General features: G+C 70.6%; 92 protein-coding genes and 6 pseudogenes (1 of these 98 running past the window's edge). 50 read left to right on the forward strand and 48 right to left on the reverse strand.

Annotated elements, in window-relative coordinates:
• Nucleotides 1–32: 32 nt before the first annotated feature.
• The 3 genes and pseudogenes from ACGFYN_RS00005 to ACGFYN_RS00015 form a co-directional block, all read left to right on the forward strand.
• Nucleotides 33–260 (forward strand): annotated as a pseudogene (locus ACGFYN_RS00005) (IS110 family transposase); the annotation flags it as partial.
• 58 nt (nt 261–318) lie between these two features.
• Complete coding sequence (locus tag ACGFYN_RS00010; RefSeq protein WP_393863401.1) at nt 319–906, forward strand: transposase; 588 nt, start codon at nt 319–321, stop codon at nt 904–906.
• 508 nt (nt 907–1,414) lie between these two features.
• Entirely contained in the window at nt 1,415–1,618 is a 204-nt protein-coding gene (locus ACGFYN_RS00015) for a cold-shock protein (RefSeq protein ID WP_393863402.1), read from the forward strand.
• Between the two features lie 124 nt (nt 1,619–1,742).
• Here ACGFYN_RS00015 and ACGFYN_RS00020 read toward each other — a convergent pair whose 3' ends face one another.
• Nucleotides 1,743–2,063: a transcriptional regulator gene (locus ACGFYN_RS00020; RefSeq protein WP_393863403.1), complete on the reverse strand. Its 321-nt coding sequence runs from the start codon at nt 2,061–2,063 to the stop codon at nt 1,743–1,745.
• A gap of 47 nt (nt 2,064–2,110) precedes the next feature.
• On the opposite strand from ACGFYN_RS00020, the gene ACGFYN_RS00025 reads away from it, so the two are divergent.
• Entirely contained in the window at nt 2,111–2,479 is a 369-nt protein-coding gene (locus ACGFYN_RS00025) for a hypothetical protein (protein ID WP_393863404.1), read from the forward strand.
• Nucleotides 2,480–2,486: 7 nt separating this feature from the next.
• Entirely contained in the window at nt 2,487–2,636 is a 150-nt protein-coding gene (locus ACGFYN_RS00030; protein ID WP_393863405.1) for a hypothetical protein, read from the forward strand.
• A 1,354-nt stretch (nt 2,637–3,990) separates the two neighbouring features.
• On the opposite strand, the gene ACGFYN_RS00035 is transcribed toward ACGFYN_RS00030, so the two are convergent.
• From ACGFYN_RS00035 to ACGFYN_RS00060, 6 genes and pseudogenes are all read right to left on the reverse strand, one after another.
• Nucleotides 3,991–5,265 (reverse strand): phenylacetate--CoA ligase family protein, encoded by a 1,275-nt coding sequence (locus tag ACGFYN_RS00035; protein WP_393863406.1) that lies wholly within the window; start codon nt 5,263–5,265, stop codon nt 3,991–3,993.
• A 210-nt stretch (nt 5,266–5,475) separates the two neighbouring features.
• Nucleotides 5,476–7,995: an acyl-CoA reductase gene (locus tag ACGFYN_RS00040; protein ID WP_393863407.1), complete on the reverse strand. Its 2,520-nt coding sequence runs from the start codon at nt 7,993–7,995 to the stop codon at nt 5,476–5,478.
• Complete coding sequence (locus ACGFYN_RS00045) at nt 7,992–9,164, reverse strand: acyl-protein synthase (protein ID WP_393863408.1); 1,173 nt, start codon at nt 9,162–9,164, stop codon at nt 7,992–7,994. Before ACGFYN_RS00045 ends, ACGFYN_RS00040 begins: the two co-directional genes overlap by 4 nt.
• Nucleotides 9,165–9,178: 14 nt before the next feature.
• Nucleotides 9,179–10,321: a GNAT family N-acetyltransferase gene (locus ACGFYN_RS00050; RefSeq protein ID WP_393863409.1), complete on the reverse strand. Its 1,143-nt coding sequence runs from the start codon at nt 10,319–10,321 to the stop codon at nt 9,179–9,181.
• Nucleotides 10,322–10,844: 523 nt separating this feature from the next.
• Nucleotides 10,845–11,874, reverse strand: a pseudogene (locus tag ACGFYN_RS00055) (IS1380 family transposase); the annotation flags it as partial.
• Between the two features lie 2 nt (nt 11,875–11,876).
• A pseudogene (locus ACGFYN_RS00060) lies at nt 11,877–12,491 on the reverse strand (IS110 family transposase); the annotation flags it as partial.
• A gap of 260 nt (nt 12,492–12,751) precedes the next feature.
• On the opposite strand from ACGFYN_RS00060, the gene ACGFYN_RS00065 reads away from it, so the two are divergent.
• Nucleotides 12,752–13,990, forward strand: coding sequence for an IS256 family transposase (locus ACGFYN_RS00065; RefSeq protein WP_393863410.1), 1,239 nt, complete (start codon nt 12,752–12,754; stop codon nt 13,988–13,990).
• 13 nt (nt 13,991–14,003) lie between these two features.
• Here the strand turns inward: ACGFYN_RS00065 and ACGFYN_RS00070 are convergent.
• Nucleotides 14,004–14,789, reverse strand: a pseudogene (locus ACGFYN_RS00070) (transposase family protein).
• Nucleotides 14,790–15,222: 433 nt separating this feature from the next.
• Nucleotides 15,223–17,907 carry an ATP-binding protein gene (locus tag ACGFYN_RS00075; RefSeq protein ID WP_393863411.1) on the reverse strand — a complete coding sequence of 895 codons (2,685 nt, stop codon included), beginning with the start codon at nt 17,905–17,907 and terminating at the stop codon, nt 15,223–15,225.
• A 181-nt stretch (nt 17,908–18,088) separates the two neighbouring features.
• On the opposite strand from ACGFYN_RS00075, the pseudogene ACGFYN_RS00080 reads away from it, so the two are divergent.
• The 3 genes and pseudogenes from ACGFYN_RS00080 to ACGFYN_RS00090 all read left to right on the forward strand — a co-directional run bounded on the left by ACGFYN_RS00080 (nt 18,089) and on the right by ACGFYN_RS00090 (nt 21,731).
• Nucleotides 18,089–19,404 (forward strand): annotated as a pseudogene (locus tag ACGFYN_RS00080) (MFS transporter).
• Nucleotides 19,405–19,408: 4 nt separating this feature from the next.
• On the forward strand, nt 19,409–20,563 hold the full coding sequence (locus ACGFYN_RS00085) for an anhydro-N-acetylmuramic acid kinase (RefSeq protein WP_393863412.1): 1,155 nt from the start codon (nt 19,409–19,411) through the stop codon (nt 20,561–20,563).
• A gap of 121 nt (nt 20,564–20,684) precedes the next feature.
• A complete protein-coding gene (locus ACGFYN_RS00090) occupies nt 20,685–21,731 on the forward strand; it encodes a DUF2510 domain-containing protein (RefSeq protein ID WP_393863413.1) in 1,047 nt (348 codons plus the stop codon).
• Between the two features lie 153 nt (nt 21,732–21,884).
• Here the strand turns inward: ACGFYN_RS00090 and ACGFYN_RS00095 are convergent, their stop codons facing one another.
• Nucleotides 21,885–22,499 carry a TetR/AcrR family transcriptional regulator gene (locus ACGFYN_RS00095; protein WP_393863414.1) on the reverse strand — a complete coding sequence of 205 codons (615 nt, stop codon included), beginning with the start codon at nt 22,497–22,499 and terminating at the stop codon, nt 21,885–21,887.
• Nucleotides 22,500–22,744: 245 nt separating this feature from the next.
• Here ACGFYN_RS00095 and ACGFYN_RS00100 point away from each other — a divergent pair, with 245 nt between their 5' ends.
• Together ACGFYN_RS00100 and ACGFYN_RS00105 are read left to right on the forward strand one after the other, a co-directional pair.
• On the forward strand, nt 22,745–23,563 hold the full coding sequence (locus tag ACGFYN_RS00100; protein WP_393863415.1) for a phosphatase PAP2 family protein: 819 nt from the start codon (nt 22,745–22,747) through the stop codon (nt 23,561–23,563).
• The gene (locus ACGFYN_RS00105) at nt 23,560–24,504 is read left to right on the forward strand and encodes a hypothetical protein (protein WP_393863416.1); all 945 of its coding nucleotides are present in this window, start codon (nt 23,560–23,562) and stop codon (nt 24,502–24,504) included. Before ACGFYN_RS00100 ends, ACGFYN_RS00105 begins: the two co-directional genes overlap by 4 nt.
• Before the next feature lie 27 nt (nt 24,505–24,531).
• On the opposite strand, the gene ACGFYN_RS00110 is transcribed toward ACGFYN_RS00105, so the two are convergent.
• Both ACGFYN_RS00110 and ACGFYN_RS00115 read right to left on the reverse strand, forming a co-directional pair.
• Nucleotides 24,532–25,389, reverse strand: coding sequence for a phospholipid scramblase-related protein (locus tag ACGFYN_RS00110; RefSeq protein ID WP_393863417.1), 858 nt, complete (start codon nt 25,387–25,389; stop codon nt 24,532–24,534).
• Nucleotides 25,390–25,466: 77 nt separating this feature from the next.
• Nucleotides 25,467–27,521, reverse strand: a complete 2,055-nt coding sequence (locus ACGFYN_RS00115) for a phosphocholine-specific phospholipase C (RefSeq protein ID WP_393863418.1) — start codon at nt 27,519–27,521, stop codon at nt 25,467–25,469.
• 439 nt (nt 27,522–27,960) lie between these two features.
• Here ACGFYN_RS00115 and ACGFYN_RS00120 point away from each other — a divergent pair, with 439 nt between their 5' ends.
• From ACGFYN_RS00120 to ACGFYN_RS00130, 3 genes are read left to right on the forward strand one after another with little or no spacing between them, the layout of a single operon-like run.
• Nucleotides 27,961–29,034, forward strand: a complete 1,074-nt coding sequence (locus tag ACGFYN_RS00120; RefSeq protein ID WP_393863419.1) for a Rieske 2Fe-2S domain-containing protein — start codon at nt 27,961–27,963, stop codon at nt 29,032–29,034.
• Nucleotides 29,031–29,213: a hypothetical protein gene (locus ACGFYN_RS00125; protein WP_393863420.1), complete on the forward strand. Its 183-nt coding sequence runs from the start codon at nt 29,031–29,033 to the stop codon at nt 29,211–29,213. Before ACGFYN_RS00120 ends, ACGFYN_RS00125 begins: the two co-directional genes overlap by 4 nt.
• A complete protein-coding gene (locus tag ACGFYN_RS00130) occupies nt 29,210–30,145 on the forward strand; it encodes a PDR/VanB family oxidoreductase (RefSeq protein ID WP_393863421.1) in 936 nt (311 codons plus the stop codon). The genes ACGFYN_RS00125 and ACGFYN_RS00130 overlap by 4 nt, the downstream gene beginning before the upstream one ends.
• Here ACGFYN_RS00130 and ACGFYN_RS00135 read toward each other — a convergent pair.
• Nucleotides 30,060–30,911 carry an IclR family transcriptional regulator C-terminal domain-containing protein gene (locus ACGFYN_RS00135; RefSeq protein ID WP_393863422.1) on the reverse strand — a complete coding sequence of 284 codons (852 nt, stop codon included), beginning with the start codon at nt 30,909–30,911 and terminating at the stop codon, nt 30,060–30,062. The two genes, ACGFYN_RS00130 and ACGFYN_RS00135, sit on opposite strands and share 86 nt — an antisense overlap.
• 159 nt (nt 30,912–31,070) lie before the next feature.
• Here ACGFYN_RS00135 and ACGFYN_RS00140 point away from each other — a divergent pair, with 159 nt between their 5' ends.
• Genes ACGFYN_RS00140 through ACGFYN_RS00155 form a run of 4 tightly spaced genes read left to right on the forward strand, consistent with a single transcriptional unit; the run spans nt 31,071 to nt 34,433 of the window.
• Nucleotides 31,071–32,042 (forward strand): ABC transporter substrate-binding protein, encoded by a 972-nt coding sequence (locus ACGFYN_RS00140; RefSeq protein WP_393863423.1) that lies wholly within the window; start codon nt 31,071–31,073, stop codon nt 32,040–32,042.
• Nucleotides 32,039–32,812, forward strand: coding sequence for an ABC transporter permease (locus ACGFYN_RS00145; protein ID WP_393863424.1), 774 nt, complete (start codon nt 32,039–32,041; stop codon nt 32,810–32,812). Before ACGFYN_RS00140 ends, ACGFYN_RS00145 begins: the two co-directional genes overlap by 4 nt.
• Nucleotides 32,812–33,591: an ABC transporter permease gene (locus ACGFYN_RS00150; protein ID WP_393864128.1), complete on the forward strand. Its 780-nt coding sequence runs from the start codon at nt 32,812–32,814 to the stop codon at nt 33,589–33,591. The genes ACGFYN_RS00145 and ACGFYN_RS00150 overlap by 1 nt, the downstream gene beginning before the upstream one ends.
• Before the next feature lie 20 nt (nt 33,592–33,611).
• Nucleotides 33,612–34,433 (forward strand): ABC transporter ATP-binding protein, encoded by an 822-nt coding sequence (locus ACGFYN_RS00155; RefSeq protein ID WP_393863425.1) that lies wholly within the window; start codon nt 33,612–33,614, stop codon nt 34,431–34,433.
• Here the strand turns inward: ACGFYN_RS00155 and ACGFYN_RS00160 are convergent.
• From ACGFYN_RS00160 to ACGFYN_RS00235, 16 genes are all read right to left on the reverse strand, one after another.
• A complete protein-coding gene (locus tag ACGFYN_RS00160; protein ID WP_393863426.1) occupies nt 34,402–36,543 on the reverse strand; it encodes a discoidin domain-containing protein in 2,142 nt (713 codons plus the stop codon). The two genes, ACGFYN_RS00155 and ACGFYN_RS00160, sit on opposite strands and share 32 nt — an antisense overlap.
• Before the next feature lie 88 nt (nt 36,544–36,631).
• On the reverse strand, nt 36,632–38,257 hold the full coding sequence (locus ACGFYN_RS00165) for a glycoside hydrolase family 13 protein (RefSeq protein ID WP_393863427.1): 1,626 nt from the start codon (nt 38,255–38,257) through the stop codon (nt 36,632–36,634).
• A gap of 30 nt (nt 38,258–38,287) precedes the next feature.
• Nucleotides 38,288–39,166, reverse strand: coding sequence for a carbohydrate ABC transporter permease (locus ACGFYN_RS00170; RefSeq protein ID WP_393863428.1), 879 nt, complete (start codon nt 39,164–39,166; stop codon nt 38,288–38,290).
• The gene (locus ACGFYN_RS00175) at nt 39,163–40,119 is read right to left on the reverse strand and encodes a carbohydrate ABC transporter permease (protein WP_393863429.1); all 957 of its coding nucleotides are present in this window, start codon (nt 40,117–40,119) and stop codon (nt 39,163–39,165) included. Before ACGFYN_RS00175 ends, ACGFYN_RS00170 begins: the two co-directional genes overlap by 4 nt.
• A gap of 2 nt (nt 40,120–40,121) precedes the next feature.
• Nucleotides 40,122–41,471, reverse strand: coding sequence for an ABC transporter substrate-binding protein (locus tag ACGFYN_RS00180; protein WP_393863430.1), 1,350 nt, complete (start codon nt 41,469–41,471; stop codon nt 40,122–40,124).
• A 110-nt stretch (nt 41,472–41,581) separates the two neighbouring features.
• A complete protein-coding gene (locus tag ACGFYN_RS00185) occupies nt 41,582–42,577 on the reverse strand; it encodes a LacI family DNA-binding transcriptional regulator (RefSeq protein ID WP_393863431.1) in 996 nt (331 codons plus the stop codon).
• Nucleotides 42,578–42,623: 46 nt separating this feature from the next.
• On the reverse strand, nt 42,624–43,295 hold the full coding sequence (locus ACGFYN_RS00190) for a GntR family transcriptional regulator (protein ID WP_393863432.1): 672 nt from the start codon (nt 43,293–43,295) through the stop codon (nt 42,624–42,626).
• 235 nt (nt 43,296–43,530) lie between these two features.
• Complete coding sequence (locus tag ACGFYN_RS00195; protein ID WP_393863433.1) at nt 43,531–44,532, reverse strand: proline racemase family protein; 1,002 nt, start codon at nt 44,530–44,532, stop codon at nt 43,531–43,533.
• Nucleotides 44,533–44,537: 5 nt separating this feature from the next.
• Nucleotides 44,538–45,428 (reverse strand): dihydrodipicolinate synthase family protein, encoded by an 891-nt coding sequence (locus ACGFYN_RS00200; RefSeq protein ID WP_393863434.1) that lies wholly within the window; start codon nt 45,426–45,428, stop codon nt 44,538–44,540.
• Complete coding sequence (locus ACGFYN_RS00205) at nt 45,425–46,861, reverse strand: NAD(P)/FAD-dependent oxidoreductase (RefSeq protein ID WP_393863435.1); 1,437 nt, start codon at nt 46,859–46,861, stop codon at nt 45,425–45,427. Before ACGFYN_RS00205 ends, ACGFYN_RS00200 begins: the two co-directional genes overlap by 4 nt.
• Complete coding sequence (locus ACGFYN_RS00210) at nt 46,854–47,156, reverse strand: (2Fe-2S)-binding protein (protein WP_393863436.1); 303 nt, start codon at nt 47,154–47,156, stop codon at nt 46,854–46,856. Before ACGFYN_RS00210 ends, ACGFYN_RS00205 begins: the two co-directional genes overlap by 8 nt.
• Nucleotides 47,153–48,304 (reverse strand): NAD(P)/FAD-dependent oxidoreductase, encoded by a 1,152-nt coding sequence (locus tag ACGFYN_RS00215; protein ID WP_393863437.1) that lies wholly within the window; start codon nt 48,302–48,304, stop codon nt 47,153–47,155. The genes ACGFYN_RS00210 and ACGFYN_RS00215 overlap by 4 nt, the downstream gene beginning before the upstream one ends.
• 102 nt (nt 48,305–48,406) lie before the next feature.
• A complete protein-coding gene (locus ACGFYN_RS00220) occupies nt 48,407–49,222 on the reverse strand; it encodes an ABC transporter permease (protein WP_393863438.1) in 816 nt (271 codons plus the stop codon).
• A 40-nt stretch (nt 49,223–49,262) separates the two neighbouring features.
• Nucleotides 49,263–50,153: an ABC transporter permease gene (locus ACGFYN_RS00225; protein WP_393863439.1), complete on the reverse strand. Its 891-nt coding sequence runs from the start codon at nt 50,151–50,153 to the stop codon at nt 49,263–49,265.
• Nucleotides 50,154–50,157: 4 nt separating this feature from the next.
• Complete coding sequence (locus tag ACGFYN_RS00230) at nt 50,158–51,360, reverse strand: ABC transporter substrate-binding protein (RefSeq protein ID WP_393863440.1); 1,203 nt, start codon at nt 51,358–51,360, stop codon at nt 50,158–50,160.
• A 47-nt stretch (nt 51,361–51,407) separates the two neighbouring features.
• On the reverse strand, nt 51,408–52,445 hold the full coding sequence (locus ACGFYN_RS00235; RefSeq protein ID WP_393863441.1) for an ABC transporter ATP-binding protein: 1,038 nt from the start codon (nt 52,443–52,445) through the stop codon (nt 51,408–51,410).
• Nucleotides 52,446–52,573: 128 nt separating this feature from the next.
• Here ACGFYN_RS00235 and ACGFYN_RS00240 point away from each other — a divergent pair, with 128 nt between their 5' ends.
• Nucleotides 52,574–53,299, forward strand: coding sequence for a FadR/GntR family transcriptional regulator (locus ACGFYN_RS00240; RefSeq protein WP_393864129.1), 726 nt, complete (start codon nt 52,574–52,576; stop codon nt 53,297–53,299).
• 33 nt (nt 53,300–53,332) lie between these two features.
• Entirely contained in the window at nt 53,333–54,094 is a 762-nt protein-coding gene (locus tag ACGFYN_RS00245) for a cache domain-containing protein (RefSeq protein ID WP_393863442.1), read from the forward strand.
• A 13-nt stretch (nt 54,095–54,107) separates the two neighbouring features.
• On the opposite strand, the gene ACGFYN_RS00250 is transcribed toward ACGFYN_RS00245, so the two are convergent.
• A complete protein-coding gene (locus ACGFYN_RS00250) occupies nt 54,108–54,770 on the reverse strand; it encodes a hypothetical protein (protein WP_393863443.1) in 663 nt (220 codons plus the stop codon).
• Nucleotides 54,771–54,993: 223 nt separating this feature from the next.
• Between ACGFYN_RS00250 and ACGFYN_RS00255 the strand changes: the two genes are divergently transcribed.
• Nucleotides 54,994–55,647, forward strand: a complete 654-nt coding sequence (locus ACGFYN_RS00255; protein WP_393863444.1) for a helix-turn-helix domain-containing protein — start codon at nt 54,994–54,996, stop codon at nt 55,645–55,647.
• A gap of 32 nt (nt 55,648–55,679) precedes the next feature.
• Nucleotides 55,680–56,206, forward strand: a pseudogene (locus ACGFYN_RS00260) (toxin-antitoxin system, toxin component).
• A gap of 15 nt (nt 56,207–56,221) precedes the next feature.
• On the opposite strand, the gene ACGFYN_RS00265 reads toward ACGFYN_RS00260, so the two are convergent.
• Entirely contained in the window at nt 56,222–57,265 is a 1,044-nt protein-coding gene (locus ACGFYN_RS00265; protein WP_393863445.1) for an alpha/beta fold hydrolase, read from the reverse strand.
• A 253-nt stretch (nt 57,266–57,518) separates the two neighbouring features.
• On the opposite strand from ACGFYN_RS00265, the gene ACGFYN_RS00270 reads away from it, so the two are divergent.
• Nucleotides 57,519–57,746: a hypothetical protein gene (locus ACGFYN_RS00270; protein WP_393863446.1), complete on the forward strand. Its 228-nt coding sequence runs from the start codon at nt 57,519–57,521 to the stop codon at nt 57,744–57,746.
• Nucleotides 57,747–57,764: 18 nt separating this feature from the next.
• On the opposite strand, the gene ACGFYN_RS00275 is transcribed toward ACGFYN_RS00270, so the two are convergent.
• The gene (locus tag ACGFYN_RS00275; RefSeq protein WP_393863447.1) at nt 57,765–58,448 is read right to left on the reverse strand and encodes a 4'-phosphopantetheinyl transferase; all 684 of its coding nucleotides are present in this window, start codon (nt 58,446–58,448) and stop codon (nt 57,765–57,767) included.
• Nucleotides 58,445–59,305, reverse strand: a complete 861-nt coding sequence (locus ACGFYN_RS00280; protein WP_393863448.1) for a metallophosphoesterase family protein — start codon at nt 59,303–59,305, stop codon at nt 58,445–58,447. The genes ACGFYN_RS00275 and ACGFYN_RS00280 overlap by 4 nt, the downstream gene beginning before the upstream one ends.
• A gap of 267 nt (nt 59,306–59,572) precedes the next feature.
• Here ACGFYN_RS00280 and ACGFYN_RS00285 point away from each other — a divergent pair, with 267 nt between their 5' ends.
• Entirely contained in the window at nt 59,573–60,718 is a 1,146-nt protein-coding gene (locus tag ACGFYN_RS00285; RefSeq protein WP_393863449.1) for an ATP-grasp domain-containing protein, read from the forward strand.
• Nucleotides 60,719–60,844: 126 nt separating this feature from the next.
• On the forward strand, nt 60,845–62,530 hold the full coding sequence (locus ACGFYN_RS00290; RefSeq protein ID WP_393863450.1) for a carbohydrate binding domain-containing protein: 1,686 nt from the start codon (nt 60,845–60,847) through the stop codon (nt 62,528–62,530).
• A 36-nt stretch (nt 62,531–62,566) separates the two neighbouring features.
• Here ACGFYN_RS00290 and ACGFYN_RS00295 read toward each other — a convergent pair whose 3' ends face one another.
• The 5 genes from ACGFYN_RS00295 to ACGFYN_RS00315 form a co-directional block, all read right to left on the reverse strand.
• Nucleotides 62,567–63,397, reverse strand: coding sequence for a sulfotransferase family protein (locus ACGFYN_RS00295; RefSeq protein ID WP_393863451.1), 831 nt, complete (start codon nt 63,395–63,397; stop codon nt 62,567–62,569).
• A 204-nt stretch (nt 63,398–63,601) separates the two neighbouring features.
• On the reverse strand, nt 63,602–64,852 hold the full coding sequence (locus ACGFYN_RS00300) for an alpha-L-fucosidase (protein ID WP_393863452.1): 1,251 nt from the start codon (nt 64,850–64,852) through the stop codon (nt 63,602–63,604).
• A 4-nt stretch (nt 64,853–64,856) separates the two neighbouring features.
• Nucleotides 64,857–67,898: an alpha-mannosidase gene (locus ACGFYN_RS00305; protein ID WP_393863453.1), complete on the reverse strand. Its 3,042-nt coding sequence runs from the start codon at nt 67,896–67,898 to the stop codon at nt 64,857–64,859.
• A 65-nt stretch (nt 67,899–67,963) separates the two neighbouring features.
• On the reverse strand, nt 67,964–69,301 hold the full coding sequence (locus ACGFYN_RS00310; RefSeq protein WP_393863454.1) for a 6-phospho-beta-glucosidase: 1,338 nt from the start codon (nt 69,299–69,301) through the stop codon (nt 67,964–67,966).
• Nucleotides 69,298–70,062 carry a DeoR/GlpR family DNA-binding transcription regulator gene (locus ACGFYN_RS00315; RefSeq protein ID WP_393864130.1) on the reverse strand — a complete coding sequence of 255 codons (765 nt, stop codon included), beginning with the start codon at nt 70,060–70,062 and terminating at the stop codon, nt 69,298–69,300. Before ACGFYN_RS00315 ends, ACGFYN_RS00310 begins: the two co-directional genes overlap by 4 nt.
• A gap of 126 nt (nt 70,063–70,188) precedes the next feature.
• Between ACGFYN_RS00315 and ACGFYN_RS00320 the strand changes: the two genes are divergently transcribed.
• Genes ACGFYN_RS00320 through ACGFYN_RS00360 form a run of 9 tightly spaced genes read left to right on the forward strand, consistent with a single transcriptional unit; the run spans nt 70,189 to nt 82,633 of the window.
• Nucleotides 70,189–71,208: a carbohydrate kinase family protein gene (locus ACGFYN_RS00320; RefSeq protein WP_393863455.1), complete on the forward strand. Its 1,020-nt coding sequence runs from the start codon at nt 70,189–70,191 to the stop codon at nt 71,206–71,208.
• A 53-nt stretch (nt 71,209–71,261) separates the two neighbouring features.
• Nucleotides 71,262–72,548, forward strand: a complete 1,287-nt coding sequence (locus ACGFYN_RS00325) for an ABC transporter substrate-binding protein (RefSeq protein ID WP_393863456.1) — start codon at nt 71,262–71,264, stop codon at nt 72,546–72,548.
• Nucleotides 72,548–73,504 carry a carbohydrate ABC transporter permease gene (locus ACGFYN_RS00330; protein ID WP_393863457.1) on the forward strand — a complete coding sequence of 319 codons (957 nt, stop codon included), beginning with the start codon at nt 72,548–72,550 and terminating at the stop codon, nt 73,502–73,504. The genes ACGFYN_RS00325 and ACGFYN_RS00330 overlap by 1 nt, the downstream gene beginning before the upstream one ends.
• Nucleotides 73,505–73,518: 14 nt before the next feature.
• Entirely contained in the window at nt 73,519–74,382 is an 864-nt protein-coding gene (locus ACGFYN_RS00335; protein WP_393863458.1) for a carbohydrate ABC transporter permease, read from the forward strand.
• The gene (locus tag ACGFYN_RS00340) at nt 74,379–77,303 is read left to right on the forward strand and encodes a glycoside hydrolase family 2 TIM barrel-domain containing protein (RefSeq protein WP_393863459.1); all 2,925 of its coding nucleotides are present in this window, start codon (nt 74,379–74,381) and stop codon (nt 77,301–77,303) included. Before ACGFYN_RS00335 ends, ACGFYN_RS00340 begins: the two co-directional genes overlap by 4 nt.
• A 60-nt stretch (nt 77,304–77,363) precedes the next feature.
• Nucleotides 77,364–79,196, forward strand: coding sequence for a LamG-like jellyroll fold domain-containing protein (locus tag ACGFYN_RS00345; RefSeq protein WP_393863460.1), 1,833 nt, complete (start codon nt 77,364–77,366; stop codon nt 79,194–79,196).
• A gap of 35 nt (nt 79,197–79,231) precedes the next feature.
• Nucleotides 79,232–80,926 (forward strand): histidinol-phosphatase, encoded by a 1,695-nt coding sequence (locus ACGFYN_RS00350; protein ID WP_393863461.1) that lies wholly within the window; start codon nt 79,232–79,234, stop codon nt 80,924–80,926.
• Nucleotides 80,926–81,777 (forward strand): hypothetical protein, encoded by an 852-nt coding sequence (locus tag ACGFYN_RS00355; protein WP_393863462.1) that lies wholly within the window; start codon nt 80,926–80,928, stop codon nt 81,775–81,777. The genes ACGFYN_RS00350 and ACGFYN_RS00355 overlap by 1 nt, the downstream gene beginning before the upstream one ends.
• 25 nt (nt 81,778–81,802) lie before the next feature.
• Nucleotides 81,803–82,633 carry a PaaX family transcriptional regulator C-terminal domain-containing protein gene (locus tag ACGFYN_RS00360; RefSeq protein WP_393863463.1) on the forward strand — a complete coding sequence of 277 codons (831 nt, stop codon included), beginning with the start codon at nt 81,803–81,805 and terminating at the stop codon, nt 82,631–82,633.
• Here ACGFYN_RS00360 and ACGFYN_RS00365 read toward each other — a convergent pair.
• Genes ACGFYN_RS00365 through ACGFYN_RS00380 form a run of 4 tightly spaced genes read right to left on the reverse strand, consistent with a single transcriptional unit; the run spans nt 82,624 to nt 86,460 of the window.
• Nucleotides 82,624–83,079 (reverse strand): MaoC family dehydratase, encoded by a 456-nt coding sequence (locus ACGFYN_RS00365; RefSeq protein WP_393863464.1) that lies wholly within the window; start codon nt 83,077–83,079, stop codon nt 82,624–82,626. The two genes, ACGFYN_RS00360 and ACGFYN_RS00365, sit on opposite strands and share 10 nt — an antisense overlap.
• A gap of 15 nt (nt 83,080–83,094) precedes the next feature.
• Complete coding sequence (locus ACGFYN_RS00370; protein ID WP_393863465.1) at nt 83,095–84,606, reverse strand: long-chain fatty acid--CoA ligase; 1,512 nt, start codon at nt 84,604–84,606, stop codon at nt 83,095–83,097.
• A 10-nt stretch (nt 84,607–84,616) separates the two neighbouring features.
• Nucleotides 84,617–85,495, reverse strand: coding sequence for an amidohydrolase family protein (locus ACGFYN_RS00375; RefSeq protein ID WP_393864131.1), 879 nt, complete (start codon nt 85,493–85,495; stop codon nt 84,617–84,619).
• 47 nt (nt 85,496–85,542) lie between these two features.
• Nucleotides 85,543–86,460, reverse strand: a complete 918-nt coding sequence (locus ACGFYN_RS00380; RefSeq protein WP_393863466.1) for an SDR family NAD(P)-dependent oxidoreductase — start codon at nt 86,458–86,460, stop codon at nt 85,543–85,545.
• 195 nt (nt 86,461–86,655) lie between these two features.
• On the opposite strand from ACGFYN_RS00380, the gene ACGFYN_RS00385 reads away from it, so the two are divergent.
• From ACGFYN_RS00385 to ACGFYN_RS00400, 4 genes are all read left to right on the forward strand, one after another.
• Nucleotides 86,656–87,081 carry a MarR family winged helix-turn-helix transcriptional regulator gene (locus ACGFYN_RS00385; RefSeq protein WP_393864132.1) on the forward strand — a complete coding sequence of 142 codons (426 nt, stop codon included), beginning with the start codon at nt 86,656–86,658 and terminating at the stop codon, nt 87,079–87,081.
• Nucleotides 87,082–87,160: 79 nt separating this feature from the next.
• A complete protein-coding gene (locus ACGFYN_RS00390; protein ID WP_393863467.1) occupies nt 87,161–87,916 on the forward strand; it encodes an IclR family transcriptional regulator in 756 nt (251 codons plus the stop codon).
• Nucleotides 87,917–88,262: 346 nt separating this feature from the next.
• A complete protein-coding gene (locus ACGFYN_RS00395; protein ID WP_393863468.1) occupies nt 88,263–89,447 on the forward strand; it encodes a sensor histidine kinase in 1,185 nt (394 codons plus the stop codon).
• Nucleotides 89,444–90,112, forward strand: a complete 669-nt coding sequence (locus ACGFYN_RS00400) for a response regulator (RefSeq protein ID WP_393863469.1) — start codon at nt 89,444–89,446, stop codon at nt 90,110–90,112. The genes ACGFYN_RS00395 and ACGFYN_RS00400 overlap by 4 nt, the downstream gene beginning before the upstream one ends.
• Here ACGFYN_RS00400 and ACGFYN_RS00405 read toward each other — a convergent pair.
• Nucleotides 90,109–90,516, reverse strand: a complete 408-nt coding sequence (locus ACGFYN_RS00405) for a VOC family protein (protein WP_393863470.1) — start codon at nt 90,514–90,516, stop codon at nt 90,109–90,111. The two genes, ACGFYN_RS00400 and ACGFYN_RS00405, sit on opposite strands and share 4 nt — an antisense overlap.
• Nucleotides 90,517–90,740: 224 nt before the next feature.
• On the opposite strand from ACGFYN_RS00405, the gene ACGFYN_RS00410 reads away from it, so the two are divergent.
• Nucleotides 90,741–92,843, forward strand: a complete 2,103-nt coding sequence (locus ACGFYN_RS00410) for an MMPL family transporter (RefSeq protein ID WP_393863471.1) — start codon at nt 90,741–90,743, stop codon at nt 92,841–92,843.
• A gap of 80 nt (nt 92,844–92,923) precedes the next feature.
• Here ACGFYN_RS00410 and ACGFYN_RS00415 read toward each other — a convergent pair whose 3' ends face one another.
• Entirely contained in the window at nt 92,924–95,596 is a 2,673-nt protein-coding gene (locus ACGFYN_RS00415; protein ID WP_393863472.1) for an FAD/NAD(P)-binding protein, read from the reverse strand.
• Between the two features lie 214 nt (nt 95,597–95,810).
• Nucleotides 95,811–96,161, reverse strand: coding sequence for a hypothetical protein (locus tag ACGFYN_RS00420; protein ID WP_393864155.1), 351 nt, complete (start codon nt 96,159–96,161; stop codon nt 95,811–95,813).
• On the opposite strand from ACGFYN_RS00420, the gene ACGFYN_RS00425 reads away from it, so the two are divergent.
• Nucleotides 96,064–97,113 (forward strand): Ig-like domain-containing protein, encoded by a 1,050-nt coding sequence (locus ACGFYN_RS00425; protein ID WP_393864133.1) that lies wholly within the window; start codon nt 96,064–96,066, stop codon nt 97,111–97,113. The genes ACGFYN_RS00420 and ACGFYN_RS00425 overlap by 98 nt on opposite strands.
• Nucleotides 97,114–97,286: 173 nt before the next feature.
• Nucleotides 97,287–98,699, forward strand: coding sequence for a glycoside hydrolase family 16 protein (locus tag ACGFYN_RS00430; protein WP_393863473.1), 1,413 nt, complete (start codon nt 97,287–97,289; stop codon nt 98,697–98,699).
• Between the two features lie 66 nt (nt 98,700–98,765).
• Here the strand turns inward: ACGFYN_RS00430 and ACGFYN_RS00435 are convergent, their stop codons facing one another.
• On the reverse strand, nt 98,766–99,671 hold the full coding sequence (locus tag ACGFYN_RS00435) for a helix-turn-helix domain-containing protein (protein ID WP_393863474.1): 906 nt from the start codon (nt 99,669–99,671) through the stop codon (nt 98,766–98,768).
• Nucleotides 99,672–99,817: 146 nt separating this feature from the next.
• Here ACGFYN_RS00435 and tkt point away from each other — a divergent pair, with 146 nt between their 5' ends.
• The 7 genes from tkt to ACGFYN_RS00470 are packed head-to-tail and all read left to right on the forward strand — an operon-like array spanning nt 99,818 to nt 108,708.
• Nucleotides 99,818–101,893 (forward strand): transketolase, encoded by a 2,076-nt coding sequence (gene tkt, locus ACGFYN_RS00440; RefSeq protein ID WP_393863475.1) that lies wholly within the window; start codon nt 99,818–99,820, stop codon nt 101,891–101,893.
• A gap of 19 nt (nt 101,894–101,912) precedes the next feature.
• A complete protein-coding gene (tal, locus tag ACGFYN_RS00445) occupies nt 101,913–103,085 on the forward strand; it encodes a transaldolase (RefSeq protein WP_393863476.1) in 1,173 nt (390 codons plus the stop codon).
• On the forward strand, nt 103,082–104,635 hold the full coding sequence (gene zwf / locus ACGFYN_RS00450; RefSeq protein WP_393863477.1) for a glucose-6-phosphate dehydrogenase: 1,554 nt from the start codon (nt 103,082–103,084) through the stop codon (nt 104,633–104,635). The genes tal and zwf overlap by 4 nt, the downstream gene beginning before the upstream one ends.
• Nucleotides 104,632–105,561 (forward strand): glucose-6-phosphate dehydrogenase assembly protein OpcA, encoded by a 930-nt coding sequence (gene opcA / locus ACGFYN_RS00455; RefSeq protein ID WP_393863478.1) that lies wholly within the window; start codon nt 104,632–104,634, stop codon nt 105,559–105,561. The genes zwf and opcA overlap by 4 nt, the downstream gene beginning before the upstream one ends.
• Before the next feature lies 1 nt (nt 105,562).
• Nucleotides 105,563–107,227, forward strand: a complete 1,665-nt coding sequence (gene pgi / locus ACGFYN_RS00460; protein WP_393863479.1) for a glucose-6-phosphate isomerase — start codon at nt 105,563–105,565, stop codon at nt 107,225–107,227.
• 10 nt (nt 107,228–107,237) lie between these two features.
• Nucleotides 107,238–108,113, forward strand: coding sequence for a phosphogluconate dehydrogenase (NAD(+)-dependent, decarboxylating) (gene gnd / locus ACGFYN_RS00465; protein WP_393864134.1), 876 nt, complete (start codon nt 107,238–107,240; stop codon nt 108,111–108,113).
• Nucleotides 108,114–108,120: 7 nt separating this feature from the next.
• Nucleotides 108,121–108,708 carry a histidine phosphatase family protein gene (locus ACGFYN_RS00470; protein ID WP_393863480.1) on the forward strand — a complete coding sequence of 196 codons (588 nt, stop codon included), beginning with the start codon at nt 108,121–108,123 and terminating at the stop codon, nt 108,706–108,708.
• A 15-nt stretch (nt 108,709–108,723) separates the two neighbouring features.
• On the opposite strand, the gene ACGFYN_RS00475 is transcribed toward ACGFYN_RS00470, so the two are convergent.
• Complete coding sequence (locus tag ACGFYN_RS00475) at nt 108,724–110,001, reverse strand: lipase family protein (RefSeq protein ID WP_393863481.1); 1,278 nt, start codon at nt 109,999–110,001, stop codon at nt 108,724–108,726.
• A gap of 320 nt (nt 110,002–110,321) precedes the next feature.
• On the opposite strand from ACGFYN_RS00475, the gene ACGFYN_RS00480 reads away from it, so the two are divergent.
• Together ACGFYN_RS00480 and ACGFYN_RS00485 are read left to right on the forward strand one after the other, a co-directional pair.
• Complete coding sequence (locus ACGFYN_RS00480; RefSeq protein ID WP_393863482.1) at nt 110,322–113,201, forward strand: peroxidase family protein; 2,880 nt, start codon at nt 110,322–110,324, stop codon at nt 113,199–113,201.
• Nucleotides 113,202–113,277: 76 nt separating this feature from the next.
• Nucleotides 113,278–114,741: a membrane-associated oxidoreductase gene (locus tag ACGFYN_RS00485; protein ID WP_393863483.1), complete on the forward strand. Its 1,464-nt coding sequence runs from the start codon at nt 113,278–113,280 to the stop codon at nt 114,739–114,741.
• Here ACGFYN_RS00485 and ACGFYN_RS00490 read toward each other — a convergent pair.
• On the reverse strand, nt 114,728–115,343 hold the 3' portion of the coding sequence (locus ACGFYN_RS00490) for a bifunctional sugar phosphate isomerase/epimerase/4-hydroxyphenylpyruvate dioxygenase family protein (RefSeq protein ID WP_393863484.1). 1,169 nt of this gene lie beyond the right edge of the window; the window shows 616 of its 1,785 coding nt (coding positions 1,170–1,785); its start codon lies beyond the right edge, outside the window; its stop codon occupies nt 114,728–114,730. The genes ACGFYN_RS00485 and ACGFYN_RS00490 overlap by 14 nt on opposite strands.

Here is a 115,343-nt window from a genome sequence, read left to right on the forward strand (position 1 = left end):
GGGATCTCGGTGCTCTGTGGGTCATTGAAGGTGTGGGCAGCTACGGGGCTCAGATCGCCCGCCAGACGACACGTGCCGGCTACCAGGTAGCTGAAGCCGCCAGAATGGGCCGCGCCGGCCGCCGCGGCATCGGCAAATCCGACCCGATCGACGCCCAGCGCATAGCCGCAGCAGTGCTCCCGCTCCCCGAAGAACAACTGCGAACTCCGCGGATGGACGCGGGAGTCCGAGCCGCAGCCCAGATCCTGCTCACTTCCCGGGACGGGCTCACCAGCGAGCGGACCAGGGCCGTGAACGCCTTGACCGCCCTCGTGCGCATTGCCGAACCTCGGCATCGATGCCCGCCGTCCCCTCGGCACCAGGCAGGTCGGCGAAATCGCCCGCTGGCGCCCCCGCGAGGAGGACCTTGGCACCACGACGGCTCGCACCGAGGCCATCCGGCTCGCCAAGAGGATCCTCGCCCTTGACAGCGAAATCGCGGACAACATGATCCGGATAGGCGAGCTCGTGGACGCCAGCCCTGCCGCAGGGCTGGCCGAGGAAACCGGAATCGGTCCCGTCACCTCCGCTACCGTCTTGGTCGCCTGGTCCCACCCGGGACGGGTTCGCGACGAGGCCGCGTTCGCCGCCCTCGCCGGAGTGAGCCCCATCCCCGCCTCCTCGGGCAACACCACTCGCCACCGCCTCAATCGCGGAGGCGACAGGCGCCTCAACCGCGCTCTCAACGTCATCGCGATGGTCCGCATGGTGCATCACCCTCAAACCCGTGCCTACGCTGACCGACGCCGGACCGAAGGCAAGACAGACCGCGAGATCCGCCGCTGTCTCAAGCGCTACCTCGCCCGACGCCTCTACCGCCACCTCAACCACGCCGCCGCGGCGAAAACGGGGGTTGACGGGACATAGAAGCTTCATAGAGGCACCCCCCAGCGCACTGACGGATACCTCAGCGGTGCAAGGGGGGGGCCAGGGGCCGGCCCTGGAGCCCGGACTCTCCACCACCCGACAGAGACCGCGGCGCCTCGCCGGTGAAGAGCTGCACACCTCAACTGGCGCGCAGTCAGGAACTATCAAACAAGCAATGTAACTGGGGTAGTTGACGGTTACTGACTGGCTGCGGACAGGCGGCCGTCGAAGGTGACGTCGAAGCCGTCCAGGCTGATGACGTCCGACACGCGGGCGACCTCCTTGGGGAACTCCCCGACACGCCGGGCACTGAGCCCGGCGCCGTCTCGCTAGCGGCTGCCACCCGCCGGGTGTAGCGTCGTGATCCAGCAGTCGTGGTTCCGAAGTCCCGTTCGCCCGTGATCGCCATCACGGGCGTTTCTTGCGTTTCGACGTCTCTCTTTGGACCAGGGCGATCACCTCCCGGGCACGCAGGGTGCGGGCCCACATTCCCTCGAAGGAGACGGCCATGGCCAAGGGCACCGTCAAGTGGTTCAACAGCGAAAAGGGCTTCGGCTTCATCGAGCAGGAAGGCGGCGGCCCCGACGTCTTCGCCCACTACTCCAACATCGCCGCCCAGGGCTTCCGCGAACTGCAGGAAGGCCAGACGGTCGAATTCGACGTCACCCAGGGCCAAAAGGGCCCCCAGGCGGAAAACATCCGCCCCCTCTGATCGCACCGCTCCCGCACGGCCCGGCAACCACACCACACGATGCCGGGCCGCGCCGCTGGTGCCGACAGACCCACCAGCCACGGCCGGATCGTCGACCCGACCCCAAAGGACCCCCCGGGGCGGATCACCGGGCAGACCGGTCTGCCTCACAGCACCCATCGTCCCGTTCGGCGCGTGCGCCGGGGACGCCAAGCCGGCAATGTTTAACGTGGCAGAGGGCCGCACCGAGAAGTCCGACGCCGTGGTTGCCGTAGCGCGCGTACACCACGAAACGGCCCCGGCGCGTGCCGGTCATCAGACCGAGGATGCGCAGCAGAGGTAACCGTGGCAGCAGACCGACCGCTCCCCGGCCACCGCGTTCACCGGGCCCGGTGGACGCACAGCGGCCCTCGACCAGCCGGGCAAGGATCAAAAACCGGAAAGCGGCGGCCAGGGCGTGCAGCATGGCGGCGGCGCAGGAGGCGTCGCCCGGGTCCAGGCTCGGGCTCGGGCGTGGGCGCGCAACAGCGTCACCGGCCCGGCCGGGCGGCTCTGCCGGCGCTGACGTTCATGACGCCGGACGTGAATCTGCCGACGGTGGTGGCCGCGCCGGAGGCGGCGTCGATCGGACAGACGCCGGACGGGGCGCTGCCGATCGTCATCTTCGACAGCCGGTTGGCTCGCGTCCACCACGTCGACGGTGACGGCGCGCTGGTGGACGACAAGTCCACCCAAGACCCGGCCCAGCCCACTCACCTGTCGGGGGCCTTCGAAGCAGCCTGTGCGCCCTGTCCCGCACAGCAGTACCGATGCTGGTGCACCGGTCTGCCGCGACTGCGCGGGCATCGCCCGCGACTTCTTCTGCGACCGCTGCGGCTTTGAAGGGCCCTTGCTCGGCGGTCGCCTCTGCGAACGCTGCACCCTCGCCGACACCCTCGGCCGCCTCCTCGGCGACAGCACCGGCCGTGTCGCTCCTCCACTGCAACCGCTGGTCACTGCCCTGCTGGAGATGGACCGGCCCAAGAGCCGCCTGATCTAGCTCCGCAACCCCAACGTCGTCCGCCTCCTGTGGGGCTTGGCCACCGGCACCATCCCGCTCACCCACGACGGGCTGCACCAGGAAACACCCTGGCGAACCGTCGTCCACCTGTGACTTGCTGATGGACAGCGGCGTCCTGCCACGCGTCGACCGGCAGCTAATGCTCTACCAGCGTTGCTGACCGAACGGCTCGCCACGTCGAGGACCCCGAACACCGTCGGCACCTTCAGCACTTCGCCATCTGGCACCAGATGCGGCGCCTACGCAGCAAGGCGGAGAAGGGACCGCTGGGACGCTCCCAGACCAGCCAGACGAAACAGGAGATCACCCAGGCCGGCGCCTTCCTCACCTGGCTTGCCGACCGAGGGGCCGCACTATCGAACATTGCCTGAAGGCCGACCTCGACGCCTGGCACACGGAGAAGCTGGCCACCCGGCGCCCGGCCCAGACGTTCCTGCGCTGGTGCATGAAGACGAACCGGATGTCCCGCCTCACCCTGCCACCCCAGTTCATCAGCCAAGACCAAGCGCCGCTGCATCAGCATCGCCGACTCGCCATTCTCCAGCGGGCCCTCAACGATGACTCCCTGCCCCTGCGGGCCCGGGTCGCCGCCGCGCTCATCCTCCTCTACGCCCAGCCCGTTCCCCGCATCGTCCGCCTCACGGTCGACGACGTCCTCGACGACGGGACCACCGTCACCGTCCGGCTGGGAAACCCGCCGTCTCCGCTTCCGGAACCCGTCGCCGACATCATGCGGGCATGCATCCAGTCCTGCCGGCACCTGCTCTACGCCTGCAGCAGAAGCTCACAGTGTTCTTCCCCGGCCGCCACCCGGACAGCCGATGAACCCGGTCAGCCACCAAGTCCACCTGCGGGAGATCGGCGTCCCTCCGCAGCGCGGCGGGACCTCCGCGATCCGGCAACTCGTCCTCCAGGCCCCGGCCCCCGTCATCGCGAAGGCCCTCGGTTACCACGACGAGACCGCCACCCGACTGGTCACCGAAGCCGGAGGAACCTGGGCCCGATACGCCCCGGCGACCACTCACGGTGACGCCAGGACCGACCTCACCGAGGAATGCGCGACACCTCAACATGCGAGCCCACCAGTCCCAAGGCCGTGCCCTGACTGCCAGCCCCGCGCCCGCTTTGGCCTTGGCGTGGCGTCGGCCCCCGTTAGGGATGTGCCTCATTTCCGCGACGAGTCCTCGCCGGGCTGCAAGCACCGAGTCCTGGTCCCGCTGCTGCTGGAGGTCCGAATCATCCGGCTGTTGCGCCATGGCAGATACGCACCTGCACAGGCCACTCAGTATTGGCGACGCCATCACCCGACGCGTCGGGTGATGGCAGACAACCTCTATATCCGCTCGTCGAGGAGCCGTACCAGTTTGCCCGTGCGCGCATTGACTGTGAGGCGGTCCGGCTCAACCCACTCCACGGCCAGCGGATGCACCTTCCCGAGTGCCACTTCCTCGGAGAACATGGGCCGTTGGACAGCGAGCTTGCCGGTGAGAGCAAGTTCCAGCGCTTCGCGGTCGGCCCGGTGTGTCGCACCGCATGGGGTGTCGCTCGCCAGGCGCAGCAGCAGCTCGTCCAGCCCGTCTCGGTGGCGGAGCACGACCTGCATGCCGGCGATCAGCCCGTGATCGTCCACAGCGGCCAGTGCGGTCCGCAGATCCTCCAGGTAGACCGTGACCACGCCGACTCTGGCGCCTTCTTCCGCACGGCCGAGGAGTCGGAAGCGACGGCGCGGATAGTCCGTCCACTCGGCCATGTCCCCCACCGGGTAGCGGATGACGGGCATCAGATGGCGGGCGAGGTCGGTGGCGACCACTCGACCCGGCCGGCCAGGTCGAGTGACAGGCTCACCGGTCTCCGGGTCGACCAGTTCGACCACCTTGTCGGCGGTGAGGGCCTGGTGCACGCGGGTGTCGGTCACACCGGGCACCGGAGTGGCCAGTACCCCCGCGTCGACGCTGGCGTAGCCGATCGAGCGCACGGTGATTCCGGGAAATGCCTCGGCGAGCAGGTCGAGTTGGTCGTTGTAGATGGCCTCGCCGCTGTAGAGGGCGAGACGGATGCCGGGCAGCGAACCAGCAGTGTCGATGACGTGACGTGCGAGGCGGCACAGCGCAGTGGGCGGCGCGGCAATGACGTTGACGGAGAAGTCACTCAGAGCGGCGACGGTGAACTCCAGTGGCGCCGATCCTGCGATGGGCAGTTGGACTGTGGGGACGGGTGCTTCGTGCAGGAGACCGAAAGTGAACACGAAGCTGGAGTAGAGCGCACCCGCGTAGAAGAGGTTGGCCACGCGGTCTCCGGCGCGCAGGCCCGATGCGGGCAGTCCGGTGCCGAAGCTGCGGCACATCCCCTGCCACTCCTCGCGCGTGTAAACCGACACCTTCGGCGACCCTGTGGTCCCCCCGCTCTGGAAGACGGGGCCGTCGATGTGGGGGCCGGTCAACAGGCGGCTGCTCTCCACGCCGTGCGAGGCCCAGTAGGCGGTGTGGTCGGTGATCGGCAGAGCAGCCAGATTCGACGTTCCACCGGACAGGTCCGCGTAGAGATCCCGGTAGAAGGGCGAGTGTTCCCGTACGAAGGCTATGAGTTCAGCGATCCGGCGGTCGTTCAACGTTGCTCAACTTTCTTTTGCGGGTCTGTCATGTGGTGTGGCACACGACGTGCGGCCTCGATCCTGCCGCCGTCGTATGGACCTCGAGAAGCTTGCCGAGCACGGGCGTGCATGCGGTGCCTGAGTCCCCGAGACCGTGCTGCCCTTGTCGATGAGCGGCCGCCCCCGTGCCGTTACCAGCCGGTGGCACGGCTGCTCGATTGATCTCTGTCAAAGGTTGCGTTCGCGCCGGTCCACGACCGCGAGCAGCTTGCCGCTTGCCTCCGTTCGCTCGAAGGAGTCGTGCCTGGCGTGCTCCACGTCGAACCTGAGCAGTCCGTCACGTACCACCGCATCGCTGAGCTGCGGGTACCTGTCGAGGAAGATCTTTGCGACCTCCGCATCCTGCTCCCCGGCGTCGCCCTCCAAGCGCAGGGTCAACCGTTCGCTCCCAGCGTCCTCATCTAGCAGGACCTGCACAGCACCGTGGTGGTCCAGCGCCTCCTCGGCCACTGAGACAAAGCGCCGATAATTCAGGAAGTGGCTGCCACTTCGGAAGATGTCACCGAACCGTCCCAGCAACTCGAAGCGGGGGGTACGACGCCCACACGGGCAGTCGCCTTCCATCCAGCGCCCCAGGTCACCGATCTCGTAGCGGTCGAGCCTCTGCCCGCGCCGGGTGTGCGCGGTGAACACCAGCCTGCCCGTCTCGCCCGCCGCTGCCGGCCGGTCCTCTTCCATATCGAGGATCTCCAGAGTCTGCAGGCCGCTGAAGAGGTGGTGTGCCCGGGCCGGAGAGTGGCTGCACTGGTAACCGAGCGGACCGGCATCCACACTGCCGTAGGCGGCCGAACGGATCACTTCGACTCCGAACTCGCGCCGCAGCCATACCTGCTGACGCTGCGGAAAGTGCTCACCGCCGTAGAAGATCTTCCGTACCCTGCCGTCCCGCCGCAGCTCCTTCTCGCCCTCGGTGAAGACGCGCAGAAGGTAGTTGGGCATGCCGAACAGTGTGTCGACCTCGTGCTCCACGATTGCGCGGGCCACCATCGCGTGGTCGTCCTGCGCTGCCATCGGCAGCTGCACGGCGCGCAACTGCTCCAGCACGGAGAAGAAGCTGAGGAAGCCGCCGTACAGCTGCCCGCCGAAGAAGAGGTTCATCGCCCGGTCGCCGCACGGATCGAAGCCCGCGGCCAGCACACCCTCGGCGCCCCACCGCATGTGCTCGTGGTAGTCGTCCCAAGTGAACGCCGACAGCTTCGGCGCGCCCGAGGAACCCCCGCTGCGGAAGAATACTTCGGCGCGCGACACATCGCCCTGCAGTCGCTCGAACTCCGCCTTGGGGGTGATCTGCACGGGCGGCGGCAGCAGGTCTCGGGCGCCTACGAGATCGTCGAGACAGGCATCGGTGGCGAACCTGCCGTCAAGCTGCGCGTCGACCCGGCGGCAGTACCGCTGCAGCGCGTACACGCCGTCATGCGGTTCGCCGTTGTAGCTGGACAGCATCTGGCCGGGAACCGTCACGCGCTGGGCGCCGGCCGCCAGTACCGCTGTGGCCAGTACCGCTGTGTCGGTACGGCTCGCGCCCATGCCGACCGTCTGCAGGTAGTGGCGCATCGGGCGCAGCACCTCTCCGATCCGCTCCCGTGGCAGCGGCTTGACCCACACACTGCGATGCAGTGGGGAGGCCCTAAGCGCGCTGCGGAGATCGGCCAGCACGTGCCAGCTGCCGTCGTCTGCGGCGTGTACCCGGGTCAGGCCCAGGTGTTCCTCGAGCCGGGTCACCAGCACCGTGTTGGTGATCTCGGCGCTCTCCAGCAAGCTCGGCTGAGCAGGCTGCGAGGCCGCTACGGACTCGGCGAGGATTGCGGCGAGACGTTCCGCGAAGGCGAGGACCTCGTTCTCCTCGTGGGTGTCCAGATAGACCACCTGAGGGCTGGAACACGCCTGCTGGTCGAGCCGGCAGACGTCGGCGGCGATGCCCTGCAGCACCTGGGGTGACGACCAGGCATCGGCAGTGAGATAGGCGAAGGACAGTTTTGGTCCCCAGTCGACCAGTCGGCATCCGGTCCGCACCAGCGCGGCGATACCGGCAATGGCCTCCTCACCTCCCCAGGCGGCCACACCGTCAGCAGCTGCGCACAGCTGCTCCAGCCAGGCGGTGCGGGACGAAGGGAAGCCGAGGACCACGATCCGCTCGGCGATGCGCCCCGTCTGATCGTGTCGGGCGAGCTCGGCGAGCAGGTCATGGGTGAAGCGTCTGGAGCCACTGGTCTTGACGACATTCACGTTTCCGCCGAGGAGCCCTTCGATCACGCTGAGAGCGCCGACGGCAGGGGCATTGCCCGGAGCGACGTGGACGAGGAGCCCCAGGGGCAGCCACGCCTCATACACTTCGCGCCGCAGGTCGAAGCGGGCGAGGCGCCCAGGGTCGATGGCGCCGAGCTCGCGCATGAGCTTGGTCTCCAGCGCCTCCCGCCCCAAGGCCGCGGCAACTTCCCGCAAAGTGTGCGTCACCTCGCCCCCGGCAAAGCCATCCTCACGCATCCGCTTCGTCAGGCGCCCGGTGAACGGGTTGGCGGGGTCGGTGAGAGCAGTGGCCAGGCGGTCGCAGGCTGACAGCACGGTCAGTGCGCTCAAGGGCCTGGCGAGGGCGTCGCGGGCGAAGTCGTCCAGTTGGTCGAGGCGGCGCTCCGCCTCGGCCTCGTCGATCCATTCGCCCTGCCAGTAATGTTCCTGACCGCTCGTCATGAGGCTCCCTTGAGTAGTTCGGCCGCGGCTATCGCACAGCTGCGGTTGCGGCTCAGTCCGGCTCGGCCATGCACCGTGAACCACGGGGTGGCCAGCCCGCAGCCGCACTCCTCGGGGGCATGCTGCGAGACCAGGTCCCCCAGGAGCACCGACTGCGCGGGAACCGAAGTGATGTACGGAGAGATGAACTGGGCGTAGCCGGGCTCCCCGTGGGGCAGCGGTTCCAGGTTTTTTACCGAGCGCACCAACATGCGTGACCAGGTGGGAACGTGCAGGTGGTGGCGCGGGCATTCCATGTAGAGCACCGAATGCTCCACGGAGCCGAACCCGTCGCGGATGCGTTCGTCGGGGATGCCCAGCTGGTCATGGATGCGCCGGTACAGCTCCGGCTTGGCGATCTGTTGGTCCGCGTGGCCCTTCCAGCCACCACCGAACACCACCAACGACTGCTGGGAAAGCCTCAGTTGGGGCAAACCGAGCTCACGCATCCGGTCGAGTACGAAGGAGAGGAAGGCGGGGAAGCCGAGGATGCGGACGGGAGCGCCCTCCTCGGCGTAGCGCACGAGGGCCCTGATACAGCCGAAGGGATCGAACTCGTGGCCGCTGCCAGTGTGTTTGAGGGCGTACTCGACAGACTGCACCTGCGTGAACTGGCACAGGTACTCGTCGGTGAACGAGGTACCGAGATCGAGACCGGGCCGCGGCTGGTAGTTGGAGAGCAGGTAGTTGACGGGTTCCTCCTCGTCGAGCCACCCGTAGTGGTCAAAGACCCGTGCGACCATTCGCTGCCCTGCGCCGAGCGTCCAGTCGTCGAAGAACATCTGGGACTTTTGGCCCGTGGTGCCCGAAGATGTGAGCCGTACCTTCACCTCCTCAGGTGGTACGGACATGACCTCATGTCCCTTGAAGAAGTTGGCGTGCACGTATGGCAGCCGCGCCAGATCTGCTGTGCTCTCCATAGGACGATTGGCCAACTGACCGGCGGTGAGGAGACTGGCGAAGAACGGTGAACGTGCGGCATGCCAGGCGTTCGACTCGTTCATTGCGGCAATGAAGAGCCGGTCGACTTCATCGCCCGCGGCGTAAGGCTCGGCGATGTCGCACAGACGCTGCACGTGGGCGAGCGCGTCCGAATCGGGTACGGATACGGGCCGGAGATATCGGTTCACTGACACATCCCGGTTCATTGGAAAACCTCGCGAGTATTGAGGTATTGCAGCTTCCACAGGTCGATGTATTGCTCGACGAAAGGCCTGAAGGCAGCGTCGATCGAAAGGCCACGGAAGTCCAGCGGCTCAAGGGTGCGGGCCATTACCACGTAGTCCCGGAAACTCGTGCCGTTCCGGCACATCGCTGGATAGGCAGCCGCCGGCAGAAAGCCGCATGCGAGTAGTTGCCGGAGCTCTGTGAGGCAATCGAGGGGAACGAGTGTCTCGATGTACGACGCGCCGTACTCCCCGAGCCGTTGGATGGCGAATTCGAGATCCGCGCCTACGGCCGCGAAGCCGGGTGTTGTGCCGATCAGCGTGCAGTAGCCGTCGGAGCGGCTGAGCTGGGCGTACACCTCGTACGCGCCGTCAGTCGCCGCAAGCAGGACGTTGGGTGCGTGGAATGGGTAAAAACGCTGGGCCGGATCAGGCACAGTGTCGGCGAAGCGACGCTGCACGAACTGCGGCGCGTCGAGCAGCTCCACCTCCCGGTCCGGGGTGCGACGCGCGTAGAGTTGCGGCAGGGGCTCACTGACGAATTCGGTGTCGGTCGGGAACCCTGCAGACTCCAACGCTGCTACCAGACCGCCGAGTTCTTTGGGTACAGCGGGCACGGCACGACGCCGATCCAATACTCCTGGGCGGTGCCGGGCAAGGAGGACCATGGTCTCGTGGTGTGCCGCCTTACGCAGATTGGGGAAGATCCCCAGCGCACGAAAACCGCTGCGCAGGCAATTCCGCTGCGGGGCAACTGTGACGGTGCGAGCGGTGGCATAAACAGAGTCAGCCGGGAAATCACCGCTCAGTAGGGACTCGGCGAGCTGACGGACCGCCTGTTGACCGGCCCCGGATCCGCGTACGGCGTGGTGGAGGACGAGCCCTTGCATCTTGCCGAGCCGGTTGACCGGGTCGATCGTCCCGAGGATCGACCCCACCACTTGTCCCGTTCCAGCGTGCCTGGCCACCAGCCAGGTCGTCAGAGGTGAAGCGATCTCCAGGGCCATCACTTCAGGGTCGGTTCCCAGCGGCAGCGCGTAGTCACGCCCGTAGACGAGACGGTAAAGCTGAAGTAGCCCTTCGATATCGTCGTCGCTCGCGGCGGAAAATTCGAGCGCCAATACAACCTCCTTATGGGCACGGCTCCACCCGCGGATCTTTCACGGGTCGCCGCAATTAGCCGATGACGTGCGGGCGACCTGTTCAAGGAGCCCGCTCTGCACCGCTCTGAGGATGGTCAAAGCGGCGCGATGCTGCGGTGCGTGGGACACCGCCAAAGAGGAACAATGGAGCCAGCCTGCCCTCGTCGGCGACCGGCGTACTCCACGTTAGCGCGATTTACAGGGCACCGATCACAGAGATGGCGGTGAACTGGCGCAATAAATACGGTGTGCGACAAGGATCACAGAAGAGGCAGGAGTCAATTCGTTTATTACAAAACGAAACTTGCACATGGTGAGGTCTCTGGCCTCGATCTTGCATGAGGGTCCGTCAGCTTGCTGGCGGACCCTCTCGGCTTGTTTCGGGGCGGAGAATCCTGCCGGTGGGCAGGTTGGTGGCCCCCTGTCTGTCGCGTCGGGTGGGCGCCGGGTTCCACGGCTCCGGTCGGGGGTGCTGCTGCTCGTAGGGGCGGGAAGTTGCTGGTCAGCCGGGGTTCGGCACCGCCGTGAGTCGTTGCAGGGCGTCGGTGATCACGCAGGTCCAGGGGCCAGTGCCTGGCGAAGCGGAGGATGTGGCGGCGTCCGGTGGTGAGGAGTTGAGCGGCCGCGGAGAAGAGCCGCAGTCGCAAGCGGCGCGGCTCCCATTGGCGGGTCTGGCCGGTGAGGGCGAGCAAGGGCATCCAGGCCAGGAGGTCCAGGGCGATCTGGACGGTCTCCAGCCAGATCCGGTTCTGTGCGGCGTCGTGGAGGGGAGGTTGCGCAGGCCGGTGGCGCGGGCGGCGCGGATGCGGTCCTCGGCGCGTGCCCGCTGGCGGTGCCGCAGCTCCAGCTCGGCGATCGGGGTGTTGCTTGGTGTTGGTGGCGAAGCAGGTCAGGGGCATGCCCTCGGCGTCGGTGAAGCGCAACTGGGCACCAGGGTGCGGCCGTTTCGATCAGCCGCATGCCCAGCCCTTGAGGCATTCGCCGTCGAGTTCGGCCAGCCAGGCGCCGTCGCGGATCTCGCCGTCGGGCTCGACGGCCGGCGTCCAGGCCGATGCGGGGACCTCCAGGACAGCGGCGTGGATAGCGTCAGTGATGGTCATGCCGACCGAGTAGGACAGCCACAGGCCGCGGGCGGAAAGCCAGTCGAGGAATTCGCGGGAGTCCCCGCCTGAGTCGGTGCGGATCAGCGTCTGCCATCCCCGTCGGTATCTCTTCGGCAGCTGCCCCAGGGCCAGGCGGGCGGCTTCGATGTGGTCGGCGGCGGTGTTGCTGCCCCCGTTCCCAGGCCGCAGCAGCCCGGCCACCGGCTCCCCGGACCCGCCCCGGCCGTGGGCGACGAACCCCATCAGCGGATGGTGCCCGAAGGTCTTCTTCCAGGTCGCGGCCGCATCCTGCTTCTCCGAATGCGCGAGGACGAGCACCCCGTCCAGGTCCACGACCACCTGCCCGGACGCCTCCGGCGCCGCGTCACCGGCCAGTCCCCATACACGTTCGCGGACTTGAGCACGGGCGTGCCGCAGTGCGGTCAGCGCTGCGCGCGCAGCTGACTGCGGGTCAGTCTGGCGGCGTCGGCCGGCGTGGGTGCGGCGGTCAGGATCACGCGGGCGCGTGGTGAGTCGAGTCCGGGTTTGCCAGTGCCGTGAAAGGCCGTGAGGGCGGCCGGATAGTACTCGCGCAAGTGTGACCGGAGCCGGTTGATCATCTGCTGCCGGTCCCAGATCGCGTCCTGGTGTGCGCGGGCCAGAACGGCGACGGTCTGCCCGGCCTCGCTGTCGTCGGGCAAGGGACGGTGGGCGTGCCGATCGGTCCGCAGGATGTTGGCCAGAACCCGGGCGTCCGCCGCGTCGGACTTGGCGCGCGAGACGCTGCCGCGATCGCCATAGCGGGCTGCGGCAAGTGGGTTGATCGCGTAGATCTGACGGCCAGTGGCCCGCAAGCTGGCGACGAGGAGCCCGCGTGGCGTCTCGATGGCGACAGGAATCGGATCCTCTGCAGTGTCACCGTGCCGGGTCAGAAGCTCTATGAGCGCGTGGAAGCCGGCGCTGTCATCGCTGATCCGTAGCTTGGCCACCTGGGTTCCGTCCTGGTCGACCAAGGCTATGTCGTGGTGCCCCTCCGCCCAGTCAATGCCGCAGAAGATCTTGTTCAACCCTGTACCTCCGTACGAATCTGCAGGTCAGTCCCACGCGGAGCACGCGGCGCTCTATTAGAAGTGCTCCAGGCACGCCATCTCATGAGCCGTTCGTGTCTCGAGCGATCGACAGGGGCCTCGGTCGGTTGCGTCCAGGGAAGTGGTGTACGGGTTCGACCTGATCCGGGGTTTGCTCCGGCATCGGGATGGTGCCCGCGATAGATGAACGGCCACCGGCTGATCTTCGAGGTGTCGAAGCCTCGAAGGAGATCAGCACGATGACCGCACCAGACAGTCTGCCCCTGCATGCCCTCGCGGAAGACAACCTCGCCGCGGCGAGTGCGGATCTGCTGCGCGCGATGGTCAAGACGTTCGCCGACGCGCTCATGTCCGTGGAGGCCGACGCCCTCTGCAACGCCGAATACGGCCAGGTCAGCGACGAGCGCGTCAACCACCGCAACGGCTACCGCCCACGCGAGTGGGACACCCGCGCCGGCACGGTCGAACTCACCGTCCCCAAACTGCGGCAGGACAGCTACTTCCCGCACTGGCTCCTCGAACGGCCCCGCCGGGCCGAACAGGCCCTGATCTCGGTGGTCGCCACCGCCTACCTGCTCGGCGTCTCCACCCGCCGAGTCGAGAAACTCGCCGAGTCCCTCGGCGTCACCCAACTATCGAAGTCCCAGGTCAGCGCGATGGCCAAACATCTGGACGAGCAGGTCGCCGCGTTCCGCAACCGGCCCCTGGACGCCGGCCCCTACTCGTTCGTCTGGGTCGACGCCCTCACCCAGAAAGTCCGCGCGGGCGGCCACATCGTCAACGTCCACGCGCTCATCGCGGTCGGCGTGAACGCCGACGGGCACCGCGAGATCCCCGGCATCGACGTCGCCACCGCCGAAGACCGCGCCGGCTGGCTCGCCTTCCTGCGCTCCCTGACCGCCCGCTGCCTGTCCGGCGCCCAACTGGTCATCTCCGACGCCCACACCGGCCTGGTGAACGCGATCGGCGCCACCCTGCCAGGCGCGTCCTGGCAGAGGTGCCGCACCCACTACGCCCGCGCACTGCTCAGCCAGGTCCCCAAGTCCGCTCAGCCCTGGGTCGCGACACCGCTGCGGACCGTCTTCGAGCAACCGGACTCCGACGCGGTCCAGGCTCAGATGAGGCACGTGATGGACGCTTTGGAGGCCAAGTTCCCCAAAGCCGCAGCCCACTTGGATGCCGCCCAGGCGGACTTGCTCGCGTTCACGGCCTTCCCGCGGGAGATCTGGCGGCAGATCTGGTCGAACAACCCGCAAGAACGCCTCAACAAGGAGATCCGCCACCGCACCGACGTCGTCGGGATCTTCCCCGACCGCACCGCCGTGATCCGTCTGGTCGGCGCGGTACTGGCCGAGCAGAACGACGAATGGACCGACGCCCGCCGCTACATGGGCATCGAACTCCTGGCCAAAGCCCGCCGCCACCCGATCGAGTCAGAAAGCGACGATCCCGCCCTGCCCGCCGAACTCACCGCATAGCCTCAAAACGAGATCACCGAGTGGCCGTCAATACCCCACTCCAGCGCACGTGACCTCGTTCTCCGAGCGAGAGGAGATCGCGTTGCTCAGGGCCCAGGGCAAGGACGGCCTGGACGAGACTCGTGATGGGGGTGGTGGAGCAGCGGAGTCTGCGGAGGAGTCGCCAGTTCTTGATGGTGGCATGGCTTGTTCGACGAGGGCTCGGATCTTGACCTGGGATCGGTTCACGGCCTGCTGACCTGCCGAAAGTGTCTCCCTTCGGACGCGGAACGGAACCCGGACCGTGCCGCGGGCGCCTTGACCTTGTCCGCCCAGCAAGGTATCTGGGCCTGGTCGAGGGCGTTGATGATGCCGTGTTCGCGGGCCGCGCGAACGTCGTGGACAGCCCCTGGCAGCGCGGGCGAGGCCCACAGCAGCCGCCGGACGGGTCGGTGAGGACCTGTGCTTCTTATGCCTCCCAGGGTCAAAGAGCCGGTCTGCGGCGATCCGATCGATGGTCAGGAGCGTCCCGTCGAGCAGGACGTATGCCTTCCTCGAAGCAGCCCGGACGGCCTCGTCGAGGGTCGGTGCGAGCGCGCCCAACAAGTCGACGGCCTCGGTGATGTAGCGGTAGACCGTGCTCATCCCGATCCCGAAACCTGCTGCGAGTTGGGCGTACGTGGTTCCGTTCCGCAGATGCGGTCAACGCCAGCAGGGCTTGACGCCCGACTGGAAGCCGGCGCCAGCGGCTCTGGTTCCGACGGCGGTGTTCTCGCAGGCAAGCGGCAAGGAAGGACAGGGATCGACTGGACACGTCCAGCCCGCACGCGTAGACAAGCGCACGAAGCCTCTGGTGGGTACCGGGTGATCTTGGTCGTGAACCCGTCTACCAGGGGCTTCGCTCATCTGTCCAACCAACTGGCCAGCTCACAGATCTTGTTGGCAAAGACTCACTGTTCGTCGCCCACCGCCAGCTGACCGAGGCCATGAGGCGGAAGCAGCCCCTCCACGGCTGAAATGCTGCACCACCGCATACGGGCAGAACAAGACGGCAGAGACGTACATCCGGCCGTCGCCGGCCGCCACCGGAAACGATCTCGGCGGCGGCCGAACCTGTGTGGAGAGCCATGCGCTCCACACAGCAACCTCCCCGGAATGGTGAAACCAGAACCATTACGGTGAGTCATCTGTGCTGGGCCCAGAGCCTGTCCGCACTGGTCAGCCGGATCCGCACAACCAAGCTTTGGGAATCCTCAGCGCAAGCCCCGCCCCGTCTCCAGCACGTCCCGGGCCCTCGTCACCAACCCGTCCGCACCGCACGAACGGGCAAGCGCAAGGCCCCGGTTGAGTTCCGCCACGGACCGCGCGGCGATCCCGTACTCGACCCGCGCGGCGGCGTGCTCGTACTGGCAGGGCGAAGCCTCCAGGTAGGCCACGGCCTGCGCGGCCAGGCGAACCGCCCGCTGCCCCGTCTCCAGCGCCGCGGCACACCTCAGGGCCTCGCCGATCGCCGTATCCGTTCCGAACCGCTCAGCCTGCCGACGGGCGTCCGAGGCCAGTTGCGCGGCCCGGACAGGATCCTCCGTGGCAAGGGCTCGGGCGAGGTTGAACGCCCAGGGGAGAACGACCGGATTGTGGTGGCCACGCGCGGCCGCGTCCTTCTCGGCCTCCTCCAGCTCGTTGATGCCGTCCGTGGTGCGGCCGACGGCGAGCAGCAGCCGGCCGCGGACGGACCGCGGGTCGTGCATCACCATGGGGGACGGATAGGGCGGTGCGAAGCCGTACTGGTCGGCGATGGCCCATGCCTCCTCGACATGGCCGCGGGCCAGCAGGACGTCGACGAGGTTGCTGGTGGCGCACCAGTAAAGGGGCAGTCCGCGGCCGACTCGCTCGGCGAGGCGCAGCGCCTCGCGCAGGGACGCCTCCGCCTCCCTGAGCCGGCCGCGCCTGCGGTGCACGAGGCCGATGTGGGCATGGGCGAGGGAGAGGTGACCGCCGCTCCAGCCGGCCTGCTCATAGGTGCGCAGGGCTTCGTTGTAGAGGCTTTCGGAACGGTCGAGGCGGTCGGTGTAGGCGTAGGAGTTGGAGAGCATCAGCAGGAGTTCGATGCCCCACTCGGTGTTGGTCCAGCCAAGCCCCGGCGCCAGTCGCCCGTTGACCAGTGCCCGGTCGCACGCTTCAACGACCTCTTCCGCGCTCTCTCCCTGGAGCAGCGCGTCGAAGCCGCGCAGCATGAGCAGGGCGCGCTCGGAGTTGTTGCGGCCGGTGCAGGTGCGGGCGAGGCCGGCGAGACGTTCGGAGCGGCCCGGCGAGTTCGACTCGCCGGCGTAGATGCCCTCCCACATGTACTGCACGGCCTGCAGCCGCAACCTCGCGGGCCCGTCCTCGTGCCGCGCGGCCTCCGCCTCGACGGTGCGGACGGCCTCCCCCAGCTGGTCGTTGTGGAGGAGGGCCTGGGAGAGGCGGACGACGGCGTCGACGCGCTCGTCGGCGTCGAGGCCGGGCATGGCGAGCGCGGACTGCAGATGGTCGATGGTGGTGGCGGGCGCGGTGAGCAGGGTGGCGCAGCCGAGTTCGAAGAGCACGCGCGCGTGGACCTCCGGAACCGGCGGTTCCAGCAGGGCGCGTTCGAGACAGCGCCGGGCCGCGTCGGGCGCGCCGACGGCAAGGTGTTCACGGGCCGCCTCACGCAGCTGCTCGACCAGCTCCTCGTCGTCGTCCGGGTGCACCTGGAGCAGATGCCGGGAGGCCATCGCGGCGCCGAGTCCCGAGTCCGTGACGACCTGGGCGGCGATGCCGTGCATCGCGGTGCGCAGGGCGTCCGGGATGGAGTTGTAGACGGCGGAGGCGATCAGCGGGTGCACGAACTCCAGGTCGCCGTCGCCGATCTGGGCGTTCGCCGGGTCGGGTTCGGTGAGGATGCGGGCACCCTCGAGGAGTTCGGCGCAGCGCGCCGCGTCGGCGTGGCCCATGGTGGCGAGCTTGGCCACCAGGCCGACGGAGATGCCGGTGCCGAGGATCGCGGCCGCCCAGGCGAACCGGGTGGCGTCGATGCCGAGTTCCTCCAGGCGGGCGACGAGTCCGCCGCCGCGGGCCGAGCGGTTGAGGGCGCGCAGTTCGGCGGCCGCGTGCTCGGTCGGCTCCAGCTCGCTGTCCTGGACCTTGGCGAGGAGTTCCACGGTCTCGTACGGGTTGCCGCCGGTGACGGCCCAGACCTCGCGGCAGAACGGGGCGTCGGCGTGCGCGCCGAGGGTGGCGCGGGTCAGGCCCGCGGTGGCCTCCGGGGTGAGGGCGCTCAGGACGGCCTGGGGCTGCCCGGCGGCGGCGGCGACCGACTCCAGATAGCGGGCGCCCTCGCCGCCGACCTCCCCGGGCCTGCGGGCCATCACGACCAGTACGGACAGGTCGTCCAGCCGCTCGGCGAAGGCGGCGAGCCAGCGCAGCGTCTCCAGGTCGGCCCAGTGCGCGTCGTCGATCAGCAGGACCAGCGGCCAGTCCCGGCGGGCCAGCCGGCGCACCCCGGCGACCAGGCCGTCGGTCACGCCCTGCGGGTCCGCCTGGCGTTCGCCGGGTTCCGTGATGCCGAGGGCGGGGCCCGCGATGTCGTACCAGTCGCCGAGGTACTCGCGCGCCTCCTCCGGCATCAGTGACACCAGCGCGGGCTGGAGCAACTGCCGTACCACATTGAACGGTACGGACTTGAGGGTCTCGCCGCCGCGGGCCGACCAGACCGTGCATCCGCGCCGTTCGGCGATACGGCGGGCCTCGGCCAGCAGGGCCGTCTTGCCGATGCCCGCCTCGCCCCTGATCACCAGCAGGCTGCCCGAGGACGAGCGGTCGGCGCACAGGGTGTTGAGCGCCTCCTCGACGGCGGCGATTTCCTCGTCGCGCTCCCAGAGGGAGGCCGAGGCGGCCTCCGTGGGCCGGACCTCCGTCATCCCGCTACCTCCCCAAGTCGCCCGAACGACGTACAGACCTCGAGCGTAGCCGTCCGGTCGGGGAAGCGGAGCCCGGTCCGGGTACCTCTTGCCGTGATGGGTGACAGCCGGTGCGGGGAGGCGACGCGCCGGGCCTGTGATCTGCCCTTCGAAAGGTAACCGACAGTCAAAAGGCGCTGAGATGACGGTCTTTTTCGGACAACGCCGGGACGTGCGCAATGCGTCCGCGGTACGGGCCCTGGTGGCGGGGTCGGTCGGCAACTTCGTCGAGCGGTACGAGTTCGGGGTCTACGGCTACTTCGCGACCGTGATCGCGGCTCGCTTCTTCACGCCGGAGGGCGGCAGCGAGGCCGAGACGCTGGTGAGGACGTACGCGTCCCTCGCGCTCGCGTTCTTCTTCCGGCCCGTCGGAGCGGCGCTGTTCGGGCGGCTGGGCGACCGGATCGGGCGCCGTCCGGTGCTGATCCTGGTGATCGTGCTGATGACGGCGGCGACGACGATCGGGGCGCTGCCGACGTACGCCACGGCCGGAGCCCTCGCTCCTTGGCTGCTCAACACTGCTGCGGGTGCTCCAAGGGCTGGCCTCGGGTGGGGAGTTCGGCGGTGCGGTGGCGGTGATGACGGAGTGCGCGCCGCCGGGCCGGCGTGGGCTGTACGGGTCGTGGCAGTCGTTCACGGTGGCACTGGGGCTGCTGGGCGGCGCGGGGGTGGCGGCGCTGCTGGCCACTGTGCTGACTGAGCGTCAACTGGGGGACTGGGGCGATGGGGGTCGCCCCGCTCGAGCGAAGCCGAGAGTGGGGGAGGGTGCCGTTCCTGCTGACGTTGCCGCTGGGACTCGCGGCACTGTGGCTGAGACTGCGGCTGGAGGAGACACCGGCGTTCCGGCGGGAGGCCGAGACCGTGAGCCCGCCCGGGCGCGAGGTCGCCGCGACCATCGCGCTGGGCGCTGCACGGGTCATGGGCTGGGCGGCGGCCGGCTACACCTTCCTGGTCGTCCTCCCCTCGTACCTCCAGAGCACCCTCGCCGCGACCTTCCAACAGACGCTGCTCGCAACCGTCCTGGCCAATCTGGGCTTCGCGGCCACCATCGTCCCCGCGGGCCTGCTGAGCGACCGATTGGGGCGGCGGGCGGTGATGCTGACGGGAGCGCTGCTCGTGGCTCTGCTGGCGCTGCCGCTGCTCAACCTGCTGCAGGATGCCGGAGTTTCGAACGTCGCGAAGGGTGCGGCGGTGTTCGCCGCGGGAGCGGTGGTGGGCCTGATGGCGGGCCCCGGCCCGGCGATGCTCGCGGAACTCTTCCCCACGAACGTCCGCTGCACCGGCCTGGGACTCGCCTACGCCCTGTCCAATGCGGTCTTCTCCGGCTGCGCCGGGCTCATCATCACGGAAACCGTGAAGCGGACGGGGAGCGTCGACATTCCCGGGTACTACGCGGCGGCGACCTGCGCGGTGAGCGCGCTCGTGCTCGCCAAGGGCCCCGGACGAAAGGCGGGTTGAGCGGATGCGGGTCATCGGGCTGATGTCGGGCACGTCGTACGACGCCATCGACGCGGCGGCGGCCGACCTGAGCCTGAGCGGTGACAGCCTCGTGCTGAAGCCGCTGGGGATGGTGAGCGAGGCGTACGAGGAGGAGCTGCGGGACGCGCTCGCCGCCGCGCTGCCGCCGGGCGGGACGTCGCTGGCGGAGGTGTGCCGGCTGGACACGGGGATCGGGCGGGCCTTCGCGGCGGCGGCCGTCCGGGCGAACGCCGAACTGTGCGGCGAAGAGGCCGAGTTGATCGCCTCCCACGGGCAGACCCTCCACCACTGGACGGACGGCGGCCAGGTGCACGGGAGGCTGCAACTCGGGCAGCCCGCCTGGATCGCCGAGGCGACGGGGCTGCCGGTGGTCGCCGACTTCCGGCCGCGCGACATCGCCGCCGGCGGACAGGGCGCGCCCCTGGTGAGCCTGGTCGACCTGCTGTGGCTGCGCGGCCGCCCCGGCACACCCGTCGCCCTCAACCTCGGCGGCATCGCCAACCTCACCGCCTCCGACGGCACGGCGTTCGACACGGGCCCCGCGTGCGCCCTGATCGACGCGGCGGCACGCGGTTTCAGCGGCGGAAGCATGGCCTACGACGTCGACGGGGCCCTGGCCGCGCGCGGCACCGTCCACGAACCGCTCCTGCACCGCCTGCTCGACGAGCCGTACTACGCGCTGCCTGCGCCCAAGACGACGGGCAAGGAACTCTTCCACCTCGGTTACCTGCGGGACGCGCTCGCCTGCTTCGGCACCCTCAGGGCGGAGGACGTGATCGCCACCCTGACCATGCTCACGGCCCGAACGGTCGCCGAGGCGGTACTCGCCCTCGACGCCACGGAACTGATCGCCTCCGGCGGAGGAACCAGGAACCCGGTGCTGATGACCATGCTGGCGCACCGGCTCCCGGGCGTGGAGCTCCGCACCTCCACCGACTTGGGACTCCCGCCGCCCGCGAAGGAGGCCTACGCCTTCGCCGTCCTCGGATTCCTGACGGCACACGGCCTCCCGGGCACCTCCCCCACGAGCACCGGGGCCCGGCACGCGAGCGTGCTCGGGTCGATCACACCTGGCCGGGAGGGGTTCCGGCTGCCACCGCCGGGCGCCCGGGCGCCGGAGCGGCTGGTGGTGGTGTGACGGCGGGGCAATGGGCGATGACCCGAAATCAACCGGTCTGCGGCGGCCCGAGATCCCGGCCGGCTCCCCGTGCCCGGGGTCCTCTCATCCGCCTTTCACCGACGCCTCATACGGTGGGGGCATGACGCAGGTGACTCCTCCCGGGTGGTATCCCGACCCCGGGCAGACAAGTGAGGGTCCCGCCACCGAGCGGTGGTGGGACGGCAAGGCATGGACGGACCGGACCCGCCCCGCGGGCTCGGCCGCCGTATGGGGTCCCCCGGCGCAGACGCCGGCGGCCGGGGCGGAGCCGACACCGCCGCCGTTTCCGGCCGATGCGTCCGCCTATCCGACGTACCCGGCGTATCCGGCCCAGCCGCCGGCCGCTTCGCGCCGTGGGCTGCGTACGGGCATCGCCGTCGGGGCGGCCGTGGTCGTCCTGGCCTGCATCGGTGTGGGCGTGTACGCGCTGGCCGGCAACGACAGTTCGGGCGGCGGCAGCGCCGCACAGCCCGGGCAGGGTCAGGGCGGCCCCGGCGGGGAGGGCGGTTCCTCCGGTGGCCGGGGCGGTCAGGGCGGACCGTTCGGAGGAGGATCCGGCGGCTCCGGCGGAGGCGGCACCGAGTCGCCCGCTCCCGGGCAGTCCGAGGCTCCGAAGATCCGCAGTGGGTCGGTGACCGACGGGATCAGCGGCATCAGCCTGCCCATCCCGGACGACTGGTACGGCCAGCAGATGTCCGTGGGCGCGCAGATCTCGTCCAACAAGTCCTACAAGTGCCCCGGCGACACGTCCCAGACCTGCACGAACGGCGGCGCGTACTCGGCGCCCGCGCAGGTCCTGGGCAGCAAGGGCAGCACGGCGGAGGCGGTCGCGAAGGCCGACATCGCCGCCAACGCCAAGGACTCCTACGGCGGCACGACCTACGGCGCGATCACCTCGCACGACGTACTCGCGTCCAAGGCGGTCACCGTGGCCGGGCAGAAGGGCTATCTGGTCCGCTGGAGAGCGGTCACCAGCAAGGGCTCGGACGGCTACGTCGAGTCGCTCGCGTTCCCCTCGCCCGCCGACCCGCAGCAGATCGTCGTCGTCCGCTTCGGTGTGGATGTCGCCGAGAAGCAGAGCGTCATCGACACGATCACCAAGGGGATCAAGGTGTCGACCGGCGGCGGCAGCGGTCAGAACGTCTGATCCTGCCTTGGCCGCGGAAATCGGTCGGCCGGGCGGAACTCCTCTCCGCTCAAGAGGAGCCCCGCCCGGCCGGGGGGTGCGCGCCGCCCCCGTCCCCACGGTGCGGCGCGGTCAGGTCCCCGTCCGGTCATCCCATGGACGGCGACCTGGGTCTCAGGTGAGGCCGAGTGCCGGCAGCACGGCGGCCTCCACGAAGCGGACCAGGTAGTCGGGGTCGGCGTACTCCCCCTCCAGGACGGGCCGGGCCCGCATCACGCCGAACATCTGCGCCGGTACGTACGGCAGGGCCGGATGGTCGGCGGCGACCTCGCCCCGCTCCACGCCCCGCTGCAGGATCTCCTGCATCGCCCGGATCTCGGGCTCGACCAGCGCCTCGCGCAGCGCCCGCTGAAGGTCCGGGTCCTGGGTGATGGCATGGCCGAGCGCCTGGTGGAGCCTGGTGTCCTTGCGCCCCCACAGCGCGGCGACCCGCGCGGCCTGGCGCAGATCCTCGGCCAGCGACCCGGTGTCGATGCCGCCGAAGCGCATCTGCCGGGCGGACCGCAGCGCCGCCGCCACGAACTGGGGCTTCGTCTTCCACTGCCGGTAGAGCGTGGACTTGCTGCACCGCGTGCTCGCGGCGACGCCCTCCATGGTCACGGCGTCGTACCCGCACTCACGAATCTGCTCGAGCACCGCGTCGAAGAACTCCTTCTCACGCTGAGGCGTGATCTTGGAGCGGCGCGAGGAGGCGACCGATTCCGGTCCGTCCGCGGCCTGCGACGTCATGTGCTCTTCTCCCTCGCTCCCGGGCCGGGATTATTCCCGGCTTCCAGTGTGTCGTACCTATCGATACGCCACTGTACCGGAACGCCGACGTATCGGTACACTCCCGTATCGGAACGCATTCGTTTCGGGACGGGCGCGTACCGATGAGTTCCGGCCCCGGCCGGGGTCTCACCACGTACAGCAGGCAAGTCCAGCCAGCACGGGCACGAAGCACGAAGCACGACCGTAAGCAAGGGAGCCGGGGGATGAACGGACGCACTGAGCCTCCGGACGCGGAGGCGGCCGCCATATCGCGGCCGCCGCTCGTCCGCGAGTTCCTGCTCGTCGCGGGGCTCTTCCTCGTCTACAAGTTCGGCCGTCAGCTCGCCACGGGCCACACCGGCGAGGCCCTCCACAACGGGCACCGCTTGTGGGACCTCGAGCGGACCCTGCACCTGCCCGGCGAGGGCTCGGTGCAGTCCCTCCTGCTGCACGGCGACGGTCTCGCCCAGATCGCCAACACCTACTACGCGACCGTCCACTTCCCGGCCACCGCGGCCTTCCTGATCTGGCTCTACCTGCGGCGCCCCGCGCACTACGTCTGGGCCCGCCGGGTGCTGGCCACCGTCACCTCGGCGGCCCTGGTGCTGCCCTTCGTCTATCCGCTGGCGCCGCCGCGGATGCTGGCCGGCGCGGGCCTGGTCGACACGGCGCACGTCTACGGCCCGTCGGTGTACGGCCCGCCCTCCTCGGACCATCTCTCGAACCAGTTCGCGGCGATGCCGTCGCTGCACTTCGGCTGGGCTCTGATGGTCGCCGTCGGCCTGATCGCGGCTACGCGCTCCCGGTGGCGCTGGCTGTGGCTGCTGCACCCGCTGGTGACGCTGCTGGTGATCGTGGGCACCGCGAACCACTACTGGATCGACGCCCTCGTGGCGACCGCCATGCTCGGCGTTGCGCTCGCGCTGATCCACCGGCCGCACCGCACGGTCAGCACGGCAGGACGGGGCAGCGGGCAGCTCGCGCCGGCCGCCGCGGACACCGGCGACGCCGACAGCAGGGTCCTGGTCGGAGCGGGCCGATGACCGCCGTATTCGTCGCCGTCGCCCTCTCCCTGGTCTCCGCCGTCGCCTACGCGGCCGCGGCAGTGGCCCAGGAGCGCCTCGCCGCACGCAGCTCCGACAGCGGAGTCCTGCGACTGCTGGGCGCAGGCGCCTGGTGGGCGGCGGTCGGGCTCAACGCCTCCGCGGCCCTGCTGCACGTCGTCGCCCTCAAGTACGGCTCGCTGACCGTCGTGCAGCCGCTCGGTGCGCTCACGCTGGTCGCCGCCGTGCCGATGGGAGCGCGGGTGGCCGGCCGGAAGGTCAGCACGACCGAGTGGCGGGGCACCGCGCTGACGCTGGCCGGGCTGGCCGCGCTGCTGGTCGCCGCGTCCGGTTCGGCGCCCGAGCAGGTGCTGAGCCTGACCGAGGCACTGGCGGTCGCGGGCACCACGGCCGCACTGATCGGCATGCTGGCGCGGCCGGGAGCCCGGCCGGGACTGCGGCACGCCACGGCGTCCGGGTTCGCCTCGGGTGTGGCCTCGGCGCTCACGCAGACGGTGACCGTGGCCGCGACCGACCGCTCCGGCCCGGCGCTCAGCCTTCGGGTCGTCCTGGTGGCGGTGCTGGTCGCCGCCTTCGCCGCGGGCGGACTGCTCCTGTCGCAGATGGCGTACAAGGGCGGCCTCGGCGCTCCGCTGGCGGTACTGACCCTGTCGAATCCGACGGCGGCCTCGGTGATCGGCCTCACGATGCTCGGCCAGGGACTGCGCGGCGGCGCGGCGGGCGTGCTCCTCGCCCTCGCGGGCGCGGCCCTCGCCTCCTGGGGCGTCGTCCTGCTGACGCGCCCGACCCCAGCTCCGGCCCCGATCGAGGAGGAGCACCCGGTGGCCGCGGTCCTGGCGCTCAAGCCGGAAACGGCGACACAGGAGCCGGTGCTGGTGCCCCGGCCGACGTCGGACCCGGGCCACCTCACACCACTGTGAACTCCTCCCGCGTTCCCGGGAGTTGTGCTAACCGAGTCCGCGCGAATCCTGCTTGAGCGCCGTGTCCACCGTCAGCGCCGTCGCGACGACCAGGCTCAGCAGCGGCTCGGGCAGCTGGTAGTGGATCTGCAGGACATAGTTGTCCGCGGTCGTGAACATCGTCTTGGCGAGGCCTTCCCAGGTCTTGGTGATCCGGGCGACCTCGTTCTCGGCGTGGTCGACGATGGCGAAGTTCCAGGCCCGCCAGTTCTCCGCCTTGATCGCTCCGACCTGCCGGCCGTTCGCGTTCATCGCGAAGTTGATCTTCCCGATCATGTTCTGCTGGACGATCTCGCCGACCGGCGAACCGTCCGGACGGCTGACCTCCACCCGCGACTTGAAGAACTTCGCGGGCCGGGTCAGCACCAACTGCGGCTGGCCGTAGGCGTCCCGGATCTCCAGCCGGTGCGTCATGAACTGGTCGAGGCTGGAGACGAAGCGCGCCACCTTCTTCAGCGCGCTCTGCCCGATCTCGGTGACCGAGCCGATCTGGTTGCCGTTCTGATCCATGACCGTGTACTCGTTGGTCAGCTCGATCAGCTTGGCCTTCTGGTTCACCACCAGGACCGGCTCGGAGAACAGGCTGCCGCCACCGGGGCCGCCCGCGGCGACCCCGGCCTGCTGCTGCACCTGACGCTGCACCCGCGGGTCGGGACCCGCGGCCTGCTGCGGCATCTGCGGCGCCTGCATCTGCGGCATCGCCGACTGCTGCTGCCCGGCCGGGACCGCCTGCTGGTCGGCGTGCGTGTGCTGGGTCCACTGAACGCCGTCCCAGTAACGGAGAGTCTGGGGCGCTCCGTGCGGATCCGGGTACCAGCCTGCAGGTGTGTTCGAATGCGTGGTCACCGGGGCACACTACCCCGGCCCCACCGGCACCCCGCCACCCCTTCCGTTGCGGTATTCATCAGCTTTTACCCGGCACGTCATGTGGTGATGATCGCCGGGTCGCTGACGCCGCACCGACCGTTCTCGACATGTCCGGCGAATCGCCGCAGGAAGCTCCGGTCGGCCTCGGAGGTGACGGTGAGGTCGTACCAGCGCCGGCTCGCCGCGAGGTCGACGGTGTGCTTGACGGTCGCGCCGGGCCGTACCGAGAACGTCCGCGGCCGTACGCCGTAACCGCCCGCCAGCTTCAGACGGACCGTGCCGGAGCCCCTGTTGGTGAGGCTCAGCTCGACGTCCTCGCCGGTGTGGCGGGCGGTGACCTCGGGTCCGGCGGTCCTGTTCGGGCCCTCGAAGACGCGCAGGAAGCCGTTGGGACCGTGCACGGCCAGGTTGTACGAGCCCTTCGAGTACGCCGAGTTCCAGGTGTCCGCGACCGTCTTGCCGGCCTCGGTGGTGTAGGTCCACGGGCCGTCGGTGCGGTTGCCGGAGGTGACCAGGAAGGCCGCGCCCGCGTGCGCCCCCGAGGCGAACGTGAGCGTGAACTTCCCGCCCGCGGTGTCCGCCGAACCGTCCACGTACGGCGCGTACTTGAGAGGACGCGTCGGGCGCGGACCGCGCTCCTGCCCAGGCAGGACACCCTTGACGGGTGGGGTCGGAACGTAGTCGGGGTGCCGGTTCTTGTCCGGCGGCTGGTAGCCGTCGGTGTCCGGCAGGGCGACCGGCTCGGTGTCCGTACGGGAGAAGTCGAACGCGCCGGTCAGGTCGCCGCAGACGGCGCGCCGCCAGGGCGAGATGTTCGGCTCGTGGACGCCGAAGCGGGTCTCCATGAACCGGATGATCGAGGTGTGGTCGAGCGTCTCGGAGCAGACGTAACCGCCCTTGCTCCAGGGCGAGACGACCAGCATCGGCACCCGCTGGCCGAGGCCGTAGGGGCCGGCCGGGTTGCTGCCGCTGCCCTTGAACAGGTCGAGGGCGGGGTCGACGGTGGACTTGCCCTGCGTGGCGGACTGCGGCGGGTACGCCGGGATCTGGTGGTCGAAGAAGCCGTCGTTCTCGTCGTACGTGATGAACAGCGCCGTCTTCGCCCACACCTTCGGGTCGGCGGTGAGCGCGTCGAGGACCTGGGAGACGTACCAGGCGCCGTAGTTCGCGGGCCAGTTGGGGTGCTCGGTGAAGGCCTCGGGGGCGACGACCCAGGAGATCTGCGGCAGCTTGCCGCCCTTGACGTCGGCCTTGAGCTGGTCGAAGAAGCCCTCGCCCTTGGTCGCGTCGGTGCCGGTGCGGGCCTTGTCGTAGAGCGGGTCGCCGGGCTTGGCGTTGCGGTACTGGTTGAAGTACAGCAGCGAGTTGTCGCCGTAGTTGCCACGGTAGGCGTCGGAGATCCAGCCCCAGCCGCCGGCCGCGTCCAGGCCGTCGCCGACGTCCTGGTAGATCTTCCAGGAGACGCCCGCCTTCTCCAGGCGCTCGGGGTAGGTCGTCCAGCCGTAGCCCGCCTCGTCGTTGCCGAGGACCGGGCCGCCGCCCTGGCCGTCGTTGCCCGTGTAACCCGTCCACATGTAGTAGCGGTTGGGGTCGGTCGAGCCGATGAACGAGCAGTGGTACGCGTCGCAGATGGTGAACGAGTCGGCGAGCGCGTAGTGGAACGGGATGTCGTCGCGGGTCAGGTACGCCATCGTCGTGGAGCCCTTGGAGGGCACCCACTTGTCGTACTTGCCCCCGTTGAAGGCGGCGTGGCCGTCGTTCCAGCCGTGCGGAAGGTCCTGGATGAACGCCAGGCCCAGGTCGTCGGCGTCGGGGTGGAACGGCAGGATCTCCTTGCCGGCCGCGTCCTTCTGGTGCCAGACCGAGGTGCCGTCGGGCCAGGTCACCGGGCGCGGGTCGCCGAAGCCGCGAACGCCCCTGAGAGAGCCGAAGTAGTGGTCGAAGGAACGGTTCTCCTGCATCAGGACGACGATGTGCTCGACGTCCTCGATGGACCCCGTGCGACGGTTCGCGGGCAGCGCGGCAGCACGCTCGATGCTGCTCGACAGCGCGGTGAACGCCGTGGTGGCGCCCGCGAGTTGCAGGAATCTGCGCCGATTGACTTCGGGCATGGTGTGGGTGCCTCTCATCCTGGTGCAGACGGCCGGAACATGACGGAATGCGCGCGGAGCGAGTGTTCCAAGGGCAACAAACGTCAGGGAAGGGTCGGATGGCGCCAATGTGAAAGTCGTCGGTACGAGCGGTGTGGCGACGGAAGTGAGGTGTGAGCGGCGGCAGCCTCGCGGCCTGCCGCACCGGAAAGCCGGCCGCGCCGGGGATCGCGGCCCCGCTCGTGGGCACCCTGGGCGACCGGTCGACGGACGGCTGGGGGTGGCGCATTCCTTTCGTTCGCGGTGCCGTGCTTCCCGCCGCGGGTGCGGGCCGCGGGCGAGCTGGAGAAGGCTTCCGTCAGACGGAAGCCCCCTTGCCCCCGTGTGGCGCCCGTCACGACCCTGGGTCCAACCACGGCAAGCGGGGCGACGATGCCCCGCCGACAGGGACGGGAACGCCATGCCTCACATGACCGCCTTCGCCAGGAACCAGTGGTACGTCGCCGCGTACAGCCATGAGGTCGGGCGCGAGGAGCTGCTCGGCCGGACGATCCTCGGTGAGCCGCTCGTGTTCTACCGGACCGAGGAGGACGGGACGCCCGTCGCGCTCGCCGACCGCTGTGTGCACCGGCGCTTCCCGCTGCACGAGAAGCCGAGCCGGCTCGACGGCGACAGGATCGTGTGCGGCTACCACGGGTTCACGTACGACACGAGCGGTACATGTGTGTATGTCCCCGGCCAGAAGCGCATACCGCGCACCGCCCGCGTCGCCTCCTACCCCGTGATCGAGCAGGACTCGCTGGTGTGGGTGTGGATCGGCGACCCGGCGCTCGCCGACGCGCAGACCATCCCGCGGGCCAGGCACCTCGACGCCCCCGGCTGGGTCACCGTGCGCGGCATGGAGCCCATCGACGCCGACTACGGGCTGCTGGTCGACAACCTCCTCGACCTCTCCCACGAGACGTATCTGCACGGCGGCTACATCGGTACTCCCGAGGTCGCCGAGACGCCGATCACGACCGAGGTCGACGAGGGCGCGGGCATCGTGCGGGTCAGCCGGCACATGGACGACGCCGAGTGCCCGCCGTTCTACGCCAGTTCGACCGGAATCGAGGGCCGGATCACCCGCTGGCAGGACATCGAGTACCACGCCCCGTGCCTGTATCTGCTGCACAGCCGGATCGCGCCGGCCGGGGTCGTGCCGGAGGCCGACGGCAGCGACCCGAACGGCTTCCACACCGAGATCACGTACGCCATCACGCCCTCAGGCGACGGGCACGTGTACGACTTCTGGATGGTCTCCCGCGACTGGGCGGTCGAGGACGCCGAGGTCACCGAGTTCCTGCGGGGCAACAACCACACCGTGGTCATGCAGGACGTCGACGCGCTCAACCTGCTGCAGCAAACGCTCGGTTCGGAGCGGACGGGGTACCAGGAGCTGAGCATCAACATCGACACCGGCGGCCTGGCTGCCCGCCGCATCCTCGCCCGGCTGGTCGAGGAGGGCGAGAAGCCCGTGGAGAAGGTCCAGTGAGCAGCGGCCCCACCGGCGAGATCTACCGCATCGACTGGCTGCCGGGCACCGACGTGCTGCACGGCACCTGTCACTGCGGCGCCGAGCACACCGCGCAGGACCCGGTCGAGATGTGGGAGTGGATGCTCGGCCATCCCGAAGGACACGCGCCCCGAGCACAGGAGCGGCAGCAACCATGACCGTGTACGAAGCCGAACTCGTCGTCGACCGCCGGGAGTCCGCGGCCGACGGCGTGCTCGCCCTCACCCTGCGCCATCCGCTCGGCGAGGACCTGCCGGCCTGGGAGCCGGGCGCCCATGTCGACGTCGTGCTCGGGCCGGAGCTGGAGCGGCAGTACTCGCTGTGCGGGGACCCCGCGGACCGGTCGGCGTGGCGGATCGCCGTGCTGCTGGAGCCGGCCGGACGCGGCGGATCCGCCCACGTGCACGCGCAGTTGGGCGAGGGCGACAAGGTGCGGGTGCGCGGGCCGCGCAACCACTTCCGGCTGGAGCCCGCTTCCCGCTACCGCTTCGTCGCCGGCGGCATCGGCATCACCCCGATCCTGCCGATGCTGGCCGCGGCCGAGGAGGCGGGAGCGGAGTGGACGCTGCTGTACGGCGGCCGTACCCGTAACTCCATCGCCTTCATAGAGGAGTTGGCGCGCTACGGGGACCGGGTGACCGTCTGCCCGCAGGACGAGTCCGGTCTGCTGGACCTGGACCCGGTGCTGGACGGCCTGCCGGAGGGCACCCTGGTGTACTGCTGCGGTCCCGGGGCGCTGCTGGACGCGGTCGAGGAGCGCTGCCCGGCCGGGCGGCTGCGCGTCGAGCGGTTCGCGCCGAAGGAGCAACAGAAGGGCGAGGACGCCGAGTTCGAGGTCGAGCTGGCGCAGAGCGGTCGTAGCGTCACCGTCGCGGCGGACGTCTCCGTGCTGGACGCCGTGCGCGGCGCCGGTGTCGAGGTGCTGTTCTCCTGCACCGAGGGCACCTGCGGCACCTGTGAGACCGATGTGCTCGAAGGCACCCCGGACCACCGCGACTCGGTGCTCACCGACGCGGAACGGCAGAGCGGGGAGACGATGATGATCTGCGTGTCCCGCTGCCGTGGGAAGAGGCTCGTGCTGGACCTGTGATGCCGAGGTCGGCATCGATCCTGGCGACCGTCTCGAGCAGATGCGGCAGCAGGTCCCGGCGGATCGACCCGACGGAGTTGCGGCCGGCCGGGACGGCGATGTTGACCGCCGCGACCACCTCACCGCCCCGGTCGCGCACCGGGGCGGCCACCGACCGCAGTCCCTCCTCCAGCTCCTGGTCGACGAGGGCGTACCCCTGCCGGCGCACCCGGCGAAGTTCCGCCCGCAGGGCGGCTGCCGACATCACGCTGTGTTCCGTCAGGGGCAGCAGCTCGATGCGGGCGAGCCGGGCGTCGATCTCCTCGTCCGGCAGATGGGCGATGATCACCCGGCCCACCGAGGTCACCTGCGCCGGGAAACGCGTGCCCACGGTGATCGCCGCGGACATGATGCGGCGGGTGGGCACCCGCGCCACGTAGACGACGTCGTCGCCGTCGAGGACGCAGAGCGACGACGACTCCCGTACCTGCTCGACGAGTTGCTCCAGATGCGGCTCGGCGATCTGCGGCAGCGTGATGCTGGACAGATAGGAGTAGCCGAGCTCCAGCACGCGCGGGGTGAGGCGGAAGAGCCGGCCGTCCTGGTGCACGTAGCCGAGGTCGGCGAGGGTGAGCAGCAGCCGGCGGGCGGCGGCCCGGGTCAGGCCGCAGGTGCCGGCGACCTCACTGAGGGTACGCGCGGGATGCTCGGCGTCGAAGGAGCGGATCACGGCGAGGCCGCGCGCGAAGGACCTCACGAAATGTGGTGCGCGGGCTCCTCCGGGCATTGCCCCACCCCCAAAAGTGTCAACAATGTTGTCGGCGAACCCATTGACCAGACCCGTTGCGGCTTCTACCTTCCCGCTGAGCAGGGCTGCGCACTACCGTGCGCCTTGCGCACAACCTGTCGGAACACCGCTGCACCCGTTCTCTGCACAGGAGGAGTCATGCGCCGTCTGATCGCCGGTCTCACGACCGGCACGTTCCTGCTCGCTGCGACGGCCTGCGGCTCGTCCGGGGGCTCCGGCTCCTCGGGCGGCAGCACCTCGTCCGGCGGCACCACGACCATCAAGGTCAGCACCATCCCCATCGTCGACACCGCCCCGCTCTACGTCGGCCAGGCCAAGGGCTTCTACGCCAAGCACGGGCTGAAGCTCGACATCAGCCAGGCGCAGGGCGGCGCGGCCATCGTGCCCGGCGTGGTCAGCGGTCAGTACCAGTTCGGCTTCTCGAACGTCACCTCGCTGCTGATCGCCCAGACCAACAACGTGCCGGTCAAGGCCGTGGCCGAGGGGGTGAACTCCACCGGCAAGGAGAACGCCGACTTCTGCGGTCTGGTCGTCCCCAAGAGCAGCAAGATCACGTCGGCCAAGGAGCTCGCGGGCAAGAAGGTCGCCGTCAACAACCTCAACAACATCGGCGACACGACGGTGCGCGCTTCGGTCCGCAAGGCGGGCGGCGACCCCTCGAAGATCAAGTTCGTCGAGCTGCCCTTCGATCAGATGCCGGCCGCGCTCGACAAGGGCCAGGTCGACGGCGCCTTCATCGTGGAGCCCGCGTTCACCCAGGCCAAGAGCGAGGGCGCGAAGAACGTCGGGTCCCCCTTCGTCGACGCCGCCGGCAATCTGACCGTCGCCATGTTCTTCACCTCCCAGCAGTACGCGCAGAAGAACCCCGACGTGGTGAAGCGGTTCCAGGAGGCGACCAAGGAGGCCCTGGCCTACTCCGACAAGAACCCGGACGAGGTCCGCAAGATCGTCGGCACGTACACCAAGATCCCCTCGGCGTTGCTGTCCAAGATGACGCTGCCGCGCTGGCCCGAGGAGCCGAACAAGGCCTCCATCGAGACACTGGCGAAGCTCGGCGAGCAGGACGGCCTGTTCAAGACGTCGCCGGACGTCGACAAGCTGATGCCGTGAAGGGACTGAACACCGCACTCGGTGCGGCCGGGCTCGCGGCCTTCCTCGCGCTCGGCGAGGTGGTGCCGCGGGTCGGCCTCGTCAAGGAGAGCTACTTCCCGCCGACCAGCCGCATAGCCTCGGCCCTGGGCGACGAACTCGCCGACGGCGCCTTCTGGTCGGCACTCGGCGACACCCTCACCGGCTGGGCGATCGGCCTCGCGATCGCCGTCGGCGCGGGTGTCGTCGCGGGCGTCGTGCTGTCCGTCGTGCCCCATCTGCGCGAGGCGACGGCCTCCACGGTCGAGTTCCTGCGCCCGATCCCCTCGGTCGCCCTGATCCCGCTGGCGGTGCTCCTGTACGGCACCGAACTGCGTTCCGTCCTGCTGCTCGTGGTCTACGCGTCGTTCTGGCAGGTGCTCATCCAGACGCTCTACGGCGTCCAGGACGTCGACCCGGTCGCCGAGGAGACGGCACGGTCGTACGGGCTGGGCACCTGGGCACGGATCAGGTACGTGCTGTGGCCGACCGCGCTGCCGTACGTCATGACGGGTGTGCGGCTGGCCGCGGCGGTGGCGCTGATCCTCGCCATCACCGCCGAACTCGTCATCGGGGCACCGGGGTTGGGCCAGCAGATCGCCGTGGCGCAGAGCTCGCAGGCGGTGCCCGAGATGTACGCCCTGATCGTCGTCACCGGGCTGCTGGGGCTGCTCATCAACGTCGGCGCGCGCACCGTGGAGCGGCGGGCGCTGGCCTGGCACCAGTCGGTGCGCGGGGAGGTGGCGGTGTGATCGGGCGTGTGCTGCTGAGGGTGCTGCTGGTGGTCGCACTGCCCGCGGTGCTGATCGCCGTGTGGTGGGCCGCCTCCAGCGGCAGCGTGAACCCCTACTGGCCGCCCCTGCGGACGATCCTGAGGACCTTCCCGGACGTCTGGACCGGCGAACGCCTGCGCACGGACGTACTGCCGAGCCTGCTCAGACTGCTCGCGGGTTACTCGATCGCGGCCGTCGCCGGCGTCGCGCTCGGCACGGTCATCGGCTCCTACCGGCGGGTGCGCGCGTTCTGCGAACCGGTCCTGGAGTTCCTTCGCGCCATCCCGCCGCCCGTGCTGGTCCCGGTCATCATGCTGTTCGCCGGCATCGGCAACTCGATGAAGATCGTCGTGATCGCCAGCGGCTGCGTGTGGCCGATCCTGCTCAACACGGTCGAGGGCGTGCGCGCCGTCGACCCGGTGATGCTGGAGACGGCCCGCTCCTACGGCATCACCGGCGTCGCCCGGCTGCGCACGCTGGTACTGCCCTCGGCCGGCCCGCAGATCTTCGCGGGGCTGCGCCAGGCGCTGTCCATCGGCATCATCCTGATGGTCATCAGCGAGATGTTCGCGGCCAGCAACGGCATCGGCTTCACCGTCGTGCAGTTCCAGCGCAGCTTCGCCATCCCCGACATGTGGACCGGCATCCTCGTCCTCGGCCTGCTCGGTTTCCTGCTCTCCGTCGTCTTCCAGCTGGTCGAACGACGGGTGCTCGCCTGGTACCACGGCCTGCGCGCCTCCACCCGGCGGTCCTCGTGAACCTCGTGAAAGGGCGGTCCATGGACGCACTGCTCGACGTATCCGGTCTGCGGAAGTCCTACGAGGGCTCGGGCCGCCGCGTGGAGGCGGTGCGCGACCTGACCTTCACGGTGGAGACGGGCGAACTCGTCTGTGTCGTCGGCCCGTCGGGCTGCGGCAAGACCACCTTGCTCAAGTGCCTGGGCGGGCTGCTCACGCCGACGGCCGGCCAGGTGCTGCTCGCGGGGAAGCCGGTGACCGGGCCGCCGCCCGGGATGGCGTTCGTCTTCCAGGAGTACGGGCGCAGCCTCTTCCCCTGGATGCGGGTCGCCGAGAACGTCGAACTTCCCCTGAAGCAGAAGGACTTGAGCAAGCCCCGACGCAAGGAGCTGGTCGCGGACGCCCTGCAGTCGGTCGGCCTCGCGGACGCCTCCGGGGCGTATCCCTGGCAGCTGTCCGGCGGCATGCAGCAGCGCGTCGCCATCGCCCGCGCCCTCGCCTACGAGCCCGACGTCCTGCTGATGGACGAGCCGTTCGCAGCGGTCGACGCACAGACCCGCGCGGATCTGGAGGACCTCGTACGAGGCCTGTGGCGCGAGCGCGGCATCACCATCCTGTTCGTCACCCACGACATCGACGAGGCCGTCTACCTCGGCGAGCGGGTGATCGTCCTGTCCGCCTCCCCCACGGTCGTGCAGGAGCAACTGAAGGTCGATCTCCCCGACGAACGCGACCAGTTGCACACCCGGGTGGCCCCGCGCTTCGCCGAACTGCGGACCCATGTCTACGAGCAGATCCAGGCGGCGAAGCGCGGGACCAAGCCGGAGCCGGTCACGAAGCCGGATACGCCTCCACCTCACTGAACTGCCCTGCGGGCCAGCCCGTGTTGGCGCTGACGGTCAGCCGCAGATAGCGCAGGTTCGTGCTCGCGGGGAGGGAGACCGTGGCCGTGTTGCCGGTGGCCGGGTCGAAGCGGTAGCCGGTGGAGCCGACCACCGTGGAGTAGGTGGAGCCGTCGGTGCTGCCCAGCACCGTGACGTTCTGGGTGCGGGCGCCCCAGGCGGACGACGGCGGCAGCTTCAGCGCCAGTCTGCGGACGGCCTGGGCGGAGCCGAGGTCGATCGTCAGGGACTGCGGGAAGGCGTTGTTGGCCGACTCCCAGTAGGTGTTCGCGTCGCCGTCGACCGCCTTGCCCGGCGTGTAGACGTCCTGCGAGCCGGTCGCCGTGGCCGGGCGGCCCTTTGCGACATTGCGGCCCGGGTCCGGGTCGGTGTTGCCCTGGCCGGGCTGCGGCCAGGTCGAGCAGTCGCCCCAGGTGCTGCTCCAGCCGGAGTTGCCGCCGCCGTCGGTCACGGTGAAGGTGCCGGAGCCGGAGGGGTAGGGGCAGTTGTAGACGCCGGCCGCGCCGACCCCGGTGGCCTGGACATCGCTGAACTTCACCGCGCCCTGCGTCTCCGCCTGGACGACGACCGTGCCGGTGTTCTTCACCGTCGCACCGCTGATGCTGACGTTGCCGGCCGGGTAACCGTGACCGCCGCCGGAGACGAACTCGAAGGCGCTGTACGGGCTGTCGGTGATCGTGGTGTCGGTGATGTCGACGTTCGCGTTGATCGCGCTGTCGTAGGAGTCGACGCGCAGCGCGCCCATCGGGTGGTTCCAGTTGGGGTTGATCGCGCCGGTGCGCACCAGCGTGTTGCCCGCGACCGTGATCGTGCCGGACAGTGGGGAGAAGGGGTCGAGGAACTTCTGGTTGGAGATCGCGATGCCGCTGCCGAGGGCGTTGGTGTCGGAGACCAGGTTGTTCCTGACGGCGATGTCGGTGCCGCCGTAGATCGCGATGCCGTTGGCGAGGTTCGGCTGGGAGACGGTGTTGTTCTCGAAGCTGCTGTTGCTGTCCGCGCCGTTCAGGGACCACATGGCGAGCGAGTCGTCGCCCTGGTTGCGCAGGAAGTTGTTGCGGACGCGGACCCCGTGGGCGTTGCCGTTGAGGTTGAGGCCGTCGGCGGTGGTGTCGAGGATGCGGTTGTTCTCGACGACCAGGTTGTCGTTGTCGCCCATCAGCCACAGGCCGACCTTCATGTGCTGGATCCACATGCCGGAGACCGAACTGTTCGGCCCGAGCGAGCCGTTGACGAAGTTGTCCGGGTTGGAGTCGACGCGCTCGGTGACCTCGCCGAACACCGCGAAGTCCTTGATGTGCACGCTGCCGGAGGAGCTGGACTGGTCGACGAAGCGGGAGGTGTGCACGATCGAGTACCAGCTGCCCGCGCCCTGGAGCGTGACGTTCTGGACGCCGCCGAGCGAGGACGTCAGCCTGTAGTCGCCCGGCGGGATCCACACCACTCCCCCCTGGGCCGCGGAGATCGCGTCCCGGAAGGCCTGCGTGGAGTCGCCGTTGCCGCTGGGGTCGGCGCCTTTGGAGGTGACGGACACCGAGCCGGCGGGCTGCGTGGCCGCGCCGTCGACCTGCTCGAAGTCCGCGACGTCGACGGTGACCTGGGTGCCGGTCGACTCGAAGGCGACCTTGTCGCCCGGCTGGACGCTCTGCCCGAGCAGCATGCGGGCGTTGTCGAAGAAGTGGTGGGTCTTCGCGCCGGCGATCCAACCGGTGTCGATGTACGAGTACTTCGACGTCACCGGGAGCGTCCTGGCGAGCTTGGTGCCGTTGACGTACACGTTCAGCGAACCCGACTGGCCGTCCGGGACGTTGTAGGAGACGTTCACCGCGTTGCTCGCGCGCGGCACGGTGAACTCCACGCGCTGACCGGAGTCGAGGCGGACGGCCTGCCGTCCGGACGCCTCGGAGGCGACGGTGCCCTGGGTGTGGTCGGGGCCGATCCTCGTGCCGGTGGTGGTGGCCGACTCGGCCTCCACGGAGGTGAAGGGCAGGCTCGCGCCGGCCGCGGCGTGGGCGGCGGGTGCGACGGCGGTGAGCAGTCCGGCGGAGAGGGCGACCACCATGGCTGCTGGCATGCCCCTGACAGTCCTGTGCATGTGCTGATCCCTTCGTGTGGGGGGTGTGGGGGTGGCGGTGCGTGTGCGGTAGGGGTGCGGTGCGGGCTCAGCCGCGCAGCCAGACCGCGGTGTCCTTCGGCAGCCGTCCGCCGGTGTCCAAGGGGCCGCTGCCGAGCAGGAGTTCGTTGTGGGCGGGAAGCGCGGCGGAGGTGTCGGCGAGGTTCACCACGCAGACGGCGCCGCCGCGGGTGAAGGCCAGGACGCCCTTGGGCGCGGGCAGCCAGGTGAGCGGGCCGGTGCCGAAGGCCGGGCGCAGCCGGGTGCCCGCGCGGTAGAGGGCGAGCATCGAGCCGGGGTCGGCGGCCTGCAGGTCGGCGGCGTACGCGGACCAGCCGGCGGGCTGCGGCAGCCACGGCTCCTGGTGCGAGCCGAAGCCCGCGTACGGCGCCTCGGCGCTCCACGGCAGGGGGACCCGGCAGCCGTCCCGGCCGGGGTCGGTGCCGCCGGAGCGGAAGTACATCGGGTCCTCGATGCGCTCGCGCGGGACGTCGGCCTCGGGCAGGCCGAGTTCCTCGCCCTGGTAGACGTAGACGGCGCCGGGCAGGGCGAGGGAGAGCAGGGCGGCGGCGCGGGCGCGCCGGGTGCCGAGGGCGAGGTCCGTCGGAGTGCCGAAGGCCTTGGCCGCGAAGTCGAAGCCGGTGTCGCCGCGGCCGTATCGGGTCACCGTGCGCGTGACGTCGTGGTTGCACAGCACCCAGGTGGCGGGCGCGCCCACCGGGGCGTGCTCGGCGAGCGTCGTGTCGATCGACGTGCGCAGTCTCCGCGCGTCCCAAGGGCAGGACAGGAAGGAGAAGTTGAAGGCCGTGTGCAGCTCGTCGGGACGGAGGTAACGGGCGAAGCGCTCGGCGTCCGGCAGCCACACCTCGCCGACGAACACACCGTCGTACTCGTCGGCCACGGCCCGCCAGGAGCGGTAGATGTCGTGCAGTTCGTCGCGGTCGACGAAGGGATTGGGGTCGTGGCCCTCGACGAAGTCGGGCAGCGCGGGGTCCTTGGCGAGCAGCGCCGCCGAGTCGATACGGACGCCCGCCACTCCGCGCTCGAACCAGAACCGCAGGATGTCCTCGTGCTCCTGGCGGACGGCCGGGTGGGCCCAGTTGAGGTCGGGCTGCTCCGGCGTGAACAGATGCAGGTACCACTCCCCGTCGGGCAGTCGCGTCCACACCGGCTCGGTGGAGCCGACGAACTGCGACGGCCAGTCGTTGGGCGGGAGTTGGCCGTGTGCGCCGCGTCCGGGGCGGAAGTGGAACAGCTCGCGCTCCGGGCTGCCCGGGCCGGCGGCGAGCGCGGCACGGAACCAGGGGTGCTGGTCGGAGACGTGGTTGGGCACGATGTCGACGATGGTGCGGATGCCCAGTTCGCGGGCCTCGGCGATCAGCTTCTCCGCCTCGGCGAGGGTGCCGAAGGACGGATCGATCGCGCGGTAGTCGGCGACGTCGTAGCCGCCGTCCTTCATCGGCGACAGGTACCAGGGGGTGAACCACAGGGCGTTCACGCCGAGTTCGGCGAGGTAGGGCAGTCTGGAGCGGACGCCCGCGAGGTCGCCGGTGCCGTCGCCGTCGCCGTCGGCGAAGCTGCGGACGTACACCTGGTAGATGACGGCGGAGCGCCACCAGTGCCTTTCGTCCGTCAGGTCCGTCGAGTCCTTCTGGGCAGGGGTGGGCTGTCCCACTGTGCATGCCTTTCTGTCGAAGGGAGGGCGTCAGCCCTTCGTGCTGCCCGCGCTGATCCCGGCGATGATGTGCCGCTGGAAGATGAGGAACAGCGCGACCATCGGGATGCTGGCGATGACCATGGCGGCGATGAGCACGGTGAGCTGGATGTTCTGCGACAGCTGGACGAGTGCCACGCTGATCGGCTGTTTGTCGGTGTCGGAGAAGACCATCAGCGGCCACAGGAAGTCCTGCCACACGGCGACCAGCGCGAAGATCGACACGACGCCGAGGACCGGCCGCGACATGGGCAGCACGATCGACCAGAGGGTGCGCAGCCTGCCGGCGCCGTCCATCTCGGCGGCCTCCAGCACATCGCGGGGAAGCTGGTCGAAGAACCGCTTGAGCAGATAGAGGTTGAAGGCGTTGGCGACGGCCGGCAGCCAGATGGCCAGCGGGTCGTTGAGCAGGCTGGTGTGGATGAAAGGCAGGTCGGCGACGGTCAGGTACTTCGGTACGACGAGGGCCTGCGCCGGGACCATCAGCGTGGCGAGGATGCCGCCGAGGATCACGTTGCCGAACGCCGGCTTGAGCTTCGACAGGGCGTAGGCGGCGGCCGTGCAGAAGACGATCTGGAACGCCCAGGCGCCGGCCGCCTGGACCACCGTGTTCCACAGGTGCTCCGGCAGTTGCATCAGGTCCCAGGCGTCGGTGTAGCCGCCGAGGTGCCACTGCTTCGGCACGAGTGTGGGAGGCGTCCGCGCGATCTCGTCCGGCGACTTCAGGGCGCCGGTCGCCATCCAGTACACGGGAAAGAGAAAGGCGAGGGCGAAGAGCAGGACTACGGCCGCGAAGACGGTCCAGTACACGGCCTTGCCGCGTGGGCGGGCGAGGGCCGCCGGCGAGACGAGGGTGCGGGTGGCGCTCATACGTCCTCCCCTCCGGAGCGGGTGAGCCACAGGTAGCCGGCGGCGAAGGCGCCGAGCAGCACCAGGAGCATCACGCTGAGCGCGCAGGCGCCGCCGAAGTCGTTGTAGAGGAAGGCGTACTTGTAGATCAGGTACAGGACGGTGACGGTGGCGTTCTCCGGACCGCCGCCCGTGATGACGAACGGTTCGGTGAACACCTGCATCGTCGCGATGACCTGAAGGAGCATCAGCATCAGGATCACGAAGCGGGTCTGCGGGATCGTCACGTGCCGGATGCGCTGGAGCAGATTGGCACCGTCCAGTTCGGCGGCCTCGTAGAGCTCGCCGGGGATGGACTGCAGGGCGGCCAGGTAGATCAGGACGGTGCCGCCCATGTTGGCCCAAGTGGCTACGATCACCAGCGAGACGAGGGCGGTGTCGGCGCCGTTGGACCAGTTCGAGGTGGGCAGGTGCAGGAAGCGCAGCGCCTCGTTGGCGAGGCCGGCCCCTGGGTCGTAGAACCACTTCCACAGCAGGGCGCTGACCACCGGCGGAATCATCACCGGGAGGTAGACCACGACCCTGAAGAAGGCCTTGGCGTGCCGGAGTTCGTTGAGGACGAGCGCCATCACGAACGGGATCGCGAAACCGATCAGCAGGGCCAGCAGCGTGAAGGTGAAGGTGTTGCGCCAGGCGGCGGTGAACTCCGGGTCGTGCCAGACCCGGGTGAAGTTGGCGGTGCCGACCCATTCGGGCGAGGAGCCCGGCGTGTACTTCTGGAAGGCGATCACGACGGCGCGGATCGCCGGGTACCAGGAGAACAGCGCGAAGCAGAGGAGGCCGCCGAGGAGGAAGGCGTAGGCGCGGGCCTGGTCGGCGAGGCGGCGCCGTCTCCGGTCCCCTGCCGGAGGCGGCGCCTGCACCGGGCGTACGGCGACCTTGCCGATCGGTCGCCGCTCGGCCGTCTTCGTCATGCTCAGCCCCGCGCCAGGATGCTGTCGATCTTGCCGGAGGCTTCCTTGAGCAGCTGGTCGACGTTCGCGTCCTTCTTGGTGAGGACCGCGGAGACGGCGCCGTCGAGGACGGAGTAGATCTGCTGCGCGTCCGGCGGCTCGATCTTCATCTGGAGCTGCTGGTTGCCGTCGAGGAAGGACTGGTAGTTCTCCACCGGCACATTGGCGTTGGCCTTCTTGACCTGCTGGTCCTTGGCGTCGGCGGCGCCGGTGAAGAGCCGCGGCTCGGGCAGGCCGACGGGCGCGTTCGCCTTCTTGGCGCGGGCGTAGTCGCCGAGGAAGCCCGATCCGGGGGTGAGGAACATGTGGTCGAGCCACTTCAGGCCGGCGCGGATCTGGGCGGGCGTGTCGTGCTTGTTGAACATGTAGCCGTCGCCGCCGATGAGCGTGCCCTTGCCGCCGGGCATCGGGGCGAGCGCGAGGTCCTTGTAGTCGCCGCCCTTCTCCTTGACCAGGATCGGGATGTTGTCGGGGGCGGAGAGGTACATGCCGAGCTTGCCCGAACCCATCATCTGCTGCACGTCGTTGATGACGAGGAGCTGCTTGCTGCCCATCGAGTTGTCGGCCCAGCGCATGTCGTGCAGGTTCTGCAGGACGGCGTGGCCCTCGGGGGTGTCGATGGAGGCCTTCTTGCCGTCGGCGCTCACGACGTCACCGCCCTGGGAGTACATCTCGGCGGTGAAGTGCCAACCGCCCTGGTTCTGGGCGCTGTAGTCGGCGTACCCGACGGTGCCGCCGCCGAGCGCGGCGATCTTCTTGGCGTCGGCGCGGACCTCGTCCCAGGTGGCCGGAGGCCGGTCGGGGTCGAGCCCGGCCTTCTGGAAGAGCTTGCGGTTGTAGATCAGGCCCATCGAGTAGCCGGTGCGTGGGATGCCGTAGATCTTCCCGTCGACGGTGTAGATGTCGCGCAGCTGCTTCTGCAGGGTGCTGTAGCTCTTCAACTCCTTGATGTACGGCGTGAGATCGGCCGCCTGGTTGATGTCGACCACATGCCCCGCGTCGGTGAAGTACGTGTAGAAGACGTCCTCCATCTGGCCGCCGGCGAGCTTGGCGTCGAACGTCTTCGGATCCTGGCAGGGGAACGCGTCGTGTGCGACGACGTCGATGTCCGGGTTCTGCTTCTCGAAGTCGGCGACGTCCTGCTCGAAGAACCCGCGGTCGACCTTGGCGCTCTTGGGCGGCTCGCAGTTGACCGTGATGCGCGTTTTGCCGCTGGAGGAGTCGTCGTCGCTCGATCCGCAGGCGGACGCGGTCAGAGCGAGCGAACAGACGCCGAGTGCGGCGAAGGTACGGCGGAACCCGGTGCTTCTCATCGGTGGACCCCTCTGGGCAGGAGCGGTGGGCGACGCACACTCAAGCACCGCCGACATCTGGACGCAAGATGTCGCGCGCAATTTGAAATTATTCGACAGCCGGATGGATCTCAGGAACGCGGCGCCTGCGCGGTCGACCCCCTGACCACCAGCTCGGGCTCGAACAGGAGCTCCTCGGCGGCTACGGAACTGCCGTTGATCTGCGCGTTCAGCAGCTCCACGGCCGCCCTGCCCATGGCCTCGATGGGCTGGCGGACCGTGGTCAGCGCGGGCTCGGTGCAGTTCATCAGCGCGGAGTCGTCGTAGCCGACGACCGACACCTGCGCGGGGACGCCGAGTCCCTTGCGGCGCGCGGCCCGGATCACCCCGAGGGCGAGGGGGTCGCTGGCACAGATGAAGCCGGTGACGCCCTGGTCGATGAGCCGGGAGGCCGCCGCGTGACCGCCCTCGATGGAGAACATGGCCCGGGCCACGCACTCGTCCGGGAGGTCCCCCATGACCCGGGCGGCGGCGAGCTTGCGCTCCGACGGCATGTGGTCGGACGGTCCCAGCACCAGCCCGATCCTCTCGTGCCCGAGCGAGGCCAGGTGCCGCCAGGCCTGTTCCATCGCCACCGCGTCGTCGCAGGAGACGCCCGGGAAGCCGAGGTGTCCGATGGAGGCGTTGACCAGCACGACCGGGATGTTGCGCTCGGCGAGCCGGCGGTAGTGGTCGTGCGGGGCGTCGGCCTGGGCGTAGAGCCCGCCGGCGAAGACGACGCCGGAGACCTGCTGCTGCAGCAGCAGCTCCACGTAGTCGGCCTCCGAGACACCGCCCTTGGTCTGCGTGCACAGCACCGGCGTCAGGCCGAGCTGGGCCAGGGCTCCGCCGATCACCTCGGCGAACGCGGGGAAGATCGGGTTCTGCAGCTCGGGCAGTACGAGGCCCACGAGCCGGGCGCGTTCACCGCGCAGCTGCGTGGGCCGTTCGTAGCCGAGGACGTCCAGGGCGGAGAGCACCGCCTGCCGGGTGGACTCGGAGACCCCCGGTTTGCCGTTGAGCACCCGGCTGACCGTGGCCTCACTGACCCCGACCTTCTTCGCCACCTCAGCAAGTCGTCGCGTCATGAGCGCAAGAATAGCGCAAGAAATGCAAACAGCTTGCGTAAAGCTGTCAGTGGGCTGCCCACAGACCGCGGATGTGCCCGAGGTGCCTGGTCATGACCTCGCGCACACCGTCCGGATCCCGGGCGAGCAGCGCGTCGAGAAGCTCCAGGTGCTCCTCCGCCGAAGCCTGCAACCGCCCCGCCTCCACCAGGGCGGTCAGCCCGTACAGCCGCGAACGGCGCCGCAGATCCCGTACGACCTCCACGAGGTGGTCGTTGCCCGCCAGCGCCAGCAGGCCCAGATGGAAGTTCAGGTCGGCCTCGATGTACTCGATGAGATCGCCCTTCGCGGCCGAGTTGACGATCTCCATCGCCAGCGGGCGCAGCGCCTTGAGATCACCGGCGTCGGCGGTGGTCGCGAGGCCCACCGTCGTCGGGATCTCGATCAGGGACCGGACGTGCTTGTACTCGTCGAGCTGTTTGTCGGAGACGGCGGTGACCCGGAACCCCTTGTTCGGGACGATGGCGACCATGCCCTCCTTCACCAGCTCGAGCATCGCCTCGCGCACCGGGGTCGCGGAGACGCCCAGGCGAGGGGCGAGGGCCGGCGCCGAGTACACCTCGCCCGGGCGCAGTTCGCCGGCGATCAGGGCGGCCCGCAGCACGTCCACCACGCGTTCGCGGAAGTTGGGCCTCCGGCCGCCGAGCGGCGGCAGAGACGGGCCTTTCTGCGGGGCCATGGTGATCGTCCTCCTCGGGTCACCCGACATTAGCGGAGCCGCCAGGGGGTGTCTGACAAATCCCGTCGTCCGCCCGGAGGGCGGGCCTCGCGGCGTCTGGTGCGCGCGATCGCAAGGCGCCGGACCGCTCGCGTGGCGGGGTCACGTGGGCGGTCCGGCAACGCGGCTGGGGGCGCCCCCTCTGGGGGAGCGCGTGCCAGGCGTCGCGGGGCAGGCGGGAACTGTCAGACACCCCCTAGAGCACGAAGCCCGCGGGGAACGGGTCTTCGGGGTCCAGCAGGTACTGGGCGGTGCCGGTGATCCAGGCGCGGCCGGTGAAGCTGGGCAGCACGGCGGGGCGGCCCGCCACCTCGGTCGTGCCGAGGAGCCGGCCGGTGAACCGGGTGCCGATGAAGGACTCGTTGACGAATTCGGTGTGCAGCGGGAGTTCGCCGCGCGCGTGCAACTGGGCCATGCGCGCGCTCGTCCCGGTGCCGCAGGGCGAGCGGTCGAACCAGCCGGGGTGAATCGCCATCGCGTGCCGCGACAGTCGCGCGGTCGCGCCCGGAGCGATCAGATGGACGTGGTGGCAGCCGCGAATCGACGAATCCTCCGGGTGGACCGGCTCCTCCACGGCGTTGATGGCGTCCATCAGGGACAGGCCCGCCGCGAGGATGTCGTCCTTGCGGGAGCGGTCGAAGGGGAGGCCGAACTGCTCCAGCGGCAGGATGGCGTAGAAGTTGCCGCCGTAGGCCAGGTCATAGGTCACCGACCGCCCGTCGGCCAGTGTCGCCTTGCGGTCGAGTGCGACCGCGAACGACGGCACGTTGCGCAGCGTGACCGCCTTGACCGCCCCGCCCTCCACCGCCACCTCGGCGATCACGAGCCCGGCCGGGGTGTCCAGCCGGATGGTGGTGACCGGTTCGACGACCTCGACCATGCCGGTCTCCACCAGCACGGTCGCGACGCCGATCGTGCCGTGCCCGCACATGGGCAGATAGCCGGAGACCTCGATGTAGACGACGCCCCAGTCGCAGTCGTCCCGGGTCGGCGGCTGCAGGATCGCGCCGCTCATCGCGGAGTGCCCACGCGGCTCGTTCATCAGCAACTGCTTGATGTCGTCGCGGTGTTCGCGGAAGTACAGCCGCCGCTCGTTCATCGTCGCGCCGGGGATGGTGCCGATCCCGCCGGTGATCACGCGGGTGGGCATGCCCTCGGTGTGCGAGTCGACGGCGTGCAGGACGAGTCTGCTGCGCATGATCCCTACGCCAGTCCGGCCGCGACGGCCTGCTCGGTGGCGGCCCGGACCACGGCCTCCTGCTCGGGCAGCAGTGGCACCCGAGGCGGACGGCAGCCGCCTCCGTGCCGCCCGACGATGTCCATGGACAACTTGATGGCCTGTACGAACTCCACCTTGGAGTCCCAGCGCAGCAGCGGGTGCAGCTGCTCGTAGAGCTTCTTGGCCGTGCCCAGGTCTCCTGCCACGGCCGCGCGGTACAGCTCGACGCTCGACCTCGGCAGCGCGTTCGGGTAACCGGCCACCCAGCCCTTCGCACCCGCGATCGCCAGCTCCAGCAGAACGTCGTCCGCACCGATCAACAGGTCGAGTTCCGGGGCGAGTTCGACGATCCGGTAGGCGCGCCGGACGTCGCCGGAGAACTCCTTCACGCCCTGGATGTACCCCTCGCCGTGCAGCTCGGCGAGGAGTTCCGGCACGAGGTCGACCTTGGTGTCGATGGGGTTGTTGTACGCCACCACAGGCACGCCCGCCTTCGCGACCTCCGCGTAGTGGGCCAGCACCGAACGCCCGTCGGCGCGGTAGGTGTTGGGCGGCAGCAGCATCACCGCACGGCAGCCCGCGGCACGCGCCTGCTCGGCCCAGCGGCGGGCCTCCGCGGACCCGTACGCGGCGACGCCGGGCATCACGCGCTCCCCGCCGATCGCGTCGACGGCCGTCTCGACGACCTTGGCCCGCTCCTCGGGGGTGAGCACCTGGTACTCCCCCAGCGAGCCGTTGGGCACCACGCCGTCGCAGCCGTTCGCGACGAGCCAGGCACAGTGCTCGGCGTACTTGTCGTAGTTCACGGAGTGGTCGTCGTTCAGCGGCAGCGCGGTGGCGACGAGAACGCCGCGCCAGGGACGGTGGTCGGTCATGAGGGCCCTCCATCGGTCGGGTGGATGTGCTCGCGGGCGAGGACGCCGAGCGGGACGGGACGGGCGAACGGCCGTCTTGACGGGGCGAGTTCGCACCCGGTGAGCCCGGCGACACCGGGTGCGCAGACGCGGCCCTGGCACCAGCCCATGCCGGCCCGGGTCAGCAGCTTCACCGTGCGCAGATCACCCGCGCCGAGCTCTGCGACGGCCACCCGGATCGTGCCGGCGGTGATCTCCTCGCAGCGGCACACCACGGTGTCGTCCAGGACCTGCTCCGTCCAGTGCGCGGGCGGGGCGTACACGGAGTCGAGCGCCGCGGCGAACTCCCGCAGCCGTACACGGGACTTGGCGGCCGCGGCCCACTCACGCGGGTCCGGTACGCCGCCGCCGAGACGGGCCGCGGCGGAGCGCCCGGCGATGTGCCCCTCGGCCAGCGCGAGGCCCGAGCCGCCGATGCCGGTGGCCTCGCCCGCGGCCCAGACACCCGGCACGTCGGTGCGCTGCTCGTCGTCGACGTGCACGCTCAGGCCGTCGAGGCGGCAGCCGAGGGTCTCGGCGAGGTCGGTGTGCGGGAGCATGCCGTGGCCGACGGCGAGGGTGTCACAGGGGATACGGCGCCCGGTGCCGGGCCTGACCCGCCCGTCGCGGTCCAGCGCGGCGACCGTCACGGCCTCCAGCCGGTCGCCGCCGTGTGCCTCGACGACGGTGTGCCGGGCCAGTGTGCGCACGCGATGCCGGATCAACCGGCCTGCGTATCCGGCCCCTTCGGTGATCTTGCCCGGCTGTGCGGCCAGCGTCCGGGTCCGCCGCAGGAAGGCCCGGGGAGCGGCGGACTCGACGAGGGCGGCGACCTCCACGCCGGCTGCGGCGAGGCCCGCCGCCACGGGCAGCAGCAGCGGCCCGGTCCCGGCGACGACGGCGGTACGGCCGGGCACCACGAGCGCCCCCTTGAGCATGGCCTGCGCTCCGCCCGCGGTGACGACGCCGGGGAGGGTCCAGCCGGGGAAGGGCAGCACCTTCTCGTATCCGCCGGTGGCCAGGAGGACGGCGTCGGCGTCCACGGTCGCCGGGTCCTCCCCTTCGGAGCCGCGGAGGGCGTGCACGGTGAACCGGCCGGACCGCCGCCCGTCCGGCCGCCGCTCGGCGAACCAGACATGATGGCCCGTCAAGTGCCTTACGTCGCCTGCCCTGACGTGCGTATCGAGCGCCGCGCGCAGCCGCTCCCATGTCCGCCAGTCATGGTGCAGCGCCTGCGGCCGGCCCGCGCGGAGCCCGGCGGCCGGCTGCCGGTAGAACTGGCCGCCCGCCTGTCCGGCCGCGTCGATCAGCGTGACGCGGACGCCGCGGGCCGCGGCGGCCACGGTCGCGGCGAGGCCCGCCGGGCCCGCGCCGATCACCGCGAGGTGCGGGGCCTGGGAGAGGTGGTCAGTCATCGTGGCCCGTCCCCTCCTGCGTACGGATCGCGTCGCCCGGTTGCAGGGTGACCAGGCAAGCCCGCCTGCCCGGGCGGTCGTTGACGGTCACCAGGCAGTCGAAGCAGACACCGATCCCGCAGAAGACGCCCCGCGGACGGCCCTCGCCACGGGTGGTGCGCCACGAGGTGACACCGGCCGCCCAGAGCGCCGCGGCGACCGTCCGGCCGGGCAGCGCCTCGATCTCACGGCCGTCCAGGGTGACCGTGAAGGCGGGGCCCGGGTGGGCCTCGGTCAGGTCGAGTGGGGAGCTCACGCGGTCTCCTCGGCGAAGCGGTCGGGGCGAAACGAAGTCAGGTCCAGATCGGGTGTCTTCGCGGTCAGCACCTGCGCGATCAGATGCCCGGTACCGGTGGACAGGCCGATGCCGGCGCCCTCGTGGCCGCAGGCGTGGAACAGGCCCGGGACCCGGGGATCGGGGCCGACGGCGGGCAGGTGGTCGGGCATGTAGGGGCGGAAGCCGAGGTAGGAACGGATGGCGTGGACCTCGGCGAGGAAGGGGAACAGCCGTGTCGCGTCCGCCGCCAGGGCCCGCAGGGCGGGCAGGGAGAACGACCTGTCGAAGCCGACCCGTTCACGGCTCGCGCCGATCAGGATCGGTCCGGCGGCGGTGCCCTCCACGACCGGTGACGTCTGCAGTGCGACCGAGTCGCTGGCCACGTCGGCCACGTAGTCGGCGGCGTACACCTTGTGGTGGACCAGACGAGGGAGCGGTTCGGTGACGAGGACGAAGCCGCGCCGCGGGAGGACGGGAAGGACCACCCCGGCGAGGGCGGCGACCTCCCCGCCCCATGTTCCCGCCGCGTTGACGAGCGCCGGGGCGTGGATGTCGCCGTGGTCGGTGCGGACGCCGAGCACCGCGCCGTCGGGGGCGCGCGGCACGCCGGTGACGGTCCGGCCGGTCAGCAGGCGCGCGCCTGAGGCCCGTACCAGATGAGCGGCGGCCAGGGCGGGCATGACCTGGGAGTCCTGCGGATAGTGGACGGCTCCGGGCAGCCCTGGTGCGAGGTGGGGTTCGAGGCTGTACAGGGCGTCGCCGTCGACCGCTTCGGCGACGACTCCCGCGGCTCGCTGCTCGGCGGCGAGGTGTTCCAGCGCGGTCAGTCCGCCCGGGGACGTGGCCACCACGACCCCGCCCTTGGCCTCATACTCGATGAACTCACCGTATTCCTGCGCGAGTTCACTCCACAGGCGGTTGGACAGGAGCGCGAGATCCAGCTCCGGACCCGGCGCTTTGTCGGAGACCAGGAGGTTGCCCTCCCCGGCTCCGGTCGTGCCGCCGGCCACGGGACCGCGGTCCACGACGACGACGTCCAGGCCCGAGCGAGCCGCGTACAGGGCGCAGGCGGCACCTGTCATTCCGGCGCCGACGACCACGACATCGCAGGTCAGAGGGTGACTCACGTCAGTACTATGTCACATACCACAGTTGTTGGGAACAGTGCCGCGCACCCATCCGCGCCGACGGCCGCCTCCGCGCCGGGCCCGCCCCTGCGCTGGGGGCCCCTAGACCCGGCTCCCGGTCGCCGTGTCCGAGGACAGCCGCTGGGCCACGTAGATCGGGAGGACGGAGAGGAGCACCAGTACGGCCGCCACCACGTTCACCACCGGTGCCTGCTGCGGCCTGGTCATGTTGTCGAAGATCCAGATGGGCAGGGTCTCGATGCCGGGGCCCGCCGTGAACGTCGTCACCACGATCTCGTCGAAGGAGAGCGCGAAGGCGAGCAGTCCGCCCGCGAACAGCGCCGAGCGCACCAGTGGGAAGGTGACGTCGGCGAAGGCGCGAAAGGTGTTGGCGCCCAGGTCCATCGCCGCCTCCTCGTAGGTCCCGGCGGTGCGGCGCAGCCGGGCCACGACGTTGTTGAAGACGACGACGATGCAGAAGGTGGCGTGGCCGACGATCACCGTGAACAGGCCGAGGCCGACGCCGAGGGGTTCGAGGACCGTGCCGAAGGCCGAGTTGAGGGCGATGCCCGTGACGATGCCGGGCAGGGCGATCGGCAGGACGACCACGAAGGAGATGGTGCCGCGGCCGAAGAACCGGTGCCGGGCGACGGCGAAGGCGATCAGCGTGCCGAGGACCAGGGCGATGGCGGTGGCGCCGAGCCCGGCCTTGACCGAGACCCACAGCGCCTCACGGGCACCGGCGTTGTGCCAGGCGACCTGCCACCAGTGGATCGTGAACCCGGGCGGCGGCCAGCTCGCACTGCGGTCCGGGCTCAGGGAGTTGACGAGGACGAGCAGCAGCGGGACGTAGATCACGGCGAAGCCGAGCGCGGCGGCGACCCGGAGCGCGATGCGGGCGGATCTGGAGAGTGTCATGTGACATACCACCTGGCTTCGGACGACATGGCACCCCGCCTCACAGACTGCTGAGCGCGCCCGTACGGCGCATGGCCAGCAGGTAGATCACGATGACCACCACCGGCACCGTGCCGAGCGCGGCCGCCATGGGCAGGTTGAGTTCGATGTTGGAGTAGACGACGTTGCCGATGAGCTGGGTCTTGCCGCCGACGATCTGCACGGTGATGTAGTCGCCGAGGCTGAGCGAGAAGGTGAAGATCGACCCGGCCGCGACGGACGGCAGCACCATCGGCAGCACCACCGAGCGGAAGGTGCGCCAGCTTTTCGCGCCCAAGTCCGCCGATGCCTCGAGGAGGTTGGCGGGCAGTTGCTCCAGCGCGGTGTGGATCGGCAGGATCATGTACGGCAGCCAGAGGTACGTCAGGGTCAGCACCGTGGCCGGCAGGCCGTACCCGGGTCCGGCCGTCCCGAACGGCTTCAGCACCCAGTCGGCGAGTCCGCCCTCGGAGAGGATGAGCCGCCAGGCGTACACCTTGACCAGGTAACTGGCCCACAGCGGCGTGAGGATGGCCACCACCAGCAGCGGACGCCACTTCGGCCGGGCCACGCGGGCGGTGTAGAAGGCGAGCGGGAAGGCGATCACCGCGCACAGGACGGTGACCGCGAGGGCGACGCCGATGCTGCGCAGGACCACCTGCCGGTAGACCGGGGTGGTCAGCAGCTCGTGGAAGTTGTCGGTCGACCAGACCTTCACCACCTGGGAGGTGAAGGAGTTGGTCGTCCAGAAGGCGGAGACGAACAGGACGGCGAGCGAACCCAGGTAGAGCACGGCCAGCCACAGCAGCGGCGCCGTCAGCAGCAGGGTCAGCCGGAGCCGGGGACGGCGGTGCAGCGCCCCGGCGAGGCGCCGGACGGTGCCCCGCCCGGCGTTCGCCTCGATGGCGGTCATGCGGTCAGCCCTTGATCTCGGTCCAGGCCTGGACCCACTTGGCGTACGGCACGCACTTCACGTCGGTCCGGCCGTCCAGGCACTGCTCGATGGGGGTGTTCCAGAAGGCGATGTTCTTCCAGTAGTTCTCGTCTGCGGCGTGGTAGACGGTGCAGAAGTTCTTGTCGCTGGTCAGCCCGCACGCCTTGGAGTTGGCGGGTGCCTCGCCGAAGTACTCGGCGACCTGGGCGTTGACCTTCGGCGAGACGATCCAGTCCAGCCACTTGTAGGCGCAGTTGGGGTGCTTGGCCTTGGCGGAGACCATCCAGGTGTCGGACCAGCCGGTCGAACCCTCCTTGGGTACGAAGGCCTTGACCTTGGCGCCCTCGTCGGAGGTGAGGTTCGCGATGACCTGCCAGGTGGTGCCCACCACGGAGTCGCCGCTCTTGAAGGCGGAGACCTCCTTGAGGTAGTCGCTCCAGTACTCGCCGACGTTCGCGTTCTGCTTCTTCAGCAGGGCGACGGCCGCGTCGAACTGCTTCTGGTCCAGCGCGTAGGGGTCCTTGATCTTCAACTCGGGCTTGGTGGCCTTGAGATACAGCGCCGCGTCGGCGATGTAGATCGGGGAGTCGTACGCGGTGACGTGGCCCTTGTGCTGGGCGGCGTCGTCGAAGACCGCCGCCCAGGAGGTGGGCGCGGGCGTGACCTTCTGGGTGTTGTACATCAGCAGGTTGGCGCCGCGGCCGTGCGGGATGCCGTACATCTGGCCCTTGACGGAGTTCCAGCTGCCGTTCTTCAACCCGGCGAAGATGTCCTTGTAGTTGGGCACGAGCTTGGTGTTGACGGGTGCCGCGTCGCCGGAGGCGATCAGGCGCAGGGAGGCGTCGCCGGAGGCCGAGACGGCGTCGTAGTCGCCGGTCTTCATGAGCTTGACCATCTCGTCGGAGCTGGCCGCGACCTTGGAGTTGACCTGGCAGCCGGTCTGCTTCTCGAAGTCGGTGACCCAGTCGACCTTGGGGTCGTTGGAACCGTCCTCGACATAGCCTGCCCAGGCGATCAGGTTGACCTTGCCCTCGGTCTTGCCGAGTTTCGTGGGTGCCTTGAGGTCAGGGGGGTTGAGCCCGGTGGAGGAGGAGCCGCCGCCGGAGTCGGAGGAGCCGCACGCGCCGGCGGCGAGGAGCATGGTGGCGGCGCAGGCCGCGACCTTGAGGGTTCGGGTGAGACGCACGTCGTTCTCCCTGCGGTGTGGGGGCTTCGGCGGCCGGGACCGGGGCTTCAGCGGGTGTCCGGGACCGGGACGGTGTGGCGGCGGTGCCATTGCAGGCGGACCCGCATGCCGCGGTAGGCGGCGACGTCCTCGGCGGAGGTCTCCAGGTTCTGCTGGAGCGCGGTGAGGCGGCCGCCGGCGTCGAGGTCGACCAGGAAGCGGGTGCTGTCCCCCAGGTAGACGACCTCCGCGACGGTGCCGGCGGCGGTGGTGTGCTCCGGCCGGTCGGTCTCCGCGGACTCCTTGAGGACGCGGATCTTCTCGGGCCGGATGCTGTAGATGCCGGGTTCGCCGACGACACGCTGGGCGGCCTCGCCGTCGATCAGGTTCGAGGTGCCGACGAAGGAGGCGACGAAGGGCGTGGCGGGGCGTTCGTAGATCTCGGCGGGAGTGCCGACCTGCTGGATGCGGCCCTGGTCGAAGACGGCGATGCGGTCGCTCATCGTCAGGGCTTCCTGCTGGTCGTGCGTGACGAAGACGAAGGTGATGCCCACCTCGCGCTGGATCTCCTTGAGTTCGACCTGCATCTGCTCGCGCAGCTTGAGGTCGAGCGCGCCGAGCGGTTCGTCCAGGAGCAGTACGCGGGGGCGGCCGACCAGGGCGCGGGCGAGGGCGACGCGCTGGCGCTGGCCGCCCGAGAGCTGGGCGGGGCGGCGCGCGCCGTAGCCTTCGAGGCGGACCTCGGCGAGCGCCTTGCGGGCGCGGACGAGGCGTTCGGCCTTGGGCACCTTGCGGATCTTCAGGGCGTAGGCGACGTTCTGCTCGACGGTCATGTGCGGGAACAGGGCGTAGTCCTGGAACACCGTGTGCACGTCGCGCTCGAACGGGGCGAGGCCCGTCACCTCCTGCCCGGCGAGCTCGATACGGCCGGCGGTCGGGGTCTCGAAGCCGGCGATCAGCCGCAGGACGGTGGTCTTGCCGGAGCCCGAGGGACCGAGCATCGAGAAGAACTCCCCGTCCCTGATCTCCAGTTCGATGCCGGCCACGGCGGTCGTCTCCCCGAACGACTTCCGCAGATCGTGCAGCCGGATCGCCATTCCCTCCATGCACGGGAACCTTTCTGGCGCTCTCTTACGTTGTACGGAAAGATATGAAGTCATAGTTCAAAGCTCAAGTCCCCCTCAAGGTAAAGCTTGAGTCAACGCACAAGGTGGTGCCCGTGAAGCAGCAGCAGATGAACGGCGGTGCCCGCAGGGCCGTGTTCACTCCGGTGGACAACCGGGCGCGTGTCGACGCGGTGGTCCGCCGGATCGGCGACGCCATCGAGCTCGGCCTGCTCGCCCAAGGGGAGCAACTGCCCGGCGAGAGCGAGCTGGCCGGGCAGCTCGGCGTGTCCACCGTGACCCTGCGGGAAGCGCTGATGGCCCTTCGCCAGCAGGGCCTGGTCACCACCCGCAGGGGCCGCGGCGGCGGCTCCTTCGTCTCGTTGCCCGAGGCCCCCGGCGAGGAGCGCCTCAGGGTCCGGCTGCGCGGCTGGAGCACCGAGGAGCTGCGCGACCTCGGCGACCACTGGGCCGCCCTGTCGGGCACGGCGGCCCGGCTCGCCGCCGAGCGCACCGAGCCCGACGACCTCGTACAACTGCGGCGTACGGCCGAGGAGTTGACGCAGGCGGCGGACACCGCGGCGCGCAGCCGGGTCTACGGCCGTTTCCATGTGGAGCTGGCCGCCGCCGCGCAGTCGGCGCGGCTGACCCGGGAGCAGGTCTCGCTGCAGACCGAGATCGGCGCCGTGCTCTGTCTTGTGCTCGGGGACGACGAATATCGTGAAGAGGTGGCGGACCGTCACCGCTCCGTAATCTCGGCGGTGCAGGATGGGGCCCACGAAACGGCCAGGGAACTGGCCGAGCGGTGCGTCCAGGAGTCCACGGCGCGGCTCGTCGCGCTGCGCCTGACCCTCTAGGGTCCGCCGCGCCCGGTCCGCTGGAGGGTGCGCATGAGCCTCGCGACGGCAGCAGCCGGCACGGCGCCGGAGAAGGCGGTCGCGGCAGGCGTCCGCTCCGCCCTGGAGAGCGTGTTCGACGCCGTGACCGCCACCCGCACCGACACCGCGCGGCTGCTGGACCGGGTGGCCGCCGAGGGCCGCCACCCCGCGACCGTGGACCTCGCCGCGCTCCGCCCGGGACTCCATCTGCGCCTGGCCCGCCACGAGTTGGTCTCCGGCGTCGGCTTCGTCGCCGCCCCGGGACTGCTCGGCGACGTGCCGGCCTGGCTGGAGTGGTGGCAGAGCGACTCCGAGGGCGGCGTACGGCCGCTGCTGCTGGACCTCGACCCCGAGCAGTCGGCGTACGCGGACTACACGCACTGGGACTGGTTCACCATCCCCCGCGACACCGGCGAGCGCGCGGTGGCCGGGCCCTACGTCGACTACCTCTGCTCCGACGAGTACAGCCTCACGCTGTCCGCGCCGGTGCGGATGGCGGGACGCTTCGCCGGGGTGGCCGCGGCGGACGTGTATCTACGGCACTTCGAGGGGGCCGTGATGCCGATGCTGCGCCGGCTGCCGGGACCGGCCCATCTGGTCAACGCGCGCGGCCGGGTGACCGCCTCCGCCGACCCCGCCCATCTCGCCGGATCCCTCACCAAGGGACCGGACTTCGCCGCCGTGCTGGAGCGCGGGCGGCCAGGACGGTTCGGTGACCTGAGGCTGGTCCCCTGCCGGGACATCCCGCTCGTGCTCGTCGTCTCGCAGCGCTGAAGGGGGCAGGCGGTCAGGTCCCCGGGGCCGGCACCACCGTCAGATGCGCGGCCGTCTGCCGCGTCCTGCGGGCCCGGGGCCGCTCGCGGCGGGTCTCCCGCAGCACCAGCGTGATCCGGGTGTACCCCATGTCCTGCAGCGTCCGCGGCGTCTCGTCCACCACACGGCAGTCGGTGGCACCCCAGCGCGGATCGGGATGCCTCAGGGCGCGCACGGCGCCGTCGTGCGCCACGGCCTGTTCGCCGACCGCGCGGATCCAGTGCGGCAGGCCCTGCCGGTAGGCGGCCTCCATGATCGGGTCCTGGGCGATGTCACGGCGGATCGACTGCAGCCCGTGGTCGTGGCCGTAGCGCTCCACGGCGGCCGCGAAGTGCGCCAGCATCGGCAGGCACCAGCTCGACTCGTGCTCACCGAGGACCGTGGCCGCGTCGGGGTGGAAGAGGACGAACCTGAGGAAGTTGTCGGCCGGCATGGCCGTCGGGTGCGGGCCCACCTCACGGAAAAGTGACGCGAAAGCGTTGTTGGAGAGGACTACGTCCCAACGGTGGTCGATGACGACGGACGGAAACGGAACGGCCTCAAGGAGGACGGAGTAGTCCTCCAGATACGCCTGGGCGTCGAGACTCTCGGGGACGGGCCGCGGTGCCGACCGCTGCCCACCTGCCTGATATGCCATCGGGAGGTCACCCCTCTTGCCTCTGCGGCCTTCACGCGGCGCCTTGATCCTGCGGTCCCGAGGCGGATCGTGTCAACTATCGTGGCATTTCGTGCTGGTTGACGGCTGAAATTGGCCACAGTTGTGGCGACGTCTGGATGTGAGTTCGAACTACCCGGTAATCTCCGTCGAGTTCACGGCAACCGCTTGTGAGAAGCCTGTGAGATACGTAGGAGATCTGTCGGTGACGGAAGGCTTCGAGGGTCCGGGCACCACGGCGGCGAGCGCTGCGCTGCCGGCCGTCGTCGACCGCGTCACCGCGCTCGCCGACCGGCTCGGCGTGGCCCACGCGGAGGTCTTCGACACGGGCCGTCTGTCCGCCGCCTCGGGAGTGCCCGAGCCCGTGGTCAGGGCCCTGCTGAGCGGCCGTCCGGCGGGCGAACCCGATGTGCAGGAGCGGTTCCTGCAGCGTCTGGACCTGCTGCGCCGCACCCGGCTCAAGCCCAACGGGCGCAAGTACACCCAGCAGGAGATCGCCGACGGCGCGGGCATGTCGCGCCAGCAAGCGGGCGCGCTCATCAACGGCGACCGGCGCCCCACCATGGAGCACTGCGACGCCATCCAGCGCTTCTTCCGGGTGCACGCCGGCTTCCTCACGGCCGAGGACCCCGAGGCCCTCACGGGCACCCTGCAGAGCACCGAGCAGGAACTGCTGCAGAAGCTCGCCGAGCGGGAGGAGGCCGCGGCCGACGACGACCCGCTGGAGCGGCTGCTCCAGGACCACGGCGTCCGCGGGATCGCCTGGCGGGCCGCGCAACTGCCCACCGACCAGCACCGCGACAAGGTCGCCGAGTGGCTGGACATGCTCCTGGAGAGCGTCAAACGGCCCGAGTCGTGAGCCGGGGGAGAGCCGTGGGCATCGGAATGGACATGCGCCGCCTGTGCCACGAGCTGCTCGGGGAACGCTCGCCGCACCCGCCCGGCCCGACGACCTCTACGGCGCCCTGTGCGCGGCGATGAGCAGGCGCCGCGGCCGGCCGGTCCACTTCCGTACGGCCGCCTTCCCGGCCGGGACCGCGAGCGGGCTGTGGCTCGACATGAGCGACCGGGACCTCGTGGTGATCGAGGAACGGACCGCGCCGGACCACCAGTTGGTGATCCTCGGCCATGAGCTGTGGCACATGACGGCCGGGCACCGCGGCCATCACGTCGAGGGCGCCCGGGTCGCGGCCCGGCTGCTCGGCGACGACGCCGACCTGCGCGCCACCGTCCGCACGGTGGCCGCCCGCAGCCGCTTCGACCTCGCCGACGAGCAGGAGGCGGAGAGCTTCGGCCTGCTTCTGGGCAGCAAGTGCCGCACGTGGCTTGCCGGTTCAGGACATCGCGCGCCGGTGCAGCGTGATCACCTGGCGGGGCGGATCGAGGCGTCGCTCGGGTATCCCGGACCGCAGGGCTGAGCGGCCTCGGCTTCCTCACGTCGCGCTGCGCTCACTCGCCTCCCTCAGTTCGCACTCCACCTGGCGGTTGCCGGCCGTGTCCGGACGGCCTGCGCCGGTCCCGGGACGCCCCTGCATGAGCAGCTCGCGCCAGTGCTCGCGGCTCCAGTCGGCCGGGACCGTACCCGCCGTGAAGTCCTCGACCAGCGAGACGAACCGCGCGGGGTCGCTGTGGAACGGGAAGTGGCCCGCCTGCTCGAAGATCTCCAGACGGCTGCCCGGCATGGCCTCGTGCGCCCCGTACGCATGCCGTACGGGCACCACGCTGTCGCGGTCGCCCCACAGCAGCATGGTCGGCATGCCCTCGGTCAGATAGCACCGGTCGAGCATGGTGACGACCTGGCCGCGCCAGTCGACGACCGCGCGCAGGGTGCGGATGAAGGCGTTGCGCGAGGTCTCGTCCGGCAGGGCGTCGACGAGGGTGAGCAGTTCGGGGGCGTCCTGGCCGAGGTCGGTGTCCAGCAATCGCATCAGGCGGACCGCGAGGCTCACTTGGAGCCGCATGCCCGGCAGCCGAAGCGCCGACAGCAGCAGATGGGCACCGGGCAGGGAGACCAGCCGCAGGACGGGGTTGACCTCGCGGCCGACACCGCCCGCGCTGACCAGGATGAGCCGCTCGGTGCGCTCGGGGAACTGGTAGGCGAACTGCATGGCCACGCCGCCGCCCAGCGAGTGCCCGACCAGCGTCGCGGACTCGATGCCGAGCGTGGTGAGCAGGTCCCGCACGCCGTTGGCGTACGCGGCCACCGAGTAGTCGGCGCGCGGCTTGTCCGAGGCGCCGTGGCCGAGCAGGTCGGGGGCGATCACGGTGTGCGTGCGCGCGAGGTCCGGGATCAACTCCGCCCAGGTGGCCGAGGAGTCCCCGATGCCGTGGACGAGGACCAGCGCCGGGCCCTCGCCCGCCATGCGGAAGGCACGCCGGTAGCCGTGCACCACGCGGTACTTCAGCTTCAGTTCCCCGTCCCCCACAGGGCGCAGCCGTACGGAGCGCACCGGGCCCCGGCCCAGGACGTCGACCATGCACTCGCCTCCCCGTTCCCCGGCCGCGCGCAAGCGGCCGCATCCCTTGTCCTCCAGCGTAGAACCGGTTTCCCCCAAGGGATTTCACGGACGTTTCGCCTCCGCTGCACGGGCGGCCGGCGCGCCGGGGTACCGCCGCCCGGGCGACGCCGTGAGCTGGGCCGACACCCCATTGTCAGTGGTGGCAGGCAAGCTGGAGTCGCGCCCCTTCGTACGGGCGCGGAGAGATGACGCCGACAGGGGAGAGCCGACGATGCCCACTGCCGTACTGACCGACCGCGAGCGGACCGCCGTGAAGGCCTATCTGCGCCTGTTGCACACCGTACGAGCCGCGTTCGACGGTCCTCCTGGCGATCCTCGACCACCCGTCGTACCGCCCGCCGTCCTGGAGGAGGCCGAACAGGCGCTGTCGGCCGCGGGCCTGACGGGGAACGAGGAGGAGTTCTTCCGCCTGCTGCAGACCTGGTGCCCCGAGCCGTGACGACCGCTCAGAGAGGCTTCAGGGGGTGTGGGAGACGGTGATCGCCGTCGCCGCAAGACCCCGCTGGACGGTCCACCGGCCCTCGAAGTGGCCGAGCCGCCGGCCGCCGACCACCGGGCCGGGGACGAGGAGTTCGGCGCGGAGGCCGCCGCGCAGCGGCGCGCCCGGGTCGACGGACACCTCGATGTCGGCCTCCGTGAAGTCCAGCCACTGCCCGGTCAGGGGGAACCACGCCTTGTAGACGGACTCCTTGGCGCTGAACAGCAGCCGGTCCCAGTGGACCCCGGGATGCCGCGCGGCCAGGCGGCGCAGCCGGGCGACCTCGGTGGGCAGGGCGACGGCGTCCAGGACGCCCTCCGGGAGCGGCTGGTGGGGTTCGGCGTCGATGCCGAGGGAGGCCAGGTCGGCGGCGCGGACCAGGGCGGCGGCGCAGTAGCCGTCGCAGTGGGTCATGCTGCCGACGAGCCCGGCCGGCCAGCCCGGCGCTCCGCGCTCGCCGGGCAGCAGCGGCTGCGGCGGCACGCCGAGCTTGTCCATGGCACGGCGCGCGCAGGCCCGGACGAGGGCGAACTCACGGCGGCGCTTGGGCACGGCCTGTGCCACGACCGCGGCCTCCTCGGGGTACAGCGGCGCGTACTCGCTGCCGTCGTCGCCCTGCACCTCCACGGCCACCACCTCGTGCGGCAGCAGCTCCTCGATCACCCGACGCCCACCTCCTTCGGCAGCACGCGGCGCAGTCGGCCCGGCGGCCCGGGCCGCTTGCGCCACTCACGCGGGTAGCCGACCGAGACCTCCTCGAAGCGGACGCCCTCATGAAAGGTGGTCCGCGGGATGTGCAGGTGCCCGTAGACCATGGTCTCCACGCGGAAGCGCCGGTGCCAGTCGGCGGTCAGGCCGGTGCCGCACCACATGGCGAACTCGGGGTGCCACAGGACGTCGCAGGGGTGCCGGTCCAGCGGGTAGTGGTTGACGAGCACGGTGGGCAGGTCCGCGGGCAGTTCGGCGAGCCGGCGTTCGGTCTCGGCGACCCTGGCCCGGCACCAGGCCTCGCGGCTCGGGTAGGGATCGGGGTGCAGCAGGTACTCGTCGGTGCACACGATGCCGGTCCCGTGCGCGTACTCCAGACCCTCCGCCTTGGTGCCGCAGCCGGCCGGCAGGAACGAGTAGTCGTAGAGGAGGAAGAGGGGCGCCACGGCGACGGGGCCGTCGGGGCCCTCCCAGACCGGGTAGGGGTCCTCGGGGGTGACGACGCCCAGTTCGCGGCACATCTCGACGAGGTGCTCGTAGCGGGCGACGCCGCGCAGGGTGACGGGGTCCTTGGGGTGGGTCCACAGCTCGTGGTTGCCCGGCACCCAGATCACCTTGGCGAAGCGGCTCGCGAGAGTCTTCAGAGCCCAGCGGATGTCGGACGCGATCTCCGAGACGTCACCGGCCACGAGCAGCCAGTCACCGTCCGACCCGGGGCGCATCTCCTCGACCAGGGCACGGTTCTCGGTGTATCCGATGTGCAGGTCGCTGATGGCCAGCAGCTGTCCGGCACCCCCGGCCGTCGACGTCACCTCGCGTCCCCCTCCACACCGAGCGCACTCACGAACGGCACCACGAGAACACACGGCACGGCCTGCCGACAAGGCGGCCCGTCGGGTGCGGGGTCTCCGGGAATCCGTAACACGGACGTTGCACGCGCACCCCTCGCGAGGCCGTATGATCGCCCCGACACCACCGCCTCGAACTCCCTTCAGACAGGGCGGTTTGGTGACCCTCCAAACACCCCTGCCCGGGCACGGGCCGCTCCGCCCTGCCCGCACACCGTAAAGGCGGCCTGCATGGTCTCTCGCGTACGCGTCTGGCTCAACCGCACGTACGCGGAGAACGTCTTCTTCATGGATCAGCTGCGCCGAAATCCCAGTGATCGCGCGGTGGAGATCCATGCGACGCACGGGGACGCGGACTCCCCCGTACTGGCCGCCGCCGACACCGCCGAGCTGGAGCCGGAGGGCCTGTCCCCGGCCGGGTACGTGGAGTTCGCGCTGGACCAGTGCCAGCGGCGCGGCATCGACGTGTTCGTGCCCCGGCTGCACCAGTCGGCGGTCGTGGCGCACCGCGCGGAGTTCGAGGCCGTGGGCACGGCACTGCTGGCGCCGCCGCCTGAGGCCGTGGCCGTCTTCGAGGACAAGGTCATCGCCTACGAGGCCGTGCAGGCGATCGGCGCCCCGGTGCCGCCTTGGTGGCGGGTCCGGTCGGCGGACGAACTCGTGGCTGCCGTAGAGGAGTTGGAGGCGGACGGGCACACGCCGTGCTTCAAGCCCGCGTCCGGCGCGGGCGGGGTCGGCTTCCGCATGATCACCCGCTCGCCCTTCTCGACGGTGCACCTGAGCGGCTTCCCCAGCCCGTACGTGCCGCTCGACCTGGTCGTCGGGGCACTGCGGGAGTCCGAGGATCCCGTCGACTGGCTGGTGATGCCGCGCCTGGAGCAGCCGGAGGTGTCGGTGGACTGCCTCACCGGCCCCGACAACAGGGTCCGGCTGGCCGTGGGCCGCACCAAGAACGGCCGCCGCCGCGGCTTCACGCTGCACGAGCAGTGGCTGGAGCCGGCGCGCCGGATCGCCGAGGGCTTCGGGCTGCACCACCTCTCCAACATCCAGTTCCGCATGTACGGCGACCGGCCGGTCCTGATGGACGTCAACACGCGCCCGGCGGGCGGGCTGCACCAGCTCTCCCAGTGCGGCATCAACGCCCCTTGGGCAGCCGTGCAGTTGGCGCTGGGCGAGGACCCGGGCGAGATCACGCCGCCCTTCCTCGGCCAGGACTACACGGTGGTGTCGGGGCCGCGCCCGCTGCGCCCGGTGACGCTGCCGCTGCAGCGCGGCCAGGAGCCGGAGACCCTGCTGCCGGCCGTGCCCGCCCCGGCCGCGGGACCGGCGGGGCCCGTCCCGGCGGACACCGGCACCCGGGCGATCACACGGGCCTGACACCCGCACCGTCGACCGGTCTGGACCAATCATGGCGCAGCACCTTGACACCATGATTGGTCCATACCAACTTGGTTGCGCACCTTCCTGCACTCCCGAACACCCCCATTTCTCCAGGGAGATCGCATGCGCACCACTTTCGGGCGTCACAGACGCCGGCTCTTCGCACTCCTCGGCTCCGCCGCCCTCGCGCTCGCGGGAGCCATCGCCCTCCCCGGCACCGCCCAGGCGGCCAACGTCCTGTCCAACCCCGGCTTCGAGTCGGGCAGCCTCTCCCCGTGGACCTGCTCCGGCAGCCTCGGCTCCGTCGTCTCCTCCCCCGTGCACGGCGGCTCCAAGGCCCTGCAGGGAGCGGTGACCTCCGGCGACAACGCGCAGTGCACCCAGACCGTCTCGGTCCAGCCGAACACGACCTACTCGCTGAGCGGCTGGGTGCGCGGCTCCTACGTGTACCTGGGGGTCGACGGCGGCGCCTCGACCTGGACCACCTCGCCGTCCGCGTACAGCCGGCTCTCCGTCTCCTTCACCACCGGCGCCTCGCAGACCAGCGCGAAGATCTACGTCCACGGCTGGTACGCGCAGGGCACGTACTGGGCCGACGACATCAGCCTGGACGGCCCCGGCGGCGGAGGCGGGGGTGACACCCAGGCGCCGACCGCGCCCACCGGGCTGACCTCGACCGGCAAGACCTCCTCCAGCGTGTCGCTGAAGTGGAACGCCTCCACGGACAACACGGGCGTGACCGCGTACGACATCTACAGCGGCTCCAACCAGGTGCTCAGCGTCTCCGGCACGAGCGCCACAGTCAGCGGGCTGTCGTCCAGTACGGCGTACACCTTCACCGTCAAGGCGCGCGACGCGGCCGGGAACGCCTCCGGCGCGTCCAACTCCGTGAGCGTGACGACGGACGCGGGCGGTGGCGGCGGCACCGGGTTCAAGCAGGCCGCGCCCTATCTCTACGAGGGCTGGGGCGACCCGCCGAGCCCGTCCACGGTGATGAGCGCGACCGGCGTCAAGTGGTTCACGATGGCCTTCGTGCTCGACTCCGGCGGCTGCAACCCGGCCTGGGACGGCAGCCGGCCGCTGACCGGCGGCGCCGACCAGAGCGCGATCAACGCCATCCGCTCCGCGGGCGGTGACATCGTGCCGTCCTTCGGCGGCTGGCAGGGCAGCAAGCTCGGCGCCAACTGCTCCTCCGCGAGCGCGCTCGCGGGCGCCCTGCAGAAGGTCATCGACGCCTACTCGCTCAAGGCGATCGACATGGACATCGAGAACTCCGACGAGTTCGAGAACGAGGCCGTCCAGGCGAAGATCCTCACCGCGCTGAAGACGGTCAAGGCCAACAACCCCGGCCTGAAGACCATCGTCACCTTCGGAACGTCGACCACCGGCCCGACGTACTACGGCAACCGGCTCATCGAGCAGGCCCAGTCGCTGAACGCCGGCATCGACGTCTTCACCATCATGCCGTTCGACTTCGGCGGCGGCTCCGACATGTACGGCAGCACCGTCAACGCCGCGGAGGGCCTGAAGGCCAAGTTGAAGTCGACCTTCGGCTGGGACGACGCCACCGCGTACTCCCACATCGGCATCTCCGGCATGAACGGCCTGTCCGACCAGCAGGAGACCACCACCCCGGCGATCTGGACCCAGATCCGGGACTGGGCGAACAGCCATCACATCGCCCGGCTCGCCTTCTGGTCGGTCAACCGCGACCGGCCGTGCCCGGGCGGCGGCGTGGTGAGCAACTGCTCCGGCATCAGCCAGAACAACTGGCAGTTCACCTCGATCACGGCCGGGTTCACCGGCTGAGGCCGGCGGGCCGGCCCGCCGGCTGAAGCTCGCCCCTCAATGGCGTGGGGGTGCCCCGACCGGGTACCCCCACGCCTTCGCCAACTCCGCGAGCCGCGGCGGCAGTCCGGCCATGTCGTCGGCGGCGCGGGCGGGCTGGATACGGCCCGACTTGATGGTGCTGGACCAGTCGCCCAGCTGCGGCCGGAAGGTGCCGTGGTCCTTGGCGCCGTAGTCGAGCATGCCGCTCTCCCAGTCGACGCCGAGGTACTCGCACAGGCCGCGCGTGGTCCGCTCCGGTTCGGCGGTGAGGTCCTCGTACGTCACCACGTGTGCGTCGAGGGCGTGCCGCGCCGCCTCCAGCTTCTCGCTGTAGTCGAGGACCTCGGCGCGGATGGCCTCGTGGTCCGGGTCCGCGCGGCGGTCGGTCAGCGAGGCGATGACCGCTCCCGGGTGGCGCAGCAGCAGGATGTAGCGGGCGTTCGGCCAACATCGGTGCAGCCGCGGCCAGATGAGGGTGTTCGGCGGCGTCTTGTCGACGATGACGTCCTTGCCGCTGCGGGTCAGCTCCAGGTGCAGCACCCGGTCCCACAGCAGATGCTCCAGTTCGTCCTTGTCGAGCTGGAGCTCCTTCATGGCGTCGGCGGTGAACTCGCGCGAGAGGTGGACGTGCACCGTCCGCAGATGCATCTCGTGCGGGGCGCGGATCCGGCTGTGGCTGTTCAGCAGCACCCGCAGCAGGGTCGAGCCGGAGCGCACCGAGGACAGGACGAAGACCGGCGACTCCACCATGCGCGGGGCGGGAGGGGCGGTGCAGAGCGGCTCGGGGCCGCGTGGGGACGGCACGGCGTCGAGGGTCCGGCGCGGCGGACTCACCGCCTGGGCCATGAGCCTCCCCCGACGCTTGAGACCCCTTCGTATCGCGGACATACGCCGGTCACTCACGTTGACACCTTCCTCTTACCCTTTGGGCCGCATCCCAGGGGGTACAGGCGAACCACAGATGTCGCGCAGCGGAACGGAACGGGTCACGGGCGCCCTCAAAGCACCCGTGACCAGGAGATTTACCGCACTCTTAATTTTCGATGGAAATCACGTGCGGCCCGAGCCCCGGTACAGCTCCAGTTCGCCGTCCAGCTCGACGGCGAGCACGGTGGCGTACGGGTCCAGGTCGGCCGCGGCCGGCGGGTCGATCCACAGCACGCCGACCGCCTCGTGCAGCCCCCCGACGACCTGGTGGGAGAGTTCGGTGCCGGTGCCGAGCACGGTGACCTTGCGGACCCCAGCGGCCAGCCCGCGGACACCGATCTCGGAGCGCGGGGCGTCCAACAGGACGAGGTAGAGGGTGCGCCGGTCCGCCGACAGGGTGCTGGGCCCGTAGTGGTGCCCGGCCGGCAGTCCGCGCACCGTCCCGTACACCGCGTCCTCGTGCCGGCGGATCCACTCCCCCAGCCCCTCCAGGCGCTCGGCCTGCGGCTCGGGGATGGTGCCGTCCTCCCTCGGGCCGACGTCCAGCAGCAGGTTGCCGCCCCCGCCGATGGTCTCGGTGAAGTAACGGACGAGCTGCGCGAGCGACTTGTGGTGGTGGTCGTGGTGCTGGTAGCCCCACGAGTCGTTGATCGTCAGGCACAGCTCCCACGGCCCCTCGGGCGGCACGATGGGGGCACCCTGCTCGGGGGTGGCGTAGTCGCCCTCGCCGAGCATGCGCGCGTTGAAGACGACGTCCGGCACGTACGAGCGGACGAGCGCGGCGAGTTCGGGGATGCGCCACTGCTCCTCGCTGCGCTCCCACTCACCGTCGAACCACATCAGGTCCGGGCGGCAACGCGCGGCCAACTCCCCCACCTGGCCGTCCCGGTAGGCGATGAACCGCTCCCAGGCCGCCAGGTCCTCGTCCTCGGCCGCGCACTCCGAGTAGCGGTTGTCCTCCATCTCGGGCGGACGGCCCGGCTTGCGGGTGGAGGCGTAGTCGGGGTGGTTCCAGTCGGAGTGGGAGTAGTAGAGGCCGACCTTGAGTCCCTTCTCCCGCAGGGCCTCGGCGTAGGGGCCGACGTAGTCCTTGCCGAGGTTGAGGTCGCCGTACCGCGTGTCCCACAGGGCCACGCCGTCATGGTGACGACTCGTCAGCACCGCGTACCGGGCGCCGGCGCGGGCGAACAGGTCCGCCCACCGCCGCGGGTCGTACTCGGCGCCCGTGAAGCGCTCCAGCTGGGACATGTACCGCTCGTGCGGCACGATGTCGTCGTAGAACGACCAGGACTCCTGGACGCCGTCGACGGCATAGATGCCCCAGTGCACGAAGATCCCCAACTTGGCGTCGGTGAACCAGGGTTGTATCGCCATCCGGTCATCCCCTCCGCAGCCGGAGCGTCAGGATCTGGAACGGCCGCAGCGTGACGCGGACACCGCCGCCGGCGATCTCCGCGTCCTCCAGCCGCCGCTCCAGCAGGTCCGTCACCTCGGCGCCGGCCAGTGGGAAGCCGGCACGCAGCACGCCCTGGCCGCGGCCGCCGCGGGACTCGTAGAGCCGCACCACCACATCGCCCGAGGCGTCGTCGGCGAGCTTCACGGCCTCGACGGTCACGCCCTCGCCGTCCACGGAGACCACCGGCTCCGGCGCGCCCGCCGCATCCGCCACCCGCAGCGGGAGGTTGAGGGCGTAGCCCTCGGCGACGGCGTCCTCGATGCTCGCGCCCGGCAGCAGCGAGTAGACGAAGCGGTGGCGTCCCTGGTCGGCCTCCGGGTCCGGGACGCGCGGGGCGCGGACCAGACTGAGGCTGACCCGGGTCGTGGTGCCGCCGTCCTCGCGGACCGTGCGGGAGACGTCGTGGCCGTAGGTCGAGTCGTTGATGACCGCGACGCCGTAGCCGGGCTCGGCGATGTGCACCCAGCGGTGGCCGGAGACTTCGAAACGGGCCGCCTCCCAGCTGGTGTTGGTGTGCGTGGGCCGCTGGATGTGCCCGAACTGGATCTCCGCGGAGGAGTGCGGCGCCCGGATGTCCACCGGGAAGCCCGCCTTGAGGATCTTCTCGGCCTCGTGCCAGTCGATGTCGGTCGCGAAGTCGATACGGGGGCTGCCGGCCCGCAGCGTGATCGTCTGGGTGATCTTCGAGCCCTTGCCGAAGGAGCGCTCGACCCGGATCGAGCCGGCCAGCGGGTCCGCCTCGGTCACGGTGACCGCCTCGGTCTCCAGGAGGTCCGTGTAGCGGTTCTTGTAGTGCTTGTCGATGTCCCAGGCGTCCCAGTAGTTGGGCAGGTCGGTGTGCAGGCGCAGCAGGTTGCCGCGCTCGGCGAGGACTTCGCGGTTCGCCCGCAGGTCGAACACCGAGGACAGGGTGCCGTCCTCGGCGACCTCGACCCGGACGAGGCCGTTGTCGAGGACACGGCCGTCGACCGTCACCGGCTGCGGCGGCTTTGCTGCGGTGAGCGGCGCACTGCCGCTCGCGGGCACGTGCACGTGGACGGGCGCGCCCTCGGACGTGCGGACCACCTCGGCGCGGGCGTAGGGGCTGGTGTTGAACACCCGGGGGCCGCCACCGCCCAGGGCGGCGATCGCCTCCGCCGTCAGCGCCTCCAACTCCCCGGCCACCCGCGCGTATTCGGCCTCCGCCTCGCGGTGCACCCAGGCGATCGAGGACCCCGGCAGGATGTCGTGGAACTGGTGCAGCAGCACCGTCTTCCACAGCCGGTCCAGCTTCTCGTACGGGTAGGAGTAGCCGCTCGCGTGGAGTGCGGCCGTCGTCGCCCACAACTCGGCCTCGCGCAGCAGGTGTTCGCTGCGGCGATTGCCCTGCTTGGTGCGGGCCTGGGACGTGTAGGTGGCGCGGTGCAGCTCCAGGTAGAGCTCGCCGTTCCAGACGGGGGCGTCCGGGTACTCCTCGCGGGCCTTGGCGAAGAAGGTGTCGGGGTGCTCGACGACGACCTTGGGCGAGCCCTCCAGGTCGGCGAGCCGGCGCGCCCGCTCCATGATCTCGCGGGTGGGGCCGCCACCACCGTCGCCCCAGCCGAAGGGCGCCAGCGAGCGTGTACCGCCGCCCTTCTCCGCGTAGTTGCGCACCGCGCGGTCCATCTCCTCACCGCTGAACCGGGCGTTGTAGGTGTCCACCGGCGGGAAGTGGGTGAAGATGCGGGTGCCGTCGATGCCCTCCCACCAGAAGGTGTGGTGGGGGAACTTGTTGGTCTGGTTCCAGGAGATCTTCTGGGTGAGGAACCACTCGTTGCCTGCGAGCTTGGCGAGCTGCGGATAGGCGGCGTTGTAGCCGAAGGAGTCCGGCAGCCAGACGCCCTTGGTCTCGATGCCGAAGTGCTCGATGAAGAACCGCTTGCCGTGGACGAGTTGGCGGGCGATCGCCTCGCCGCCGGGCAGGTTGCCGTCGGACTCCACCCACATGCCGCCGACCGGCGCCCACTGGCCCTTGGCGACGGACTTCTTGATCCGCTCCCACACCTGCGGGTAGTTGTCGCGCACCCACTCGTACTGCTGGGCCTGCGAGCAGGCGAAGATGAAGTCCTCGTACTCGTCGGCGAGCGCGGTGACGTTGGAGAAGGTGCGGGACGTCTTGCGCTTGGTCTCGCGGATGGGCCACAGCCACGCGGAGTCGATGTGTGCGTGGCCGACGCCGGAAATGGTGTGCGCGCTGGCGTGGGCGGGCCTGGCCAGCACCGGTGCGAGCACCTCGCGGACGGCGGCGGCACTGCCGGACACGTCGTCCAGGTCGAGTGCGTCCATGGCGCGGTCCAGGGCGTGCAGGATCTCGTGGCGGCGCGGCTCGTGCTCGCCGAGGTGGACCATGAGTTCGCGCAGCACCTGGAGGTCCAGGTCGAGGTGGAAGATTTCCTCGTCGAGGACGGCGAGGTCGGCGCGCCTGAAGGTGTAGAGCGGCTTGTCGCCTGCCGTGAGCACGTCGCCCAGGGGCGTGGGCCCGGCGAAGTCGTTGGCCAGGATGTCGGGGTTGGAGGCGGCCTCGACCAGGTAGTGGATCACCTCGCCGCCCGCGGCCGGGTCGGCGATCGGCACGTACTGGTTGAGCGGGTTGACCGCCTTCAGCGGCGTCCCGTCGGTGAGGTGGACCAGCGCCTCGGCCTGGTTGCCCGGCCAGTCGCCGACGAAGCCGAGGTCGATGACGGCCTCGACGCGCCGGCCGGCCCACTCGGCGGGCACCTGCCCCCGCATACGGAACCACGTGGTGCCCCAGGGCGGACCCCAGGGGGTGCCCATCGCGAAGGACTCGTAGGAGGCGGCCGTCGCCGCCTCGAACGGGACGGGCTCGCCCGGCGCCTGCCAGGCCTCGACCGTCAGAGGGACGGTGGCCGCGTAGAGCGCGGGCCTGATGCGCTGGTTGTGGAGGCGCTCGGCGCGCTCCTCGATCCGGCGGCGTTCGTCGTGCATGAGAGGTCTCCAGAGAGGGCGGCGGGGCGGCGAGCGCGCGGGGGAAAGCGCTTTCGGCCGGGAGCTTACTTCAGGTAGGAAAGGCCCGGGTGAACGTCCGTGTAGCCCTCGACCAGCCGTCGGGCCACATTCACGGAGTCGACGAGCGGATGCAGCGCGAACGCCTTCACCGCCGTCGCCCGGGAGCCCGACCCGGCGGCGGCCAGTACCTCGCGCTCGACCGCCTTGACCGCGCAGACCAGGCCGGTGGCGTGGTCGGGCAGCGGGGCGACGGTGACCGGGTGCGCGCCGTTGGCGTCGACCAGGCACGGGACCTCGATGACGGCCTCGGTGTCGAGCACCGACAGGGTGCCGCGGTTGCGTACGTTCAGGATCAGCGTGGTGCGCTCGTCGCGGGCGATGGCCCGCATCAGGGCGAGGGCGACCTTCTCGTAGCCGCCGGAGAGGTCGTCGGCGTCGCGTTCGCCCGCGCCCGCGGTCTCCCGGTTCTCGGCCATGTACGTCGCCTCGCGCTCGGCGCGGGTGCGGTCCCAGGTGGCGAGCGCCCTGGCGTCGGGTTTGCGCATCTCCTCGTAGAAATGAGCCTGCTGGTCGCGGAGGAAGGCGCCGCGGGTCTTCTCGGCCTGCTGGTAGGCGCGCACGGCCTCGCGGTTGAAGTAGTAGTAGTGCAGGTACTCGTTGGGGATGGCGCCGAGGGACTGGAGCCAGTCCACGCCGAAGAGCTTGCCCTCCTCGAAGGAGCCGAGCAGGTCGGGATCGGCGAGCAGCCGCGGGAGTTCGTCGCGCCCCGCGATGTGCAGGCCGCGCACCCAGCCGAGGTGGTTGAGGCCGACGTAGTCGATCCACGCCTCCTCCGGGTTGGCGCCGAGGACACGGGCGATACGGCGGCCGAGGCCGACCGGGGAGTCGCAGATGCCGATGACGCGGTCGCCGAGGTGGCGGGACATGGCCTCGGTGACCAGGCCCGCCGGGTTGGTGAAGTTGATGACCCAGGCGTCGGGCGCGAGGCGGGCCACGCGCCGGGCGATGTCGACGGCGACGGGGACGGTGCGCAGGCCGTACGCGATACCGCCCGCGCCGACCGTCTCCTGGCCGAGGACGCCCTCCGCCAGGGCCACGCCCTCGTCGTCCGCCCTGCCCTCCAGGCCGCCGACGCGGATCGCGGAGAAGACGAAGTCGGCGCCGCGCAGGGCCTCGTCGAGGTCGGTCGTGGCGGTCACGGTGGGGGCGTCGGGGCTGCCCGCCGCCTGCTCGGCCAGGACCCGGGCGACCGCGCCCAGCCGGCCGGCGTCCAGGTCGTGCAGCACGACCTCGGTGACCCGCCCCTCGGCGTGGTCGGTCAGGAGCGCCCCGTACACCAGCGGCACCCGGAACCCGCCGCCGCCCAGAATCGTCAGCTTCACGCCTGTGCCTTTCCTGCCGGCACGACCTCTACGCCCGCCTCCTCCAGGGAGGAACGGGTCGCCGGGTCGACCGGCGCGTTCGTCACCACCACGTCCAGGTCCTCAGGACCGCAGACCTTCGCCATGCCCGTACCCGGGAACTTCGCCGTGTCCGCGAGCAGCACTACCTTGTCGCTCGCCTTGATCATGGCGCGCTTGACCGGCACCTCGACGACCGTCGTGTCCATCACCTGCCCACCAGGGCGCACTCCACTGGTGCCCAGGAAGAGCCAGTCCGCGTGCAGCTGGCGGAGATTGTCCTCGGTGAGGAAGCCGACCAGGGAGCGGTACTCGCGGCGGACCATGCCGCCGAGCAGCACCAGCTCGATGCCCTCGTCGTCGGCGAGCTCCTCGTAGACCACCAGGTTGCTGGTGATCACGGTGAGCCGGCGGCCGTGCAGCTGGCGGGCCAGCCGGTAGGCGGTGGTGCCGATGTCGAGCAGCACCGACTGGCCGTCCGCGACCATCTCCGCGGCGCGTGCGGCTATCGCGTCCTTCTCGGCCACGCGCACCTCGGCGACCTCGGCGAAGGGCTGGTCGCCCTCGTCCGCGACGGCCCCGCCGTGCACACGGGTGAGCAGCCCGTCCTCCTCCAGCTTGACCAGGTCGCGCCTGATCGTGGCGGGACTCACGTCCAGCTTCGCGGAGAGGTCGGTCACGGACGCGGGGCCGCCGGAGCGCAGGGCCCGCAGGATGAGTTGATGTCGTCGTTCAGCCAGCACGTCGTGAACACTACTCGTCATCTTCGCTCACTTCCATGCTCACTTCTGTTTGGGTATTGACCAATCTCGCGGAGCGGCGCACGATTCCCGTCATCGAAATTGACGGGTTTTGACGAGAGGCTGCGCGTGGACGACGACAGGCCCGAGGTGCTGCTGACCGGGCTGCTCTTCTACGACCTCGTCCTCACGGGGCTCGGGAAGCCGCCGACGCCGGGCGAGGAGATCTGGACGGCCGACATGGGCTGCGGCCCCGGCGGCATCGCGAACCTCGCGGTGGCCGCGTCCCGCTTCGGCCTGCGCACCTCGCTGGCCACGGTCTTCGGCGACGACTTCTACGGCGCCTACTGCCGCGACGTCCTCGGCGGCCAGGAGGACGTCGACCTCTCGCTCTCCCGCACCGCGGACGGCTGGCCCACCCCCGTCACCGTCTCGCTGGCCACCGGGCACGACCGGGCCCTGGTCACGCACGGCCAGGAGCCCCCGTACTCCCAGGACGCGCTGGTGGGCGACCCGCCGGAGGCCCGCACCGCCCTCGTCCACCTCGAGGCGGAGCCGCGCGAATGGCTCGCCAAGGCCGCCGCGAACGGCACGCAGATCTACGCCGACGTCGGCTGGGACCCCACCCAGCAGTGGTCCTCGGACCTGCTGGACCAGCTCGCCCTGTGCCATGCCTTCCTCCCCAACGAGACCGAGGCGATGGCCTACACCCGCACCGGCAGCGCGATGGCGGCCCTCGGCACGCTCTCCGAGCTGGTGCCGGTGGCCGTGGTCACCCGGGGTGGGGACGGCGCGGCCGCCGTCGACCAGACCACCGGCGAGTACGCGGAGGTCCCGGCCCTGGACATCGGCGTCGTGGACGCCACGGGCGCCGGCGACGTGTTCGGCGCGAGCTTCGTCGCGGCCTCCCTCGGCGGCTGGCCGCTCGAGGAGCGGCTGCGGTTCGCCGTCCTCGCCGCCGGGCTCTCCGTCGGTCACCACGGCGGCGCCCTCGCCGCTCCCGGCTGGTACGGCGTCGACCGCTGGTGGCGCTCCCTGACCGACCCCGGGCTGCAGCGCGCGTACGGCTTCCTCGCGGACCGGATCCCCGCGGACGTCGGCCCGCCGGTCCGGTACGCCCCCGTCACCCCGCCCGCACGGCCGCAGTGACCCATGTCCCTCTCATGCGAAGTCCAGAAAAGATCCGAAAGGCGGTGGGAGCTGTGCGGCTCTCACGAAGAGGCCTGCTGCGCGCGGGCCTGGCCGGTACGGCCGCCACGGCCCTCGGCGGCCTGACGTCCGGCTGTGCCGTACCGACCGGCTCGACCGGCCGGAACATGGTCCTGTGGTACTGGGACGGCGGCCTCGGCGACACGGTCCTGAAGAAGGCCAGGGCCCGTTACGACTCCACGGTGGACCTCAGGGCCGTCAAGATCGGCGGCTACTACCGGTCCAAGCTGATCACCACGCTCACCGGCCGCGCCCACGTCCCCGACATCGCGGGCCTCAAGGGCGAGGACATGGCGTCCTATCTGCCCGACGCCGAGCAGTTCGTGGACCTGCGCACGCTCGGGGCGGAGAAGTACAGGTCCCAGTACCTGCCGTGGAAGTGGCAGCAGGGCATCGCCGACGACGGAACCATGGTCGGCTTCCCCATCGACTGCGGCCCGGTGGCGCACTTCTACCAGTACCAGGTGTTCCGGAAGGCGGGACTGCCCTACGAACCCGCCGACGTCTCCGCGGAGTTGAACACCTGGGAGAAGTTCTTCGCGGCCGGTGAGCGGCTGCGGAAACGCATCCACGGGACCTCGCTGCTCACCGACGTCAACAGCGTCTTCGAGAACGTCGTGCAGCAGGGCGCCAAGCGCTACGTCGACAAGGACCGCCACTTCATCGGCGACCAGGAACACGTGCGCCACGCCTGGGCGCTGGCCGTGGAGGCCAAGCGGCGCGGCATCGTCTCCGACCTCGTCACCGGCACCCCGGACCAGATCTCCGCGGTGGACACCGGCAAGCTCCCCAGCCAGCTCGGCGCCTCCTGGGCGACGTACGACATCAAGAACGGCAATCCGAAGACCAAGGGCAGGTGGCGGATCGCCGACATGCCGGTGCGGCCGTCCAACAACGGCGGCTCGTTCCTGTCGATCACCAAGGCCTGCCGGGAACCCGAGCGGGCCTTCGAGATCATCGCGTGGATGCTCAACGCGGCCAACCAGGCCTCGGGTTACGTCGACGCGGGCCTGTTCCCCTCCACGCCCGCCTCCTACGACCTGAAGCAACTGCGCGAGCCCGACCCCTTCTTCGGCGGCCAGGTGACCACGGACGTCTTCGGCCCGGCCGCGCAGAAGATCGTGGTCGCCCACAACAGCCCGTACGACGTGGCGCTCGGGCAGCCCATCAAGGACGAGATCAAGAACGTCGGCGTCCTCGGCAAGGACCCGGACAAGGCCTGGAGTGACGCCATGAGCAAGTGCCGGCGCATCGCGAAGCACCTGGGGGTGAGTCACTGATGGCCACCGCCCTGGAGAAGCCTCCCGTCCTTGCGGACGCGGCCCCGACGGCCCGCCCCCGCACGGGATTCCGCAAGTACTGGCACCTCTACGCCGCGGTCTCCCCCTTCTACCTCCTCTTCCTCGCCTTCGGCCTGGTCCCCGTCGGCTTCTCGCTCTATCTGTCCTTCCACCGCTGGGACGGCCTCGGCCCGATGGAGTGGGCCGGGCTGTCGCAGTACCAGTACCTGCTCAGCGACACCGACTTCTGGAGCTCGATCGGCAACACGCTCCTCATCTGGGCGCTGGCCACCTTCCCCATGATCTTCCTGGCGATGGTGACGGCCGTGATGCTCAACTCGGCGGTCCGCTTCAAGAACGCCTACCGCTTCGCATACTTCCTGCCGAACGTCACCTCGGTCGTCGCCATCGCGATCGTGTTCGGCTCGGTCTTCTCCACCAACTTCGGCCTCGTCAACGCCCTGTTGCAGGCCGTGGGCCTGGACCAGGTGGCCTGGCTGAACACTCCGTGGGGCATCAAGGTCGCCATCGCGACGCTGATGACCTGGCAGTGGACCGGCTACAACGCGATCATCTTCCTCGCCGGCCTGCAGACCATCCCGGGCGAGCTCTACGAGGCGGCGCGGGTGGACGGCGCGAACCCCGTGCAGACGTTCTTCCGGATCACGCTGCCGATGCTGCGGCCGACGCTGCTGTTCGTGCTCGTGGTCTCGACGGTGACCGGTCTGCAGAGCTTCACCGAGGCCCAGGTGCTGCTGCAGAACACCTCCAACGACTCGACGTTCTCCGGGGGCCCGGACCACGCGGGCCGCACGATGGTCCTCTACTTCTTCCAGCAGACCTTCGACAACAACGACTTCGGCTACGGCGCCGCCGTGGCGTGGGGGATCTTCCTCGTCGTCGTCATCTTCTCGATCATCAACTGGCGCCTGGTGCAGCGCCGGGGCGAAGACTAGGAGGCCTGAACGCCATGGCATCCCTCCAGCACACCAAGCGCCCCCGGGGCATCAAGGGAACCCGCGGCCGGGGCATCGCGCTGCACGCCGTCCTGATCGCCGGACTGCTGCTGTCGGCCTTCCCGTTCTACTGGGCCGTCATCATGTCGACCCACACCTCCAGCGAGATCTTCTCCTATCCGCCCAAGCTGCTGCCCGGCTCGCACTTCCTGCAGAACGTCCGCAGCCTCTTCGACAACATCGACTTCTTCGGCTCGATGCTCAACTCGCTGCTGGTGGCGTCGTCGGTGACCTTCCTGGTCCTGTTCTTCGACTCGCTGGCCGCGTTCGTCTTCGCCAAGTTCCAGTTCCCGGGTCGCAGAGTGCTGTTCGCCCTGCTCATGGCGATCTTCATGGTGCCGACGCAGATGGCGATCATCCCGCAGTTCGTGATGATGGCGAAGATCGGCTGGATCGGCTCCATGACGGCGCTGATCGTGCCGGCCGCGGCCAACGCCTTCGGCATCTTCTGGATGCGCCAGTACATGAAGAGCGCCATCCACGACGAGCTGCTCGACGCCTCGCGCATCGACGGCGCGAGCTTCCTGCGCCAGTACTGGCACGTGGCCCTCCCCGTGGTCCGGCCGGGCCTGGCCTTCCTCGGCATCTTCACCTTCATGGGTCAGTGGAACGACTACGCCTGGCCCCTGATCTCCCTCACCAACCCCGACAACGTGACCCTCCAGGTCGCGCTCTCCCAGCTCAACGGCACCCACGGCACCACCGACTACGGAATGGTCATGACCGGCGCCCTGCTCGCGCTCGTCCCGCTGCTGCTCGTCTTCGCGATCGGCGCCAAGCAGATCATCGGCGACCTCGGCAAGGGAGCCATCCGTTGACCGACCCCCTGCTCGCGCTCCGCCCCTGGGAGGCACCAGAGGTGACCTCCTGGGGGCGGCTCGCGATGAACGCCGTCGACCGGCGCGAGGGAGCGCTCTCCCTGGACGGCGACTGGCGCTTCCAGTTGCTGTCCGTTCCGGACGCGCCGGTCGGCGGTGCCTGGTCCTGCGCGTACGTCCCGGGCGCCTGGACCGTGCAGTCCGCCGGTGCCGACGACCTGCCGCAGTACACCAACGTCCGCATGCCGTTCCCCGACGTCCCGCCCGGCTCCCCCGCCGCCAACCCGACGGGCGTGTACGAGCGCGAGCTGGACGTCCCCGCCGACTGGTCCGGACGCCGGACCGTGCTCCAGGTCGGCGCCGCCGGGAGCGTGCTGCTCGTGCACGTCGACGGGCGGCCCGTCGGCATCTCCAAGGACTCCCACCTGGCAGCCGAGTTCGACCTCACCGGCGTCGTACGCGCCGGTGAGCGGTCGGTGCTGCGGCTGACCGTGGTGAAGTGGTCGGACGCCTCGCACGTCGAGGACCAGGACCACTGGTGGCACGCGGGCATCACGCGGTCGGTGCTGCTGTACGCGACCGACCCCCTGCACCTGGCCGACGTGACCGTGCGCGCCGGGTCCGACGGCGGACTGCGCGTCGGCTGCCGCGTGCGCGACGCGCGGGGCGCGCTGCCCGGCGGGTGGCACGTCAGCGCCGACCTCGATGGGCAACTCCTCGCTCAGGACACCGAGTTCGACCGCCTCAACGCCGAGGACGAACGGGTCTCCGACTTCCTCGGCGAGGCCCGCGTCCGGGCCACCGTGCCCGAGGTGCGCACCTGGAACGCCGAGACGCCCGAGCTGTACGACCTCACCGTCCGCCTGCACCGCCCGGACGGCACCGTCGCCGACACCTCCCGCCACCGCATCGGCTTCCGCGACGTGGAGATCGCCGGCCGGGACCTCCTCGTCAACGGCGAGCGCGTGTTCATCCGCGGCGTCAACCGGCACGACTTCCACCCGCTGACCGGCCGCACGGTGTCGTACGAGGACATGCGCGCGGACCTGGTTCTGCTCAAGCGCTTCGGCTTCAACGCGATCCGCACCTCCCACTACCCGAACGACCCGGCCCTCTACGACCTCGCCGACGAGCTCGGCTTCTACGTCGTCGACGAGGCGGACATCGAGTCCCACGACCACGCCCACGAGATCGCCGACGAGCCGCGCTATCTGAACACGTTCGTGGACCGCGTCTCACGGATGGTGCTGCGCGACAAGAACCACCCCTCCGTCATCGTCTGGTCGCTGGGCAACGAGTCCGACTACGGCGCGAACCACGACGCGGCGGCCGGCTGGGTCCGGCGGCACGATCCGACGCGGCCGATCCAGTACGAGGGCGCCGCCAAGCTCGACTGGGCGGCCACCGACGACGCCTCCGACATCGCGTGTCCCATGTACGCGCCGATCGAGGACTGCGTCGCCCACGCCCTCTCGGGCCGGCAGACCAGGCCCCTGATCCAGTGCGAGTACAGCCACGCCATGGGCAACAGCAACGGCACGCTCGCGGACCATTGGGCGGCCATCGAGTCCACGCCGGGTCTTCAGGGCGGGTTCATCTGGGAGTTCTGGGACCACGGCATCCTGCAACGCGTGAGCGACGGCAGACCTGCCGGGCGCGCGGGCGCCGGGCTGTACGACAACGGTGTCACCGCACCCGGCCACCGCTGGGCCTACGGCGGCGACTTCGGCGAGACGATCCACGACGGCGCGTTCGTCGCCGACGGTGTCGTCTTCCCCGACCGCACCCCGAAGCCCGCCCTGTACGAGCACCGCGAGATCGCGGCGCCCCTGCGCATCGAGTGCTACCGGCACGAGGGCATCGTTCTCGGCAACCACCAGCACTTCCGCGGCCTGGACTGGCTGTCCGGTACCTGGGAGCTGTCCCTGGCCGACGGCCGCACACTGACCGCGCCGGCCGAACTGCCCGCTCTGCGGCCGGGCGAGACGGCCGCCGTGCCGTTGCCCTTCGCGGTGCCGCGCGACGGCGGCGAGGCCTGGCTGACTTTGCGGGTGACGACGGCCGAGGACCTGCCGTGGGCGCCGCGCGGCACGGAGGTGTGCGTGCCGCAGGTGCGGCTGCGCGGCCCCTCCGTGTCCTGGGACGTCCCGGTGGACGGCGTGCCGCGGGTCGACGACGAGGGCCTCCTGCTCCATCCCCTGCTGACCGCCGGCCCCACGCTGTCCCTGTGGCGGGCGCCCACCGACAACGACGAGCTCGGCGGCACGGCCCCGCGCTGGCGGACGTGGGGGCTCGACGCCCTGGTCCGCAAGGCGGTCTCGGTACGACGGGACGGCGGCCGCGTCACCGTGGACGCCGAGTACGCCGGCACGGCCGGCGTCGTACGCCACCGGCAGGTGCTCACCCCGGTCGAGGGCGGCATCCTGATCGACGAGGAGGCGGAGCTGCCGGAGGAGTTCGACGACGTGGCGCGGGTCGGCTCGGTCTTCGAGACGGCGGACGGCCTGGACCTGCTGGAGTGGTTCGGGCAGGGGCCGTGGGAGTCCTATCCCGACCGCAGCACGGGCGCACCCGTCGGCCATCACGCCCTTCCCGTCGACGAGTTGTTCACCCCCTATCTGCGTCCGCAGGAGAGCGGCGGCCGGCACGGCGTACGGCGCTTCACGCTGTCCGCGCCGGACGCGACCGGTCTCGCGGTCGAGCTGGACGAGCCGCGCCAGGTCTCGGTGACCCGGTTCCGCGCCGAGGACCTGACCGCCGCCACACACCATGACGAACTGGTGCCGCGCTCCGGGTGCGTGGTGCATCTCGACGCGGCGCACCGGGGGCTCGGCACGGCGTCCTGCGGGCCCGACACCTCCGCCTCCTTTCTGATCCGCGCGGGCGTCCACCGCTGGAGCTGGACCCTGCGCGTTCCCTGAGTCCTCTTTCTCGGCTTTCTCGGCTTTCCCGACTTTCTCGACGTCCTTCACGGAGCGCACGTGTGTACTTCGCATGACCACAGCCAGGGCGAGGCCGCACAGGCCGGTGCCGGACGGCGCAGTTTTCTGCGGGCCACCGCGCTGCTGGGCGCCGCCGCCACGGCCGGCGTCGCGTTGCCGGCCGCCGCCGAGGCGGCCTCGGGCAGCGGTTGGCGGCCCGACCCGGAGAACCGGCGCTTCACCCTCGCGGTGATGCCCGACACCCAGTACCTCTTCGACGGGCCCAGCATCAACCCCGCGCCCGTCGAGGCGTCCCTGCGGTATCTGCTGGAGCAGGGCGGTGAATCCGCGGACAACATCGTCTTCCTGTCCCACCTCGGCGACCTCACCCAGAACGGCGCCAAGGAGGAATTCGCCGCGATCAGCGAGGCGTTCGGGCTGCTCGACCGGCGGGGAGTCGGCTACAGCGTGCTGGCCGGCAACCACGACATCAGGTCGTCGACGGACGACCAGCGCGGCCCGACTCCGTACCTGGACGCCTTCGGCCCGCAGCGCTTCAAGGGCAAGCCGACGTTCGGGGGCGCCTCTACGGACGGCTACAACACCTACCACCTGTTCCGGGCGGGCGGCCGCGAGTGGCTGGTGCTGGCGCTGGACTGGCGGCTTTCGGCGACGGGATACGCCTGGGCGAAGGACGTGCTCGCCCGGCACCCGAAGACGCCGGTCATCCTCACCACGCACGAACTCGTCGTCGAGGAAGACCAGTTGTCGGACTACGGGCAGCAGCTGTGGGACCAGCTGGTCGACGGCCACGACCAGATCTTCCTCACGCTCAACGGCCACTACTGGCCCGCCGGCCGGGCGACTCGCAGGAACGCGGCCGGCAACGCGGTCCATCTCCACCTCACCAACTACCAGAACCGCTACTTCGGCGGCGCGGCGATGATCCGCCTCTACCACTTCGACCTGGACCGGAACGTCATCGACGTGGAGACGGTCTCCCCGTGGATCCTCGGCCGGGCGAAGAAGGGACTGAACGAGCTGGAGCGGCAGGAGATCGAGCTCAGCGGCGACGCTGACCGCTTCTCCGTCGACATCGACTTCGCCGACCGCTTCTCCGGGTTCGACCCGGTGCGGCCCCGCCCGGCACGGCCCGCCTCCGCGATGCTGGTCCGGGGCACGGCCGCCTACTGGCGCTTCGACTCGGCCGTCTCCGGCACCGTCCGCGACCTGTCCGGCCACGGCAACGACCTCACCGTGGTCTCGGTGGGCGGCGGCACGCTCGGCTGGTCCAACGACCACCACCCCGACCAGCCCGGCCACGGCAGCCTGGAGTTCCAGGGCCACAAGTCGCCGCTGAAGGGCGCGTATCTGAGGACGGTCGACGGCGCCCCGCTCAACTCGGCCACCTTCGAGGACGGTTACACCATCGAGGCGTTCTACCGGCTGCCCGCCGACTGGGACGCCTCGCACAACGCCTGGTCCGGCCTCGTCAGCCGCACCGGCCGCAACGGCTCCGTGGGGACGGTCACGGACGACCCCGACGAACCGCTGGCCACCCTCTCCATCACCGACGGCCCTGGCACGCAGTGGGCGGCGCACCCGCTCGACCAGCGGCAGCTCGCCACCAACTGGGGCGACGAGACCGCCCGCGAGACCTGGTGGCACCTGGCCGTGGTCAACGACGGACGGCACACGATCATGTACGTCCAGGGCTGCCCCGTGGCCCGCAACCCGCACGCCACCGCCGTCGGCATCGCCTCGGCCGGGCTGCCCTGGCTGCTCGGCGGCTACGAGTACTCCGACAAGATCGACCAGATCCTGCACGGCCGTCTCGGCGACGTCCGGATCGTCGCGCGGGCGCTGCCCGTCACCTCCTTCATGACCCACTGACGCCCCTCGGACCCGAACAGGACACGTACCCGACCATGACCGAGCAGCAGCTACCCGTCTGGGCCGACCCGTCCGTCTCGCCCGGCGACCTCGACGCCCAAGGCGTGTCGAGGCGCCAACTCCTGCGCCGCGCGGGCCTGTTCGGCGCCGCGTTCACGCTCGGTGCGGCGGCGGGACCGGCCCTCGCCGAACCCGCCTCCGCCGCCGAGGCCACCTTTGGCCGCGGCTTCGGCGGCGACGATCCGCGCCTGGCCTACCTCGTCGGCGACCACCATGTGCACTCCGTCTACAGCCACGACGCGAAGTACACGTTCTCCCAGCAGGCGCGCGCCGCCGCCACGTACGGCCTGGACTGGATGGTGTTCAACGAGCACTCCAACTTCGGGCATGCCCACTACGGCGCGAAGTTGGAGCACGCCGAGATCGTCAAGGCCAGACGGCAGAACCCGCGCCAGCTGATCTTCCAGGGCCTGGAGTGGTACATCCCGGCCGCCGAGCACTGCACCGTGTTCGCCGCGCCCGGCTCGCACGAGACCGACCTGCTCACGCGGTTCGAGCTCGCCTACGACGGCAAGCTGCTCGGCTACGACAAGGGCGGCGCCGCCGACGCCGACACCGCCCGCAACGAGGCGCACGCCGTCAAGGCGATCAAGTGGCTGGCGGAGCAGCGCCGTTCGGGCTACATCGACGACGTCCTCGTCCTCGCCAACCACCCCCTGCGGCTGGGCATCGACTCCCCGCACGAGATGCGCAACTGGCGGGACGCCGCCCCCGAGATCATGATCGGCATGGAGGGCGCGCCCGGCGCCCAGGGCGCGGCGATCCCGGCCTTGCGCGGCAGCACGTCCATCCGCGGCGAGTACGAGAACAAGCCGTCCGCGCAGTCCTGGGCGGGCTATCCGGCCGACGCCTACCTCACCTACGGCGGCTTCGACTGGGCGACCGCGACCGTGGGCGGCCTGTGGGACGCGATGCTGTCGGAGGGCCGTCTCTTCACGATCACCACCAACTCCGACAACCACCGCACGGTCTTCGACACCTGGAAGAACGGCGACTGGCCGGCCGGGCAGAACTTCGACAACACCGGCAGGCTGCCCGACCCGGTGAACACCGACACCCCGCAGCCGGGCAGCGACTTCTGGCCCGGCGAGTTCAGCCGCACCCACGTCGGCGTCACCCGCTACGGCTACCGCGCGGTGATGGCGGGCCTGCGCGCGGGCCGTGTCTGGCTCGACCACGGGCATCTGCTCGACGGGCTCGACGTGCGCCTGAAGCGGGACTGCGACCACGGACGCGGCGTCACGCTGGGCGGACGGCTGCGGGTCCGCAACGGCGAGAAGATCACCCTTAACGTGACGGTGACGACGGCCTCCCGAGCCAACCCCCGTGGAATCCTGCCGCAGTTGGCACATGTGGACGTGATCCGCGGCGCGGTGCGCGGCCCGGCGAGCGACCGGGACACCTGGCAGGCCCCGGCCACCAAGGTCGTGCGCACCGAGGACGTGTCCGGCCGCAAGAGCGCGTACACCCTGCGCATCCCGCTGACCGCGGGCGACGAGTCCTTCTACGTCCGGCTGCGCGGCAGCGACGGCAACCGCCACGGCGCCGGCTACCTGGGCACCACGGTCGACCCGAACGGGCCGATTCCGCACGAGCCCGGAAACGGTGACCCGTGGGCCGATACGTGGTTCTATTCCAACCCCATCTTCGTAGACGTGGCAGGTGCCTGATGAAGCGTCAACTCGTCGCTGTGGCCGCATTATCGTCCGCTCTCGCCCTCGGCGCCCCGAGCGCCTTCGCCTCCGGTGAGCCGCACTGGGTGCAGTCCGGCACGTCGTACACCGACTCGCTGGGCGGCGGGCAGGGCCTCGCGAGCCGCGCCGACGGCTCGGTGCTGTACCGCGGTCTCGCGGACATCCCGCTGGGCCTGAGAGTCAAGGGCTGGAACCACGTCGGCGACCCGGACGTCGCGCGCGGCTACACCTTCGACGCCTACCAGGGCGCCGACACGGCCACGTCCAAGATGTACGCGGTCACCACGCCGGCCGGGAAGCGCTACGAGTACGTGCACCGGCTTAACCCGGGCGAGAAGGTCAACAACTCCTTCGCGGCCGTGTCGCCCGACGCGCAGTGGCTGGTGTCGGGCGAGTGGGGCGACCAGAACCGGCTCCAGGTCTTTCCGGCTCCCCTGCTGAACCCGTCCACCCCGCAGCAGGGCGGCGAGCTCGAGGAGGCCTGGCAGATCACCCTGGACAAGCCGGTGCGCGACATCCAGGGCTGCGACTTCGTGACCGGCACCCGCCTGGTGTGCGCCTCGGACGACGCGTCGGGTCAGCTCTTCCCCGAAAGCCGCCCGCTCCTCCAGGTCGACCTCCCGCACAAGCTGGACGGGCAGCCCGTCACCGGCTCGGTGAAGGCCCTGTTCGGCCTGCCGCAGCAGAGCATCTGCAAGGACGGCACGTTCGAGGCGGAGGGCGTCGACTACGACGTGAACAGCGGGACACTGCGTGCGGAGGTCGTCCCGCCGGGGGTGTGCGCGCTCGCGACGACCGTGTACTCGTACCGCCAGGTCACGAACTGATCGGAGTCGTCGTACGGTGGGCCGCATGACCGGTGAGGAGTCGTTGCGGCCCCAGTCCCTCCTGCTGACGTTCCTGGGCGACCAGGTGCTCGGGCGGGACGTCTGCGTGTACTCGGGCAGCGTGATCGACGTGTTCGAGCGCGCCGGAGTCGGCGAGCAGGCGACCCGCTCGACCCTGACCCGGATGGTCAACCGGGGGCTGCTGCGCCGCCAGCGCGAGGGCCGCAGGATGTACTTCGGTCTGACCGAGCACGCGCGGGCCGTGCTGCACGACGGGGAGCGGCGCATCTGGCACACCGGCGCGGTCAACCGCGACTGGGACGGCACCTGGACCCTGCTCGGCTTCTCCCTCCCCGAGTCCTGGCAGCGGCAGCGGCACGACCTGCGCTCCAAGCTCACCTGGAGCGGCTTCGGCCCGCTGTTCAGCGGCCTGTGGATCGCGCCGGGCGAGATCGACGTGGCGGGGCTCGTGGCCGAACTCGGCCTGTCCGCCCATGTGAAGGTCTTCCGCGCCCACGCCGACCTCGGCATGGACATCGGCGCGATGATCGAAGAGACCTGGGAGCTGCCCGAACTGGCCTCGCGCTACGAGGAGTTCGCGCAGCGCTGGGCCGGCCGGGAAAGCCCGCTGCCGGAGCCCGAGGACGCCCTCGTGCTGCGGCTGCGGCTGCACACCGAGTGGCTGCGGATCATCCGCGGCGACCCGCGTCTGCCGGTCAAGCACCTGCCGGACGACTGGCCGGCGGAGCGGGCCGAGAAGACGTTCCGGACGGTGCACGACCGGCTCACCCCGCTCGCGCGCGAGGCCGCGCAACGCCTTCTCGACCTGGTGCCGGTCCGCCCCGATCAGGCGTAGAAGCGCGACAGGCTCTGCAGCACGGCGGCCGGCTTGGTGCCGCCCTCGATCTCGATCGTGCCGTCCACGGTGATCTGCACCCCGCCCGGCACGTCCTCGACCCCGGCGAGCCTGCCGACGAGACGGATCCGGGAGCCGGCCTTCACCGGTGAGGGGAAACGGACTTTGTTCAGGCCGTAGTTGACCTTCGTCGTGACGCCCTGGACGTCGAGCAGTTCGGTGAACAGGGGGATGAAGAGGGAAAGGGTCAGATACCCGTGCGCGATGGGCGCGCCGAAGGGGCCCTCCTTGGCGCGCTCGGGGTCCACGTGGATCCACTGGTGGTCGCCGGTGGCGTCGGCGAAGGTGTCGATGCGCTGCTGGGTGACCTCGATCCAGTCGCTGGTGCCGAGGTCGCTGCCGGCGAGCTTCTTCAGCTCGTCGATGCCGTTGACGGTGACGCTCATGAGCAGCCTTGTTCCTTACGGGAGTCGGGGAGTGCCGTAGCGCTTGCGCACCCGGGACTTCAGGAGCTTTCCGGAGGCGGTGCGCGGGAGTTCGTCCGCGAGCGCCACCGACTTCGGGATCTTGTACTTGGCGAGGCGGCCGGACAGGGAGGCCAGCACCTCGTCGGGGTCGAGCGCGGCGCCCTCGCGCGGGACGACGACCGCGCGCGGCACCTCGCCCCACTTGTCGTCCGGTACGCCGATGACCGCGCACTCGACGATGTCCGGGTGGCAGAGCAGCAGATCCTCGATCTCGGCGGGGTAGATGTTCTCGCCGCCGGAGATGATCATGTCCTTGATGCGGTCGACGATGTGGACGTAGCCGTCCTCGTCGAGCCGGGCCGCGTCCCCGCTGCGGAACCAGCCGTCGGTGAAGGTGCGGGCCGTCTCCTCGGGCAGCCCCCAGTAGCCGGGCATCACGTGCGGGCCGCGGACCACGACCTCGCCGGTCTCGCCGACGCCGGCCGGTGTGAAGTCCGGACGTACGACGCGGACATCGCTGAAGAAGTGCGGAACGCCTGCCGAACCCGCCTTGCTCACCGCGTGCTCGGCGTCCAGGAAGAGCGTGCCGGGGGACGCCTCGGTCATGCCGTAGCCCTGGAGGAAGGTCAGGCCCCGTTCCTGGTAGGCGGCGATCAGCGGGGTGGAGACCGGGGAGCCGCCGCAGGTGAGGATGCGCAGGCTGGACAGGTCCGCGTCCGGCCAGCGCGGGTGCCGGGCCAGCTGCTCGAACATCGTCGGCACCCCGAACATGAAGGTGATCCGCTGCCGTTCGATCAGGTCGAAGGTCGCCTCGGGGTCGAAGGCCTCCACCAGGACGCAGGTTCCGCCCTTCAGCAGGACCGGCAGCGTCAGCATGTTCAGGCCGGCGGTGTGGAACAACGGCGCGGAGACCAGGGCGCGTTCGTCGGCGAACAGGTCGGTGTCGACGAGGACGTTGAGCGCGTTCCAGGTCAGATTGGCGTGGGTGAGCATCGCGCCCTTGGGGCGGCCGGTGGTCCCCGAGGTGTACATGATGATGCAGGTGTCGTCGGGCACGACCGGTTCGTCGATCGGCTCGTCCGCAGCAGCTTCCGTCAACTCCTCGTATTCGGAGCCGACTTGGAGATACGTCCGTACGTCGGTGTCGCCCGGCAGTCCGGCGACGAGGCCGGCGTGCGCGGAGCCGTGGACGAGTGCCTTCGCACCGGAGTCGGAGAGCTGGAAGGCGATCTCCGGGCCCGCGAGGCGGGTGTTGAGCGGGACGAAGACCGCACCGAGCGTGCCCGCCGCGAACAGGGTCTCCAGGTAGGAGGGGTGGTTGGGGCCGAGGTAGGCGATGCGGTCGCCGCGGCGGATGCCGCAGGCGCGCAGCGCGTGGGCGAGGCGGGTGGTGCGGACGTACAGCTGCGCGTACGTGAGCGAGGTGCCGCCGTGGATCAGGGCGGTGCGGTGCGGTGTCTTGCGGGCCCGGCGTGCGGGCCACGACCCCAGTCCCTCATTGCGCATCTACGGCCCCTTACGGCTTGGCCAGCCCGAGCAGCCGGGCGGCGTTCTCCTTGAGGATCTTCGGCTTGACCTCGTCCTTGATCGACAGCTTCCCGAAGTCGGCGAGCCAGCGGTCGGGGGTGAGGACGGGGAAGTCGGAGCCGAAGAGGACCTTGTCCTTCAGCAGCGTGTTGGCGTACTGCACGAGCTGCGGCGGGAAGTACTTCGGCGACCAGCCGGACAGGTCGATGTGCACGCCCGGCTTGTGGGTGGCGACGGCGAGCGCCTCGTCCTGCCAGGGGAAGGACGGATGCGCCAGGATGATCTTCAGGTGCGGGAAGTCGGCGGCGACGTCGTCGACATGGAGCGGGTTGGAGTACTTGAGCCGGATGCCGCCCCCGCCGGGGACGCCGGCGCCGATGCCGGTCTGGCCGGTGTGGAAGAGGGCGATGGTGCCCGTCTCCTCGATCACCTCGTAGAGGCCGTACGCCACCGAGCGGTCGTTCGGGAAGAAGCCCTGGATGCTGGGGTGGAACTTGAAGCCCCTCACCCCGTAGTCCTCGACCAGGCGGCGGGCCTGCCTGACGCCCGCCTTCCCGCGGAAGGGGTCGATGGAGGCGAAGGGGATGAGGACGTCGGCGTTGGCGGCGGCGGCCTCGGCGACCTCCTCGTTCGGTACGGGCGCGGTGCCGGTCGCCGACTCGGCGTCCACCGTGAAGATCACGGCGGCCATCTTCCGCTCGCGGTAGTAGGCGGCCGTCTCCTCCAGGGTGGGCTTCCGCTTGCCCTGGACCTTGAAGTAGGCGGAGGAGGCCTCGTGCAGGTCGTCGTCCAGGGAGGAGTGGCCGCCCTTGGAGGAGACCTCCGCGTGGGTGTGGACGTCGATCGCGACCAGGTCGTCGAGGTTCATGGCGGGGGTCGCGGAGGCGTTCGTGGAGGAGTTCATGGAGGGAGCCATCACGCCTCCGGAAGCTTGGGCGCGGGGATGCCGACCGACTGGAGCTCGGCACCCACGGATGTCGGGAAGGCCTCGGCCAGGGTGCCGGGGGTCCAGCCGCCGTCGGCGTACGCCGTCCTGACCTCCTGCGGATGGGACCAGAGTGCCACCTTGTCGCCGCCGATGCCGATGGCCTGGCCGGTGATGCCGCGCGCGGCCTCCGAGGCGAGGAAGGGGACGAGGGCGGCGCAGTCCTCGGGGGTGCCGAAGCCCTCGCCCTTGCGCAGGAGGTCCGGCAGGGGCTCGCCGTTCCGCTTGGCCTCGATGTACGGGGCGAAGGCGGGGATGGTCTCGGTCATCGCGGTCGCGGCGACCGGCACGATCGCGTTGACGGTGATGTTCGCGCGGCCCAGCTCCATCGACCAGGTGCGGGCCATGGCGGCGATGCCGGCCTTGGCGGCCGCGTAGTTGGTCTGCCCGAAGTTTCCGCGCTGGCCGGCCGGTGAGCCGACCAGGATCAGCGTGCCGCCCTCGGCCTGCTCGCGCATGCGGACGGCGGCGGCGCGGGCGCAGGTGAAGGTGCCCCTGAGGTGGGTGGTGACAACCGCGTCGAAGTCGTCGTCGGTCATCTTCCACAGCACCTTGTCGCGCAGGATGCCGGCGTTGGTGACCAGGACGTCGAGCCGGCCGAACTCCTGGACCGCGCGGGCCACCAGCCGGTCGGCGGCCTCGCTCGTGCCGACCGGTACCACCTCGGCGACGGCGGTGCCGCCGGCCTCGGTGATGGTCTTCACGGCCGCCTCGGCCACGGCCTCGTCGACGTCGTTGACGACCACGGACGCGCCGTGGGCGGCCAGGGCGTGCGCGTAGGCGAGGCCGAGGCCCCGGCCGCTGCCGGTGACTACGGCGGCCTTGCCGGTGAGATCGATGCTGGGCACGGATGGGTCCCTTCACTTCTGCTTGCTGGGTGCGGCTACGAGATCGAAGCTAAGAGCAATAATTGTTGACGTCAATAGTTGTTGGCGACCGGGAGGTGCGCCATGCTGGAGTCACCGCCACGCACCGAGCACAGGGAGCCCGCCATCACACGCCAGCACGCCACCCCGCAGCCCATCGACGCGGACGAGCCGTGGATGCGCGGGCTCCACGCGGACACGGGCTATCTCCTGTACCGCCTCGGCCTGCGCTCCGGTCAGCTGTTCAACACGTTCCTCCAGGAGTCCGGACTGCGCCTGCGCCACTACGCGGTCCTGCGCTTCCTGGCCACCTCCGAGGGCGCGCTGCAGCGCGAGTTGAGCGTCCGGCTCGGCTATGACCCGAGCGCGATCGTCGGCCTGGTCGACGACCTGGAGAAGCTGGGCTTCGCCGAGCGCCGCCCCTCCCCCGACGACCGCCGCAGCCGCATCGTCGTCCTCACCGCCGCGGGCCGCGTCTTCCTGCGCGACACCGACGAGGCGGGCCTGCGGGTGACGAACGAGCTGCTCGGCCCGCTGGAGCCGGCCGAACGGGAGACGCTGCACGCGCTGCTGCTGCGGATCGCGGAGGACGGACTGGCCTGATGCCGCGCACGGGTCCGTCGAGCGCCCGCCGCTACGACCTGGCCCGCCCGGAGGACGCACACCCCAAGGACCCCCGCCCATGACCGCTCCCACCGCGCCCGACCGGCTGCTGGCCGTGCTCGCCGCCTTCGACCACGAGCACCCCGCGCTGTCCCTGACGGACATCAGCCGGCGGGCCGGGCTCACCCTCACCACCGCGCACCGGCTCGTGGGCGCCCTCACCGACTGGGGCGCCCTGGAGCGGGACGAGTCCGGCGTCTACCACGTCGGGCTCCGGCTCTGGGAGATCGCGACACTCGCCCCGCGCGGACTGGCGCTGCGCCAGCTCGCCCTGCCGTATCTGGAGGACCTGTACGAGGCCACCCACGAGAACGTGCAGCTGGCCGTGCAGGACGGCGACGAGGTCGTCTACACCGAGTGGATCTCGGGGCGTTCCGCGGTCGGGGTGCACATCCGCGTCGGCGCCCGCTGGCCGCTGCACGCCACCGGGGTGGGGCTCGTGCTGCTGGCGCACGGCGATCCGGACTTCCAGGAGCAGTACTGCGCGGGCACGCTCGCGTCCTTCACGCCGTACACCATCACCGACCCCGGGCGGCTGCGCCGGGTGCTGGCCGAGGTGCGGCACACGGGAGTCGCGGTGAGCAGCCGTCAGGTGACCGACGACGCCCTGTCGGTGGCGGCCCCGGTGCGCGGCCGGGGCGGGGCGGTGGTCGCCGCGGTGTCGGTGGTGGTACCGCAGACCGACGCACAGGTACCGGTGCTGGCTCCCGCGGTGCGGCTCGCGGCACTCGGCATCTCGCGGGCGATGGGCTGGCGGCCGGCGAAGGAGCCGTGAGGCCGGCTCAGCGGTTCGCCGCTCGCGCTCGTGCCGGCCGTCGCGGTCACGGCCGGCACGAGCGCGAGCAGTCCGCCCAGCAGGGCCCCGGCCGCGATCGGTGCGGCTCCGCGGTGGTGCGGCTTCCTCGTCGCGCTGTGTTTCATCACCTCGGAGCGTCCCTTGTGCGTGGTGACAGGAGCCGCGAGGTCACGGATCCGCAGGTGAGCGCTGATAGGTGAAGGGCGACAAGACCGGGGGTGCTCGCTGCGCGCCGCCGACCGGCCCCGGATATCCCTCTCACCGGCGAGGCCGGCCCGCGCGGCCCTCGTGATACTGGAGTTGCCCTTGCCCCGAGGAGCCGCCCATGTCCCCGCAGTCCTGGTTCACGCAGGCCGCCGCCCGTCTGCGCACGGCCAATCCGTACGCCGTCGACACCGCGCTCGCCGCACTCGTGCTGTTCGCGGTCTCGTTGCAGTGGATGTTCCCCGACGAGGGGGACGACCCCTTGAGCCGGCAGGGCTGGCTGCTGGGGGCCGCGACCGCCGTGCCGCTGGTGTGGCGGCGGCGATGGCCCTTCGCGACGGCGTGGGTCGTCTCCGCCGCGACACCGGCCATGGCCGTCTACCACGCGCCCCCGCCGGACGTGGTCTGGGGCGGCCTGGTCGTCCTCTACACACTGGCGGCCCGCTCCCCCGTCTGGCAGCGGCGGCTGATGCTGGCGGGCTGGCTCGTCGGCGCCACCCTGACCATGCAGCACAAGGAGAACGCCCACCCCTTCGAGTACGCCTTCCACCTGCTGACCGTGCTGTGCGCGTACGGCCTCGGCACGCTCGCCCGGGTCCAGCGCGCCTACACCACCGCGGTCGAGGACCGGGCCCGGCGCCTGGAACGGGAGCGCGCCGCCGACACCGCGCGGGCCCTCGCGCAGGAACGCGCCCGTATCGCCCGCGACATGCACGACGTCCTCGCCCACGCGGTGAGCCTGATGGTGGTGCAGGCGGAGGCCGGGCCGGTCGTGGTGCGCAGCGATCCGGACCGCGCGGAGGCCTCCTTCGAGGCGATCGCCGCGGCCGGGCGGGACGCCATGGCACAGCTTCGGCGCATCCTCGGGGTGCTCAAGGAGGAGCAGAGAAGCGGCACTTCACCGCAGCCCAGCATCGCGGGCCTGCCCGACCTCGTCCACCAGGTCGCCGAATCGACCGGCCTGCGCGTCGAGTTGCGCACCAAGGGCGAGCCGTACGCCATGCCGCCGGACGCCGAGGTCGCCGCCTACCGCGTGGCCCAGGAGGCCCTGACCAACACGGTCAAGCACGCGTACGCTTCCCGCGCGAGCGTCGAACTCGACTGGGCGGAGGACCACTTGACCCTGACCGTGACGGACGACGGGCGTGGGCCGACCGGACCGGGCGGCGGGCACGGCCTGATCGGCATCCGGGAGCGGGCCACCGTGTGCGGCGGCAGCGCCGAGACCGGGCGCGGGCCGGACGGCGGCTTCCGCGTCGTCGTACGCCTGCCCGCCACCGCCGGCCGGCAGGCGGCCCTGGGGTGAGCATCCGGGTGGTCGTCGCCGACGACCAGGAACTGGTCCGCAGCGGCTTCAGCATGATCCTGGAGGCGCAGCGGGACATCGAGGTGGTCGCCGAGGCCGGCGACGGCACCGAGGCGGTCGCGGCGGTGCAGCGGCACGCGCCCGACGTGCTGCTCCTCGACATCCGCATGCCCGTGATGGACGGGCTGGAGGCGGCCCGGCGGGTGTGCGCGCAGTCCGCATGCAAGGTGGTCATGCTGACCACGTTCGACCTGGACGAGTACGTCTACGAGGCGCTCTACGCGGGCGCCAGCGGCTTCCTGCTCAAGGACGTGCGCCGCGACGACCTCGTGCACGCCGTGCGCGTCGTGGCGGCCGGCGACTCCCTGCTCGCGCCCACGGTGACCCGGCGGCTGGTCGCGGACATCGTGCGGCGCCGCCGGGAGGAGGCCGCCGCCGAGGTGACCCCGCAGCGGCTGGACGCGCTGACCGCCCGCGAGGTGGAGACGCTGCGCATGCTGGCCCGCGGCCTGTCCAACGCCGAGATCGCGACGACCCTGTTCGTCAGCGAGCACACCGTGAAGACCCATGTCAGCAACGTCCTGAGCAAGCTCGGACTCAGGGACCGGGTGCAGGCGGTGATCTGCGCGTACGAGACGGGGCTGGTGGCGCCGGGCGCCTCCTAGGGGGTGTCGAGCTCTTCGAAGAGGGTGAGCTGCAGGGCGCCCGGCGCCTCCAGCCGGGAGTTGAGCGAGTTCCAGGGGGTGCGCCTGGGCTCCGCGAGCACCTCGGCGCCCGCGGCGGCCAGCTTCGCCGTCGCGGTCGCCGAGTCGCCCACCTCGAAGGCGATCCGGATGTGCCCGGCCACCCGGTGCCCCACCTCGACGTCGTCGATGAACGCGGCGTGGCCCGGGTCGGTCAGCTCCAGCGTGGCGCGGCCCGCCTCGAGGATGGTGACCCGCCCGCCGGGCGAGGAGTACGCGGCGCGCTCGGGCAGGCCCAGCACGTCGCGGTAGAAGCGCAGCGCCTCGTCGTAGTCGGCGGCCGTGACCACCAGGCGGAGTTCACGGACGGCCGGTTCGTCGGACATACGGGCTCCTCGGGAATCGCGGGTACCTTGCCCGGTCAACTGCGCCAAGGGTCCGCGCGATTCCCGCCTTCTCCCTCTCAGGGGGGAGAAGGGCCCCGGACTCCCTCGTACGGCCGAGGCCTCGAAACCGCTCGCTCCGGCGATCCGGTACCACCCCCGCCGGGACGAGCCTGGGGGCGTTGAGAACAGACCACTCGCTGCTCATCGCCCCTTCGGGAGGGACCGTGCTCTCCAGCCTCGCCCGGGCCGCGACCCGCCGCCCGCTGACCGTCATCCTTCTGTGGGTGCTCTTCCTGCTGCTCGGCTTCGGGCTGGGGACGGGCGTCTTCGCGCGGCTCTCCGACAACGTGCCCGAGGTGCCGGGCACCGAGTCGGAGCACGCCGCCCAGTACCTGGACCGCACCGACCCGACGGGTGAGTCGATCACCAGCGTCGTCGCGGGCGTCGCGGTCTCCGACCCCGCGCTGCGCCGCCAGGTCGAGCGGGCCGTCGCGGACGTGCGCGGCATCGCCGGGGTCGCCGCGGTGCCGGACCCGTACACGACGCGCGGCCTGACCGCCGAGGACGGGCGGGCGCTGATCCTCCCCGTCACGCTCAAGGGCGGTCTCGGCGACGACGCCGAGGAACGGGCCGTGGACGCGGCCACCGACCGCATCAAGCAGATCGAGGCACCCCGGGTCCACGTCAGCGGCGGCCCGTTGCTGGGCAAGCAGCTCGGTGAACGGGCCCAGCAGGACGTCAAGAACGCCGAGTTGATCTCGCTGCCCGTCGTACTGGCCCTGCTGCTGGTCGTGTTCGGCGGACTGCGCGCGGCCGCGTTGCCGCTGGTGATCGCGGCCAGCGGGGTCGCGGGCGCCTTCCTGGCCCTGTTCGGCTTCAGCCAGGTCACCGACATCTCCGTCTACGCGATCCAGGTGACCACCATGCTGGGTCTCGGACTGGCCGTGGACTACGCCCTGTTGATGCTGGTCCGCTTCCGCGAGGAGCGCCGGCACACCTCGGACGTCGTGGAGGCGGTGCACCGGACGGTCGCCGCGGCCGGCCGGACCGTCATGTTCTCCGGGCTCACGGTGGCCGTCAGCCTGACCGGACTGCTGGTCTTCCCCAGCGTGTTCCTGCGGAGCATGGGGCTGGCCGTGGCGGCGGTCGTCGTCATCGACATGCTGGCCGCGGTGACGCTTCTCCCGGCGCTGCTGGTGAAGTTCGGCGCGAAGATCGCCCCGGCGAAGGAACGCCAGGAGGGCGAGGAGGGCCGCTTCTTCGCCCGCGTCGCCCGCTTCGCGGCCCGCCGCCGTGTCGCCGTACTCGTCACCGTCGTACCGGCCCTGCTCGTCCTCGCCCTGCCCGTCACCGGCATGAAGATCGAGATCGGCGACGCCACGCAGCTCCCGACGAGCACCGAGGCACGGCAGTTGTACGACACCGTCGACGCGCACTTCCCCGCCGGCACCGGCGTCTCACCGGTCACCGTCCTCCTCGGGCCCGGCACCGACACCGCGACCGCCGACCGGATCCGCGCCCTCTCCCCGAGCGCCGAGACCCGCGAACTGCCGGGCGGCGCAACGGTCGTGAACCTTCAGCCGCCCGGCCGGGTCGACGGCGCACGGGCCACCGCCCTGGTCGAACAGGTCCGCGGCCTGCGCGGCGACCGGCCGGTGCAGGTGACCGGCCCGGCCGCCCGCCTGGTCGACTTCCGCGCCATGCTCTCCGAGCGGGCACCCTGGGCGGCCGTGACCGTGCTGGCCGGCATCTTCGTCCTGCTCTTCGCCTTCACCGGGTCGGTGCTGATTCCGCTGCGCACGATCGTGACCACGCTGCTCAGCCTGGGCGCGGCCCTCGGCGTGGTGGTGTGGGTCTTCCAGGAGGGCCATCTGGCCGGCGCGCTGGGCGCCGAGGGGCTGGGCGCGCTCAGCCTCACGGCACCCCCGCTGATCGTCGCCATCGCCTTCGGACTGGCCATGGACTACGAGCTGTTCATCCTGGCCCGGATGCGCGAGGCATGGCTCGCGACCGGCGACCACCAGGAGGCGGTGGTCACCGGACTGCGCCGCTCGGGCCGGGTCGTCACCTGCGCCGCCCTCCTCCTCGCCGTCGTCTTCGGCGCCTTCATGACGGGCGGCTTCTCCCCCATCCTCCAGATCGGCCTCGGCCTCACCCTCGCGGTGCTGATCGACGCGACCGTCGTACGCATGCTGCTCGTCCCGGCGACGATGACCCTCCTGGGCCGCCGCGCCTGGTGGTCACCGAAACCCCTCCGCCGGGCGCACGAACGATTCGGGCTGAGCGAGGAGCCGGCGCCACGGGAGCGGGCGACGACGAACGCGTGACGACGTACGTGTGAGGTTCGGTGACGTCCGCGGCCGGGCCGTGGACGTCACCTGTTTCTTCCGGCGGTCCACAGGCCGCCTCAGCCGACCAGCCCCGCCCGCAGCCGCCGGTCCCGCGGCGCGTGCTTGCGTTCCAGGCGGGCGTCCAGCAGGCGGCGGGCGGCCTCGCAGCGGCCCGCCGAGACGAGGGCGTAGAGCAAGGTCTCCTCGACGACCTCCCGTTGGGCCGCGCTGCCGCCGACGCGGCGCAGGACCGGGAGGAGGGCGTCGAGGCCGCGGGCCGCCTCGGGGAAGCGTTCCTCGACGAGTGCGGCGAAGGCCTCGCAGAGCGGGGCGATGACCTCGCGCTGCACCTCGTCGGCGCCGAGGGCGTGGTCGCGCAGCCGGTGCAGGGCCGGGAGGTCGCCCGCGGCGGTCAGGGCGACGGCGGCGTGCAGGGCGGTGAAGGCGGTCGCCGGGCGCTCCAGGACGTCCCGCTCGACCGTCTCCAGCAGGTCCCCGGTGGGCAGTTCGCCCTGCCAGCTGTCGCTGAGCCGGGCCCGCCACAGCAGGGAGCCGGAGTCGACCAGGGCCCGTACCCCGGTCACCACCCGGCCGGGTGCGAGCTGGGCGAACCAGCGCCTGCGCACCGCCGCCGGGTCGTCCAGGGCGAGTTCGTGCAGGGCGATGTGCCAGGAGAAGTGGGCCCGGTGGACCGCGCCGCGGCCCTGCCCGGCCACCCATCCGTCCAGCCAGTCGCGCCCCGCCTCGTGCGCCCCGGACTCGTAGTGGACATGTGCGAGCGCGTGCACGGCGTGCCCTGAGGCGGGTTCGGCGGCCAGGGCGCGGCGGGCGAGTTCACCGGCCTCGTGCAGCCGGCCCTGCCCCTGGCGCAGGAACGCCAGCAGCGAGGTGTGGAACCAGTGGCCGTCGTGCGCGGGCGACGTCCGCTCCACCAGCCGCAGCGCATGCTCGTCGTCGAGGTCCGTGACGCCCGAGAAGGCGATCGTGGGCACGGCGGCGGCGAGTGCGAGCGCGTCGCCGGGGTGCGCTTCGAGGTGCCGTACGAGAGCGGTGTCCCCCTCCTCGCCGTGGATCCGGCGGGTCACCACGTCCACGAAGGAGCGCTCCCGTTCGTCGGCCCGCTCGCGGGCGCTGCGCCGGGCCTCCGCGAGGGTCCGCGGTACGTCCACGGCGGCCCCGCTCTCGTGCCCGAGCAGTGCGAGCGCCGCATGGCCGAGGGCGAACCCGGGGTCGAGGGCGACCGCGCGGGCGAAGGCGTCCTCGGCCCCGGCGCGGACCTTGAGGACCCGGTCGAGGCCGCCGCGGTAGGCGGCGGCCGCCTCGGCGTGCGTGCTCAGGGCGAGGCCGTGCCCGTCGACCGGTCGGCGGGAGGGGCGGCGCGTGGCGGAGGTTAGCGGGGCGAGCAACTGCTCTGCCAGCTCGGCCGCTTGCACGCGGATCTCGGGGATCGCCGTCGTCTCCCACAGCTCGCCGCGGCGCGGGGCGCCCAGCGTGAACAGCGCGCGGTCGGCGCGCCCTTCGGCGTCCAGCAGCCGGCCGTCGCGGGTGGCCACACCCATGCCGAGCGGGCCGGTGACCGCGGCACCCGACGCGAACAGGGAGCGCCACAGCGGGTCGTCGAAGCGGCGGCCAGGTCCGGTGCAGTCGATCACCCAACCGACGTGCAGCGTACGGCCGTCGGAGAGCGTGATCGCGAGTCGGCCCTCGTGCTCGACCGCGTCGGTCACGGCGCCGGTGTGGACGGCGAGCCGGCGGGCTGTACGGGCCCGGGAGAGCGACTCGGCGGTGGCGGGAGGCATGCGGTGTCGGTGCGTGTTCCACAGGGCGCCCTCGCGGGCGACGAACTCTGCGCGCTCCGTGGGGGTGAGGCTGTGCCACAGCCGTGCGGTGTGCGGGCGCAGGCTGTCGAGGGCGGGGCGCCAGTCGCCGTGGGTACGCACGGAGCGGCTGATGTGGCGGTAGACGGCCCGGCGCAGGCGGCTGAGGGACGTGTCGTCGAGGCCGTCCGGCGCCGGCATCGGGCCGGCCGGGGTGAGCGCGTGCGGCTGCGGCAGCAGGCCGCTGCGGGAGAGGGCGTGGACCGTGCGCCCGGGGCGGTCGAGGGTGAGCGCGAGGTCGACGGCGGTCAGGCCGGTGCCGACGAGGAGGACGTCGGCGGTGCCGGAGCCCGGGCCGTCCAGGGCGCCGGTGCTCCAGGGCGCGGCGACGAAGCGGGCCGAGCCGCGCAGGGCGGGCGGCGCCCAGCCGGCGGTGGGGGCCGCGGGACCGGTGGCCAGGACCGCGCTGTCGGCGGTCAGCCTTGACCCGTCGGCGAGGTGGAGGTCGACCCGGCCGCCGGAGTCGTCGGTGCAGCGCTCGGCGCGGGTGCGCAGCCGCCGTACCGAGACCGTCCCCTGGGCGCGGACGATGGCCTGCGCGAGGGTGTCGGCGAGGTAGGCGCCGTAGCGGTAGCGGGTGGCGAAGTCGGCGCCGCCTACGGACGGTTCGCCGTGCCGGCACAGCCAGCGGGTGAAGTGGCCGGGGTCGTCCGGGTAGCCACTCATGCCGCCCGCGGGCACGTTGAGGCGGTGGCGCGGGTCGCGTGTGCCGTACGCGGTGCCGCGGCCCGCCTCCGGGCACGGGTCCACGAGGAGCAGGTCGAGCGGTGTCCGGCGGCGCGTCGCCGTCTCGCAGAGCTGGATCGCGGTCAGCGTGCCTGCCGCGCCCGCTCCTACGACGGCCACGGTGTGCGGCTCGCGGACTTCGGTCACGTGGTACCTCCGTGCGGTGGTCGGTCGCTCTCGCTCTCGAACTGTTCCGACCGGGAGGTGGGGAAGCCATGCCAGGCCGTGGAACTCATCGGATACTCAGGGCCCCGGTCGGGCCGTTCATACTCTGTTCACAAACCCCGAGGCATGGACAACCGTGCTTTCAGGCTTTCTCCGCACGGTTCCTCACAGGAATCTCAGGAATCGGCCCGTGAATTCAAAGGATCAACAAAGTTACGCGGCGCAGGATGCACCAGGAAAAGGTGGACATCTCAGGAAGGCCTGCCGTGGGCGCTGCGCACATATCGAACCGGTCCGAGCAGTCGTCGCGGAAGTGGTCCCGGCGCGGGCTGCTGACGGTGCTCGGCGTCGCGCCGGCCGCCGCCGTACTGAGCGGGTGCAGCGCTTCGGCGGACGCCTCGGAAGGGGCGGCGAAGACGACCACGAAGGCCGCGGCGAAGAGGCCCACGATCTCGGTCACGCCCGCGGACGGCACCAGGAAGGCCGGGTTCTCCAGCCCCGTCGAGGTGACCGTGACCGACGGTACGCTCGCCTCGGTGAAGGTCACCGGAAACGACGGCTCGACCCTGGCCGGTTCCCTCAACGCGGCGAGGACCAGGTGGACTTCGGCCGAAAACCCGTACTCGGGCACGAAGTACACGGTCTCGGCCACCCCCGAGGGCGCCTCGGCGCAGACGGCGAGCTTCACCACCAAGTCGCCCGGCGAGACCTTCGTCGGCTACTTCACGCCCGAGGCGGACTCCACGTCCGGCGTCGGCATGCCCGTGTCGGTCAACTTCACGCACGCCGTCAAGGACCGGGCCGCCGTCCAGAAGGCCGTCACCGTCACCGCCGAGCCGGCCGTGGAGGTGGTCGGCCACTGGTTCAGCGACACCCGGCTCGACTTCCGCCCCGAGACGTACTGGGCGGCCGGCACGGAGATCACCCTCAGCCTGCGGCTGAAGGACGTCGAGGGCGCGGACGGCGTCTACGGCACCCAGTCCAAGGACGTCACCTTCCACATCGGCCGCGAGCAGATCAGCACGGTCGATCTCGCCACCAAGGAGATGGTGGTGAAGCGGGACGGGGCGACGTACGCCACCTACCCGGTCTCCGGCGGCGACTCCGACCACACCACCTGGTCCGGGATCATGGTGATCAGCGAGCGGTTCAAGCAGACCCGCATGGAGTCCTCGACGGTCGGACTCGGCGACGAGTACGACATCTCCGACGTCCCGCACGCCCAGCGCCTGACCACCTCGGGCACCTTCGTGCACGGCAACTACTGGGCGTCCACAGCGGTGTTCGGCCACCGGAACACCAGCCACGGCTGCGTGGGCCTGCACGACGCCAAGGGCGCGGGCGACAGTTCGGTGGCGGGCTACAAGTTCTACAGCAGCTCGATGCTCGGCGACGTCGTCGTCGTCAAGAACTCGGGCGAGCGCACCGTAGAACCGGACAACGGGCTCAACGGCTGGAACCTGTCGTGGGCGGAGTGGAAGTCGGGCAGCGCTCTTTAGCACATATGCCGTTCATGGGGTGAACTCGCCTTCCGCAGAAAGACTTTGCCTGCTTCAACTCTTGACGACCGGAGTACCCGGGAGCACATTGGGGCCATTCTGAGAGCGCTCTCAGACACTCACGTACATGGCTTCCATGCGCATCTCACTCCGTCCCCGGGAGGCACCCCCGCATGAGTGACACCTCCGGCACGCATCACAGACGGCGCCCGCTGCGGCGGGCACTCGTCGCCGCTGTCGGCACCCTCGGTCTGGTGGCGGCCGCCGCCACCATCACCACCCAGTCCGCCAGCGCCTCCGCCCCGACTCCCACGTCGGGCTGGAACCAGGTCTTCCTCGACGACTTCAACGGCTCGGCCGGAACCGGCGTCAGCACCTCCAACTGGCAGTACGACACCGGGACTTCGTATCCCGGTGGCGCCGCCAACTGGGGCACCGGCGAGGTCGAGACGATGACCAACAGCACCAGCAACGTCGCGCTCGACGGCAACGGCAACCTGCGCATCACCCCGGTGCGCGACTCCTCCGGCCACTGGACCTCCGGCCGTATCGAGACCAACCGCACCGACTTCCAGCCCCCGGCGGGCGGCAAGCTGCGCGTCGAGGCCCGGATCCAGATGCCCGACGTCACGGGCAACGCGGCGGCGGGCTACTGGCCGGCGTTCTGGGCGCTGGGCGCGCCCTACCGCGGCAACTACCAGAACTGGCCGAGCGTCGGCGAGCTGGACATCATGGAGAACGTCCAGGGCATGAACAAGGTCTGGGCGACCATGCACTGCGGCACCAACCCGGGCGGACCCTGCAACGAGACGACGGGCATCGGCAACTCGGTCGCCTGTCCGGGCAGCACCTGCCAGTCCGGCTTCCACACCTACAGCATGGAGTGGGACCGCTCGGTCAGCCCCGAGGCGATCCGCTTCTACGTCGACGGCGTCAACTACCACACCGTGACGGCCGGTCAGATGGACGCGACGACCTGGGCCAACGCCACCAACCACGGGTTCTTCGTGATCCTTAACGTGGCGATGGGCGGCGGCTTCCCGGACGCCTTCGGCGGCGGCCCGACCAGCGCCACGGAGTCCGGCCACCCGATGGTCGTGGACTACGTCCAGGTCCTCTCGTCCTCGTCCGGCGGTGGCGACGGCGGTGGCACCACCCCACCGCCCAGCGGCAACCGTGACGCCTACAGCCCCATCCAGGCCGAGTCCTACGACAGCCAGTCCGGCGTCACCACCGAGAGCACCACGGACAGCGGCGGCGGACAGGACATGGGCTACCTCGCCAACGGCGACTGGGCCCTCTACAAGGGCGTCAACTTCGGCTCCACCGCGGCCACCCAGTTCAACGCGCGGGTGGCGAGCGGCGCTGCGGCCGGCGTCAGCGGTCTGGTCGAGGTGCGTCTGGACAGCCGCAGCAACGCACCGATCGGCAGTTTCGCGCTGTCCGGCACCGGCGGCTGGCAGTCGTGGAGAACCGTCCCGGCCAACATGAGCTCGGTGACCGGCACGCACGACGTGTATCTCACCTTCACCAGCGGCCAGCCGGCCGACTTCGTGAACCTGAACTGGTTCGACTTCGGCCACTGACCCGGCACTTGACGATGCCCCGCGCGGATCTCCTCGCGGGGCATCACGCATGCCGGTCCACCGGACCTACCGCAGCTCCGCCCGGAACGCCGCCGGTGTCTGCTCCGTGTGCTGCTGGAAGAACTTCGAGAAGTTCGCGGCGTCGGGGAAGCCGATCGCCGCGCCGATCCGGCCGATCGGCATGTCCGTGTGGGCCAGCAGCCGTTTCGCCTCCAGCACGACCCGCTTGTCGATGAAGCCCTTGGGTGTCTCGCCGGTGGCGGCGCGGACGGCGCGCACGAGGGTGCGGCGGGAGTAGCCGAGGGAGTCGGCGTAGGCGCTGACGCTGTGGTTGGTGGCGAAGTTCCGCTCCACGGCGTCCCGGAAGAGGGTGAAGGTGGTGTCTGCCTGGCCACGTGCCGCCTCCGCCGAGCTGGCCGCCAGGTGGGCCAGGCGCAGCAGGAAAGCGGTCAGGGAGTGCCGCAGCACCGCCGTGTGCAGACTCAGCGGCAGCGTCTCGGTGTCCTCGTACTCGCGTTGCAGCTGGGCGAGACAGGCGCGCAGGGCGGCGAGCCGGGGCGCGTCGGGGCGCAGCAGCGGCGCCTGGTCGTAGTGATAGAGGCCGGTCGCCTCCACCGTGGCGCGCGGCAGGAAGCCGGGCTGCATGGTCAGCACGGTTCCGCGGTACTCGCTCGTCCGCGAGAAGCGGTGCACCTGGCCCGGACGGATCCACAGCAGGTCGCCGGCGGACGCCTCGTGCTCGGCGAAGTCGATCATGTGGCGGACCGGGCCGCCGTCGAAGAGCATCACGACATGGAAGTCGATGCGGTGCACGCGCTCCAGCGGTGCCTGGGCATGCCAGGTGCGGCCCGCCTCCATCGGGCCGACCTGCATGCCGACTCCGCCCACGCTCAGCTCGACCGGGAAAGGGAACGTTCGGATGCCGTCCACCACGCCGTCATCGCCCCCGCCTTGGATGGTTCTGCCCGCCATGTCCGTCTCGTGCCGCCTAGGTCGCGCCGCCGGTGTCCCACTTTCACCACAGGCTGACACACAGCGACCTTCCGGCTCAAAAGTCAGACTTTTAGGTTTGAAGGCATCCGAGCAGTAGAACCGCTTCGATCGAGGACTTCTTGAAGATGAGCTCGCAGACACCGGACACGTTCGAATGGACCGAACTCGACCGGCGCGCGGTCGACACTGCCCGCCTGCTGGCGGCCGACGCGGTGCAGAAGGTGGGCAACGGCCATCCGGGCACCGCGATGAGCCTGGCCCCGGCCGCGTACACGATCTTTCAGAAGATGATGCGTCACGATCCCGCGGACCCTGAGTGGACCGGCCGGGATCGTTTCGTTCTCTCCCCCGGCCACACCTCGCTCACCCTCTACACCCAGCTGTTCCTGGCGGGCTACGAGGTCGGCCTGGACGATCTGAAGGCCTTCCGGACGCACGGTTCGAAGACGCCCGGACACCCCGAGTACGGGCACACCGCCGGTGTGGAGACCACCACCGGACCGCTCGGCCAGGGCGTCGCCAACGCCGTCGGCATGGCGATGGCCGCACGCTACGAGCGCGGCCTGTTCGACCCCGAGGCCCCCGAGGGCACCTCCCCCTTCGACCACACCGTCTGGGCGATCGTCTCCGACGGCGACCTGGAGGAGGGCGTCTCCGCCGAGGCCTCCTCGATGGCAGGCCACCAGAAGCTGGGCAACCTGGTCTTCCTCTACGACGACAACCACATCTCCATCGAGGGCGACACCGCGACCGCGTTCTCCGAGGACGTCCTGGGGCGCTACGAGGCCTACGGCTGGCACGCCCAGCGCGTCGAGCCGGCGGAGAACGGCGACGTCGACGTGCCCGCGCTGCACGCGGCGCTGAAGGCCGCGCAGGCCGAGACCGGACGCCCCTCGATCATCGCGATGCGCACGATCATCGCCTGGCCCGCACCCAACGCGCAGAACACCGAGGCCTCCCACGGCTCGGCGCTCGGCGCCGACGAGATCGCCGCCACCAAGCGCGTCCTCGGCTTCGACCCCGAGCAGTCCTTCCAGGTCGACGCCGACGTCCTGGCCCACGCCCGCGAGGCCCTCGACCGCGGCGCCGAGGCGCACGCCGCCTGGGACAAGCAGATCGACAAGTGGCGCGGCGCCGACCCGGAGCGGGCCGAGCTGTTCGACCGCGTCGTGGCCGGGCGGCTGCCGGAGGGCTGGCAGGACGCCCTGCCGGTCTTCGAGGAGGGCAAGGCCGTCGCCACGCGTGCCGCGTCCGGCAAGGTGCTGCAGGCGCTCGGCGGGGTCCTGCCCGAACTGTGGGGCGGCTCCGCCGACCTGGCCGGCTCCAACAACACCACCATCGACAAGACCTCGTCGTTCCTGCCGGAGGGCAATCCGCTGCCGGAGGCCGACCCGTACGGCCGCACCGTCCACTTCGGCATCCGCGAGTTCTCGATGGCCGCGGAGATGAACGGCATCGCCCTGCACGGCAACACCCGCATCTACGGCGGCACCTTCCTGGTGTTCTCCGACTACATGCGCAACGCCGTCCGCATGGCGGCCCTGATGCAGCTGCCGGTGACGTACGTCTGGACGCACGACTCGATCGGTCTCGGCGAGGACGGCCCGACCCACCAGCCGGTCGAGCACCTGGCCTCCCTGCGCGCCATCCCGGGGTTGAACGTGGTCCGCCCGGCCGACGCCAACGAGACGACGATCGCCTGGGCGGAGATCCTCCGGCGGCACTCCACCAAGCCGGCCCCGCACGGCCTCGCGCTCACCCGTCAGGGCGTGCCCGCCTACGCCCCCAACCCCGATGCGGCCAAGGGCGGTTACGTCCTCAAGGAGTCCTCGACCGCGACGCCGGACGTGATCCTGATCGCCACCGGTTCCGAGGTCCAGCTCGCCGTCGCCGCACGCGAGCAGTTGGAGGCCGAGGGCACCGGCACGCGCGTGGTGTCGATGCCGTCCGTGGAGTGGTTCGAGGAGCAGCCGCGCGAGTACCGCGAGAGCGTCCTTCCGCCGTCGGTGAAGGCCCGCGTTGCGGTCGAGGCGGGCATCGGCCTGACGTGGTACCGCTTCACGGGTGACGCAGGACGCATCGTCTCCCTCGAGCACTTCGGCGCATCCGCCGATGCCAAGACCCTGTTCGCCGAGTTCGGCTTCACCCCCCAGAACGTCGCCGCCGCGGCCCGGGAATCCCTCGCCGCCACCCGCGGTTGATCCGATCGCCAGAAAGAAGATGATCACTGTGACCGAAGCAACCGCGACCGCGGTGGGAGCGCTCGAGCGCCTCAGCGGCGAAGGCGTCTCCATCTGGCTGGACGACCTCTCACGCAGGCGGATCGAGTCGGGGAACCTCGCCGAACTCGTCGAGAACAAGAACGTGGTGGGCGTGACCACCAACCCGTCCATCTTCCAGGCCGCCATCGGCTCCGGCGAGGGCTACGAGGAGCAGCTCGCCGACCTCGCGGCGCGGGGCGTCACCGTCGACGAGGCCGTACGGATGATGACCACCGCCGACGTGCGCGCCGCCGCCGACATCCTGCGGCCCGTGTACGACGCGACGGGCGGCCGAGACGGCCGGGTCTCCATCGAGGTCGACCCGCGCCTCGCGCACAACACCAGGGCCACCGTCGCCGAGGCCAAGCAGCTCGCGTGGCTGGTCGACCGCCCCAACGTCATGATCAAGATCCCGGCGACGAAGGCCGGCCTCCCGGCGATCACCGAGGTCGTCGGCCTCGGCATCAGCGTCAACGTCACGCTGATCTTCTCGCTGGAGCGCTACCGCGAGGTCATCGACGCCTACCTGGCCGGCCTGGAGAAGGCACAGGCCAGGGGCCTGGACCTGGCCACCGTCCACTCCGTCGCCTCCTTCTTCGTCTCCCGCGTCGACGCCGAGACCGACAAACGCCTGACCGTGCTGGGCACCGACGAGGCGCTCGCCCTCAAGGGCAGGGCCGCGCTGGCGAACGCCCGGCTCGCGTACGAGGCTTATGAAGAGGTGTTCGGCTCCGTCGCCGGCCCGACGCGGCCGTCGGCGCGCTGGACCGCCCTCGCCGGCGCGCAGGCCAACGCGCAGCGCCCGCTGTGGGCCTCCACCGGTGTGAAGGACCCGGCGTACAAGGACACCCTGTACGTCGACGAGCTCGTCGCGCCCGGCACCGTCAACACGATGCCGGAGGGCACGCTGAACGCCACCGCCGACCACGGCGGCATCACCGGGGACACGGTGACCGGCGGCTACGACCGGGCCCGCGCGGACCTGGCCGCCGTCGAGGCGCTCGGCATCTCCTACGACGAGGTCGTCCAGCAGCTCGAGGACGAGGGCGTCGCCAAGTTCGAGGCGGCCTGGCAGGACCTGCTGAACACCGTGACGAAGTCCCTGGACCGCAAGGGGGTCGACGCAGAATGACCGAACAGGCTGTAGCAGAAGCGGATCTCGACTGGACCAATCCGCTGCGCGACGAGCGCGACCGGCGGCTGCCCCGTATCGCGGGCCCGTCCGGTCTCGTCATCTTCGGCGTCACCGGTGACCTGTCCCGCAAGAAGCTGATGCCGGCCGTCTACGACCTCGCCAACCGCGGCCTGCTGCCGCCGGGCTTCTCGCTCGTCGGCTTCGCCCGCCGGGACTGGGAGGACCAGGACTTCGCGGAGGTCGTGCACGACGCGGTGCGCGAGCACTCCCGGACCGAGTTCCGAGAGGAGGTCTGGCAGCAGCTCGCCGAGGGCATGCGGTTCATCCCGGGCGACTTCGACGACGACACCGCGTTCGAGCTGCTGCGCAGCACCGTCGACGAGCTCGACAAGGCGCGCGGCACCAACGGCAACTACGCCTTCTACCTCTCCGTACCGCCGAAGTTCTTCCCGAAGGTCGTCCAGCAGCTGAAGAAGCACGGACTGGCCAAGGCCCCGGGGGAGGCCTGGCGGCGGGCGGTCATCGAGAAGCCCTTCGGGCACGACCTGACGAGCGCCCGGAAGCTGAACGCGCTCCTGCACGACGTGTTCGAACCGGAAGAGGTCTTCCGTATCGACCACTACCTGGGCAAGGAGACCGTCCAGAACATCCTGGCGCTGCGCTTCGCCAACCAGATGTACGAGCCCATCTGGAACCGGTCGTACGTCGACCACGTGCAGATCACCATGGCCGAGGACATCGGCATCGGCGGCCGGGCCGGCTACTACGACGGCATCGGCGCCGCCCGCGACGTCATCCAGAACCACCTGCTCCAGCTGATGGCGCTGACCGCGATGGAGGAGCCCATCGCCTTCGACGCCGATGCGCTGCTCACCGAGAAGCTCAAGGTGCTGAAGTCGGTGCGGCTCCCCGACGACCTGGGCAGGAGCACGGTGCTCGCGCAGTACGCCGAGGGCTGGCAGGGCGGCGCGAAGGTGGCCGGGTACCTCCAGGAGGAGGGCATCGACCCCAAGTCGAAGACCGACACCTACGCGGCCGTCAAGGTCGGGATCGACAACCGGCGGTGGGCGGGCATCCCCTTCTACCTGCGCACCGGCAAGCGCCTGGGCCGCCGGGTCACGGAGATCGCCGTCGTCTTCAAGCGGGCGCCGCACTCCCCCTTCGACTCCACCGCCACCGAGGAGCTCGGCGAGAACGCGATCGTCATCCGCGTCCAGCCCGACGAGGGCATGACGGTCCGCTTCGGCTCCAAGGTGCCGGGCACCTCGATGGAGATCCGGGACGTCACGATGGACTTCGCCTACGGCGAGTCCTTCACCGAGTCCAGCCCGGAGGCGTACGAGCGACTCATCCTGGACGTGCTGCTCGGCGACGCCAACCTGTTCCCCCGTCACCAGGAAGTGGAAGAGTCCTGGAAGATTCTCGACCCGATCGAGAAGTACTGGGCGGACCACGGCAGGCCCGCGCAGTACGCATCGGGTTCCTGGGGACCCGAGGAAGCCGACGAGATGCTCGCACGAGACGGACGGAGCTGGCGCAGGCCATGAAGATCGACCTCACCGACACCACGGCAAGCAAGATCAACAAGGCGCTGGTGCAGGGGCGCCGCGCCATCGGCACACCCGCTGTGGGCATGGTCCTGACGATGGTGATCGTCACGGACGAGGAGAACGCCTACGACTCGATCAAGGCCGCCGAGGAGGCCTCGCACGAGCACCCCTCGCGCACCCTGGTCGTCATCAGGCGGCAGGCCCGCACCCCGCGCGACCGCGTCGCCTCCAAGCTGGACGCCGAGGTGCGGGTGGGCTCCGACGCCGGCACCGGCGAGACGGTCGTGCTGCGCACCTACGGCGAGGTGTCCGACCACGCCGACTCGGTCGTCCTGCCCCTGCTGCTGCCGGACGCGCCGGTCGTCGTGTGGTGGCCGGTGGACGCGCCCGAGGTGCCCGCCAAGGACCCGCTCGGCGCCCTCGCCCAGCGCCGGATCACCGACCTGTACGCCGTCGGGGACCCGCTGGCCGCACTGGAGCAGCGGGCCCGCTCCTACGCGCCCGGTGACACCGATCTCGCCTGGACCCGGCTGACGCCGTGGCGCTCGATGCTGGCCGCGGCCCTGGACCAGGCCCGCACGAAGATCGTCTCGGGCGCCGTCGAGGCCGAGGCCGAGAACCCGGCCGCCGAGCTGCTGGCGCGCTGGCTGGAGGCCCGGCTGAACGTGAAGATCGACCGCGTGGTCACCGAGGGCCCGGTCGTCACCGCCGTCCGCCTCGGCACCGCCGGAGGCGACATCGTCATCGACCGTCCCGAGGGCCCGCTGGCCACGCTGACCCTGCCGGACCAGCCGCCGCGCACCCTCGCGCTGAAGGTCCGCACCATGTCCGAGCTCATCGCCGAGGAACTGCGCCGCCTCGACGCCGACGAGATGTACGCCGTCGCCCTGCGGGGCGAGGCAGCCACCAAGGAGACCGTCTGACATGCCCGACTCTTCGGCCGACTCCCCCAGGCTCACCCGGCGCCCCGAGTGGGCCGCTCTGGAGGACCACCGCGCGCAGGCCCTGCAACGCCCGCGGCTGCGTGAGCTGTTCGCGGCGGACGCCGCCCGCGCCGAGCGGTACGTGGTGCGCGTCGGCGACCTGCGCATCGACTACTCCAAGCACCTGATCAACGACGACACCCTCGCCCTGCTCCAGGAACTGGCCGCCGCCACCGGCGTGTTCGGGCTGCGTGACGCCATGTTCCGCGGCGAGCGGATCAACGTCACCGAGGACCGCGCCGTGCTGCACACCGCACTGCGGGCGCCCCGGGACGCAGTGATCGAGGTCGACGGCGAGAACGTCGTGCCCCAGGTGCACGCCGTCCTGGACAAGATGAGCGACTTCGCCGGCCGCGTCCGCTCCGGCGCCTGGACCGGTCACACCGGCAAGCGCATCAGGAACGTCGTCAACATCGGCATCGGCGGCTCCGACCTCGGTCCCGCGATGGCGTACGAGGCCCTGCGCACCTTCACGGCACGGGAGTTGACGTTCCGCTTCGTCTCCAACGTCGACGGCTCCGACCTGCACGAGGCGGTACGCGACCTGGACCCGGAGGAGACGCTCTTCATCGTCGCCTCCAAGACCTTCACCACCATCGAGACCATCACCAACGCCACGTCGGCCCGCTCCTGGCTGCTCGCCGGGCTCGGCGGCGAGGAGAAGGCGGTCGCCAGGCACTTCGTGGCGCTGTCGACCAACGCGGAGAAGGTGACCGAGTTCGGCATCGACCCGGACAACATGTTCGAGTTCTGGGACTGGGTCGGCGGGCGCTACTCCTACGACTCGGCGATCGGCCTGTCGCTGATGATCGCCATCGGCCCGGACCGCTTCCGCGAGATGCTGGACGGCTTCCGCATCGTCGACGAGCACTTCCGGAACGCACCCGCCGGGGCCAACGCCCCGCTGATCATGGGGCTGTTGGGCATCTGGTACGGCAACTTCTTCGACGCCGAGTCCCATGCCGTGCTGCCCTACAGCCACTACCTGTCCAAGTTCACCGCCTATCTCCAGCAGCTGGACATGGAGTCCAACGGCAAGTCGGTGGACCGCGACGGCCAGGTGGTGGGCTGGGCGACCGGCCCGGTGGTGTGGGGCACGCCCGGCACCAACGGCCAGCATGCGTACTACCAGTTGATCCACCAGGGCACCCGGCTGATCCCCGCCGACCTGATCGGCTTCGCGCGTCCGGCGGCCGAGCTGAGCGACGATCTCAAGGCGCAGCACGACCTGTTGATGGCCAACCTGTTCGCGCAGGGCCAGGCGCTGGCCTTCGGCAAGACGGCCGAGGAGGTGCGCGCGGAGGGCGTGCCCGAGGCACAGGTGCCGCACCGCACCTTCCTGGGCAACCACCCCACCACCACGATCCTGGCCCGCGAGCTGACCCCGTCGGTCCTCGGCCAGCTGATCGCCCTCTACGAGCACAAGGTGTTCGTGCAGGGCGCCGTCTGGAACATCGACTCCTTCGACCAGTGGGGCGTCGAGCTCGGCAAGGTCCTCGCCAAGCGCGTCGAGCCCGCCCTGACCGAGGGCACGGACGTCCCCGGTCTCGACCCCTCCACCACCGCTCTCGTGGCCGCGTACCGCGAGCTCAAGGAAGTGCACTGACATGACTGCGATGCAAATGGGTCTCATCGGTCTCGGCAAGATGGGCGGCAACATGCGCGAGCGCATCCGCCGCGCGGGCCACACCGTCATCGGCTACGACCGCGACCCCGACCTGTCCGACGCGGAGAGCCTCGCCGACCTGGTCGGCAAGCTCGAGGCGCCGCGCGTGATCTGGGTGATGGTCCCGGCCGGCGCCGCCACCCAGTCGGTCGTCGACGAGCTGGGCGGGCTGCTGTCCCCCGGCGACACCGTCGTCGACGGCGGCAACTCCCGCTGGACGGACGACGAGAAGCACGCCGCGGAGCTGGGCGCCAAGGGCATCGGCTTCGTGGACGCCGGTGTCTCCGGCGGTGTGTGGGGCCTGGAGAACGGCTACGCGCTCATGGTGGGCGGCGACAAGGCGCACGTCGAGCGGCTCCACCCGATCTTCGAGGCGCTCAAGCCGGAGGGCCCGTACGGCTATGTCCACGCCGGCAAGGTGGGCGCCGGGCACTTCTCCAAGATGGTCCACAACGGCATCGAGTACGCCATGATGCAGGCCTACGCCGAGGGCTGGGAGCTGCTGGAGAAGGTGGACTCCGTGGACAACGTCCGCGAGGTCTTCCGCTCCTGGCAGCAGGGCACCGTCATCCGCTCCTGGCTGCTGGACCTCGCGGTCAACGCCCTGGACGACGACGAGCACCTGGACAAGCTCAAGGGCTTCGCGCAGGACTCAGGCGAGGGCCGCTGGACGGTGGAGGCGGCCATCGACCACGCCGTGCCGCTGCCCGCGATCACGGCCTCCCTCTTCACGCGGTTCGCGTCCCGCCAGGACGACTCGCCGCAGATGAAGATGATCGCCGCGCTGCGCAACCAGTTCGGCGGGCACGCCGTCGAGTCGAAGTAGGCCCGCCGTGGGGGACCTTCTCCTGGTCCGCCACGGCGAGACGGAGTGGAGCGTCTCGGGACAGCACACCAGCTTCACCGACCTGCCCCTCACCGAGCACGGTGAGGGGCAGGCCAAGTCCCTCGCTCCGCTCCTCTCGCGGCGGACCTACACGCTCGCCCTGACCAGCCCACTCGGCCGCGCGATACGCACCGCCGAACTCGCGGGCATCACCGGGGCGTCGGTCGAACCCGACCTGCACGAGTGGGACTACGGCGCCTACGAAGGCGTCACCACCGTCGACATCCACCGCACCCGACCCGGCTGGGACCTGTGGACCGACGGCGTACCGCCCGGTCCCGAAGGCCACCTCGGCGAGTCGCCCGAGCAGATCGGGCAGCGTGCCGACCGGGTGCTGTCCCGGGTGGACGCCGCCCTCCCGGACGGCGATGTGATTCTCGTGGCCCACGCCCATTTCCTACGGGTTCTGACGGCCCGTCGGCTGGGGCTCGCACCGGCGGACGGCCGGCTCTTCCAGCTCGCGACGGGCACCGTCAGCCGGCTGTCGACCGAGCACGACCGCCCGGTGATCGCCGAATGGAACACCCGGCCCTAGCGGTACCGGCCCGGGCTACAGCACGTCTCCGAACTCGCTCGACACCCCCGGTGGGGCAAGCGCGTTGACGTAGTGGCCCGGGCCGTGGTCGTCGAAGGAGTACTTGAAGGGGATGGTGCGGGTCAGCGCCAGGCGGGTGGCGAAGAACGCCAGCGGCGCCACGACGGCGAGGCCCGCGAGGCTGTCCATCTGCGGGTAGTTCAGGCCCGGTTCGTCGATCTCTGTCCAGCCGACGTTCGCGCCGCCGCGCAGCAGGGGCCGTACCGACCGGCGTACCCCTTCCGTGACCCGGAGCATCAGTCCGCCCCAGTCCCGGTCGGCGACGGTGCGCAGCACGTCGCTCGGCAGGGTCAGGGCCTCGATCGCCGAGTCGGCGGCGAAGGTGAGCGTCGCGTCGACGGGACCGTGCCGCCTTCGGTAGTGGAACTCGCGGCCGAAGGGGGCGTAGGGGCCGACCGGCCGGGGCGGCAGGGCGGGCACGACGTCCCGGTCGAAGATGTAGCGCAGCAGCCGGTCGCGCAGCAGACAGGTGCCGCGCGGGCCGGGCGTCTCCTCGCAGGCGCGGGCCAGGTCGGGGCCGCCGACCATCGGCTGGCCGAAGGTGTAGACGCCCTTGAGCCGCTCGGCGATGTGCCGGTAGCGGGGCTCGTGGACGAGCGTGACCGCCATGATCGCGGCCATCGCCGCGCCGAGGCTGTGCCCGGTGATGTAGAGGGCCTCCAGGCCGTCCCCGCGGGTGCCCTCCTCCGCGGGATTCAGGGACTCGCCGCGCACGGCCCGCTCCAGGGCCTCGACGACCAGAGGCCGGGTGGCGCGCACGTTGCGGTAGAAGCCGGCGTGCACCTCGTAGCGGCGGCCCTCCAGTTCGACCGCGAGCATCTCCGGGCGTACGTCGGCGTCGGTGAGGATGCTGATGATGTCCTCGGGCTGGGTGCCGCGGTAGCAGAGGATCGCGACCCGGCGGTCCTTGTCGAGGATCAGATAGGCGGCGGACGCGATGTACATGGCGTCCACGCGCTGCTCGAAGACCCGGACCTCGTTCTCCTCCAGGCCCAGCCGCGTCATGATCATGGCGACGGTGTCCGGGTCGCTGTGCTGCTCGAACCCGGCGTACGAGTAGGCCGAGCAGGTCGCCAGGACGTGCGGGAGGATTCCCTCCGGATCGGGCTGGTGCTTGTCCTCCACGAGCCGTTCCACCAGGTCGGGGTAGACAGGGAAACTGCTCGGATCGGTCTCCGGTTTGCACGGGCGCAGCGCGCTGTAGGCGGGCCCTTTGACGTATTCGTCCCGCATGTGGGACCTCCCCCGGGATGGTGCGGGTGGTGAGCACACCACCGGCCCCGTGGGCCGTCAACCAAGTGGGAGTCGTTCCCCGGCCACGGCGGGGGCGGCGGATGGGGTTGCTGGGAAACGGAGGCGCGTGCGGTGCGGCCACGGGCCGTCACCCCCGCCGCACCCGCCCGGCTGACCGGCTCAAATGCCAAACGTCACCCAATTGTTCGCATCGTGCGCAAGATGGCGCACAACGGCGCGAACCATCGCTGTCAGTCCCCCCGGCCGCCGGTAGCGTGCAGGGCCCTGTCCCGTACGTATCCGTACGTGAGGAAAGACCGATGGCCGAGACCGGGCAGCAAGAACCGCGGTACGAGCGGTACGCGGGAGGCAGTCCCGAGGCGGAACGGCTGGTGTTCGAGCAGCTGGCCGCCGAGTTGATGAAGGTGCAGGTCAAGAACGCGCGGGCCGGGGGCGGCGGCATCGCCCGGACCTTCCACGCCAAGGCACCGGTGGCCGTGGAGAACGCCCGGCTGCGCTTCCACGACGACCTCCCCGCGGCGCTGCGCGTCGGCTTCGCCCAGCCGGGCGCCGAGTATCCGGCGGTGGTGCGGCTGTCCAACGCGAGCGGCATCCGGCAGGGCGACGGCTCGCCCGACCTGCGCGGTGCGGCCGTACGGGTGCAGGTGTCGCAGGAGGAGAGCCACGACCTGCTGGCGACCGGCCATCCGGTCTCCCACGCCCGTGACGCACGGGAGTTCGTGGCCTTCGCCAAGGCCATGGCGGGGGCCCGCGGCCCCGTGCGGAAGGCGTTCGGGCTGCTGGTGAAGCTGCCGCTGGCGGTGGGTCTCGGCACCGCGAACCGGATGCGCCGCAACGTCCGGGCGGCCACCCGGCACACCGTCAGCTCCTTTGCCAACGAGACCTTCTGGAGTCGCGGCGCGATCCTGTGGGGCGAGGCGGGACCCGTCCGGTTCCTGTTCCGGCCCGCGCCCGGCACCCCCTCCGCGGCCGCGCCCGACCCCCGCGACCCGGACGCCCTGCGCCGCGAGTTCGCGCGCCGGCTGGCTCAGGGAGACGTCAGCTACGACCTGTGCGTGCAGCGGTTCGTGGACGAGCGGCGCACCCCGGTCGAGGATGCCTCGGTGGAATGGAAGGACGCCGTCTCGCCCGCGATCGCGATCGCCCGGCTCACCCTGTCCAGCCAGGACCTGACCACCGCCGAGGCCCGCGCGGCCGCCGGCCGCGTCGAGGACCTCGCCTTCAACCCCTGGTACACCACGGACGACTTCCGCCCGCTCGGCAACATCAACCGGGCCCGAAAGGCCGCCTACCAGGCCGCGAGCGCCCACCGGCTGGGGCTGCGGTTCGTCACCGAGGAACCCCTGCGCAACCGCGTCCTGGGCCGCCCGATGGAAGCGGGCTTCGCCCTGCTGAACCGGTATGTGCCCTGGCACCGGCTGCCGTTGCAGCTGAGCCTGCTGAACCTGGTGTTCCTGCGCAAGGTGCTGCGCCGGCTCAACCTGATCGACACCGAGCAGCGCGAGGCGCCGCCGAAGGCGCAGCAGGTCCCGGCACCGATCCCCGAACGGCTGCGCGGCGAGCGGTCCTACGACGGGACGTACAACGATCTGTCGGCGCCGAAGATGGGGGCGGTCGGCGCCGCCTTCGGCCGCAACCTCGAGCCGGACTACCGGCCCGACCTCTTCGACACCCCCAACCCGGTCACCGTCAGCCGCCGGCTCCTGTACCGCGAGAGCTTCGTGCCCGCGACCTCGCTCAACGTGCTGGCCGCGGCCTGGATCCAGTTCCAGGTGCACGACTGGGTCAACCACCGCCGCCACAAGCCCGGCGAGCGCAGCGTCGAGGTGCCGCTGCCGCCCGGCAGCGGGCCGTGGCACAACACGCCCGGCGGGCCCGACGAGAACGTGATGCGGTTCGCCGAGAACGAGGGCATCGAGGTGCCCGGCCGCCCGCCGATCCTGTTCGGCAACACCGCCTCGCACTGGTGGGACGGCTCCGAGGTGTACGGCGAGGACGAGCAGACCTCCCGCTTCCTGCGCGAGGCCGACGGACGTGCCGAACTGCGTCTGGAGGACGGCCATCTGCCCGGCGGCGGCAACGGCCACGTCCCGCTGACCGGCTTCAACGAGAGCTGGTGGATGGGCCTGAGCTGCATGCACACCCTGTTCGCCCGCGAGCACAACGCGGTGTGCGAGGCGCTGCGCGACCAGTACCCCACGATGAGCGAGGAGCGGATCTACCACACGGCGCGTCTCGTCGTCTCGGCCCTGATCGCCAAGATCCACACGGTGGAGTGGACGCCGGCGATCCTCGCCACCGAGGCGATCGACATCGCGCTGAAGACCAACTGGCAGGGCCCGCCGAAGAAGTGGCTCAACCAGCTGGGCCTGTGGCTGTTCGAGGCGCACTCGCTGACGGGCATCCCGAAGACCCTTCCCGACCACCACACGGCGCCGTACTCGCTCACCGAGGACTTCGTCACCGTCTACCGCATGCACCCGCTGATCCCCGACGACTTCGAGCTGCGCGAGCACCACTTCGGGCAGCGCCTGGAGACGGTGGGATTCATGGACATCCAGGGCGGCGCGGCGCAGACGCAGATCCGCAAGACGGGCCTGACGAACACCCTGTACTCGTTCGGCATCGCCCACCCGGGCGCCATCACCCTGCACAACTACCCGCGCGCACTCCAGCGCTTCGAGCGGGACGGGGAGATCATCGACATGTCGGTGGTGGACCTCGCACGGACGCGGCGGCGCGGTGTGCCGCGCTACAACGACTTCCGCGCGGGCCTGCACAAGGAGCGCATCCGCTCCTTCGAGGAGCTGACCGAGAACGCGGAGACGCTCGCCCGGCTCAAGGACGTCTACCGCTCGGTCGACGAGATCGACACCGTGGTGGGCCTGTTCGGGGAGAACCCGCCCTCCGGGTTCGGCTTCAGCGACACGGCGTTCCGCATCTTCATCCTGATGGCGAGCCGCCGCCTGCAGTCCGACCGCTTCCTCAACGTCGACTACCGGCCCGAGGTGTACACGCCGCTGGGCATCGACTGGGTGGAGCGGGGCGGCATGAACTCGGTGATCCTGCGGCACTGCCCGGAGCTGGCGGCGCTGCTGCCGCGCGGGGCGAGCGCGTTCGCACCGTGGCGCACCGTGCGGCCGACGGGCGACGAGGGCGTCGACGGGGGGCGTGAATAACCACGCCCGACAAACACCCGGGGCTGGCGAAACGCACCGGCGGCACGCGGAGTTGTGGGACTAGAGTTCCCGGCTTGTGGAGATCAACCAACTGACGCCGGCCGAGAAGCGCGTATGGCGGGCGTTCGCGACGGGGACCGCGGTCGACTTCCGCCCGCGGGGCGACGAGGACGTGGCGGACGGCACGGACTGGGGGCATGAGCGCTCGGTCCGCGCCACCGTGCTGCGTCACCTGCTGATCAACGGGCCGCAGAAACCGGGGGAGATAGCCGCCCTCAAGCTGTCGGGCGCGCGCGTGACCGGCGAGCTCGACCTGCGGTACGCGCAGACCGACCACGCCGTACGGCTCAGCGCTTGCCGCTTCGACGAGGTGCCGCAGCTGTACGGCTGGCGGGTGCGCCAGCTCAACCTCAGCGACTCGGTGCTGCCCGGCCTGACGGCCGCCACCATCCGCGTGGAGGGCGTGCTGCGGCTGACGGACTGCCGGTTTCGGGGACCGGTGCGGCTCGGCGGGGCGCACATCGCCGGCGCGCTTTTCATGGACCGCGCGAACTTCGAGGCGCCGGACGCCGACGAGCCGGCGCTGCAGCTGAACCAGGTCGCGATCGGCGACGACCTGTGGGCGCCGGGGCTGCGGGCCCGCGGTCAGGTCCGGCTCACCGGAGCGTCCGTCGCCGGGGCGGTCAACTTCCGCGACACCGAGTTCGAGCTGCCGTCCGGCACCGCGCTCGACGCGCAGAACCTCACCGTGGGATCCGACGTCCGGGCACCGTGCCTCACGGCGCGCGGCCGGGTCGAGTTCCGCGGCTCACGCATACCCGGCTGCCTCGACCTGCTGCACTCCCGCCTCTCCCAGCCGGGCGGCACGGCACTGCGGGCCAGCAGCTGCGTCATCGGCGAACTGTGGCTGCGCCCGGACGAACGCATCGAGGGCGCCCTCAACCTGCGGCGCTCCCAGATCGACCTGCTCACCCTGGAGCCGGCGACCCTGCCGGACCAGGTCTACGTCAACGAGCTCACCTACACCGCCCTCACCCCGCACGTGCCGGCCGAGCACCGCCTGACCATGCTGGAGCGCGATGCCGAGGGCTATGTCCCGTACGCCTACGAGCAGTTGACCGCCGCCTACCGCCGCGTCGGGGACGACTACGCCGCCCGCCTGGTCCAACTCGCCAAGCAGCGCCGTCTGCGCGCCACCCGCACCTGGTACGGCCGCCTGTGGGGATACGTCCAGGACGCCACCGTCGGCTACGGCTTCCGCCCGCTGCGCGCCGCCGTCTGGCTGCTCTCCCTGCTCGCCGCCGGCTCGATCGCCTACGCCCTGCACCACCCGCACCCGCTCAAGGCGTCCGAGGCCCCGCACTTCAACCCGGTCTTCTACACGCTGGACCTGCTCCTGCCGGTGATCTCCTTCGGCCAGGAGGACGCCTTCGCGCCGGACGGCTGGTACCAGTACCTCGCCTACGCCCTGATCATCACCGGCTGGATCCTGGCCACGACGGTCGTCACCGGCGTGACCAGGAGCGTCAGCCGCCAGTGAGGTGCTGGGCGGCCAGCCGGACGGGCGCGTTCTGCGCGCCGTAGCCGCGATGGCCGCCGTCGCGCTGGACCAGCTCGAAGAAGACACGGCCGACGGTCCGGGTGTAGCAGTGCCGGAACTCCCCGTGTGCGTCCCGGTCGTAGAGGATGCCGAGTTCGCGATACGTCTCCAGCTCCCCGTCGGTGAACTCGAACCGGGCGGCCAGGTCGTCGTAGTAGTTCGCGGGGATCGGCAGCAGCCGCCCGCCCGCCGCGAGGAAGCGGCGGGCCGCGGCCACCACGTCGTCCGTGGCGAGGGCGATGTGCTGCGCGTGCACCGTGTCGTCGCTCGGGGCCGCGCCCACGGACAACGCGATCCGCACGCTCCCGTCGGCGTTGGTGACGGCCCGGCTGCGCAGCAGCCCGTACGGATCGGCGACGTCCACGCTCTCCTGCGCGGACAGGCCGAGGACGCTGCGGTGGAAGAGGGCGGCCTCGTCGAAGTGGTGCCACGGCTGGACCAGGGCCAGGTGGTCCACCCGCATCACGCCCGAGTCCGTCGCGGTGTGCCTGAGGTCCTCGAAGTCCCCGCGCCAGTCCGGGAGTTCGGGCCACCCGGTGGCG

Source organism: Streptomyces sp. NPDC048419 (genome assembly GCF_043200415.1).
GTDB lineage: Bacteria > Actinomycetota > Actinomycetes > Streptomycetales > Streptomycetaceae > Streptomyces.

Excerpts from the sequence above, each read along its gene's own strand:
- ACGFYN_RS00075 (WP_393863411.1), bottom strand. The coding sequence starts at position 17,907 with ATGACGGAGGTCCGGCCCACGGAGGCCGCCTCGGCCTCCCTCTGGGAG.
- ACGFYN_RS00385 (WP_393864132.1), top strand. The coding sequence starts at position 86,656 with ATGCGCGGGCTCCACGCGGACACGGGCTATCTCCTGTACCGCCTCGGC.
- ACGFYN_RS00395 (WP_393863468.1), top strand. The coding sequence starts at position 88,263 with ATGTCCCCGCAGTCCTGGTTCACGCAGGCCGCCGCCCGTCTGCGCACG.
- opcA (WP_393863478.1), top strand. The coding sequence starts at position 104,632 with ATGAAGATCGACCTCACCGACACCACGGCAAGCAAGATCAACAAGGCG.
- ACGFYN_RS00200 (WP_393863434.1), bottom strand. The coding sequence starts at position 45,428 with ATGACCGACCACCGTCCCTGGCGCGGCGTTCTCGTCGCCACCGCGCTG.
- ACGFYN_RS00300 (WP_393863452.1), bottom strand. The coding sequence starts at position 64,852 with ATGGCGATACAACCCTGGTTCACCGACGCCAAGTTGGGGATCTTCGTG.
- ACGFYN_RS00365 (WP_393863464.1), bottom strand. The coding sequence starts at position 83,079 with ATGAGCGTCACCGTCAACGGCATCGACGAGCTGAAGAAGCTCGCCGGC.
- ACGFYN_RS00430 (WP_393863473.1), top strand. The coding sequence starts at position 97,287 with ATGAGTGACACCTCCGGCACGCATCACAGACGGCGCCCGCTGCGGCGG.
- ACGFYN_RS00330 (WP_393863457.1), top strand. The coding sequence starts at position 72,548 with ATGGCCACCGCCCTGGAGAAGCCTCCCGTCCTTGCGGACGCGGCCCCG.
- ACGFYN_RS00475 (WP_393863481.1), bottom strand. The coding sequence starts at position 110,001 with ATGCGGGACGAATACGTCAAAGGGCCCGCCTACAGCGCGCTGCGCCCG.
- ACGFYN_RS00285 (WP_393863449.1), top strand. The coding sequence starts at position 59,573 with ATGGTCTCTCGCGTACGCGTCTGGCTCAACCGCACGTACGCGGAGAAC.
- zwf (WP_393863477.1), top strand. The coding sequence starts at position 103,082 with ATGACCGAACAGGCTGTAGCAGAAGCGGATCTCGACTGGACCAATCCG.
- ACGFYN_RS00295 (WP_393863451.1), bottom strand. The coding sequence starts at position 63,397 with ATGGCCCAGGCGGTGAGTCCGCCGCGCCGGACCCTCGACGCCGTGCCG.
- ACGFYN_RS00085 (WP_393863412.1), top strand. The coding sequence starts at position 19,409 with ATGCGGGTCATCGGGCTGATGTCGGGCACGTCGTACGACGCCATCGAC.
- ACGFYN_RS00190 (WP_393863432.1), bottom strand. The coding sequence starts at position 43,295 with ATGGCCCCGCAGAAAGGCCCGTCTCTGCCGCCGCTCGGCGGCCGGAGG.
- ACGFYN_RS00185 (WP_393863431.1), bottom strand. The coding sequence starts at position 42,577 with ATGACGCGACGACTTGCTGAGGTGGCGAAGAAGGTCGGGGTCAGTGAG.
- ACGFYN_RS00265 (WP_393863445.1), bottom strand. The coding sequence starts at position 57,265 with ATGGTCGACGTCCTGGGCCGGGGCCCGGTGCGCTCCGTACGGCTGCGC.
- ACGFYN_RS00270 (WP_393863446.1), top strand. The coding sequence starts at position 57,519 with ATGCCCACTGCCGTACTGACCGACCGCGAGCGGACCGCCGTGAAGGCC.
- ACGFYN_RS00140 (WP_393863423.1), top strand. The coding sequence starts at position 31,071 with ATGCGCCGTCTGATCGCCGGTCTCACGACCGGCACGTTCCTGCTCGCT.
- ACGFYN_RS00130 (WP_393863421.1), top strand. The coding sequence starts at position 29,210 with ATGACCGTGTACGAAGCCGAACTCGTCGTCGACCGCCGGGAGTCCGCG.
- ACGFYN_RS00355 (WP_393863462.1), top strand. The coding sequence starts at position 80,926 with ATGAAGCGTCAACTCGTCGCTGTGGCCGCATTATCGTCCGCTCTCGCC.
- ACGFYN_RS00350 (WP_393863461.1), top strand. The coding sequence starts at position 79,232 with ATGACCGAGCAGCAGCTACCCGTCTGGGCCGACCCGTCCGTCTCGCCC.
- ACGFYN_RS00390 (WP_393863467.1), top strand. The coding sequence starts at position 87,161 with ATGACCGCTCCCACCGCGCCCGACCGGCTGCTGGCCGTGCTCGCCGCC.
- ACGFYN_RS00360 (WP_393863463.1), top strand. The coding sequence starts at position 81,803 with ATGACCGGTGAGGAGTCGTTGCGGCCCCAGTCCCTCCTGCTGACGTTC.
- ACGFYN_RS00020 (WP_393863403.1), bottom strand. The coding sequence starts at position 2,063 with ATGCTGCACGCCCTGGCCGCCGCTTTCCGGTTTTTGATCCTTGCCCGG.
- tal (WP_393863476.1), top strand. The coding sequence starts at position 101,913 with ATGATCACTGTGACCGAAGCAACCGCGACCGCGGTGGGAGCGCTCGAG.
- ACGFYN_RS00245 (WP_393863442.1), top strand. The coding sequence starts at position 53,333 with ATGAGCCTCGCGACGGCAGCAGCCGGCACGGCGCCGGAGAAGGCGGTC.
- ACGFYN_RS00095 (WP_393863414.1), bottom strand. The coding sequence starts at position 22,499 with ATGACGTCGCAGGCCGCGGACGGACCGGAATCGGTCGCCTCCTCGCGC.
- ACGFYN_RS00195 (WP_393863433.1), bottom strand. The coding sequence starts at position 44,532 with ATGCGCAGCAGACTCGTCCTGCACGCCGTCGACTCGCACACCGAGGGC.
- gnd (WP_393864134.1), top strand. The coding sequence starts at position 107,238 with ATGCAAATGGGTCTCATCGGTCTCGGCAAGATGGGCGGCAACATGCGC.
- ACGFYN_RS00205 (WP_393863435.1), bottom strand. The coding sequence starts at position 46,861 with ATGACTGACCACCTCTCCCAGGCCCCGCACCTCGCGGTGATCGGCGCG.
- ACGFYN_RS00135 (WP_393863422.1), bottom strand. The coding sequence starts at position 30,911 with ATGCCCGGAGGAGCCCGCGCACCACATTTCGTGAGGTCCTTCGCGCGC.
- ACGFYN_RS00335 (WP_393863458.1), top strand. The coding sequence starts at position 73,519 with ATGGCATCCCTCCAGCACACCAAGCGCCCCCGGGGCATCAAGGGAACC.
- ACGFYN_RS00250 (WP_393863443.1), bottom strand. The coding sequence starts at position 54,770 with ATGGCATATCAGGCAGGTGGGCAGCGGTCGGCACCGCGGCCCGTCCCC.
- pgi (WP_393863479.1), top strand. The coding sequence starts at position 105,563 with ATGCCCGACTCTTCGGCCGACTCCCCCAGGCTCACCCGGCGCCCCGAG.
- ACGFYN_RS00040 (WP_393863407.1), bottom strand. The coding sequence starts at position 7,995 with ATGACGAGCGGTCAGGAACATTACTGGCAGGGCGAATGGATCGACGAG.
- ACGFYN_RS00105 (WP_393863416.1), top strand. The coding sequence starts at position 23,560 with ATGACCGCCGTATTCGTCGCCGTCGCCCTCTCCCTGGTCTCCGCCGTC.
- ACGFYN_RS00235 (WP_393863441.1), bottom strand. The coding sequence starts at position 52,445 with ATGGAGGGAATGGCGATCCGGCTGCACGATCTGCGGAAGTCGTTCGGG.
- ACGFYN_RS00240 (WP_393864129.1), top strand. The coding sequence starts at position 52,574 with ATGAACGGCGGTGCCCGCAGGGCCGTGTTCACTCCGGTGGACAACCGG.
- ACGFYN_RS00115 (WP_393863418.1), bottom strand. The coding sequence starts at position 27,521 with ATGCCCGAAGTCAATCGGCGCAGATTCCTGCAACTCGCGGGCGCCACC.
- ACGFYN_RS00225 (WP_393863439.1), bottom strand. The coding sequence starts at position 50,153 with ATGACCGCCATCGAGGCGAACGCCGGGCGGGGCACCGTCCGGCGCCTC.
- ACGFYN_RS00370 (WP_393863465.1), bottom strand. The coding sequence starts at position 84,606 with ATGCGCAATGAGGGACTGGGGTCGTGGCCCGCACGCCGGGCCCGCAAG.
- ACGFYN_RS00155 (WP_393863425.1), top strand. The coding sequence starts at position 33,612 with ATGGACGCACTGCTCGACGTATCCGGTCTGCGGAAGTCCTACGAGGGC.
- ACGFYN_RS00120 (WP_393863419.1), top strand. The coding sequence starts at position 27,961 with ATGCCTCACATGACCGCCTTCGCCAGGAACCAGTGGTACGTCGCCGCG.
- ACGFYN_RS00100 (WP_393863415.1), top strand. The coding sequence starts at position 22,745 with ATGAACGGACGCACTGAGCCTCCGGACGCGGAGGCGGCCGCCATATCG.
- ACGFYN_RS00435 (WP_393863474.1), bottom strand. The coding sequence starts at position 99,671 with ATGGCGGGCAGAACCATCCAAGGCGGGGGCGATGACGGCGTGGTGGAC.
- ACGFYN_RS00180 (WP_393863430.1), bottom strand. The coding sequence starts at position 41,471 with ATGAGAAGCACCGGGTTCCGCCGTACCTTCGCCGCACTCGGCGTCTGT.
- ACGFYN_RS00375 (WP_393864131.1), bottom strand. The coding sequence starts at position 85,495 with ATGAACCTCGACGACCTGGTCGCGATCGACGTCCACACCCACGCGGAG.
- ACGFYN_RS00405 (WP_393863470.1), bottom strand. The coding sequence starts at position 90,516 with ATGTCCGACGAACCGGCCGTCCGTGAACTCCGCCTGGTGGTCACGGCC.
- ACGFYN_RS00220 (WP_393863438.1), bottom strand. The coding sequence starts at position 49,222 with ATGACACTCTCCAGATCCGCCCGCATCGCGCTCCGGGTCGCCGCCGCG.
- ACGFYN_RS00175 (WP_393863429.1), bottom strand. The coding sequence starts at position 40,119 with ATGACGAAGACGGCCGAGCGGCGACCGATCGGCAAGGTCGCCGTACGC.
- ACGFYN_RS00170 (WP_393863428.1), bottom strand. The coding sequence starts at position 39,166 with ATGAGCGCCACCCGCACCCTCGTCTCGCCGGCGGCCCTCGCCCGCCCA.
- ACGFYN_RS00290 (WP_393863450.1), top strand. The coding sequence starts at position 60,845 with ATGCGCACCACTTTCGGGCGTCACAGACGCCGGCTCTTCGCACTCCTC.
- ACGFYN_RS00305 (WP_393863453.1), bottom strand. The coding sequence starts at position 67,898 with ATGCACGACGAACGCCGCCGGATCGAGGAGCGCGCCGAGCGCCTCCAC.
- tkt (WP_393863475.1), top strand. The coding sequence starts at position 99,818 with ATGAGCTCGCAGACACCGGACACGTTCGAATGGACCGAACTCGACCGG.
- ACGFYN_RS00480 (WP_393863482.1), top strand. The coding sequence starts at position 110,322 with ATGGCCGAGACCGGGCAGCAAGAACCGCGGTACGAGCGGTACGCGGGA.
- ACGFYN_RS00015 (WP_393863402.1), top strand. The coding sequence starts at position 1,415 with ATGGCCAAGGGCACCGTCAAGTGGTTCAACAGCGAAAAGGGCTTCGGC.
- ACGFYN_RS00160 (WP_393863426.1), bottom strand. The coding sequence starts at position 36,543 with ATGCCAGCAGCCATGGTGGTCGCCCTCTCCGCCGGACTGCTCACCGCC.
- ACGFYN_RS00090 (WP_393863413.1), top strand. The coding sequence starts at position 20,685 with ATGACGCAGGTGACTCCTCCCGGGTGGTATCCCGACCCCGGGCAGACA.
- ACGFYN_RS00065 (WP_393863410.1), top strand. The coding sequence starts at position 12,752 with ATGACCGCACCAGACAGTCTGCCCCTGCATGCCCTCGCGGAAGACAAC.